At 72.3% G+C, this 113,633-nt stretch carries 99 protein-coding genes and 1 tRNA gene (2 of these 100 cut by a window edge); 43 read left to right on the forward strand and 57 right to left on the reverse strand.

The annotated features are described in order from the left end of the window. Together ACFY0I_RS24265 and ACFY0I_RS24270 are read left to right on the forward strand one after the other, a co-directional pair. On the forward strand, window positions 1-204 hold the end of the coding sequence (locus ACFY0I_RS24265; RefSeq protein ID WP_388899464.1) for a hypothetical protein. It extends 933 nt beyond the left edge of the window; 204 of the gene's 1,137 nt are visible here — the last part of the coding sequence; its start codon lies beyond the left edge, outside the window; the stop codon is at window positions 202-204. A 33-nt stretch (window positions 205-237) separates the two neighbouring features. Further along, entirely contained in the window at window positions 238-1,197 is a 960-nt protein-coding gene (locus ACFY0I_RS24270; RefSeq protein ID WP_388899467.1) for a heme A synthase, read from the forward strand. A gap of 28 nt (window positions 1,198-1,225) precedes the next feature. Here ACFY0I_RS24270 and ACFY0I_RS24275 read toward each other — a convergent pair whose 3' ends face one another. The 3 genes from ACFY0I_RS24275 to ACFY0I_RS24285 form a co-directional block, all read right to left on the reverse strand. Next, a complete protein-coding gene (locus ACFY0I_RS24275) occupies window positions 1,226-2,311 on the reverse strand; it encodes an amidohydrolase (RefSeq protein WP_388899470.1) in 1,086 nt (361 codons plus the stop codon). Between the two features lie 109 nt (window positions 2,312-2,420). Next, a complete protein-coding gene (locus ACFY0I_RS24280) occupies window positions 2,421-2,753 on the reverse strand; it encodes a hypothetical protein (protein WP_388899473.1) in 333 nt (110 codons plus the stop codon). A 39-nt stretch (window positions 2,754-2,792) separates the two neighbouring features. Continuing rightward, on the reverse strand, window positions 2,793-3,734 hold the full coding sequence (locus ACFY0I_RS24285) for a heme o synthase (RefSeq protein ID WP_388899476.1): 942 nt from the start codon (window positions 3,732-3,734) through the stop codon (window positions 2,793-2,795). A gap of 308 nt (window positions 3,735-4,042) precedes the next feature. Between ACFY0I_RS24285 and tkt the strand changes: the two genes are divergently transcribed. The 5 genes from tkt to pgl all read left to right on the forward strand — a co-directional run bounded on the left by tkt (window position 4,043) and on the right by pgl (window position 10,799). Continuing rightward, window positions 4,043-6,133 (forward strand): transketolase, encoded by a 2,091-nt coding sequence (gene tkt, locus ACFY0I_RS24290; RefSeq protein WP_388899479.1) that lies wholly within the window; start codon window positions 4,043-4,045, stop codon window positions 6,131-6,133. A gap of 34 nt (window positions 6,134-6,167) precedes the next feature. Next, window positions 6,168-7,286 (forward strand): transaldolase, encoded by a 1,119-nt coding sequence (gene tal / locus ACFY0I_RS24295; RefSeq protein ID WP_385580375.1) that lies wholly within the window; start codon window positions 6,168-6,170, stop codon window positions 7,284-7,286. A gap of 5 nt (window positions 7,287-7,291) precedes the next feature. Continuing rightward, window positions 7,292-8,818 (forward strand): glucose-6-phosphate dehydrogenase, encoded by a 1,527-nt coding sequence (zwf, locus tag ACFY0I_RS24300; protein WP_281209421.1) that lies wholly within the window; start codon window positions 7,292-7,294, stop codon window positions 8,816-8,818. Further along, on the forward strand, window positions 8,815-9,906 hold the full coding sequence (gene opcA / locus ACFY0I_RS24305; protein WP_388899483.1) for a glucose-6-phosphate dehydrogenase assembly protein OpcA: 1,092 nt from the start codon (window positions 8,815-8,817) through the stop codon (window positions 9,904-9,906). The genes zwf and opcA overlap by 4 nt, the downstream gene beginning before the upstream one ends. Before the next feature lie 110 nt (window positions 9,907-10,016). Beyond that, a complete protein-coding gene (gene pgl / locus ACFY0I_RS24310; RefSeq protein WP_388899485.1) occupies window positions 10,017-10,799 on the forward strand; it encodes a 6-phosphogluconolactonase in 783 nt (260 codons plus the stop codon). 78 nt (window positions 10,800-10,877) lie between these two features. On the opposite strand, the gene pgi is transcribed toward pgl, so the two are convergent. The 13 genes from pgi to ACFY0I_RS24375 all read right to left on the reverse strand — a co-directional run bounded on the left by pgi (window position 10,878) and on the right by ACFY0I_RS24375 (window position 26,835). Then, the gene (gene pgi / locus ACFY0I_RS24315; protein WP_388899886.1) at window positions 10,878-12,533 is read right to left on the reverse strand and encodes a glucose-6-phosphate isomerase; all 1,656 of its coding nucleotides are present in this window, start codon (window positions 12,531-12,533) and stop codon (window positions 10,878-10,880) included. 167 nt (window positions 12,534-12,700) lie between these two features. Further along, window positions 12,701-13,036 carry an RNA polymerase-binding protein RbpA gene (locus tag ACFY0I_RS24320; RefSeq protein ID WP_386521618.1) on the reverse strand — a complete coding sequence of 112 codons (336 nt, stop codon included), beginning with the start codon at window positions 13,034-13,036 and terminating at the stop codon, window positions 12,701-12,703. 166 nt (window positions 13,037-13,202) lie between these two features. Continuing rightward, on the reverse strand, window positions 13,203-13,433 hold the full coding sequence (gene secG / locus ACFY0I_RS24325) for a preprotein translocase subunit SecG (RefSeq protein WP_362878819.1): 231 nt from the start codon (window positions 13,431-13,433) through the stop codon (window positions 13,203-13,205). 133 nt (window positions 13,434-13,566) lie between these two features. Beyond that, entirely contained in the window at window positions 13,567-14,355 is a 789-nt protein-coding gene (gene tpiA / locus ACFY0I_RS24330) for a triose-phosphate isomerase (RefSeq protein ID WP_388899488.1), read from the reverse strand. 6 nt (window positions 14,356-14,361) lie between these two features. Continuing rightward, window positions 14,362-15,582, reverse strand: a complete 1,221-nt coding sequence (locus tag ACFY0I_RS24335; protein WP_388899491.1) for a phosphoglycerate kinase — start codon at window positions 15,580-15,582, stop codon at window positions 14,362-14,364. 132 nt (window positions 15,583-15,714) lie between these two features. Beyond that, the gene (gene gap, locus ACFY0I_RS24340; protein ID WP_281209416.1) at window positions 15,715-16,722 is read right to left on the reverse strand and encodes a type I glyceraldehyde-3-phosphate dehydrogenase; all 1,008 of its coding nucleotides are present in this window, start codon (window positions 16,720-16,722) and stop codon (window positions 15,715-15,717) included. Between the two features lie 208 nt (window positions 16,723-16,930). Then, window positions 16,931-19,891 (reverse strand): M14 family zinc carboxypeptidase, encoded by a 2,961-nt coding sequence (locus ACFY0I_RS24345; RefSeq protein ID WP_388899494.1) that lies wholly within the window; start codon window positions 19,889-19,891, stop codon window positions 16,931-16,933. Between the two features lie 143 nt (window positions 19,892-20,034). Continuing rightward, window positions 20,035-21,030: a DNA-binding protein WhiA gene (whiA, locus tag ACFY0I_RS24350; protein WP_388899497.1), complete on the reverse strand. Its 996-nt coding sequence runs from the start codon at window positions 21,028-21,030 to the stop codon at window positions 20,035-20,037. Next, window positions 21,021-22,085: a uridine diphosphate-N-acetylglucosamine-binding protein YvcK gene (gene yvcK, locus ACFY0I_RS24355; protein ID WP_388899500.1), complete on the reverse strand. Its 1,065-nt coding sequence runs from the start codon at window positions 22,083-22,085 to the stop codon at window positions 21,021-21,023. The genes whiA and yvcK overlap by 10 nt, the downstream gene beginning before the upstream one ends. Next, the gene (gene rapZ / locus ACFY0I_RS24360) at window positions 22,082-23,041 is read right to left on the reverse strand and encodes an RNase adapter RapZ (protein WP_388899503.1); all 960 of its coding nucleotides are present in this window, start codon (window positions 23,039-23,041) and stop codon (window positions 22,082-22,084) included. Before rapZ ends, yvcK begins: the two co-directional genes overlap by 4 nt. Then, window positions 23,038-25,107: an excinuclease ABC subunit UvrC gene (gene uvrC, locus ACFY0I_RS24365; RefSeq protein ID WP_388899506.1), complete on the reverse strand. Its 2,070-nt coding sequence runs from the start codon at window positions 25,105-25,107 to the stop codon at window positions 23,038-23,040. Before uvrC ends, rapZ begins: the two co-directional genes overlap by 4 nt. A 205-nt stretch (window positions 25,108-25,312) precedes the next feature. Further along, on the reverse strand, window positions 25,313-26,230 hold the full coding sequence (locus ACFY0I_RS24370; protein ID WP_388899509.1) for a hypothetical protein: 918 nt from the start codon (window positions 26,228-26,230) through the stop codon (window positions 25,313-25,315). Continuing rightward, window positions 26,227-26,835: a papain-like cysteine protease family protein gene (locus ACFY0I_RS24375; protein ID WP_388899511.1), complete on the reverse strand. Its 609-nt coding sequence runs from the start codon at window positions 26,833-26,835 to the stop codon at window positions 26,227-26,229. Before ACFY0I_RS24375 ends, ACFY0I_RS24370 begins: the two co-directional genes overlap by 4 nt. 237 nt (window positions 26,836-27,072) lie before the next feature. Between ACFY0I_RS24375 and ACFY0I_RS24380 the strand changes: the two genes are divergently transcribed. Further along, a complete protein-coding gene (locus tag ACFY0I_RS24380) occupies window positions 27,073-28,095 on the forward strand; it encodes a hypothetical protein (protein ID WP_388899514.1) in 1,023 nt (340 codons plus the stop codon). A 10-nt stretch (window positions 28,096-28,105) separates the two neighbouring features. On the opposite strand, the gene ACFY0I_RS24385 is transcribed toward ACFY0I_RS24380, so the two are convergent. Then, the gene (locus ACFY0I_RS24385; RefSeq protein WP_388899517.1) at window positions 28,106-28,537 is read right to left on the reverse strand and encodes a Rieske (2Fe-2S) protein; all 432 of its coding nucleotides are present in this window, start codon (window positions 28,535-28,537) and stop codon (window positions 28,106-28,108) included. 131 nt (window positions 28,538-28,668) lie between these two features. Here ACFY0I_RS24385 and ACFY0I_RS24390 point away from each other — a divergent pair, with 131 nt between their 5' ends. After that, window positions 28,669-29,553: a carbohydrate kinase gene (locus ACFY0I_RS24390; protein ID WP_388899520.1), complete on the forward strand. Its 885-nt coding sequence runs from the start codon at window positions 28,669-28,671 to the stop codon at window positions 29,551-29,553. Here the strand turns inward: ACFY0I_RS24390 and ACFY0I_RS24395 are convergent. After that, window positions 29,543-30,148 (reverse strand): TetR/AcrR family transcriptional regulator, encoded by a 606-nt coding sequence (locus tag ACFY0I_RS24395; protein WP_388899523.1) that lies wholly within the window; start codon window positions 30,146-30,148, stop codon window positions 29,543-29,545. The genes ACFY0I_RS24390 and ACFY0I_RS24395 overlap by 11 nt on opposite strands. Window positions 30,149-30,225: 77 nt before the next feature. Between ACFY0I_RS24395 and ACFY0I_RS24400 the strand changes: the two genes are divergently transcribed. After that, window positions 30,226-30,876 (forward strand): NAD(P)-dependent oxidoreductase, encoded by a 651-nt coding sequence (locus ACFY0I_RS24400; protein ID WP_388899525.1) that lies wholly within the window; start codon window positions 30,226-30,228, stop codon window positions 30,874-30,876. 112 nt (window positions 30,877-30,988) lie between these two features. Here the strand turns inward: ACFY0I_RS24400 and uvrA are convergent, their stop codons facing one another. After that, window positions 30,989-34,066, reverse strand: a complete 3,078-nt coding sequence (gene uvrA / locus ACFY0I_RS24405) for an excinuclease ABC subunit UvrA (protein ID WP_388899528.1) — start codon at window positions 34,064-34,066, stop codon at window positions 30,989-30,991. 186 nt (window positions 34,067-34,252) lie between these two features. Here uvrA and ACFY0I_RS24410 point away from each other — a divergent pair, with 186 nt between their 5' ends. From ACFY0I_RS24410 to ACFY0I_RS24420, 3 genes are all read left to right on the forward strand, one after another. Continuing rightward, complete coding sequence (locus ACFY0I_RS24410; RefSeq protein WP_388899531.1) at window positions 34,253-34,981, forward strand: maleylpyruvate isomerase family mycothiol-dependent enzyme; 729 nt, start codon at window positions 34,253-34,255, stop codon at window positions 34,979-34,981. A gap of 71 nt (window positions 34,982-35,052) precedes the next feature. Then, window positions 35,053-35,709, forward strand: a complete 657-nt coding sequence (locus ACFY0I_RS24415) for an MBL fold metallo-hydrolase (RefSeq protein ID WP_388899534.1) — start codon at window positions 35,053-35,055, stop codon at window positions 35,707-35,709. Between the two features lie 132 nt (window positions 35,710-35,841). Beyond that, a complete protein-coding gene (locus tag ACFY0I_RS24420; protein WP_388899537.1) occupies window positions 35,842-37,221 on the forward strand; it encodes an MFS transporter in 1,380 nt (459 codons plus the stop codon). Window positions 37,222-37,237: 16 nt separating this feature from the next. Here the strand turns inward: ACFY0I_RS24420 and ACFY0I_RS24425 are convergent, their stop codons facing one another. The 4 genes from ACFY0I_RS24425 to uvrB form a co-directional block, all read right to left on the reverse strand. Next, window positions 37,238-38,227: a TerC family protein gene (locus ACFY0I_RS24425; protein ID WP_388899540.1), complete on the reverse strand. Its 990-nt coding sequence runs from the start codon at window positions 38,225-38,227 to the stop codon at window positions 37,238-37,240. A 247-nt stretch (window positions 38,228-38,474) separates the two neighbouring features. Then, the gene (locus ACFY0I_RS24430) at window positions 38,475-40,499 is read right to left on the reverse strand and encodes a TerD family protein (protein ID WP_388899543.1); all 2,025 of its coding nucleotides are present in this window, start codon (window positions 40,497-40,499) and stop codon (window positions 38,475-38,477) included. A gap of 41 nt (window positions 40,500-40,540) precedes the next feature. After that, a complete protein-coding gene (locus tag ACFY0I_RS24435) occupies window positions 40,541-41,119 on the reverse strand; it encodes a TerD family protein (RefSeq protein WP_281208937.1) in 579 nt (192 codons plus the stop codon). An 88-nt stretch (window positions 41,120-41,207) separates the two neighbouring features. Then, the gene (gene uvrB, locus ACFY0I_RS24440; RefSeq protein WP_388899546.1) at window positions 41,208-43,352 is read right to left on the reverse strand and encodes an excinuclease ABC subunit UvrB; all 2,145 of its coding nucleotides are present in this window, start codon (window positions 43,350-43,352) and stop codon (window positions 41,208-41,210) included. 294 nt (window positions 43,353-43,646) lie between these two features. Here uvrB and ACFY0I_RS24445 point away from each other — a divergent pair, with 294 nt between their 5' ends. From ACFY0I_RS24445 to ACFY0I_RS24455, 3 genes are all read left to right on the forward strand, one after another. Continuing rightward, window positions 43,647-44,570, forward strand: a complete 924-nt coding sequence (locus ACFY0I_RS24445; RefSeq protein ID WP_388899549.1) for a glycerophosphodiester phosphodiesterase — start codon at window positions 43,647-43,649, stop codon at window positions 44,568-44,570. Between the two features lie 121 nt (window positions 44,571-44,691). Then, window positions 44,692-45,255 carry a methylated-DNA--[protein]-cysteine S-methyltransferase gene (locus ACFY0I_RS24450; RefSeq protein WP_388899551.1) on the forward strand — a complete coding sequence of 188 codons (564 nt, stop codon included), beginning with the start codon at window positions 44,692-44,694 and terminating at the stop codon, window positions 45,253-45,255. Window positions 45,256-45,457: 202 nt separating this feature from the next. Then, window positions 45,458-46,777 (forward strand): MFS transporter, encoded by a 1,320-nt coding sequence (locus tag ACFY0I_RS24455; RefSeq protein ID WP_388899554.1) that lies wholly within the window; start codon window positions 45,458-45,460, stop codon window positions 46,775-46,777. Window positions 46,778-46,801: 24 nt separating this feature from the next. On the opposite strand, the gene ACFY0I_RS24460 is transcribed toward ACFY0I_RS24455, so the two are convergent. Together ACFY0I_RS24460 and ACFY0I_RS24465 are read right to left on the reverse strand one after the other, a co-directional pair. Beyond that, window positions 46,802-47,182: a cupin domain-containing protein gene (locus ACFY0I_RS24460; protein ID WP_388899556.1), complete on the reverse strand. Its 381-nt coding sequence runs from the start codon at window positions 47,180-47,182 to the stop codon at window positions 46,802-46,804. Window positions 47,183-47,193: 11 nt separating this feature from the next. After that, the gene (locus ACFY0I_RS24465; RefSeq protein WP_388899559.1) at window positions 47,194-47,658 is read right to left on the reverse strand and encodes a class I SAM-dependent methyltransferase; all 465 of its coding nucleotides are present in this window, start codon (window positions 47,656-47,658) and stop codon (window positions 47,194-47,196) included. Window positions 47,659-47,740: 82 nt separating this feature from the next. On the opposite strand from ACFY0I_RS24465, the gene ACFY0I_RS24470 reads away from it, so the two are divergent. Continuing rightward, window positions 47,741-48,673, forward strand: coding sequence for a pseudouridine-5'-phosphate glycosidase (locus ACFY0I_RS24470; protein WP_388899562.1), 933 nt, complete (start codon window positions 47,741-47,743; stop codon window positions 48,671-48,673). Continuing rightward, complete coding sequence (locus tag ACFY0I_RS24475; protein WP_388899565.1) at window positions 48,670-49,575, forward strand: carbohydrate kinase family protein; 906 nt, start codon at window positions 48,670-48,672, stop codon at window positions 49,573-49,575. Before ACFY0I_RS24470 ends, ACFY0I_RS24475 begins: the two co-directional genes overlap by 4 nt. A gap of 69 nt (window positions 49,576-49,644) precedes the next feature. Here the strand turns inward: ACFY0I_RS24475 and ACFY0I_RS24480 are convergent, their stop codons facing one another. Continuing rightward, window positions 49,645-50,301, reverse strand: coding sequence for a uridine kinase (locus tag ACFY0I_RS24480; RefSeq protein WP_388899568.1), 657 nt, complete (start codon window positions 50,299-50,301; stop codon window positions 49,645-49,647). A 92-nt stretch (window positions 50,302-50,393) separates the two neighbouring features. On the opposite strand from ACFY0I_RS24480, the gene ACFY0I_RS24485 reads away from it, so the two are divergent. Beyond that, a complete protein-coding gene (locus ACFY0I_RS24485; protein WP_388899571.1) occupies window positions 50,394-51,839 on the forward strand; it encodes a WGR domain-containing protein in 1,446 nt (481 codons plus the stop codon). A gap of 110 nt (window positions 51,840-51,949) precedes the next feature. On the opposite strand, the gene ACFY0I_RS24490 is transcribed toward ACFY0I_RS24485, so the two are convergent. Next, window positions 51,950-52,318, reverse strand: a complete 369-nt coding sequence (locus tag ACFY0I_RS24490; protein WP_388899573.1) for a cupin domain-containing protein — start codon at window positions 52,316-52,318, stop codon at window positions 51,950-51,952. Between the two features lie 143 nt (window positions 52,319-52,461). On the opposite strand from ACFY0I_RS24490, the gene ACFY0I_RS24495 reads away from it, so the two are divergent. Then, on the forward strand, window positions 52,462-53,115 hold the full coding sequence (locus ACFY0I_RS24495; RefSeq protein ID WP_388899576.1) for a DUF2293 domain-containing protein: 654 nt from the start codon (window positions 52,462-52,464) through the stop codon (window positions 53,113-53,115). Window positions 53,116-53,263: 148 nt separating this feature from the next. Here ACFY0I_RS24495 and ACFY0I_RS24500 read toward each other — a convergent pair whose 3' ends face one another. Further along, window positions 53,264-53,986 (reverse strand): chaplin, encoded by a 723-nt coding sequence (locus tag ACFY0I_RS24500; protein ID WP_388899579.1) that lies wholly within the window; start codon window positions 53,984-53,986, stop codon window positions 53,264-53,266. Window positions 53,987-54,114: 128 nt separating this feature from the next. Between ACFY0I_RS24500 and ACFY0I_RS24505 the strand changes: the two genes are divergently transcribed. Further along, window positions 54,115-54,663 (forward strand): hypothetical protein, encoded by a 549-nt coding sequence (locus ACFY0I_RS24505; RefSeq protein ID WP_388899582.1) that lies wholly within the window; start codon window positions 54,115-54,117, stop codon window positions 54,661-54,663. Here the strand turns inward: ACFY0I_RS24505 and ACFY0I_RS24510 are convergent. From ACFY0I_RS24510 to ACFY0I_RS24520, 3 genes are all read right to left on the reverse strand, one after another. Further along, the gene (locus ACFY0I_RS24510; protein WP_388899584.1) at window positions 54,644-55,849 is read right to left on the reverse strand and encodes an SWIM zinc finger family protein; all 1,206 of its coding nucleotides are present in this window, start codon (window positions 55,847-55,849) and stop codon (window positions 54,644-54,646) included. The genes ACFY0I_RS24505 and ACFY0I_RS24510 overlap by 20 nt on opposite strands. Further along, window positions 55,846-58,725 (reverse strand): SNF2-related protein, encoded by a 2,880-nt coding sequence (locus ACFY0I_RS24515; RefSeq protein ID WP_388899587.1) that lies wholly within the window; start codon window positions 58,723-58,725, stop codon window positions 55,846-55,848. The genes ACFY0I_RS24510 and ACFY0I_RS24515 overlap by 4 nt, the downstream gene beginning before the upstream one ends. 138 nt (window positions 58,726-58,863) lie before the next feature. Then, the gene (locus tag ACFY0I_RS24520) at window positions 58,864-60,861 is read right to left on the reverse strand and encodes a helix-turn-helix domain-containing protein (RefSeq protein ID WP_388899590.1); all 1,998 of its coding nucleotides are present in this window, start codon (window positions 60,859-60,861) and stop codon (window positions 58,864-58,866) included. 20 nt (window positions 60,862-60,881) lie between these two features. On the opposite strand from ACFY0I_RS24520, the gene ACFY0I_RS24525 reads away from it, so the two are divergent. Next, window positions 60,882-61,535, forward strand: a complete 654-nt coding sequence (locus ACFY0I_RS24525) for a hypothetical protein (protein ID WP_388899593.1) — start codon at window positions 60,882-60,884, stop codon at window positions 61,533-61,535. Between the two features lie 123 nt (window positions 61,536-61,658). Continuing rightward, window positions 61,659-61,919 carry a DUF6343 family protein gene (locus ACFY0I_RS24530; RefSeq protein ID WP_388899596.1) on the forward strand — a complete coding sequence of 87 codons (261 nt, stop codon included), beginning with the start codon at window positions 61,659-61,661 and terminating at the stop codon, window positions 61,917-61,919. Between the two features lie 153 nt (window positions 61,920-62,072). Here the strand turns inward: ACFY0I_RS24530 and ACFY0I_RS24535 are convergent, their stop codons facing one another. From ACFY0I_RS24535 to rpsA, 4 genes are all read right to left on the reverse strand, one after another. After that, window positions 62,073-62,519, reverse strand: coding sequence for a tetratricopeptide repeat protein (locus ACFY0I_RS24535; protein ID WP_388899599.1), 447 nt, complete (start codon window positions 62,517-62,519; stop codon window positions 62,073-62,075). A 94-nt stretch (window positions 62,520-62,613) separates the two neighbouring features. Next, a complete protein-coding gene (gene coaE / locus ACFY0I_RS24540) occupies window positions 62,614-63,216 on the reverse strand; it encodes a dephospho-CoA kinase (protein WP_388899602.1) in 603 nt (200 codons plus the stop codon). Between the two features lie 84 nt (window positions 63,217-63,300). Then, window positions 63,301-64,239 carry a PAC2 family protein gene (locus ACFY0I_RS24545; RefSeq protein WP_388899605.1) on the reverse strand — a complete coding sequence of 313 codons (939 nt, stop codon included), beginning with the start codon at window positions 64,237-64,239 and terminating at the stop codon, window positions 63,301-63,303. Window positions 64,240-64,435: 196 nt separating this feature from the next. Further along, window positions 64,436-65,953, reverse strand: a complete 1,518-nt coding sequence (rpsA, locus tag ACFY0I_RS24550) for a 30S ribosomal protein S1 (RefSeq protein ID WP_281206708.1) — start codon at window positions 65,951-65,953, stop codon at window positions 64,436-64,438. Window positions 65,954-66,303: 350 nt separating this feature from the next. Between rpsA and ACFY0I_RS24555 the strand changes: the two genes are divergently transcribed. Both ACFY0I_RS24555 and hrpB read left to right on the forward strand, forming a co-directional pair. Beyond that, window positions 66,304-67,140 carry a class I SAM-dependent methyltransferase gene (locus ACFY0I_RS24555; RefSeq protein WP_388899609.1) on the forward strand — a complete coding sequence of 279 codons (837 nt, stop codon included), beginning with the start codon at window positions 66,304-66,306 and terminating at the stop codon, window positions 67,138-67,140. Window positions 67,141-67,144: 4 nt separating this feature from the next. Next, entirely contained in the window at window positions 67,145-69,661 is a 2,517-nt protein-coding gene (gene hrpB, locus ACFY0I_RS24560) for an ATP-dependent helicase HrpB (RefSeq protein WP_388899612.1), read from the forward strand. On the opposite strand, the gene ACFY0I_RS24565 is transcribed toward hrpB, so the two are convergent. From ACFY0I_RS24565 to ACFY0I_RS24580, 4 genes are all read right to left on the reverse strand, one after another. After that, window positions 69,651-70,643, reverse strand: a complete 993-nt coding sequence (locus ACFY0I_RS24565; RefSeq protein WP_388899615.1) for a DUF3068 domain-containing protein — start codon at window positions 70,641-70,643, stop codon at window positions 69,651-69,653. The genes hrpB and ACFY0I_RS24565 overlap by 11 nt on opposite strands. Before the next feature lie 13 nt (window positions 70,644-70,656). Next, window positions 70,657-70,797 carry an SPW_0924 family protein gene (locus ACFY0I_RS24570; RefSeq protein ID WP_385152460.1) on the reverse strand — a complete coding sequence of 47 codons (141 nt, stop codon included), beginning with the start codon at window positions 70,795-70,797 and terminating at the stop codon, window positions 70,657-70,659. A gap of 156 nt (window positions 70,798-70,953) precedes the next feature. After that, window positions 70,954-71,436: a DUF6193 family natural product biosynthesis protein gene (locus tag ACFY0I_RS24575; protein ID WP_388899618.1), complete on the reverse strand. Its 483-nt coding sequence runs from the start codon at window positions 71,434-71,436 to the stop codon at window positions 70,954-70,956. Between the two features lie 280 nt (window positions 71,437-71,716). Continuing rightward, entirely contained in the window at window positions 71,717-73,051 is a 1,335-nt protein-coding gene (locus ACFY0I_RS24580) for a lytic transglycosylase domain-containing protein (RefSeq protein WP_388899622.1), read from the reverse strand. Between the two features lie 145 nt (window positions 73,052-73,196). Here ACFY0I_RS24580 and ACFY0I_RS24585 point away from each other — a divergent pair, with 145 nt between their 5' ends. Continuing rightward, on the forward strand, window positions 73,197-74,051 hold the full coding sequence (locus tag ACFY0I_RS24585) for a DUF4184 family protein (protein ID WP_388899625.1): 855 nt from the start codon (window positions 73,197-73,199) through the stop codon (window positions 74,049-74,051). A gap of 75 nt (window positions 74,052-74,126) precedes the next feature. On the opposite strand, the gene polA is transcribed toward ACFY0I_RS24585, so the two are convergent. Next, the gene (gene polA, locus ACFY0I_RS24590; RefSeq protein WP_388899628.1) at window positions 74,127-76,850 is read right to left on the reverse strand and encodes a DNA polymerase I; all 2,724 of its coding nucleotides are present in this window, start codon (window positions 76,848-76,850) and stop codon (window positions 74,127-74,129) included. Between the two features lie 268 nt (window positions 76,851-77,118). On the opposite strand from polA, the gene ACFY0I_RS24595 reads away from it, so the two are divergent. From ACFY0I_RS24595 to ACFY0I_RS24630, 8 genes are all read left to right on the forward strand, one after another. Further along, window positions 77,119-79,389, forward strand: a complete 2,271-nt coding sequence (locus ACFY0I_RS24595) for an FdhF/YdeP family oxidoreductase (protein ID WP_388899631.1) — start codon at window positions 77,119-77,121, stop codon at window positions 79,387-79,389. Window positions 79,390-79,442: 53 nt separating this feature from the next. After that, on the forward strand, window positions 79,443-79,916 hold the full coding sequence (locus ACFY0I_RS24600) for a PaaI family thioesterase (protein ID WP_388899634.1): 474 nt from the start codon (window positions 79,443-79,445) through the stop codon (window positions 79,914-79,916). Window positions 79,917-80,155: 239 nt separating this feature from the next. Then, window positions 80,156-80,566, forward strand: a complete 411-nt coding sequence (locus tag ACFY0I_RS24605) for a hypothetical protein (RefSeq protein ID WP_388899637.1) — start codon at window positions 80,156-80,158, stop codon at window positions 80,564-80,566. 542 nt (window positions 80,567-81,108) lie between these two features. Next, a complete protein-coding gene (locus ACFY0I_RS24610; RefSeq protein WP_388899640.1) occupies window positions 81,109-82,344 on the forward strand; it encodes a branched-chain amino acid ABC transporter substrate-binding protein in 1,236 nt (411 codons plus the stop codon). Between the two features lie 115 nt (window positions 82,345-82,459). Beyond that, window positions 82,460-83,392: a branched-chain amino acid ABC transporter permease gene (locus ACFY0I_RS24615; protein WP_281206695.1), complete on the forward strand. Its 933-nt coding sequence runs from the start codon at window positions 82,460-82,462 to the stop codon at window positions 83,390-83,392. A gap of 5 nt (window positions 83,393-83,397) precedes the next feature. Beyond that, window positions 83,398-85,119 carry a branched-chain amino acid ABC transporter permease gene (locus ACFY0I_RS24620; protein ID WP_388899889.1) on the forward strand — a complete coding sequence of 574 codons (1,722 nt, stop codon included), beginning with the start codon at window positions 83,398-83,400 and terminating at the stop codon, window positions 85,117-85,119. A 3-nt stretch (window positions 85,120-85,122) separates the two neighbouring features. Further along, window positions 85,123-86,187 (forward strand): ABC transporter ATP-binding protein, encoded by a 1,065-nt coding sequence (locus ACFY0I_RS24625; RefSeq protein WP_388899644.1) that lies wholly within the window; start codon window positions 85,123-85,125, stop codon window positions 86,185-86,187. Then, entirely contained in the window at window positions 86,184-86,900 is a 717-nt protein-coding gene (locus tag ACFY0I_RS24630; protein ID WP_385584508.1) for an ABC transporter ATP-binding protein, read from the forward strand. Before ACFY0I_RS24625 ends, ACFY0I_RS24630 begins: the two co-directional genes overlap by 4 nt. 78 nt (window positions 86,901-86,978) lie before the next feature. On the opposite strand, the gene ACFY0I_RS24635 is transcribed toward ACFY0I_RS24630, so the two are convergent. Continuing rightward, window positions 86,979-87,635, reverse strand: a complete 657-nt coding sequence (locus tag ACFY0I_RS24635) for an ANTAR domain-containing response regulator (protein ID WP_388899648.1) — start codon at window positions 87,633-87,635, stop codon at window positions 86,979-86,981. Between the two features lie 94 nt (window positions 87,636-87,729). Between ACFY0I_RS24635 and ACFY0I_RS24640 the strand changes: the two genes are divergently transcribed. The 3 genes from ACFY0I_RS24640 (at window position 87,730) to ACFY0I_RS24650 (ending at window position 89,010) form a co-directional block, all read left to right on the forward strand. Further along, a tRNA-Leu gene (locus tag ACFY0I_RS24640) sits at window positions 87,730-87,813 on the forward strand. A gap of 84 nt (window positions 87,814-87,897) precedes the next feature. Next, window positions 87,898-88,686 carry a helix-turn-helix domain-containing protein gene (locus ACFY0I_RS24645; RefSeq protein ID WP_388899892.1) on the forward strand — a complete coding sequence of 263 codons (789 nt, stop codon included), beginning with the start codon at window positions 87,898-87,900 and terminating at the stop codon, window positions 88,684-88,686. A 72-nt stretch (window positions 88,687-88,758) separates the two neighbouring features. Continuing rightward, entirely contained in the window at window positions 88,759-89,010 is a 252-nt protein-coding gene (locus tag ACFY0I_RS24650) for an EF-hand domain-containing protein (RefSeq protein ID WP_388899651.1), read from the forward strand. Here the strand turns inward: ACFY0I_RS24650 and ACFY0I_RS24655 are convergent. From ACFY0I_RS24655 to ACFY0I_RS24665, 3 genes are all read right to left on the reverse strand, one after another. After that, complete coding sequence (locus tag ACFY0I_RS24655; RefSeq protein WP_388899652.1) at window positions 88,941-89,537, reverse strand: GNAT family N-acetyltransferase; 597 nt, start codon at window positions 89,535-89,537, stop codon at window positions 88,941-88,943. The genes ACFY0I_RS24650 and ACFY0I_RS24655 overlap by 70 nt on opposite strands. A 109-nt stretch (window positions 89,538-89,646) precedes the next feature. Beyond that, complete coding sequence (gene pyk, locus ACFY0I_RS24660) at window positions 89,647-91,074, reverse strand: pyruvate kinase (RefSeq protein WP_388899654.1); 1,428 nt, start codon at window positions 91,072-91,074, stop codon at window positions 89,647-89,649. 168 nt (window positions 91,075-91,242) lie between these two features. Continuing rightward, the gene (locus ACFY0I_RS24665) at window positions 91,243-91,947 is read right to left on the reverse strand and encodes an SIMPL domain-containing protein (RefSeq protein ID WP_388899656.1); all 705 of its coding nucleotides are present in this window, start codon (window positions 91,945-91,947) and stop codon (window positions 91,243-91,245) included. A gap of 130 nt (window positions 91,948-92,077) precedes the next feature. Here ACFY0I_RS24665 and ACFY0I_RS24670 point away from each other — a divergent pair, with 130 nt between their 5' ends. Further along, the gene (locus ACFY0I_RS24670) at window positions 92,078-93,886 is read left to right on the forward strand and encodes a bifunctional metallophosphatase/5'-nucleotidase (protein WP_388899658.1); all 1,809 of its coding nucleotides are present in this window, start codon (window positions 92,078-92,080) and stop codon (window positions 93,884-93,886) included. Window positions 93,887-94,161: 275 nt separating this feature from the next. Here the strand turns inward: ACFY0I_RS24670 and ACFY0I_RS24675 are convergent, their stop codons facing one another. The 4 genes from ACFY0I_RS24675 to ACFY0I_RS24690 form a co-directional block, all read right to left on the reverse strand. Beyond that, a complete protein-coding gene (locus ACFY0I_RS24675) occupies window positions 94,162-95,571 on the reverse strand; it encodes a lysine N(6)-hydroxylase/L-ornithine N(5)-oxygenase family protein (protein WP_388899660.1) in 1,410 nt (469 codons plus the stop codon). Further along, window positions 95,568-96,965 carry a pyridoxal phosphate-dependent decarboxylase family protein gene (locus ACFY0I_RS24680; RefSeq protein ID WP_388899662.1) on the reverse strand — a complete coding sequence of 466 codons (1,398 nt, stop codon included), beginning with the start codon at window positions 96,963-96,965 and terminating at the stop codon, window positions 95,568-95,570. Before ACFY0I_RS24680 ends, ACFY0I_RS24675 begins: the two co-directional genes overlap by 4 nt. A gap of 1,246 nt (window positions 96,966-98,211) precedes the next feature. Continuing rightward, entirely contained in the window at window positions 98,212-100,716 is a 2,505-nt protein-coding gene (pepN, locus tag ACFY0I_RS24685) for an aminopeptidase N (protein ID WP_388899664.1), read from the reverse strand. A gap of 145 nt (window positions 100,717-100,861) precedes the next feature. Then, window positions 100,862-101,218, reverse strand: coding sequence for a chorismate mutase (locus ACFY0I_RS24690; RefSeq protein ID WP_388899667.1), 357 nt, complete (start codon window positions 101,216-101,218; stop codon window positions 100,862-100,864). 183 nt (window positions 101,219-101,401) lie between these two features. Between ACFY0I_RS24690 and ACFY0I_RS24695 the strand changes: the two genes are divergently transcribed. Both ACFY0I_RS24695 and ACFY0I_RS24700 read left to right on the forward strand, forming a co-directional pair. Then, complete coding sequence (locus ACFY0I_RS24695; RefSeq protein WP_388899670.1) at window positions 101,402-101,821, forward strand: hypothetical protein; 420 nt, start codon at window positions 101,402-101,404, stop codon at window positions 101,819-101,821. A 116-nt stretch (window positions 101,822-101,937) separates the two neighbouring features. Next, the gene (locus ACFY0I_RS24700) at window positions 101,938-102,255 is read left to right on the forward strand and encodes a winged helix-turn-helix domain-containing protein (protein WP_388899895.1); all 318 of its coding nucleotides are present in this window, start codon (window positions 101,938-101,940) and stop codon (window positions 102,253-102,255) included. 204 nt (window positions 102,256-102,459) lie between these two features. Here ACFY0I_RS24700 and ACFY0I_RS24705 read toward each other — a convergent pair whose 3' ends face one another. The 3 genes from ACFY0I_RS24705 to ACFY0I_RS24715 form a co-directional block, all read right to left on the reverse strand. After that, complete coding sequence (locus ACFY0I_RS24705; RefSeq protein ID WP_388899673.1) at window positions 102,460-103,665, reverse strand: sensor histidine kinase; 1,206 nt, start codon at window positions 103,663-103,665, stop codon at window positions 102,460-102,462. A gap of 106 nt (window positions 103,666-103,771) precedes the next feature. After that, window positions 103,772-104,434, reverse strand: coding sequence for a response regulator (locus tag ACFY0I_RS24710; RefSeq protein ID WP_388899676.1), 663 nt, complete (start codon window positions 104,432-104,434; stop codon window positions 103,772-103,774). A gap of 250 nt (window positions 104,435-104,684) precedes the next feature. After that, the gene (locus ACFY0I_RS24715) at window positions 104,685-105,458 is read right to left on the reverse strand and encodes a S1 family peptidase (RefSeq protein WP_388899678.1); all 774 of its coding nucleotides are present in this window, start codon (window positions 105,456-105,458) and stop codon (window positions 104,685-104,687) included. Window positions 105,459-105,589: 131 nt separating this feature from the next. On the opposite strand from ACFY0I_RS24715, the gene ACFY0I_RS24720 reads away from it, so the two are divergent. Together ACFY0I_RS24720 and ACFY0I_RS24725 are read left to right on the forward strand one after the other, a co-directional pair. Beyond that, entirely contained in the window at window positions 105,590-106,570 is a 981-nt protein-coding gene (locus tag ACFY0I_RS24720) for a hypothetical protein (RefSeq protein WP_388899681.1), read from the forward strand. A 112-nt stretch (window positions 106,571-106,682) separates the two neighbouring features. Further along, window positions 106,683-107,393: an HAD family acid phosphatase gene (locus ACFY0I_RS24725; RefSeq protein ID WP_388899684.1), complete on the forward strand. Its 711-nt coding sequence runs from the start codon at window positions 106,683-106,685 to the stop codon at window positions 107,391-107,393. Window positions 107,394-107,428: 35 nt separating this feature from the next. Here the strand turns inward: ACFY0I_RS24725 and ACFY0I_RS24730 are convergent, their stop codons facing one another. The 6 genes from ACFY0I_RS24730 to hsaA all read right to left on the reverse strand — a co-directional run bounded on the left by ACFY0I_RS24730 (window position 107,429) and on the right by hsaA (window position 113,053). Further along, window positions 107,429-107,803: a hypothetical protein gene (locus ACFY0I_RS24730; RefSeq protein ID WP_388899687.1), complete on the reverse strand. Its 375-nt coding sequence runs from the start codon at window positions 107,801-107,803 to the stop codon at window positions 107,429-107,431. A gap of 68 nt (window positions 107,804-107,871) precedes the next feature. Then, window positions 107,872-109,566, reverse strand: coding sequence for an FAD-dependent oxidoreductase (locus tag ACFY0I_RS24735; RefSeq protein WP_388899690.1), 1,695 nt, complete (start codon window positions 109,564-109,566; stop codon window positions 107,872-107,874). Next, a complete protein-coding gene (locus tag ACFY0I_RS24740) occupies window positions 109,563-110,138 on the reverse strand; it encodes a flavin reductase family protein (protein WP_388899693.1) in 576 nt (191 codons plus the stop codon). Before ACFY0I_RS24740 ends, ACFY0I_RS24735 begins: the two co-directional genes overlap by 4 nt. Beyond that, entirely contained in the window at window positions 110,126-111,019 is an 894-nt protein-coding gene (locus tag ACFY0I_RS24745; RefSeq protein WP_388899696.1) for a VOC family protein, read from the reverse strand. The genes ACFY0I_RS24740 and ACFY0I_RS24745 overlap by 13 nt, the downstream gene beginning before the upstream one ends. A gap of 13 nt (window positions 111,020-111,032) precedes the next feature. Further along, window positions 111,033-111,887 (reverse strand): 4,5:9,10-diseco-3-hydroxy-5,9,17-trioxoandrosta-1(10),2-diene-4-oate hydrolase, encoded by an 855-nt coding sequence (gene hsaD / locus ACFY0I_RS24750; RefSeq protein ID WP_388899699.1) that lies wholly within the window; start codon window positions 111,885-111,887, stop codon window positions 111,033-111,035. After that, entirely contained in the window at window positions 111,884-113,053 is a 1,170-nt protein-coding gene (gene hsaA / locus ACFY0I_RS24755; RefSeq protein WP_388899702.1) for a 3-hydroxy-9,10-secoandrosta-1,3,5(10)-triene-9,17-dione monooxygenase oxygenase subunit, read from the reverse strand. The genes hsaD and hsaA overlap by 4 nt, the downstream gene beginning before the upstream one ends. A gap of 265 nt (window positions 113,054-113,318) precedes the next feature. On the opposite strand from hsaA, the gene ACFY0I_RS24760 reads away from it, so the two are divergent. Continuing rightward, a protein-coding gene (locus tag ACFY0I_RS24760; RefSeq protein WP_388899705.1) for an IclR family transcriptional regulator crosses the window boundary here: on the forward strand, window positions 113,319-113,633 show its 5' portion. 558 nt of this gene lie beyond the right edge of the window; only the first 315 of its 873 coding nucleotides appear in the window; the start codon lies at window positions 113,319-113,321; its stop codon lies off the right edge, out of view.

The raw sequence follows: 113,633 nt of genomic DNA on the forward strand, positions 1-113,633 counted from the left end.
TGGCATGACGGGGCAGACGTGCGGAATCGGACTGCGCAGGACGTGGCGTCCGAACTCGTCCGGGGTTTCCGGGAGTCGCCGGACTACCCCGGCGACGGCGCCCTTTGGTGCGTGCGCGTGTGGTGGCACGCCGAGGGCGACCCGGCCGGCGCCCGGTTCCGCCTGGTCATCGGCCCGGACGCGGCGGCACCCACCCCCTCGTGAAACTTTGCACAAGGCGCCGCCTACGATAGGTGCGTGTTCAATCCCTTCGCCTACCTCGCCGCCCGCTGGACCCCCTCACCCCGGATCGTCCAGCGAGCCGCACTCGCCGCCCTCGTCATGACCGTCGTCATCGTCATCACCGGCGGGGCGGTGCGGCTGACCGGATCCGGTCTCGGCTGCGACACCTGGCCCAAGTGCACCGACGACAGCCTGATCACCACTCAGGCCCAGGGCATCCACGGCGCCATCGAGTTCGGCAACCGGATGCTGACCTACGTGGTCAGCGCCGCCGTCGGCTGGTGCATCCTGGCCGCCCGGTGCGCCAAGCCGTGGCGCCGGTCGCTGACCAAGCTCGGCTGGGCCCAGTTCTGGGTCGTGTGCGGCAACGCCGTGCTCGGCGGGATCACCGTCCACACCAAGCTCAACCCGTGGAGCGTGGCCGGGCACTTCCTGCTCGCCACCGCGCTGATCACCGTGACCACGCTCACCTGGCAGCGCGCCCGCGAGGGCGACGGCGCACCCAAGCCGCGGGTTCCCGCTCCGGTGCGCAAGCTCTCCTGGGCGCTGGTCGCCACCACGTTCGTCCTGATCGCCGCGGGCACCGTGGTGACCGGCTCCGGTCCCCACGCCGGCGACAGCAGCGAAGTCCCGCGCATGCCGTTCGACTGGGCGACCACCGCCCACGTCCACGCCATCGCCGCCTGGCTGGTCTGCGCGCTCGCCGTCGCGATGTGGCTGGTGCTGCGCGTCGTGGACGCCCCCACCGACACCCGGGCCCGGGCCCGCGACCTACTGGTCGTGCTCCTCGCCCAGGGCGCCATCGGCTACGTGCAGTTCTTCACCGAGCTGCCCGAGGTGCTCGTCGCCGCCCACATGTTCGGCTCCTGCCTCGTGTGGATCGCGGTACTGCGCGTGGCCCTCTCCCTGCGCGAGCGCCCCGCCGTCCACACGGAGGTCCCCGCGCAGGGCGACCCGCAGCTCTCGACCGTCTGACGGCTCCCGACGGGGCGGGCGGGGCGGCTCAGCCCCGCTCGTCCAACCGGTAGACCCGCCGGGCGTTGCCCGCCGCGAGCAGGGCCGCGACCCGGTCCGCGTCCCGCCTCGACCAGGACCCGTCGGCGGCCCAGCCGCCCAGGACCCGGCCCAGCGCCTCGCGGAACACCAGGGCGCCGACCGCGTGCAGCTCGGGAAGCGCTCGCCCCCCGCTGGAGAACAGCAGCTTCCCGAACGGCGCGAGCTCCAGCAGCTCCGCCAGCACGGCGGCCGCCCGGGCCCCCGTACGCGCCGGGTCCGGGCCGAGGTCGGCGTACACGTGCGGGTGGGCCGCCGCGAGCCGGGCCGCCTGCCGGTGGTGCGGGTAGGTGCCGAGCAGCACCAGCCGCGCACCCCGTCCCGCGGTCGCCCGTACGAACCCGGCCAGCGGTTCCGGAGAGGCCCCACCGGCGTGCAGTTGGAGCGGCAGCCCCGAAGCCACCGCGCTCCACAACAGGTGCCGCAGCAGGACGGGGTCCCGTACGGCGCCGCCCCTGCCCCGGCCGGCGAGCCACCGCCCGGCCGCCCCGCGCACCTCACCGGGGCCCGGCGGCTCGGCCTCGACGGCGGCCGCGACCGCGGCGGCCCCGCAGCCGAAGGCGACGGCGCCCGAGGCGGCGTGGTGGACGGCCCCGGACAGGTTGGCCAGGAAGGCCGCCACGGTCCCCGAGGTGTCGGCGGCCTGCTCGGCCAGTAACTCCAGCCGCACCACCTCGTAGGTCGGCGCGTCCCCCGCCAGGGCCAGCTCCTTGGGGTCGGTGAGGTCCCCCGGCAGCCCCGTGTCCACGAGGTACGCCCCGACCCCCGCCCCGCGCAGCAGCCTGCGCCCGGCCTCGGCGACGCCCAGCTCCCGGCGACGCGCCAGGTAGCGGGCGGGCGCGCAGTGCGGTTCGAGCCCCAGCAGCGGCGGACACCAGCGGCGCACCGCGAAGCCCGTCTGGGTGTCGAAGAGGGTGGTGCCCGCAGCCGGCGGACCGGCCGACGGGACCAGAGCGGCCTCGAAGGTGCCGAGGCCCAGCTCCGTACGGAGCACTCCGTGGCAGTACTGGTCCACCAAGGGCGGCGTTTCGATCATCCGGGCATCCCGTTGCGGACGTGAGGAAGCGGCTTCCACACGTCCTAACGGGTGAGTGGGGCATGAGGTGTTGCCCGGGGCGCATTTTCGCGGTGCGCCGCCGCGCCGGTCAGGCCTTCGGGTTGGCGGGGCCGCCGAGCTGGAGGCCCGCCATGCGGGACCACTCGTACGGGCCCGTCCGCACCCGGGCGGCCAGCTCCCCGTCGAACTCGTCCAGGAAGGTCAGGCCGGACTTCTGCGCCGCCAGCCGGGCCACCTCGTACGTCGGGGCGACGAGGTCGCCCCAGCCGCCGTCGGTGCCCACGAGGACGATCCGGGTGCCGGCCTGGCCGATGTGCGCGAGCTGGCCCTCGGCGCCGCCGTGCTCCTTGGCGAACGCGCCGATCTGTCGGGCCAGCTTCGCCGCCGTACGGTCCTGCTTCTTGTCTGCGGTGTCTGCCATGTACGGCATGCTACCGGCGGGTAATGAGCGGAGGAAGCATCAGCTGAGGAAGGGATCCACGGCCACGGCGACGAAGAGGAGCGAGACGTAGGTGATCGACCAGTGGAACAGCCGCATCTCCTTCAGCTTCGCGCCCGTCAGCCCGGACTTGGCCCGGGCGTGCAGCGCGTGCGCCTCCCACAGCCACCAGCCGCCGGCCAGCAGCGCGACCGTCGTGTAGAACCATCCGGTGTACCCCAGCGGGGTCAGCAGGAGCGAGACGCCCACCATGACCCAGCTGTAGAGGACGATCTGGCGGGCGACGACCCGGTTGCCGGCCACGACCGGCAGCATCGGCACGCCGACCCGGGCGTAGTCGTCCTTCACCTTCATCGACAGCGGCCAGTAGTGCGGCGGCGTCCAGAAGAAGATGACGAGGAAGAGGATGATCGCGGCCCAGGAGACCTCGTTCTTCACCGCCGACCAGCCGATGAGCACCGGCATGCAGCCGGCGATCCCGCCCCAGACGATGTTCTGCGAGGTGCGCCGCTTCAACAGCATCGTGTAGACGACGACGTAGAAGAGGAGCGCGCCCAGCGCGAGGGCGGCCGACAGCCAGTTGATGAGGAGACCGAAGAACAGGGTGGAGATCACCCCGAGGGAGATGCCGAAGACCAGGCACTCCCGCGGGCTCACCATGCCGGTCACCAGCGGCCGCTGCGACGTGCGGTCCATCAGCGCGTCGATGTCGCGGTCGATGTACATGTTCAGCGCGTTCGCGCCGCCCGCGGACAGATAACCGCCGAAGCAGGTCGCGAGGACCAGCCACAGCGACGGCACGCCCTGTTCCGCGAGGAACATGACCGGCACCGTCGTAATGAGCAGCAGCTCGATGATCCGCGGCTTCGTCAGTGCCACGAATGCCATGGCCCGGGCCCCGAACGGCCGGTGACCGGGGCTCGTCCCGAGCACCCCCGCTGGACGGGATTCGACGGCCGTCACGCACACCCCTGAGAGAGAATCCAGCAAGCTCCGACTCGGCCCCTCCATGACATGAAGGTCCGGTAAAGGCTTGCGCGTACCACGCCACTCTAGACGTTGCTCTTGCGTCGCCCTGCGCGGGGGTCGCCTCGTGTTGAGCCGATCGGACCGGGGTAGGCGCGAACCCAGGTGAACAGCGGACGCCGACCCGGCGACGCACTACCGGCACTCGAATAGCCGCACGCCCTGGCGGGGGTAGGCTCGGAATCGCGCCGGTGGCACCGTTCGTCACCGGGAAAACAACATGTGGAGAGGAGCCCTGACCAACGGTGAGCACCAAGCCGACCACCACAGAGCTCGAGTGGACCGAACTGGACCAGCGGGCCGTCGACACCGCCCGCATCCTGGCCGCCGACGCGGTCCAGAAGGTCGGGAACGGCCACCCCGGTACCGCGATGAGCCTGGCTCCCGCCGCGTACACCCTGTTCCAGAAGGTCATGCGGCACGACCCTGCTGACCCCCAGTGGGTCGGTCGTGACCGCTTCGTGCTCTCCGCGGGGCACTCGTCCCTGACCCTCTACACCCAGCTCTACCTCGGTGGCTTCGGCCTGGAGCTGGACGACCTCAAGGCGTTCCGCACCTGGGGTTCCAAGACCCCCGGTCACCCGGAGTACGGCCACACCGCCGCCGTCGAGACCACCACCGGTCCGCTGGGCCAGGGCATCGCGAACGCGGTGGGCATGGCCATGGCCGCCCGCTACGAGCGCGGTCTGTTCGACCCGGAAGCCGCGGCGGGCACCTCTCCGTTCGACCACATGATCTACGCGATCGCGGGTGACGGCTGCCTCCAGGAGGGCATCTCCCACGAGGCGTCGGCCCTGGCCGGACACCAGAAGCTCGGCAACCTGGTCCTGCTCTGGGACGACAACCACATCTCCATCGAGGGCGACACGGAGACGGCCGTCTCCGAGGACACCCTCAAGCGGTACGAGGCCTACGGCTGGCACGTCCAGCGCGTCGCCGCGCTGGAGAACGGCGACCTCGACCCGAAGGCGCTGTACGCCGCCTTCGAGGCCGCCAAGGCCGAGAAGGACCGCCCCTCCTTCATCGCCGCCCGCTCGATCATCGCCTGGCCGGCCCCGCACGCCCAGGGCACCGAGGCCGCCCACGGCTCGGCGCTCGGCAACGACGAGGTCGCCGCGACCAAGCGCGTGCTCGGCTTCGACCCGGAGCAGACCTTCGAGGTCTCCGACGAGGTCATCGCCCACACCCGCGCCCTCGGCGAGCGGGGCCGTGAGGCCCGCGCCGCCTGGGAGAAGGACTTCTCCGCCTGGCGCACCGCCAACCCGGAGCGCGCCGCGTCCTTCGACCGCATCGAGGCCAACGAGCTGCCCGCGGGCTGGGAGGACAAGCTCCCCGTCTTCGAGCCCGGCAAGGGCGTCGCCACCCGCGCCGCCTCCGGCAAGGTCCTCGAAGCGCTCGGCGCGGTCATCCCGGAGCTGTGGGGCGGTTCGGCCGACCTGGCCGGCTCCAACAACACCACCATCGACAAGAACTCCTCGTTCCTGCCGGTGGGCAACCCGCTGCCGGAGGCCGACCCGTACGGCCGCACCATCCACTTCGGCATCCGCGAGCACGCCATGGCCGCGTCCATGAACGGCATCGCCCTGCACGGCCACACCCGCATCTACGGCGGCACCTTCCTGGTGTTCTCCGACTACATGCGCAACGCCGTCCGACTGTCCGCGCTGATGCACCTGCCGGTCACGTACGTGTGGACGCACGACTCCATCGGCCTCGGCGAGGACGGTCCGACCCACCAGCCGGTCGAGCACGTCGCCGCGCTGCGCGCCATCCCGGGTCTGAACGTGGTCCGCCCGGCCGACGCGAACGAGACCGCCATCGCCTGGCGCGAGATCCTGCGGCGTCACACCAAGGTGTACGGCAAGGGCGCCCCGCACGGCCTGGCCCTCACCCGCCAGGGTGTACCCACCTACCCGGCGAACGAGGACGCGGCCAAGGGCGGCTACGTCCTGTTCGAGGCCGAGGGCGGCCCCGCGCAGGTGCTCCTGATCGGCACCGGCTCCGAGGTCCAGCTCGCCGTCGCCGCGCGCGAGGCGCTGCAGGCCGAGGGCGTCCCGACCCGCGTCGTCTCGATGCCGTCCGTCGAGTGGTTCGAGGAGCAGGACCAGGAGTACAAGGACAGCGTCCTGCCCCCGTCCGTCAAGGCGCGAGTCGCAGTCGAGGCCGGCATCGGCCTGACCTGGCACCGTTACGTCGGCGACGCGGGCCGGATCGTGTCGCTGGAGCACTTCGGTGCCTCGGCCGACGGCGCCGTGCTGTACCGCGAGTTCGGCCTGACCGCCGAGGCCGTGACCGCAGCCGCCCAGGCCTCCCTCAACGCCGCTGACGCGCGCTGAACCGGTACAAGAACCAGTAGGAGATGCAATTCCCATGACAGACGCACTCAAGCGCCTCTCCGACGAGGGCGTGGCGATCTGGCTGGACGACCTGTCCCGCAAGCGCATCACGTCCGGCAACCTCGCCGAGCTGATCGACCAGCAGCACGTGGTCGGTGTCACCACCAACCCGTCGATCTTCCAGAAGGCCATCAGCAGCGGTGACGGCTACGAGCAGCAGCTCGCGGACCTCGCCGCCCGCAAGGTCACCGTCGACGAGGCCATCCGCATGATCACGACGGTGGACGTCCGCGACGCCGCCGACATCCTGCGGCCCGTCTACGACCGGACCGAGGGCCAGGACGGCCGCGTGTCGATCGAGGTCGACCCGCGCCTGGCGCACAACACCACGGCGACCATCGCCGAGGCCAAGCAGCTCGCCTGGCTGGTGGACCGCCCGAACACCCTGATCAAGATCCCGGCGACCGAGGCCGGCCTGCCGGCGATCACCGAGGTCATCGGCAAGGGCATCAGCGTCAACGTGACGCTGATCTTCTCGCTGGAGCGCTACCGCGCCGTGATGGACGCCTACCTGGCGGGCCTGGAGAAGGCGAAGGCCGCGGGCCTGGACCTCTCCAAGATCCACTCGGTCGCGTCGTTCTTCGTGTCCCGCGTGGACAGCGAGATCGACAAGCGTCTGGACGGCATCGGCACCGACGAGGCCAAGGCCCTGAAGGGCAAGGCGGCCCTCGCCAACGCCCGTCTGGCCTACGAGGCCTTCGAGGAGGTGTTCGGCGGCGAGCGCTGGGCGGCCCTGGACAAGGCGCAGGCCAACAAGCAGCGTCCGCTGTGGGCCTCGACCGGCGTCAAGGACCCGGCCTACAAGGACACCCTGTACGTGGTGGACCTGGTCGCGCCCGGCACCGTGAACACCATGCCCGAGGGCACCCTGGAGGCCACCGCCGACCACGGCGAGGTCTCCGGCGACACCATCCGCGGCACCTACGAGCAGTCCCGCGCCGAGCTCGACGCGGTCGCGAAGCTCGGCATCTCGTACGACGATGTGGTGCAGCTGCTCGAGGACGAGGGCGTCGAGAAGTTCGAGGCGTCGTGGAACGACCTGCTGAAGTCGACCGAGGCGGAGCTCAAGCGCCTCGCCCCCACGGAGGACTGAGTCTTTTGTCGGTAAACGGAGCGAACCCGCTTCGTGACGCACAGGACCGGCGGCTCCCGCGCATCGCGGGGCCGTCCGGCCTGGTCATTTTCGGCGTTACGGGTGACCTGTCGCGCAAGAAGCTCATGCCGGCCGTCTACGACCTCGCGAACCGCGGCCTGCTGCCGCCGGGCTTCTCGCTGATCGGGTTCGCCCGCCGCGAGTGGCAGGACGAGGACTTCGCCCAGGAGGTGCACGACGCGGTCAAGGAGCACTCGCGCACCCCCTTCCGCGAGGAGGTCTGGCAGCAGCTGGTGCAGGGCTGCCGGTTCGTCCAGGGCGACTTCGACGACGACGCGGCCTTCGAGACCCTCAAGGCGACCATCGAGGAACTGGACAAGGCCCAGGGGACGGGCGGCAACTTCGCCTTCTACCTCTCGGTGCCCCCGAAGTTCTTCCCCAAGGTCGTCCAGCAGCTCAAGGACCACGGTCTGGCGCAGAAGGAGGGTTCCTGGCGGCGCGCCGTCATCGAGAAGCCCTTCGGCCACGACCTGAAGAGCGCGGAAGAGCTCAACAAGGTCGTTCACGAGGTCTTCCCCCGTGACGAGGTCTTCCGGATCGACCACTACCTCGGCAAGGAGACCGTCCAGAACATCCTGGCGCTCCGCTTCGCCAACACGATGTTCGAGCCGATCTGGAACCGGTCGTACGTCGACCACGTGCAGATCACGATGGCCGAGGACATCGGCATCGGCGGCCGGGCCGGTTACTACGACGGCATCGGCGCGGCTCGCGACGTCATCCAGAACCACCTGCTGCAGCTGCTGGCGCTCACCGCGATGGAGGAGCCCGGCTCCTTCCACCCGAAGGCGCTGGTGGCCGAGAAGCTCAAGGTGCTGACCGCCGTGGAGCTGCCCGAGGACCTGGGCAAGCACACCGTGCGCGGCCAGTACTCGGGAGCCTGGCAGGGCGGCGAGAAGGTCGTCGGGTACCTCGAAGAGGACGGCATCGACCCCAAGTCGAAGACCGACACCTACGCGGCCATCCGCCTGGAGATCAACAACCGCCGCTGGGCCGGCGTCCCGTTCTACCTGCGGACGGGCAAGCGCCTGGGCCGTCGGGTGACGGAGATCGCCGTCGTCTTCAAGCGGGCCCCCTACCTGCCGTTCGAGTCGGGCGCGACCGAGGAGCTGGGGCAGAACGCCCTGGTCATCCGGGTCCAGCCGGACGAGGGCGTGACCGTCCGCTTCGGCTCCAAGGTGCCCGGCACCTCGATGGAGGTCCGGGACGTCACGATGGACTTCGCCTACGGCGAGTCCTTCACCGAATCCAGCCCCGAGGCGTACGAGCGGCTGATCCTCGATGTCCTGCTGGGTGACGCGAACCTCTTCCCGCGCCACCAGGAGGTCGAGCTGTCCTGGAACATCCTCGACCCGATCGAGGAGTACTGGGACAAGCACGGCAAGCCCGCCCAGTACCCGGCGGGTACCTGGGGGCCGGTCGAGGCGGACGAGATGCTCGCACGAGACGGACGGAGCTGGCGCCGGCCATGAAGATCGACCTCACGGAGACCACCTCCAGCAGGATCAACGCCGCGTTGGTGCAGGCACGCCGGGACATCGGCACGCCGGCCATCGGCATGGTCCTCACGCTGGTGATCGTGACCGACGAGGAGAACGCGTACGACGCGCTCAAGTCGGCGAACGACGCTTCCCACGAACACCCCTCGCGGATCATCGTCGTCGTCAAGCGGGTCAGCCGCTCGCCGCGCAGCCGCCGCGAAGCCCGTCTCGACGCGGAGATCCGCGTCGGTGCGGACTCCGGCACCGGCGAAACGGTTGTGCTCCGCCTGCACGGTGAACTGGTCGACCACGCCCAGTCGGTGGTTCTCCCGCTCCTGCTGCCCGACGCCCCCGTGGTCGTCTGGTGGCCGGAGGGTGCTCCGGCCGACCTGGCGGGCGATCCGCTGGGCGCGCTGGGGCAGCGCCGGATCACGGACACGTACTCGTGCGAGGACCCCATCGGGGCCCTCGGCGGCCGGGCGGCGGCCTACGCCCCCGGCGACACGGACCTGTCCTGGACCCGGATCACGCCGTGGCGCTCGATGCTGGCCGCCGCGCTGGACCAGCATCCGGACGTGGCGGTCGTCTCGGCGGTCGTCGAGGGCGAGGACGACAACCCGAGCTGCGAGCTGCTGGCGATGTGGATGGCGGACCGCCTCGGCGTACCCGTCAACCGCACCCTGTCGGGCGGCCCGGGGCTGACCGCCGTACGCATGGAGACCAAGGACGGCGTGATCGTCCTGGACCGCGCGGACGGCGCCCTGGCCACGCTGTGCATTCCGGGACAGCCCGACCGCGCGGTGGCGCTCAAGCGCCGCGACACGGCCGAGCTGCTGGCGGAGGAACTGCGCCGGCTCGACCCGGACAACACCTACGAGGCCTCGCTGAAGTTCGGCGTGGCCCGGCTGGAGGCCTCCGCCGCGGCGGCGACCGGGGGCAAGGCGCCGGCGAAGCCGGCCGGGACGAAGCCGGCCGCGACCAAGGCAGCCGACCGGGCGGAGCCCGCGGCGGACGCCCCGGCCGACGCCCCGGCCCCGAAGCCGGCCGCCAAGCCGGCCAAGAAGGCCGGCGCCAAGTAGCAGCTGTACGGGGCCCTTTCCCTCCGGGGTAAGGGCCCCGCCCAGTGCCACCCCGCACCACCCGCACCACCCGCACCCCGGAACTACCAATAAGGCGGCAGCACATGGGTATGACGACTCCCCAGGTCGTCGTCCACCGGGACAAGGAGCTGATGGCCCAGGCCGCGGCGGCCCGGCTCATCACGAAGATCGTGGACGCGCAGGCGGCCCGCGGCAGCGCCTCCGTGGTCCTGACGGGCGGCCGCAACGGCAACGGCCTGCTCGCGGCCCTCGCCGCCGCACCCGCCCGGGACGCGATCGACTGGGCCCGCGTCGACCTGTGGTGGGGCGACGAGCGGTACCTCCCCGAGGGCGACCCCGAGCGCAACCACACCCAGGCCCGCGAGGCCCTCCTGGACTCCGTCCCGGTGGACCCGGCCCGCGTGTACGCGATGCCCGCCTCCGACGGCCCGTACGGCGCCGACGTGGACGCGGCGGCGGCGGCCTACGCCGCCCTGCTGGCGAAGGCGGCGGGCCCCGAGGACCACGGCCCGGTCCCCCGCTTCGACGTACTGATGCTGGGCGTCGGCCCCGACACCCACGTGGCGTCCCTGTTCCCCGAGCACCCCGCGACCCGCGAGACCGAGCGTACGGTCGTCGGTGTGCACGGCGCCCCGAAGCCGCCCCCCACCCGGGTCTCCCTCACCTTCCCGGCCATCCGGGCGGCCCGCGAGGTCTGGCTGTTGGCGGCCGGCGAGGACAAGGCCGGCGCGGTCGCCCTCGCCCTCGGCGGGGCGGGCGGCGTCCAGGCCCCGGCGGCCGCCGCAGTCGGCCGCAGCCGCACCCTGTGGCTGCTGGACCGCGCGGCCGCGGCCGGGCTGCCGTCCGGCATGTACCCGCCGGCCTCCGCCTGACCGCTCCCCGTACGTACGCACGAAGGGCCCGTCCCCCGCGACCACACGGCTGCGGGGGACGGGCCCTTCGTCCGCGGGTCAGGCGCGGCCGCGCAGCTCGCGGTAGGCGGCCACCAGGGTCCGGGTCGACGGGTCCATGGACTCGGTGCCCGTGCCCTCCGTCAGGGCCGGCTCCACGCGCTTGGCGAGGACCTTGCCGAGTTCGACGCCCCACTGGTCGAAGGAGTCGATGTTCCACACCGCGCCCTGGACGAACACCTTGTGCTCGTAGAGCGCGATCAGCTGGCCCAGGACCGAAGGGGTCAGCTCGGTGGCGAGGATCGTCGTCGTCGGATGGTTGCCCCGGAACGTCTTGTGCGGGACGAGCTCCTCGGCGACGCCCTCCGCCCGTACCTCCTCGGCGGTCTTGCCGAAGGCCAGGGCCTGGGTCTGCGCGAAGAAGTTCGCCATCAGCAGGTCGTGCTGGGCCGACAGGGTCGGCGGCAGCTCGGCCACGGGCCGGGCGAATCCGATGAAGTCGGCGGGGATCAGCTTCGTCCCCTGGTGGATCAACTGGTAGTACGCGTGCTGCCCGTTGGTGCCGGGCGTGCCCCACACCACCGGCCCGGTCTGCCAGTCCACCCGGTTGCCGTCCCGGTCGACGGACTTGCCGTTCGACTCCATGTCCAGCTGCTGCAAGTACGCGGTGAAGCGCGACAGGTAGTGGCTGTACGGGAGGACCGCGTGCGACTGCGCGTCGTGGAAGCCGCCGTACCAGATCCCCAACAGGCCCATCAGGAACGGGGCGTTCTGCTCCGGCGGGGCCGTACGGAAGTGCTCGTCCATCGCGTGGAAGCCGCCGAGCATCTCCTCGAAGGCGTCCGGGCCGACGGCGATCATGAGCGAGAGGCCGATGGCCGAGTCGAAGGAGTAGCGTCCGCCGACCCAGTCCCAGAACCCGAACATGTTGGCCGTGTCGATGCCGAAGTCCTCGACCTTCTCGGCATTGGTCGACAGCGCCACGAAGTGCCGCGCCACCGCCGCCTGGTCGCCGCCGAGACCCGCCAGCAGCCACGTGCGCGCCGAGGTGGCGTTCGTGATGGTCTCGATGGTCGTGAAGGTCTTGGACGCGATGATGAACAGGGTCTCGGCCGGGTCCAGGTCCTTCACCGCCTCGTGCAGATCGGCGCCGTCCACGTTGGACACGAAGCGCACGGTCAGCGAGCGGTCGGTGAAGGCGCGCAGCGCCTCGTACGCCATCGCCGGACCGAGGTCGGATCCGCCGATGCCGATGTTGACGACGTTCTTGATCGGCTTGCCGGTGTGGCCCTTCCACTCCCCCGACCGGACGCGGTCGGAGAAGGCCCTCATCCTGCCGAGGACCTCGTGCACGCCGGGTACGACGTTCTCGCCGTCCACCTCGACCACGGCGTCCGCCGGCGCGCGCAGCGCGGTGTGCAGGACCGCCCGGTCCTCGGTCGTGTTGATCTTCTCGCCGCGGAACATGGCGTCCCGCAGTTCCGCCACACCGGTCACGGACGCCAGTTCGCGCAGCAGCGCGAGCGTCTCGTCCGTCACGAGGTGCTTCGAATAGTCGATGTACAGGTCGCCGACCCGCAGGGTGTAGTTGGTGCCCCGGTCCGGGTCGGTCTCGAACAGCTCCCGCAGATGCGTCTGCCCCAGCTCGTCGCGGTGCTTGCCGAGTGCGCTCCACTCGGGCGTCCGGTTGAGCCTCGTACGGCTGTCTGCGTTCATCTCGGACATCAACCCACTTCTTCCTGTCCTGTTGTGCCCCGCCGCCTCCAAACCTAAGGGATCCGAAGGTGGACAACGCACACAAAGGGGCCCGGCCCGCGGGATTCGTACTCCCACGGACCGGGCCCCCGGTCACTCTTGAGTGCTGCTCAGGTTCGCGCCGAGTCTCAGATCTCGCCGCGGAGCTTCGCGAGCGCCTCGGCGAGGATGGCTTCGCCGTCGGCGTCCGTGCGCCGTTCCCGTACGTACGCGAGGTGCGTCTTGTAGGGCTCGGTGCGCGGCGGGGCGGGCGGGTCGTCCCGGTCCTGTCCGGCCGGGAATCCGCAGCGCGGGCAGTCCCAGGTGTCGGGCACCTGCGCGTCGCTGGCGAAGCTGGGCTGCGTCTCGTGCCCGTTCGAGCACCAGAAGGAGATGCGCAGACGGGGCGCGGATTCGCCGCGCTCGGCCTCGCCCATCGGCCCGGCTCCGACCCGACTTCCACGAATCGCGTTGCCACTTGCCACGGTCGTAACTCCCTGCGTGATGGTGCCGCCAAGCGTGAGGAATACCCGCTGAGGGCGCCCCGGATCTACGTGAAGCCGAGCAGAATCACTTGTTCCGCAACCGGAACGCCGGACCTCAGGATAGGCCCGTCACGGTGGCCGGTACCGCCGCAATGACCAAAACCGGTCAGCTGCTCGTCTTCATGAAGAGGCCGAGCGTGACGATGCACGCGAACCACAGGAGGCCGACCACGACGGTGATGCGGTCCAGGTTGCGCTCCGCCACGGAGGAACCACCGACCGACGACTGCATGCCGCCGCCGAACATGTCGGAGAGGCCGCCGCCCTTGCCCTTGTGCATCAGCACGAGCAGCATCAGCAGGGCGCTGAAGACGACCAGGGCGATCGAGAACCCCATAATCACGGCTGATTCCTACTTTCTGGGCATTCTTGGCTTGATTCACCGGACCTGCGACGGGCGCGGGGGCCAGCGGCTGCCGGTGCAGCCCCTGGCCCCCGCAAGGGTACGACGGATCCGCCCTACCGCATACTCACTGGTCGCGGAAGCGAGCGATCTTGACGAACTCGTCCACGTCCAGTGCCGCGCCGCCGATCAGGGCGCCGTCGACGTCGGGCTGGGCCATGATCGCGGCGATGTTGCCGGACTTCACGGAGCCGCCGTACTGGATGCGGACCTTGTCGGCCAGCTCCTGCGAGTACAGCTCCGCGAGGCGGCCGCGGATCGCCCCGCACACCTCCTGCGCGTCCTCGGGGGTGGCGACCTCGCCGGTCCCGATGGCCCAGACGGGCTCGTACGCGATCACGATGGACTCGGCCAGATCGGCCGGGAGGTCCTTGAGGCCGCCGTCGACCTGCTTCAGCGTGTACGGGACCTGCTCGCCGGCCTTGCGGACGTCGAGGCCCTCGCCGACGCACAGGATCGGCGTGATCCCGTGCTTGTACGCGGCCTTGACCTTGGCGTTGCAGATCTCGTCGTTCTCGCCGTGGTACTGACGGCGCTCGCTGTGGCCGACGGCCACGAAGGAGCACTTCAGCTTCGCCAGCATCGGGCCGGAGATCTCGCCGGTGTAGGCGCCGGAGTCGTACTGCGAGATGTCCTGGGCGCCGTACTTGATCTTCAGCTTGTCGCCGTCGACCAGGGTCTGGACCGAGCGCAGGTCGACGAAGGGCGGCAGGACCGCGATCTCGACGGCGTCGTAGTCCTTGTCGGCCAGTGCGAAGGCGAGCTTCTGGACGTGGGCGATGGCCTCGAGGTGGTTGAGGTTCATCTTCCAGTTGCCCGCCATCAGCGGGGTGCGGCCGTTTTCAACTGCGGTCATGTGGGTTCAGCCCTCCAGGGCAGCGAGGCCGGGGAGCGTCTTGCCTTCGAGGTATTCGAGGCTTGCGCCGCCACCGGTGGAAATGTGACCGAAGGCGTTCTCGTCGAAGCCCAGGATGCGGACCGCCGCGGCGCTGTCGCCACCGCCGACGACGGTGAAGGCGTCGCTGTCGACGAGTGCCCGCGCGATGGCGGTGGTGCCGCCCGCGTAGTCGGGGTGCTCGAAGACGCCGACCGGGCCGTTCCAGAAGACGGTCTTGGCATCGGCGATCTTCGAGGCGTAGAGCTCGCGCGTCTTCGGGCCGATGTCCAGGCCCTCCTGGTCGGCGGGGATCGCGTCGGCGGCGACCGTGGTGTAGTCCGCCGGGGCCTTGGTCTTCAGGTCCGGGAAGTCGGCCGAGACCAGGACGTCGACCGGGAGGACCAGCTCGACGCCGGTCTGCTCGGCACGCTTCATGTACTCCGTGACGACCGGGATCTGGTCCTCCTGGAGCAGGGAGATGCCGACCTCGTGGCCCTGGGCCTTGAGGAAGGTGTAGGCCATGCCGCCGCCGATGAGGATGCGGTCGGCCTTGCCGAGCAGCTCGTCGATGACGGCGAGCTTGTCGGAGACCTTGGCGCCGCCGAGGACCACCACGTACGGGCGCTCGACCTCGGCGGTCAGCTTCTTCAGGACGCCGACCTCGGTGGCGATGAGGTAACCGGCCGCGTGCGGCAGGCGCGCGGGCAGGTCGAAGACCGAGGCGTGCTTGCGGTGGACGGCGCCGAAGCCGTCGCCGACGTAGACGTCGGCCAGTTCGGCGAGCTGGTCCGCGAAGGCGCCGCGTTCGGCGTCGTCCTTCGAGGTCTCACCGGCGTTGAAGCGCAGGTTCTCCAGAACGGCGACCTGGCCGTCGGTGAGGGCGGCGACGGTCTCCTTGGCGGACGCCCCGACGGTGTCGGTGGCGAACGCGACCTCGGCGCCGAGCAGCTCGCCGAGGCGGGCGGCGGCGGGGGCGAGGGAGAACTCCGCTTCCACGCCGGTGCCCTTCGGGCGGCCCAGGTGCGAGGCGACGACCACGCGGGCGCCGGCCTCGGCGAGCTTCGCGACGGTCGGCCGGACGGCGCGGATGCGGCCGTCGTCGGTGATCGTGGTGGTGCCCTTGGCGAACGGGACGTTGAGGTCCGCGCGGACGAAGACCCGCTTGCCCTTGACGCCCTCGGCGAGCAGTTCGTCGATCGTCTTCATGTGTTTCTACTCCTTTGATGCCTTCACCCGAAGGGCGAGGAAGGGAGAACGAGGCAAGCAACAGGGCCCGTGCGGCGCTCCATCGCGCCACCCGGACCCTGTACTCACATCGTGGTGCCTTGCCCTGCGTACTTAGAGCTGACCGCCGACGAAGACGGTGAGGTCGACGAGACGGTTGGAGTAGCCCCACTCGTTGTCGTACCAGCCGACGACCTTAACCTGCGTTCCGTCCTGCACCATCGTCAGGGAGGAGTCGAAGGTGCAGGAGGCCGGCCAGTTGACGATGTCCGAGGACACGATGGCGTCCTCGGTGTAGTCGAGGATCCCCTTCAGCTGGCCCTCGGAGGCCTTCTGGAAGGCGGCGTTGATCTCTTCCACGGTGGTCTCGCGGGAGAGCTCCAGTACGAGGTCGGTGACCGAGCCCGTGGGGACCGGGACGCGCATGGCGATGCCGTCCAGCTTGCCCTTGAGCTGCGGGAGGACCAGCGCGGTGGCCTTGGCGGCCCCGGTGGACGTCGGGATGATGTTCTCGGCGGCGGCGCGGGCGCGGCGCAGGTCCGAGTGCGGGAAGTCCAGGATGCGCTGGTCGTTCGTGTACGCGTGGACCGTCGTCATCATGCCCTTGACGATGCCGAAGTTCTCGTCGAGGACCTTGGCCATCGGCGCCACGCAGTTGGTGGTGCAGGAGGCGTTGGAGATGACGTGGTGGGAAGCCGCGTCGTACTTGTCGTGGTTGACGCCCATCACGATCGTGATGTCCTCGTCCTTGGCCGGAGCCGAGATGAGGACCTTCTTCGCGCCGGCCGCGATGTGCTTGGCGGCGTCGGCCTTCTTCGTGAAGATGCCGGTCGACTCGATGACGATGTCGGCGCCCAGCTCACCCCAGGGGAGGTTCGCGGGGTCACGCTCGGCGAACGTCTTGAAGGTCTTGCCGTCGACCGTGATGGTGTCGTCGGTGTGGGAGACCTCGGCCTTGAGGCGGCCCAGGATGGTGTCGTACTTGAGCAGGTGCACCAGGGTCGCGTTGTCAGTCAGGTCGTTGACACCGACGATCTCGATGTCCGCTCCCTGCTCCAGGAGCGCCCGGAAGTAGTTGCGGCCAATTCGGCCAAAACCGTTGATGCCTACGCGGATCGTCACGAACCGATCTCCTCGTTGGGTGCGCCGGCCTGTCCGCCGGCGAGCTGTATGGGATGTCCCCGACCGCTTACGACCCTACCTCTCCGTGAGCTTCGGAGTGACATCGATCGAGGCCTGACACGCCCCGGGGGCCGTACCACCGGTACCGGTACGGGTCCCCCGGGACTTTGTGCCCGTCACTCAGGGTGAGTGACGGAAGGGGCGCTGATCAGCGGTTCAGCGCTCGGAGCGCCTTACCGACGAGTAGGGCGCGGTCCGCCGTGGCCGGCACGTGTTCCAGGCCGAAGCCGAGGAGCACCGTGTCACGCGTAGTGACCGACGCGTAGGACTTGAACAGTTCACCGGTCCTGGACCAATCGCCCGGAACATCGGGACTTCCGGCAGGGGCGCCCTGCGCGGCCCAGGTGCCGAGGGAGGTCTCGAACCCCTCCGCGTCCCGGTCCGCCCCGCCGACGTTGAGTCGGGCCTCGTCCGCGAACACGCCGCGACCGCCGGAGCCCGGGTCGGTGATGGAGGAGAGGGAGACCTCGACGGACCTGCCGGCCCAGGCGCTCAGGTCGAAGGTGACCTGCTTCCAGCCGCCGGAGGAGCCGGTGAAGCTGTTCCAGGTGCCGCTGGTGCCCTGCGGCGTGCAGCCGCCGCCGTCGAGGGTGAGGTAGCGGCGCAGGAACGGGTGTCCGTTCAGGAGGAACCCGGCCTCGCACTCCGCGGGGACGGTGGTCGAGCTCAGGCCGCCGGTGTCCGGGAGCGTGGTCCAGTCGTCGCCGCCGGCCGTACGGGCCTCCAGGGCGGCGTGGTCGTAGCCCTCCTCGGTGTTCCAGTTGAGGGCCAGCTTGAGTTGCGGCTTGTCGGCGGCGGTGACCCCGGTCAGGTCGATGGTGCGGGTGAGCCGCTTCCAGTCGTCGTCGGCGTGGGTGGCCGAGGCCATCCCGGCGCCCGCGTACGGGGCGTACGGGTTGGCCACCCCGGCGTACTGGCCCGCCTGGGCGCTCCTGAACTGCGGGAACTGCGCGGGCGGCAGGGTTTCGGAGGTCACGGTGTAGGCGCCGGGGGCGTTGAGCGGGTTGCCCGCCGCGTCGCCGAGGCCCGCCTTGGAGCCGTTCAGGGCGCCGGTGCCGGTGAAGCCGGTGGGGGCGCCGACGCTCGCGCGCCCGTAGGCGCCGAGCCAGTACTGGCTGAAGTCGTTGGTCACGGCCCGGCCGACCTGGGCGTTGCCGCCCGCCAGTTCACCGGCCTCGATGAGCTTGCCGCCCTCGTTGAGGAAGTCGCGGACCGCCAGTTGGGTGTCGCCGCCGGGGGTCTTGGCGCCGGTGTAGTGGACGACGGTCCCGAAGTGCGACAGCACCCCGAGGTGGTGCGGGACGCCCTGGGTGGCCACGTCCCAGACGGCGGCGGACTTCCCGTTGGCGCGCAGCGCGTCGACGTAGGCCGCGGCGTGCTGCGCCTTCGCGCCCTCCTCGGCGATGACGAGGACGTCCGCGCGGGGCCGCTCGGCGACGGTGTACGTGAAGTGCTCGCCGGAGACCTGCTTGCCGGAGCGGTCGCGGCCGGTGAACCAGACCTCGACCTTGTCACCGGGGCGGGCGCCGTCGACCTTCGCGCGGTACTCGTCGAACCAGTTGTTGTCCTCGCCGCCGTAGACGTCGCCGCCCTTCCAGGCCTTGAGGTCCTCGTCGTGCGTGCGACCGCCGTTGATCCGGTAGTTGAGTTCCTTGTCGCGCAGGGCCTTGCGGGCGGTGACGGAGACCGTCTGGTCCTCGCCGCGGGCGGCGTAGGAGGTGGTGAAGGGGTCCACGGTGAAGTCGGCGGCGCTCAGGCCGACGGCGGAGGCCGGCCGGTCGGGGTGCGCGGCGCTCTCGCCGACGGTCAGCGCGAAGGGGATGTTCTTGGCGAACTCGCCCTGGATCAGCTTCTCGTCGTCCGGGAAGTTGAAGCCGGAGGCGCAGTCCTCGGGCTTCCACGCGTCGTTCGGGTCGATCTCGGAGGCCGTCTGGCAGGTGGTCATCTCCGGCGTGAACATCATGATGCCGTTGACGTTCGCGGCGTGGCCGTCGGCCTCGCCGTTGGTGGTGTAGAGCTCGGAGGACAGCTGCGGGAGGTAGCCGGGGACGGCCGGGTTCTCCGGGGTGCCGGCGAGGGCCCGGTAGGCGACGTCGTCCGGAGTGGGGGTGGCCACCTGCCAGCCGACGCCGTAGAGGATCAGTTCGGAGGCCGAGTGGTAGTTGATGGCGTACTCGAAGCCGACGCGCTTCTGGAAGGCGTCGAGCGCGCGGGTCTCCGGTTCGGAGCCGCCCCCCGGGCCGCGGTAGGTCTCGCTCGACGCGTTCGGTGAGGAGCCCTCGTTGTCGTAGCCCCACTTGTAGGAGAAGTTGCGGTTGAGGTCGACGCCGTCGCCGCCGGTGATCTTCCCGTCGCCGTTGTTGTCGCGCATGTTCTTGCGCCACAGTCGGGCGCTGTCGGCGGTGAAGGTGTGGTCGTAGCCGTCGGGGTTGGCGGAGAGCAGGAACCACAGCTCCGTGGAGTCCACCAGCTTGGTGACCCGAGGGTCCTTGCCGTAGTTGTCGAGCGTGTGGTGCATCAGCCGCCGGGTCATCTCGGGGGTGATCCACTCACGGGCGTGCTGGTTGGACATGTAGAGCACGGACGGCTTGTCGCCGTCCCTGCCCTTCTTGGCGTTCTTGGTGACCTTGAGGGCGAGGATGTCCTTGCCCTGGACGGTCTTGCCGATGGAGACGACCTTGGTGAGGGCCTGGTGCTCCTGCGCCGTGCGCAGGATCTCCTCCTGGAGACCGCCCTTGCCGCTGTACGGGCGGAACACCCCGTCACCGGCGGCCTTGGCGCGGGCCAGGCCCTGGGCGGACGCCTTGCGTTCGGCGAGCTTGATCCCCTGGGCGGCGAGTTGCTTCGCCTGACCGCCGGTGAGGAAGAGTTCGACCTTGGCGGTGCCGGTCTCCGGGGCGCGTTCGGCGAGTTCGTGGGCGTCCTGCCCGGCCGCGAGCACGAGCGGGACCTGCTCGCGGGTGATGTCGGCGTCGTAGACCCGTACCTCGTCGGCACCGGATCCGGTGCCGGGTGCGGGCTGGGCCTGGGCCGCGGCGGGTAGTGCGGCCAGTGTGGATCCGATGACGAGTGCGGTTGCGGCGAGGATCGTTCTCGCGCGGTGCCTCATGTGCCCCCCTGGGCGTCGTCTGCCACGAAAGCGTGCGGACGCCAGGCTCACGACCGGCCCGTGCTCATGTCAATGGGGCGTACCGCGAAGGGGCCCGCACGGGTGAGCGTGCGGGCCCCTTGTGGCGTACGGACGGCGGCGGGTCAGACCGACATGTTGTCGGCCAGTTCCTCGCTGAGGTCGAGGTTGGATTCGGTACCCGGAATGCCGAGGTCCTGGGCCCGCTTGTCGGCCATCGCCAGCAGGCGGCGGATCCGGCCGGCGACCGCGTCCTTGGTCAGCGGCGGGTCGGCCAGGGCGCCCAACTCCTCCAGCGAGGCCTGCTTGTGCTCCATGCGCAGTCGGCCGGCCGCGGCGAGGTGCTCGGGGACCTCGTCGGCGAGGATCTCCAGGGCGCGCTGCACCCGGGCTCCGGCGGCCACCGCGGCCCGGGCCGAGCGGCGCAGGTTGGCGTCGTCGAAGTTGGCGAGCCGGTTGGCGGTGGCGCGGACCTCGCGCCGCATCCGCCGCTCCTCCCAGGCCAGCACCGACTCGTGGGCGCCGAGGCGGGTGAGGAGGGCGCCGATGGCGTCGCCGTCACGGACCACGACCCGGTCCACGCCGCGCACCTCGCGGGCCTTGGCGGCGATGGACAGCCGGCGGGCGGCGCCGACCAGGGCGAGGGCGGCCTCCGGTCCGGGGCAGGTGACCTCCAGGGAGGAGGAGCGGCCCGGTTCGGTGAGGGAGCCGTGGGAGAGGAAGGCGCCGCGCCAGGCCGCCTCCGCGTCACAGGTGGCCCCGGAGACCACCTGCGGGGGGAGGCCCCGGATGGGACGCCCGCGGCCGTCGACGAGGCCCGTCTGGCGTGCCAGCTGGTCGCCGCCCGCCACGACCCGTACGACGAAGCGGCTGCCCCGGCGCAGACCGCCCGGGGCCATCACGACCAGGTCCGAGGAGTGTCCGAAGATCTCCAGGATGTCCTTGCGCAGCCGGCGCGCGGCGATCCCCGTGTCGAGTTCCGCCTCGATGACGATGCGGCCGCTCACCAGGTGCAGGCCGCCCGCGAACCGAAGGATCGCCGAGACCTCCGCCTTCCTGCAGCAGGTCCGGGTGACGGGCAGGCGAGAGATCTCATCCTTCACCGCGGGCGTCATCGCCATGGGCCGATCCTTCCATGCATCCGAAAAATACGGTCGTACGCGGCGGCCAGCAGCTCCGGGTCGTGTTTCGGAGAGCCGTCCTGTCGGGCCACCGGCGCCAGCTCGACCGCGGCACCGAACCGTTTTGCGGCATCGGCGAGGGACTCGCGATCGGGCACGGCGGCCTCGTCGGCCAGCACCACGTCCAGGGCGAGTTTAGGGGCGTGTCGGGCCAAAACCTCCAAATGACGCTGCGGAGAGAAGCCTTCTGTTTCGCCGGGCTGCGGAGCGAGGTTCAGCGACAGCACCCGCCGCGCCTTCGTCTGCACCAGCGCGTCGAGCAGTTCGGGTACCAGCAGGTGCGGGATGACGGACGAGAACCAGGACCCGGGACCGAGCACCACCCAGTCGGCGTCGAGCACCGCGGCGACGGCCTCCGGCACGGCCGGCGGGTCACGCGGCACGACCTGTACGGAGAGCACCTCACCCGGGGTGAGGGCCACCGTGGCCTGCCCCCGGACGGTGTCGACGTCCTGCGGGCGGGCCGGATCGTGCCCCTTGACGAGCGCCTGGAGTTCCAGCGGCACCGCCGACATCGGCAGGACGCGGCCCTGGGCGCCCAGCAGCTTCCCGACCAGGTCGAGGGCCTGGACGGGGTCCCCGAGCTGTTCCCACAGGGCGACGATCAGCAGGTTGCCGACCGCGTGTTCGTGCAGGTCGCCGCGCGACTGGAAGCGGTGCTGGATGACGCGGGACCAGGTCTGGCCCCATTCGTCGTCCCCGCACAGCGCGGCCAGGGCCTTGCGCAGGTCGCCGGGCGGCAGGACGCCGAGCTCCTCCCGGAGTCGGCCGCTGGAGCCGCCGTCGTCGGCGACGGTGACCACCGCGGTGAGCTCACCGGTGATCCGGCGCAGCGCGGCGAGGGAGGCCGACAACCCCATGCCGCCGCCCAGGGCGACGACCTTGGGGGCGACCACCTTGGGAGCCGCGCCGCGGCGGCCGGCGCGGCCCGTGCCCTCTTCGCCCGCGGGGGCGGAGCGGCGCAGGCGGCGCAGCCGCAGGGTCCGTCCGGTCACTCGCGCCCCATGTCCCGGTGGACGACGACGGTCTCGACTCCCTCGGAGGCGAGGCGGGCGGCGATCTTCTCGGACATGGCCACGCTGCGGTGCTTGCCGCCGGTGCAGCCCACGGCGATCGTCACGTACCGCTTGCCCTCGCGGCGGTAGCCGGTGGCGATGAGCTGGAGCAGCTCGGTGTAGCGGTCGAGGAACTCCTTGGCGCCGGGCTGGCTGAAGACGTACCCCGACACCTCCTCGTTGAGCCCGGTGAAGGGGCGCAGCTCCGGGACCCAGTGCGGGTTGGGGATGAAGCGGCAGTCGACGACGAGGTCGGCGTCGACGGGGAGGCCGTACTTGTAGCCGAAGGACATGACGGTGGCCCGCAGCTCGGGCTCCTCGTCGCCCGCGAACTGGGCGTCCATCTTCGCGCGCAGCTCGTGCACGTTCAGGCTGGAGGTGTCGATGACCAGGTCGGCGTCGCCGCGCAGCTCGCGCAGCAGGTCGCGCTCGGCGGCGATGCCGTCGGTGATGCGGCCGTCTCCCTGGAGGGGGTGCGGGCGGCGGACCGATTCGAAGCGGCGGACCAGGGCGTCGTCGGAGGACTCCAGGAAGACGATGCGCCGGTTGACGCCCTTGCTGTCGAGGTCCGAGAGGGACTCGCGCAGCGCGTCGAAGAACTGCCGGCCGCGGACGTCGACGACGACGGCGATCCGCGCGACGTTGCCCTGGGAGCGGGCGCCGAGCTCCACCATGGTGGGGATCAGCGCGGGCGGCAGGTTGTCGACGACGAACCAGCCGAGGTCCTCCAGGCACTTGGCCGCCGTGCTGCGGCCGGCTCCGGACATGCCGGAGATGATCACCAGTTCGGGGATGGCCGCCTCGGCGTTGTCGCCGGGCTCCACGGTCGTGCCCGTACTCACCTGTGCTCCGTCTCGGTCGTGCTCGGTCCTGCGTTCGGACTCGTGCTCGGTCATTGCTCGGTCCCCCGTTCGGACGATGCTCCCGCCGGTGCGGGGGCCTCGTCCTCCATGATCTCTCCTGTCGCCGTATTGACGGCAGGACCGGCGGGTACCGCCCGCACGAGGGCCGCGGCCACGGTCTCGGCCGTCTTGCGACCTATGCCCGGGACCTCGCAGATCTGGTCGATTGTCGCCTGTCTCAGCTTCTTCACCGAACCGAAGTGCTTGATCAGGGCGTGCTTGCGGCTCTCCCCGAGGCCCGGCACCTCGTCGAGCGGGCCGGACTTCAGCCGCTTGGCCCGCTTGCTGCGCTGGTACTGGATGGCGAACCGGTGGGCTTCGTCACGGACCCGCTGGAGCAGGTAGAGGCCCTCGCTGGTGCGGGGCAGGACGACCGGGTCGTCCTCGCCGGGCAGCCACACCTCCTCCAGCCGCTTGGCCAGCCCGCACACGGCGACGTCGTCGACGCCGAGCTCCTCCAGGGCCCGCTTGGCGGCGGCGACCTGCGGCTTGCCGCCGTCGACCACGACGAGCTGCGGCGGGTAGGCGAAGCGGCGGGGCCTGCCGTCGTCCTCGGCGGGAACCTCGCCGTCCCGCGCGTCCTGGAGGTCGTGGGGATCCTGGGGGTTCCGGGAGTCCTGGGGGTCCTGCCCGTCCTCGGGGGACCACTCCCCCGTCCTCAGCTTCTCCTGGAGGTAGCGGCGAAAGCGCCGGGAGACCACCTCGTGCATGGAGCGGACGTCGTCCTGCCCCTCGAAGGTCTTCATCTGGAAGCGGCGGTACTCGCTCTTGCGTGCGAGCCCGTCCTCGAAGACGACCATGGAGGCCACGACGTCGTCACCCTGCAGGTGGGAGATGTCGAAGCACTCGATGCGCAGCGGGGCACCGTCCAGCTCCAGGGCCTCGGCGATCTCCTCCAGGGCCCGCGAGCGGGTGGTGAGGTCGCCGGCGCGCTTCGTCTTGTGCAGGGCGAGGGACTGCTGGGCGTTGCGGTGGACGGTCTCCATCAGCGCCTTCTTGTCCCCGCGCTGCGGGATGCGCAGGCTGACCTGGGAGCCGCGGCGTTCGGCCAGCCACTCGTTCAGCGCGGGAGTGTCCTCCGGCAGCGCCGGGACCAGCACCTCCTTGGGGACGGCCTCGCCCTTCTCCTCCCCGTACAGCTGCTGGAGGGCGTGCTCGACGAGGCCGGCGGTGTCCACGGCCTCCACCTTGTCGGTGACCCAGCCGCGCTGGCCGCGGACGCGCCCGCCCCGTACGTGGAAGATCTGGACGGCGGCTTCGAGTTCGTCCTCGGCGACGGCGATCAGGTCGGCGTCGGTGGCGTCGGCGAGGACCACGGCGTTCTTCTCCATGGCCCGGCGCAGCGCCCCGATGTCGTCGCGCAGTCGGGCGGCCTTCTCGTACTCCATCTCCTCGGCGGCCTCGTGCATCCGCGCTTCGAGGCGGGAGAGGTAGGTGCCGGTGCGGCCGGCCATGAAGTCGCAGAAGTCCTCGGCGAGTTCGCGGTGTTCCTCGGGGGTGACCCGGCCGACACAGGGCGCCGAGCACTTGCCGATGTAGCCGAGCAGGCAGGGGCGGCCGATCTGCGCGGACCGTTTGAACACCCCGGCGGAGCAGGTGCGGACGGGGAAGACGCGCAGCATCAGGTCGACGGTCTCGCGGATGGCCCAGGCGTGCCCGTACGGACCGAAGTAGCGCACGCCCTTCTTCTTGGGGCCGCGCATCACCTGGACGCGCGGGTACTGCTCGTTCATGGTGACGGCGAGGGAGGGGTAGCTCTTGTCGTCCCGGTACTTGACGTTGAACCGGGGGTCGAACTCCTTGATCCAGGAGTATTCGAGCTGGAGCGCCTCGACCTCGGTGGAGACCACGGTCCACTCGACGGAGGCGGCCGTCGTGACCATGGTGGCGGTGCGCGGATGCAGGCCCGCGACGTCCTGGAAGTAGCTGGCGAGGCGTTGGCGCAGGCTCTTGGCCTTCCCGACGTAGATCACCCGGCGGTGCTCGTCGCGGAACTTGTAGACCCCCGGGGAGTCGGGGACCTGCCCGGGTTTGGGGCGGTAGCTGGAAGGGTCGGCCATGCCGCCCACCCTACTGGCGCGCACCGACAACGGGCCGTACGCCGTCCGTACGGAGCCGGTTCCCGCGGGGGCGCCGGGGGGCGGCCGCGGGACCCGACCCCTGGCGGGGGTCGGGTCCCGCGGGTGGGGGGCACAGGACCTGCCGTGTGGGGGGCAGGTCCTGCGGGGCGGGTCCCGCGGGGTCGGGGTCAGGCCCGGGTCGGGGTCAGGCCCCGGTCGGGGTCCGGCGGCGGCTCAGGAACAGCGCGCCCAGGGCGGCGAGGGCCAAGCCGGCGCCCGCCCCCCAGGCGAGCGGGGTCACCGGCGTGCCGGGGGCGGGTTCGGCGGCGGTGACCGGGGCGGCGAGCGGCCCGGCGGCGGGTTGCGCCGCCAGGAGCTGCGCGGCGGGGTCCTCGAAGCCGCCGGCCTTCCCGGCGCGGGCGTAGTCGGAGCCGGGCAGCTTGTCCCCGTACGCCCGGGTGACCCGGGCCCGGTAGGCGTCCAGGCTGGTGCCGGCCTCGCCGACGGCCCGTACGGCGTCCTCGTCCAGCGGCAGCACCCGGCTGTCCCGGGCGACGAACCAGGCGTCGGTCTGGGGTTCGCGGAAGACGGTGCCGCCCGGGAGTTTCGCGGCGCCGAGTCCGGCGTAGCGGAACTCGTCGTCGCCGGTGGCGATGTTCACCACCTGCCAGCCGCTCTCCGTGCGCGCGGTCCACAGGGCGGCCTGTTGGCCGTCGGAGGACACCGCCTTGGTCGCGAGGAACTCCAGCCGGGCCACGCCCGCCCCGGCCCTGCCCGCGACGAAGTCCGGGGAGAGGTGGTGGACGGGGACGGTCTCTCCCTCGATCCGGGGCTGCGCCGCCGCGAGCGACACCTTGCCCTCGCGGGCGAAGAACCGGGAGAGGGTGGCCAGGGTCGCGGGGTCGGAGGCCGCCGCCCGGGCCTGCGCCCGGACCTCGGCGCCGGCTGTCGGGGGTTGGGGTACGGGGGCGGCTGCGGCCTGCCCGGCGACGGTGAGCACGGCGGTGGCGGCGAGCGCCGCCACGGCGGCGCGGCGCGCGCGCCGGGGTCCGGCCTGCGGGTGGGGCTGTCGCCGGACCTGCGCCGGGTGGCGGGGCTGGGGTGCGGGGGTCATGGCGGTCACGCCCCGATCCGGTAGAGGGAGTGGGTCCAGGAGAAGGTGTTGTTGTTGACGTACCAGGCGTGGGAGGCCCAGTTGTAGCGGTCGCTGGAGGGCCAGGGATCGCCCCAGTAGACCCAGCTGTTGGCGGTGTCGTAGCCGTAGAGCACGTGCATGTGACCGCCGCCGTTGGACCACTGGATGCGGGTCTCGATCGGGCGGTTGGCGTTGATCTCGCCCTGCACGGTGGCGTACTGGAGCCAGCCCGTCACGTAGCTGCCGGGGTTGACGCCGGCCCAGCGCAGGCCGGTCTGGACGTTGCCGAGGGTGGCCTGGTTGTTGGGGCACTCGGTGCCCTGTTGGCGGTTGAAGGCGGCGTTGCAGAACTGGTTCTGGCTGTAGTCGCGGCCGAACCAGCCGGCGATGGTGTTGCCGCCCGCGGCCCAGCACCAGTTGGTCTTGAGCTGCGCCTGCATGGTGATGTTCAGGCGCTTGGAGGCGAGGGCGGCGCTCGCGGCGTCCGCGGCGGGGCCGGCCGCGGCGGCGGAGCCGGAGCCGATCGGCAGCAGGACGAGGAGCAGGGCGGAGACCAGGGCGGCCAGGGACAGCCGTCTGTTGTTCTTGCGCATCGCGTTCCTCCCGAGGTGGGGACCCGAGGTGGGAAGTGGGGGGGGAGCGCGTCCGGACGCTGTGGAGGAGCATCAGGGTGTTGTCGCGATCAGGTCAACAGGCTTCAATACGCGGTGACGTCGCGGTGTGAACGGTGGGGCTGTGGTGTGAACGGTTGCCGGCGTTCCACCTGGTCTCCCCCGCGCCGCCCGCCGACCCCCACGTCGGCGGATGTGAACGTTCACAGAGGAGTCGCCATGCGCCCGACCGGCGACACGGCAGGCACGGCGGGCGCGCCCCGCCCACCGGGTACGGGCGGGCCGCCCGCCGCGGCCGGCCCGCCCGGGCCGACGGACACGGCGGAGATCGGCCCCCTGGGCCCGTTGCTGCGCGGCGGCCCCTTCCACCTCGCCCTGCGCGCCGCCCTGGCGGCCCGCGGGCTGCCCCTGCACCGGGTGCAGCACCGGCTCGCCGCCCGTGGCATCAAGGTGGGTGTCACCAGCCTGAGTTACTGGCAGCAGGGTGCTCGGAGACCGCGCCACCCCGAGTCACTGCGGGCCGTGTCCGCGCTGGAGCAGATCCTGGAGCTGCCGGACGGCGCCCTGTTACGGCTGCTGGCCGCCCCGGAGGCCGCCACGGGCCCCGGCCGACCGGCGGCCCGCCCGTACCGGGCCCTGGTGAGCGTCGGGGCGGCGGTGGAACAGCTGCTCGACGGCCTGGAACTGCCCGCCGACGGCGGTCTGCACTCGGTCGGCCACCACGAGCGGGTCCGCATCGGGGCGGACGGCGAGATGCGCCGCCGCGCCTCGCAGCAGATCGTCCGCGCGCACCGCGACGGCGTCGACCGCTATCTGGCCGTCCACCACGGCGATCCGGGCTGCGACGCCTCCCGGGTGGAGGTCCGGGCGCGGGAGAACTGCCGGACGGGCCGGGTCCGCTGCCATCCGGAGGCGGGGGTGGTGGTCGCGGAGCTGCTGTTCGACGCCCGGCTGCGGCGCGGGGACACGTACGTCTTCGGCTACGGCATCGAGGACGGCACGGGGGCGCGGAGCTCCGAGTACGTGCGCGGGTTCAGCTACGCGGGCGGCCAGTACATGCTCCAGGTCCGCTTCGACGAGGCGGCCCTGCCGGTGCGCTGCCGGCGCTTCGCCCGCACCGGCCCGCTGGCCCCCCGTACCGGCCTGTCCGACCTGACGCCCAGCGGCCGGCACCGGTCGGTGCACCTGGTGGAGCAGGGTGTGCGGCGCGGGATCCTCGGGATCGCCTGGGACTGGGACTAGGACCGGGGCGCTAGCCGGCGATGAGCTTGCCGTTCTCCGCCTTGACCGGGACGGCGGGCAGCGGTTCGGTGGCCGGTCCGCGCAGCACCTTGCCCGTGGCCAGGTCGAAGCGGCTGCCGTGGCAGGGGCAGTTGCCCTCCCCCTCGACGATCTTGTCGAGGACGCAGCCGGCGTGCGTGCACTGGGCGCTGAACGCCTTGTACTGGCCCTCCGCCGGGCAGCTGACGACGACCTTCCGCTCCCGGAACAGCTTCGCGCCACCGACGGGTACGGCGGACGCCGCACCCAGCTCGACCGGCTCCTGCGGGACCGCGGGGCTGCCGTGGCCGCTGTTGGTCTCGGTGGAGCACGCCGACAGGGCCGCTCCCGCGCCCACGGCCCCGGCGAGCGCGGCGGCGCCCTTGAGGACGGTACGGCGGGCGGCGGACTTCGACGCGGACATGCGGTTCTCCTGGCACGAGGGGCCGGACCTCGGGGCGGGCCCGGTGGGGGTGTGGTCCGCGGGGCTGACGACGAGGCGGGCCGGCGGGCCCACCCGACGATACCGGGGCCGGATGGGATACCTTCCCCCGCGTGATCGTCGTCGGTGGAGAAGCCCTGATCGACCTCGTGCCCGTCGCGCAGCCGCCGGGCGCCCTGCTGCCACGGCCCGGCGGCGGCCCGTACAACACCGCGCTGGCGCTGGGTCGGCTCGGGGCCGGGGCCGCCTTCTGCTCCCGGGTGTCGTCGGACGGATTCGGGGAGGGCCTGCTCGCCGGGCTGCGGGCCGCCGGCGTGGACCTCTCACTGGTGCAGCGCGGGCCGGAGCCCACCACCCTGGCCGTGCCCTCGCTGGCCCCGGACGGCTCGGCCGCATACCGCTTCTACGTCGAGGGCACCGCCGACCGGTTCTTCACCCTGCCGCCCGCGCTGCCGCCGGACGCACGGGCCCTCGCGCTCGGCACCTGTTCGCTCGTCCTGGAGCCCGGCGCGAGCGCGTACGACGCCCTCCTGCGGCGGGAGTCGGGGCGCGGTCTGCTGACCCTGATGGACCCCAACATCCGCCCGGCGCTGATCGCGGACCCGGCCGGGTACCGCGAGCGCTTCCTCGCCCGGCTGCCGTACATGTCCGTCCTGAAGCTGTCGGAGGAGGACGCGGCCTGGCTCGGCGGCCGGCCCGCCGACTGGCTGGCCGCGGGGCCGTCCGCCGTGGTGCTCACCCGGGGCGCGGCGGGGCTGACGGTGTGGACGGCCGGGGGCGCGCAACACAGCGCCTCGGCCCGCCCGGTCGACGTCGTGGACACCATCGGCGCGGGCGACACCGTCAACGCGGCGCTTCTGCACCGGCTCGTCGGGACGGACCCGGCGGGCGCCGACTGGCCGGACCTGCTGGCGTACGCCGCCCACGCGGCGGCGCTGACCTGCACCCGGTCCGGCGCCGAGCCCCCCTACGCGGCCGAGCTGGGGCTCAGCCGATAGCGGCCCACACCGTACGGGCGACGGCGGGGGCGAACTCGTCGACCGGCCGGACCACCCCCGCGCCGGAGAAGTGCAGGAAGAAGGCCCGCTGGAAGCAGGCCCCGAGGAGCAGCGCGGCAGCCGCGTCGGGGTCTGCGCCCGGGCGCAGGCGCCCCTCGGCGAGGTCCTTGCGCAGCCTGCCGGCCAAGGCCTCCAGGACCAGGTGCGGTCCCGCGCCGATCTCCTGGACGCCCTCTCGGTGGCGGGTGAGCAGGGCGGGCTCGGCGAAGAGGGAGGCGGCGATCGGCATGGCGTCGGCGTAGAAGAGCGCGGCGCGCCGGGCGATGTCCGTCAGGGCCTGTTCGACGCCCTCCGCCCCCGGTTCGGCGTGCAGCGCCGCCATCAGCGGGCCCGCGTTGGGGGTGCGCTCCATGAGCACGCGCACGAACAGTTCTTCCTTGTTGGCGTAGTGCTTGTAGAGCGCGGCCTCCGAGCAGCCCGCCTCCCGGGCGATGGCCTTGGTGGTGGTGTTCGCGAGGCCGATGCTGCGCATGAGGCGCTCGGCGGCGTCCAGCAGCCGCTCGGGGGTGGGCCGGCTTGACGTGGGGGTGGGCATTCGCTCACCCTAATGGACAACGGGGTGAGTGAATACTCACCCACCCATGAGGTCCGCGATGCGATCGGGAGTCCCGCATGAAGCTCACGGTGTTCGGAGCCACGGGCGGCGTCGGCCGCGAGGTGGTCCGGCAGGCGCTCGCCGCCGGCCACGAGGTCACGGCCGTCGTCCGCGACGCGGCCCGGCTGGGGGTGCCGGCCCACGACCGGCTCCGGGTGGCCGTCGTGGCCGACCTGACCGACGAGGCGGCGCTGGAGCCCGTACTGACGGGCCGGGACGCGGTGGTGTCGGCGCTCGGCGCCGCGAGCAACAAGCAGGCGCGGCTCACCCCCGTCGCCGGTCCCGCCATGGGCGCCGTGGTGCGCGTGATGGAGCGGACGGGGGTCGACCGGTTGTCGGCGGTCAGCGCCGCCCCGCTGGGACCTGAGTGCCCCGAGGACGGCGCGCTGCTGCGGGTGGCGCTCCACCCGATCCTGCGGCGCGTCCTGCGGGACGTGTACGCGGACCTCGCGGTCATGGAGGCCGCCATCGCCGCGAGCGCCGTCCGGTGGACGGTGGTCCGGCCGCCGCGGCTCCTCGACCGTCCCCGCACCGGGAGCTACCGGCGGGCCCTCGACGCCAACGTGCCGGGCGGGAAGGTCATCGCCCGCGGGGACGTCGCGGACGCCCTGCTGAGCACCCTGACCGACCCCTCCACCGTCGGCCACGCCCTGGGCATCGCCGACTGACCCGGGCCACCACCGGATCGCGGCGGGCTCCCGGCCTGCACCGACAGGGCGCGCAACGGGGCGGGGCCCCGGCCGTGATGGCCGGGGCCCCGCCCCGTTGCGCGCCCGACCGCTACGCCTTGCGGGCGCGCGTCGCCTTCTTCGCCGGGGCCGCCTTCTTCTCGGCGGCGGCCTTGCTCGCCGCCGTCCTGCCCGCCGCGGCCTTGGCCGCCGTCGACTTGCTCGCCACCGTCTTGGTCGCCGCCGCCGTCTTGGTCGCCGCCGCCTTCTTGGCCGGGGTCGCCTTCTTCGCGGCCGCCTTCCGCGCCGGGCGGGCCGGTGCGATCGAAGCAGCGGCGTCGGACACCCGGTCCGCGCCCAGGATGTCCCGGAGGAACTTGCCGGTGTGGCTCGCGCCCACCGACGCGACCTGCTCGGGGGTGCCCTCCGCGACGACGAGGCCGCCGCCGTAACCGCCTTCGGGGCCCATGTCCACGACCCAGTCGGCAGTCTTGATGACGTCCAGGTTGTGCTCGATGACGATCACCGAGTTCCCCTTGTCCACCAGACCCGACAGCACCTTGATCAGCTTCGAGATGTCCTCGAAGTGCAGGCCGGTCGTCGGCTCGTCCAGGACGTACACCGTCCGCCCCGTGGAGCGCTTCTGCAGCTCGGACGCCAGCTTGACGCGCTGCGCCTCACCGCCCGACAGCGTCGGCGCGGACTGGCCGAGCCGCACGTACCCGAGACCGACCTCGTTGAGCGTCTTCAGGTGGCGCGCGATGGTCGGCACCGCCTCGAAGAAGCCGAGGGCCTCCTCGATCGGCATGTTCAGGACCTCGGCGATGGACTTGCCCTTGTAGTGGACCTCCAACGTCTCCCGGTTGTACCGGTCGCCGTGGCACACCTCGCACGGGACGTAGACGTCCGGCAGGAAGTTCATCTCGATCTTGATCGTGCCGTCGCCGGAGCAGTTCTCGCACCGACCGCCCTTGACGTTGAAGGAGAAGCGCCCCGGCAGGTAGCCGCGGACCTTCGCCTCCATCGTCTCCGCGAAGAGCTTGCGCACGTGGTCGAAGACACCCGTGTACGTGGCCGGGTTGGACCGCGGGGTCCGGCCGATCGGCGACTGGTCGACGTGGACGACCTTGTCGACCAGGTCGTCGCCCTCCACCCGGGTGTGACGCCCCGGTACGGATCGGGCGCCGTTCAGCTCCCGGGCCAGGTGCGTGTACAGGATGTCGTTGACCAGCGTCGACTTGCCGGAGCCCGAGACACCGGTGACCGCGGTGAGCACGCCCAGCGGGAAGGACACGTCGATGTCCCGCAGGTTGTTCTCCTTGGCCCCGTGCACGGTCAGCCTGCGCCCCGGGTCCACGGGGCGCCGGATGTCCGGCAGCGGGATGGAGCGCTTGCCCGACAGGTACTGCCCGGTCATCGACTCGGGGTTCTTCAGCAGGTCCTTCAAGGAACCGCTGTGCACCACCTTGCCACCGTGCTCGCCGGCGCCCGGGCCGATGTCCACGACCCAGTCGGCCACCTTGATGGTGTCCTCGTCGTGCTCGACGACGATCAGGGTGTTGCCCATGTCCCGCAGCCGTACCAGCGTCTCGATCAGCCGGTGGTTGTCGCGCTGGTGGAGGCCGATGGACGGCTCGTCCAGCACGTACAGCACGCCGACCAGACCGGAGCCGATCTGCGTGGCCAGCCGGATGCGCTGGGCCTCGCCGCCCGACAGGGTGCCGGCGGCGCGGTTCAGCGAGAGGTAGTCCAGGCCGACGTCGACGAGGAAGCGCAGCCGCTCGTTGACCTCCTTGAGGACCCGTTCGGCGATCTTCTTGTCGCGGGCGTCGAGCCGCATCTGCCCCAGGAAGTCCGCGCACTCGCTGATCGACATCGCGGCGACCTCGGCGATGGACTTCTCCATCACCGTCACCGCGAGGACGATCGGCTTGAGGCGGGTGCCCTCACAGGTCGGGCAGGGCACCTCGCGCATGTAGCCCTCGAAGCGCTCGCGGCTGGCGTCGCTCTCGGACTCCGCGTGCCGACGCTTGACGAACGGCACCGCGCCTTCGAAGGCGGTCGTGTACGCGCGCTCCCGCCCGTACCGGTTGCGGTAGCGCACCTCGATCTGCGTCTTGTGCCCGTAGAGCAGGGCCTTCTTGGCGCGCAGCGGCAGCCCGGCCCAGGCGATGTCCGTCCGGAAGCCGAGCTCGCCGGCGAGCGCGCCGATCAGCCGCTGGAAGTAGTCCTTGGTGTGGCCGAGGGACCACGGCGAGACCGCGCCCTCGTCGAGCGACTTGTCCTCGTCCGGAATGATCAGCTCCGGGTCCACCTCCATGCGGGTGCCGATGCCCGTGCACTCCGGGCAGGCGCCGAAGGGTGAGTTGAAAGAGAAGGAGCGCGGCTCCAGCTCCTCGAAGGAGAGGTCGTCGTACGGGCAGTAGAGGTGCTCGGAGTACATCCGCTCGCGCTCGGGGTCGTCCTCGGCGAGGTCGACGAAGTCCAGGATCACCATGCCGCTGGAGAGCCCGAGCGCGGTCTCGACGGAGTCCGTGAGCCGACGCTTGGCACCGTCCTTGACGGTGAGGCGGTCGATGACCACCTCGATGGTGTGCTTCTCCTGCTTCTTCAGCACCGGCGGCTCGGAGAGCTGAATGGTCTCCCCGTCCACCCGCGCCCGGCTGTAGCCCTTGGTCTGGAGGTCGGCGAAGAGGTCGACGAACTCGCCCTTGCGCTCGCGGACCAGCGGGGACAGCACCTGGAAGCGACTGCCCTCGGGCAGCGCGAGCACCTTGTCGACGATCGCCTGCGGCGACTGCCGCGAGATCGGCCGGCGACACTCGGGGCAGTGCGGCTTGCCGATGCGGGCGAAGAGCAGGCGGAGGTAGTCGTAGACCTCCGTGATCGTGCCGACCGTGGACCGGGGGTTGCGCGAGGTCGACTTCTGGTCGATCGAGACGGCCGGGGAGAGGCCCTCGATGAAGTCGACGTCGGGCTTGTCCATCTGCCCGAGGAACTGGCGGGCGTACGAGGACAGCGACTCGACGTAGCGGCGCTGCCCCTCGGCGAAGATCGTGTCGAAGGCGAGGGAGGACTTCCCCGAACCGGAGAGTCCGGTGAAGACGATGAGCGCATCACGGGGGAGGTCGAGCGAGACGTTCTTGAGGTTGTGCTCGCGAGCGCCACGAACGATGAGACGGTCGGTCACGCCGGTCCGCACCTTTCTTGAGAGAGCGGGGGCACGGCCCCCGTCCCAGGGTATGGGGGACGCCGCTGCGATGGACTTGGTCCTTGAGCTTCCGAGCGTATAGCACGCACATTCGATTTACGGCACTCGGAAGACCGCTTCACCCGATCGTGTGGCCCGGGATCCCGGGCCACTAGGCTCGGTTCCATGACTGATCATGTGCACGACCTGCGATCTGTACGTGAAGCCACGGACCGGCTGCTGACCGCGGTCGCGAAACTGGACAACGCCGCCCTCGCCGAGGAGTCACACCTCCCCGGCTGGACCCGTGGCCACATCCTGGCCCACCTCGCGCGCAACGCGGACGCCCTCGTCAACGTTTTCGAAGGGCGCCCGATGTACGAGAGCGCCTCCGCGCGCGACGCGGACATCGCACGCGACTCCGGCCGGCCCCTGGAAGAACACCTGACGGACCTCCGTGATTCCGGGTCCGCCTTCCTCGCCACCACCGAGCCCGACCAGGACTGGTCCCGCACGGTCGAGCTGCGCAACGGCGTCACCGACCTCGCCGCCAACGTGCCCTTCCGCCGCCTCGTCGAGGTCGAGCTCCACCACGTCGACCTGAACATCGGCTACGGGCTCGGCGACCTCCCGGCGGAGTTCACCGACCGCGAGATCACCTTCCTCGCCGACCGCTGGTCGGGCCGCCCCGACGTCCCGCCGGTCACCCTGCGGCTCGGGTCCGAGAACCCCGAGAACGCCGAGAGCCCCGAGAGCCCCGCCCCCACCTGGCACACCGGTGGCACCGAGGGCACGCCCGTCGTGCTGACCGGCACCGGCGACGCGCTGCTCGGCTGGCTCGCCGGTCGCGGGGACCGCGGCGCTCGCCTGACCGTGCTCGAGGGCGGCCGGCTCCCCGAACTCCCGCCGCTCTAGACCCACACCCCGAGGGCGGCCGGCTCCCCGGGCTCCCGCCGCCCCGGGTCCACACCCTTAGGATCGAGAACATGACGTACAGCGGAGCGGTCAAGGTCGGCGGTCCGGCCGACGTGCACGAACTCGCGGACCTGATGATTTCCAAGGTCGCGGTGGGCCCGATGAACAACAATGCCTACCTGCTGCGCTGCCGGGCCACCGGCGAGCAGCTGCTGATCGACGCGGCCGCCGAGGCGGACACGTTGCTCGGCCTGATCGGTGACGACGGCATCGCGTCCGTGATCACCACCCACCGGCACGGCGACCACTGGGGCGCGCTCGCGCCGGTGGTCGAGGCCACCGGGGCGCGCACCTACGCGGGCGCCTTCGACGCCGAGGGCATCCCCGTCGGCACCGACGTCCCGGTCCGGGACGGTGACACGATCAAGGTCGGCCGGGTCGAGCTGACCGCGCGCCACCTGGTCGGACACACCCCCGGCTCGATCGCGCTGGTCTACGACGACCCGCACGGCCACCCGCACGTGTTCACCGGCGACTGCCTCTTCCCGGGCGGCGTCGGAAACACGCACGGCGACGCGCAGGCCTTCACCCAGCTCCTCGACGACGTCCAGCACAAGCTCTTCGAGAAGCTGCCGGACGAGACCTGGGTCTACCCGGGCCACGGCAACGACACCACCATCGGCGCCGAGCGGCCGCACCTGGCCGAGTGGCGCGAGCGCGGCTGGTAGCGCCCGGTCGCCGACGGCCGACCGCACCGCGAGACACCGGCGGCCGTCAATCTCGTGAGGCGATGCACTCCTTCCGGTCGATGATTCCCGAACGCATGTCCTGGGGGTGCGGGGTGGGGTAGTTGCTGCACCATGCGACACCACCCCTCCCCGCTCCCCTCCCCCACCGGCGGCGGCGGTCCGCCGTCGATGCTCAGGCTCGCCTCGGCGGCCCTCGCCGGCACCGCCATCGAGTTCTACGACTTCTTCGTCTACGGGACCGCCGCCGCCCTCGTCCTCGGGCCGCTCTTCTTCCCGTCCTTCTCGCCGCTCGCCGGCACCCTCGCCGCCTTCGCCACCTTCGGCGTCGGCTTCCTGGCCCGCCCCCTCGGCTCGGCCGTCTTCGGCCACATCGGCGACCGCTACGGACGCCGCCCGGTCCTGCTCGGCTCGCTGCTGCTCACGGGCCTGGCCACGGTGGCCGTCGGCTGCGTGCCCTCGTACGCCTCGATCGGCATCGCGGCGCCCCTGTTGCTGGTCCTGCTGCGGTTCGTGCAGGGGTTCGGTCTCGGCGGCGAGTGGGGCGGGGCGGTCCTGCTGACCGCCGAACACGCCCCGCAGGACCGGCGCGGACTGTGGTCGAGCTTCCCGCAGATCGGCCCGGCCGTGGGCTTCCTGGCCGCCAACGGACTGATGCTGGCGCTGTCCGGATCACTCAGCGACGCGCAGTTCGCCGCCTGGGGGTGGCGGGTTCCGTTCTGGGCCGCCGGGCTGCTCGCGCTGGCCGGGTTGTGGCTGCGTCGCTCGGTCGAGGAGACCCCGCAGTTCCGCGCGCTCGCCGAGACCGGCCGGCGGGCCGAGGCGCCGCTGACCGAGGTCGTACGCGGCCACTGGCGGCTGCTCCTGCTGACGGGCGGGGCCCTGGCGGTCGCGTACGCCGTCTTCTACGCGGTCACCACCTGGGCCCTGGCCTACGCGACGACGACCCTGCGCGTGGACCGGACCGTGATGCTGGCCTGCGTGATGGTCGCGGTCCTCGTGATGGGCCTGGCCACCCCGGTGATGGCGGTGCTCGGCGACCGCTGGGGGCGCCGGCCTCTGTGCCTGGCCGGCTGCGCGGCGAGCCTGCTGTGGATGGGGCCCTTCGTGGCCCTGCTGCGGACGGCGGACCCGCTGCTGATCACGCTGGGCTGCACGGTCGCGCTGCTGGGGATGGTGGCGATGTTCGCGGTGGTGGGCGCGTACCTGCCCGAGCTGTACGCGCCGCGGATCCGCTGCACGGGGGCCGCCGTCGGCTACAACCTGGGCGGGGTGCTGGGCGGGGCGCTGACGCCCGTGGTGGCGACGGCGCTGGCGGACGGTTCGGGTCCACCGTGGGCCGTCGCGGTGTACCTGACCGCCATCGCGCTCGTCAGCCTGGGCTGCTTCGCGCTGCTGCCGGAGACGAACCCGGCGGTGGCGGGGCCGCGCGGGGGTGCGGGCGCGGTGGCGCGAACGGAAACGGGGGCGGCCGAAGCGGCCGCCCCCGTGTAGCCCCGTAGGGCCCGGGTTACGCGTCGACGCTCTTGGTCTCCGGGTCGGCGGCGGCCTCGGCCGCCGCCTGCTTCTTCGAGGCGATGAGGCTGGTGATCGTGGTGATCACCAGGACACCGCAGATGACGCCCAGCGAGACCGGGATGGAGATCTGCGGGACGTGCACCCCGGACTCGTGGAGGGCGTGCAGCACGAGCTTGACGCCGATGAAGCCGAGGATGATGGACAGGCCGTAGCTGAGGTGGACCAGCTTCTTGAGCAGGCCGCCGATGAGGAAGTACAGCTGGCGCAGCCCCATCAGGGCGAAGGCGTTGGCCGTGAAGACGATGTACGGGTCCTGGGTGAGGCCGAAGATCGCGGGGATCGAGTCCAGCGCGAACAGCACGTCGGTGGTGCCGATGGCGAGCATGACGACCATCAGCGGGGTCAAGATGCGCTTGCCGTTGCTCCGGATGAAGAGCTTCGTGCCGTGGTACCGGTCGGCGACGCCGAACTTCTTCTCGACGGACTTCAGGAGGCGGTTCTCCTCGAACTCCTCGTCGTCCTCGTCCTTGCGGGCTTCCTGGATCAGCTTCCACGCGGTGTAGATCAGGAACGCGCCGAAGATGTAGAAGACCCAGGAGAAGCTGGCGATGATCGCGGCGCCGGCGGCGATGAAGATCGCGCGCAGCACCAGGGCGATCAGGACGCCCACGAGCAGCACGCGCTGCTGGAGGTGGGAGGGGACCGCGAACTTCGCCATGATCAGGACGAAGACGAAGAGGTTGTCGACGCTCAGGGACTTCTCGGTGATGAAGCCGGCGAAGAACTCCTGCGAGGCCTGGCCGTTGCCGAAGAACCACAGGCCGAGGCCGAAGAGCGCGGCGAGGACGATCCAGACGATCGTCCAGGTGCCCGCTTCCTTGATCGAAACGTCGTGCGGTTTGCGGCCGATGAAGAAGTCGGCGCCGATGAGCAGGGACAGACCAAGAATGGTCAGGACCCACAGGGTCCAGGAAACTTCCACGGTGAACACGCCTCCGGCGGATGGCTCAGCACTTCGTCAGCGTCATCGCTGCCGGAGGTCTCTTCCACCCTGACGACCTGGAGGCCGCGGGCCGACGCCCCGGGACCGACTGCGCTGGTGATCCGCAGTGGTCCGTATTGACGGGCACGCCGTAGCAGGAAAGCAGGAATACTCCCCTCCGCATGAACCAGAGTACCCGGCCCTCCCCGAAAGGTAAAAGGAATGCCAAGAGCTGGTCAGCGGCTGGTCATCCCCGGGGTCGTCGCGCCCGCACCATCCGCTCCAACGCCTGCTCCATGACCCGGCTGCCCCGGGGCGGGAAATCGGGTGCGAAGGTCCAGGCGTGCTGCACCCACGGGTCGGCCAGGTGGTTGTCCGGCACGGGTGACAGCCGCATCAGCGACCGCCACAGCGGGTCCAGCAGCGGCCCGTACGCCGAGGCCTCGTCCCGGTCCGCCACCATCAGGAGGTGCACTCCGACGGCCGGTCCCTCGTCGGCCAGGTAGCGCAACTGGGTGACGGCGCGGTCGTCGAAGCCGTGGGGGAAGTCGTGGACGACGAGCAACTGCTCGGCCCGGTCCACATCCGGCGGCAGCTCCTCCGGCGCTCCGGCACGCAGGGCCATCTGGACGAGGTCCACCCGGCGGGTCAGCTGCGCGAGCGTCCGGGTGACCCCGGCCGCTCCGGCCGCCGGCGGCGAGGCCAGGACCCCGGCGTTCACCAGCGGGGCCAGCGAGGCCGCGCCCGCCCCGGCGGCGTCGATGACGTGGAGGGAGAGGCGGCCGGCGGGCTGGACCGCGAGCAGTCGCACCATGTGGGCGACGGCCATGTCCATGGCGGCGCGGCGCAGCCGGTCGGTGTCCATGGCCATGGCGGCCTCGGAGCCGGTGCGGCCGTTGTCGATCCACAGGCCTCGCTCCAGCGGGAACCGCATCAGCATGGGGATCCGCAGGTCGGGCCGCTCGGGCAGGCTCAGGTCCCCGAGGCGCAGGGCGAGCGGGCCCTCCTCCGGGACGAGCCGGCCGTGCCAGACCGGGTTGTCCCAGCGGGCGTACGCGGCCGGCAGCGCGGGTTCGACCACCTCCAGCTCGGCGGCCAGCTGGACGAGGTCCCGGTCGAGCACGGCGCGGGCCTGGGCGACCAGCTCGTCGCGGCGGGCCCGGGCGGTGTCGCGTGCGGCGTCGCCGGAGCCGCCGAGGCGGTGGCGGGGGTCGGACAGGGCGTCGTCGAGTTCGCGGTCCAGCCGTGACTCGGCGAAGTCGACGGCGCCGCGGTAGGCGGCGACGGTACGGGCCAGGTCCTCGAACATCCCCCAGACCTGGTTGTAGAGCCGCTCCTCCATGGACCAGCCGGCGGCGTCCCCGGCGACGGGGCTCGGTGTCTGTCCGGGCTCCGCGGCCGGCGCCGGGCGGGGAGCGGGTTCGGGCGGCTCCGTGCTGGTGCGGCGGCGGCGCGGGTGGGCGTAGTCGATGGTGGGCGGCCCCGAGAGGGTGTCGCCGGGGGCCGGCCCCGGGCCGGGCGTGCCGGCGTACGGGGCCGCGGGGGCGGGCAGCGGGTCCGGCGGCACGGGGGCGGGCGGGACGGGCGCCGGGACGGCGTCCTGTGGCCCGGTGTCCCGAAGGAGCGGATCCTGGAGGGCGGTGTCCCGGGGCAGGGCGTCCCCCGGCCCGCCCAGGTCGCGGACCTGGGTGGGCATGGTGGCCAGGGTGCGGTCGGCGTCGTCGAGCGGGGCGGTGGCCCCCAGGACGGCCGCGGCCAGCGCGGCGGCCTGCGCCTCGGGCAGTCCGCCGTCGGCGAGCAGGGTGGGCAGGCCCGTGGCGTACCCCTGGCCGACGGCCCGGACCTTCCAGGCGCCCTGGCGCCGGTACAGCTCCAGGGCGACCACGGCCGTCTCGGCGTCGAGCCCGGTCAGGGTGAAGCAGGCCAGCTCGACGCCGCCCTCGGCGGCGACCGCCACGTAGGGGGCCGGGACCGCGCCGAAGCGGACCGCGCCGCCCGGCGGCAGGGCGAGGACGACCGCGACCCGGTGGACGTCGGCGTCGACCGCGTCCAGATCGACGGTGAGGGCGTGCCGGTCCGCGGCGGCCCCGGGGACGCCCAGTCCGGGTCGGGCCGGGGCGGCCGGGTGCGCGAGCGCCCCCGGGCCGGCCAGCCGGCCCTGCTCGTCCGCGAGCGTGGCCAGGGCCAGGACGGGCGCGCCCGCCGAGACCCTGACCTCCACGCGGCTCCGGGACACGGGGTGGTTCTGCCCCCGGACCAGTTCGGCCGTCATCGTGCAGCCCCTCCCCCGTGCCTTCTTCGTACTCGCGGTGCTTACAGGTGCGGCAGGATCGCCGGCATCAGGTCCTGGAAGGTCCGGCCGTTGGCCGGGTTGCCGAGGGCCGTCATCTGCCAGCCGGTGCCGGCCCGGGACACCTTCGCCATGATCTGCGCGGTGTACTGGCCGCCGCCGTCGAGGGTGTAACGGGCCAGTTCCTGGCCGTTGGTCTCGTCGACGATGCGGCAGAACGCGTTCTGCACTTCCTGGAAGGTCTGGCCGGTGAACGAGTTCACCGTGAAGACGATCTGGTCGATGTGCACCGGCACGCGCTGGAGGTCGACGAGGATCGCCTCGTCGTCCCCGCCCTGCCCGACGCCGCCGACGAGGTTGTCGCCGGTGTGCCGGACCGAGCCGTCGTCGCTCTGGAGGTGCCGGAAGAACACCACGTCGACGGGCTGCTTGTCGGCGAAGAGCACCGCCGACGCGTCCAGGTCGATCTCCCGGGTCCGCGAACCGAACAGTCCCCGGCGCTTGGCCGCCTGCCAGCCGAGGCCCATGCGGACCGCGGTCAGCGTGCCGCCGTCCGCCTTCTGCAGACTGATGGCCTGACCCTTGGTCATGTTGACCGTCACGCGCTGTCCCCTCTCCATAGCCCGCCCCGATAACGGGTGCGCAGCGTGTACCTGCGGCTGAGACCCAACCCTACTGACCGCCCCCGGGTCAGGCGAGACCCGCTTCCTTCATCTGCCGAAGCTCCTTCTTCAGCTCCCCGACCTCGTCCCGCAGCCGGGCCGCGACCTCGAACTGGAGCTCGGCCGCCGCGCCCCGCATCCGGTCGGTCATCTGCTCGATCAGCGCGGCCAGTTCCGCGGCCGGACGGTCGGTGAGCACCTCGGCGCCCTTGGCACCCTTGCCGCCCTTCGCGCCCTTGCCGGGGGCCGCCTTGCCGCCCAGCGCGGGCACGGGCGCCTTGGCCCCCTTGCCCTCCTTGGCCTGCCGGTATCCGGTTCCGAGGAGCTGCTCGGTGTCCAGTTCCTCGCGGGCGATGGTGGCGACGATGTCGTTGATCTTCTTGCGCAGCGGCTGCGGGTCGATGCCGTTGGCGGTGTTGTAGGCGATCTGCTTCTCACGGCGCCGGTTCGTCTCGTCGATGGCCTTCTCCATCGCCGGGGTCATCTTGTCCGCGTACATGTGGACCTGACCGGAGACGTTGCGGGCCGCGCGGCCGATCGTCTGGATGAGGGAGGTCCCGGAGCGCAGGAACCCCTCCTTGTCGGCGTCGAGGATCGCCACGAGCGACACCTCGGGCAGGTCGAGGCCCTCGCGCAGCAGGTTGATGCCGACGAGGACGTCGTACTCGCCGGCGCGCAGCTCGCGCAGCAGCTCGATGCGGCGCAGGGTGTCGACGTCGCTGTGCAGGTAGCGGACCTGGATGCCCAGTTCCAGGAAGTAGTCCGTGAGGTCCTCGGACATCTTCTTGGTGAGGGTCGTGACCAGGACCCTCTCGTCCTTCTCGACGCGGGCGCGGATCTCGTGCACCAGGTCGTCGATCTGACCCTCGGTGGGCTTGACGACGACCTCGGGGTCGATGAGGCCGGTGGGACGGATGATCTGCTCGACGAAGCCGTCGCCGCGCGAGAGCTCGTACTTGCCCGGGGTGGCCGACAGGTAGACGGTCTGGCCGATCCGCCCCTGGAACTCCTCCCACTTCAGCGGCCGGTTGTCGAGCGCGGACGGCAGTCGGAAGCCGTGGTCGACCAGGGTCCGCTTGCGGGAGGCGTCGCCCTCGTACATGGCGCCGATCTGCGGAACCGTGACGTGCGACTCGTCGATGACGAGGAGGAAGTCCTCGGGGAAGTAGTCGATGAGGGTGTTGGGGGCGGAGCCGCGCTCGCGGTCGTCCATGTGCAGCGAGTAGTTCTCGATGCCGGAGCAGGACCCGATCTGGCGCATCATCTCCAGGTCGTAGGTGGTGCGCATGCGCAGCCGCTGGGCCTCCAGCATCTTGCCCTGCTTCTCCAGCTCCGCCAGGCGCTCGGTCAGCTCGGCCTCGATGCCGCGGACCGCCTTCTCCATGCGCTCGGGGCCGGCGACGTAGTGGCTGGCGGGGAAGACGTACAGCTCGCGGTCCTCGCTGATGACCTCGCCGGTCAGCGGGTGCAGGGTGGAGAGGGCCTCGATCTCGTCGCCGAACATCTCGATGCGGACGGCGAGTTCCTCGTAGACCGGGAAGATCTCGATGGTGTCGCCGCGCACCCGGAAGGTGCCGCGGGTGAAGGCGACGTCGTTGCGCGTGTACTGGATGTCGACGAAGCGGCGCAGCAACTGGTCCCGGTCGATCTCCTCGCCGATCTTGAGGGAGACCATCCGGTCGACGTACTCCTGCGGGGTGCCGAGGCCGTAGATGCAGGACACGGAGGCGACGACGATCACGTCGCGCCGGGTCAGCAGCGAGTTCGTCGCGGAGTGGCGCAGCCGCTCGACCTCCTCGTTGATCGAGGAGTCCTTCTCGATGTAGGTGTCCGACTGCGGTACGTAGGCCTCGGGCTGGTAGTAGTCGTAGTACGAGACGAAGTACTCGACGGCGTTGTTCGGCAGGAGCTCGCGGAACTCGTTCGCCAGCTGGGCGGCGAGGGTCTTGTTCGGCGCCATCACCAGGGTCGGGCGCTGAAGCTTCTCGATCATCCACGCCGTGGTCGCCGACTTGCCGGTGCCGGTGGCACCGAGCAGGACGACGTCCTTCTCACCTGCACGGATGCGCTTCTCCAGCTCGGCGATGGCCGCCGGCTGGTCGCCACTGGGCTGGTAGGGGCTGACGACCTCGAAAGGCGCCACCGTGCGTTCGATCTTCGATACGGGCCGCATGGGTCAACCGTACGGCCCCCCACCGACAGGCAGCGCGGGTCTGGTCCGTTTGTCGTAGTTCGGTGGCGCCGTGGCGATCTTCGACCCCATGATCGCCGTGAAATCGGCCCCGCGCGGCACGCCCCCGCAACGTCTGCCGCCCCGCTCCCGTTTGACGCAGCAGCACGGCTCACGCCCCGAGGGGCCCCGCGCTCGCACGGGCCCGGCTCCCCCACGCCCTCACGACCCGCACGACTCCCACGCCCGTCACATCCCTCATGACCCTCATGACCCTCATGACCCGAGGAGACGCAGATGTACGTCGTCCGACCCGCCGCCGCGGCCGCCGCCGCATTCCTGGGACTCACCCTCACCGTGCTGTGCGGAATGGTCGCGTCCGGCGCCCCCGGCCCGGGTCCCGCGACCACATCCGCGGGACCGGGACCGATGGGCCTCGGCGGCCCCGTCGTGTTCGCGCACCGGGGAGCCTCGGCGTACGCCCCGGAGAACACCCTCGAAGCGATCGACCTGGCGCGGGAGCTGGGCTTCGACTGGGTGGAGAACGACGTCCAGCGCACCGCCGACGGCGAGCTGGTGGTGATCCACGACGACACCCTGACGCGTACGACGGACGTCGAGGAGGTGTTCCCCGACCGGGCGCCGTGGCGGGTCCGGGACTTCACGGCGGACGAGATCGCCCGGCTGGACGCGGGGAGCTGGTTCGGCGACGGCCGCTGGACGGGGGCCCGGGTGCCGACGCTGCGCGCGTACCTGGACCGGGTGCGGCGGAACCAGCAGCGGCTGCTGCTGGAGATCAAGAAGCCCGAGCTCTACCCGGGGATCGAGGAACGGACCCTGGAGGTGTTGGACGGGGCCGGGTGGCTCGACGAGTGGCACGTCACCGACCGACTGGTGGTGCAGAGCTTCAGCGCCGACTCGGTCCGCGTCGTGCACGACCTGCGCCCCGACCTGGTGACGGCGTTCCTCGGCACACCGGCGGTGGCCGACCTGCCGCGCTACGCCGAGTTCACCGACCGGATCAACCCCTTGCACTCGACGATCTCGGCGGACTGGGTGGCGGCGGTGCACCGGCTGCCGGGCGCCCACGGCCGGGCCATGGAGGTGGACACCTGGATCGTGGACGACGCGGCCACGGCCCGCAAGGTCCAGGACATGGGGGTCGACGGGATCATCACGAACGCCCCCGACGTGGTGCGCGAGGCGGTGGGCGGGTTCTGAGCCCGCTCGGGGGAAGCCGGGCGGGCAGGAAGTCCGTCCGCCGGGCGGCCGGGAAGCGCGTCCGCCGGCCGCTCTCCCGGTGACCGGCCGCGTTGTCCGTGCGGGGCCGTACGGTGGACGCGTGGACAGCACCGAGCGGCCCCGCGGGCCGCACCTCGAATGGACCGTCGTCACCAGTGACATCGGTCCCCTGCTCCTGGCCGCCACCCCCGAGGGGCTGGTCCGGGTCGAGTTCCATGCCGGACCCGACCGGGCCGACCGGATGATCGGCGCCCTGGTCTCGCGGCTCGGCGCCGACGCCGTGCGCCCGCAGCCGGGCGCGGAGGTGCTGCTGGCGGAGCCGATACGCCAGCTGAAGGCCTACTTCGCCGGCTCGCTGCGGCGCTTCGAGCTGCCGCTGGACTGGCGGCTCAGCTCGGGCTTCAACCGCCAGGTGCTGCTGGAGCTGGACCGGACCGTGCCCTACGGATCGGTCGTCGGGTACGGCGAGCTCGCCGCCCGCGTCGGCCAACCGGGCGCGGCCCAGGCCGTGGGCAACGCCATGGGGTCGAACCCGCTGCCGCTGGTGGTGGCCTGCCACCGGGTCGTGGAGAACGATGGCGGCATCGGGGGCTTCGGGGGCGGCGTGGAGACCAAGCGGATCCTGCTCGCCCTGGAGGGCGTACTGCCGCAGCCCCTGTTCTGACCTGTGCGCCGACCCGCGTGCTGAGCTGCCCTGCGACCTGCGCCTTCGGGTCGCGGCGGGCCTTGCGCCCGGCCGGCGTCGCGGTCCGATACCCGGTTCCCCCGTGCGGTGGCGGGTGGGACACTTCGCCCGTGACGACTCCTGCCGCATCAGGCCTCACCCACCGCCTCCCGCCCCCGCCCCCGCGACGGGGGTGTCCGGCGTGAGCGCCTCCCCCGGGGCGGCGGCCCCCTCCCGCGTCCCCGCGGGCAAGGGCGGGCCGGTCGACGCGGCCGCGCTGCCGGGGATCCGGCGCAGGATCGCGGGCGTCCTGATCGCCGCCCAGGCGATCGGCGGGCTCGGCGTGCCGATCAGCATCGCCCTGGCCCCCGTACTGGCCACCGAGATCAGCGGGACGGAGGCGCTGTCCGGCTTCGCCTCCACGGCGGCGGTGATCGGCACCGCGCTCGTCTCGTTGCCGCTGGCCGCCCTGATGACCGCGAAGGGGCGGCGGCCCGGGCTCGTCCTCGGGTACGCCGTCGGCGCGCTCGGCGCGGGCCTCGTGGTGCTGGCCGCCTCGATCAAGAGCTTCCCGCTCCTCATGATCGGCATGGCCGCCTTCGGCGCGGCCTCCTCCGCCAACCTCCAGGCCCGGTTCGCCGCCGCCGACCTCGCGGAGCCCGACCGCCGGGCCCGCGCCATCTCCGTGGTCGTCTGGGCCTCCACCGTCGGCGCGGTGCTCGGCCCCAACCTGTCGGCCCCGGCCAGTGACAGCTTCGCCGGCACCTCCATACCCCAGACGGCCGGTCCGTTCGTCTGGGCCGCCGCCGTCTTCCTCCTCACCGGCACGCTGCTCGGCGTGTTCCTGCGGCCCGACCCGCTGCTGACGGCCCGGGCCCTGGCCCCGGCCTCGGAGCAGGGCCGAGAGGGGCGCTCGCTGCGCGCCGGGTTCGCCGCCGTCAAGGCGTCGCCCCGGGCCCGCCTCGCCCTGCTGACCGTCGCCGTGTCCCACACGACCATGGTTTCGATCATGGTGATGACCCCGGTCGACCTGGGCCACCACGGCGCCGACCTCCGGTTCGTGGGCCTGGTCATCAGCGGCCACCTCGCCGGGATGTTCGCCTTCTCCCCCATCATGGGATGGCTCGCCGACCGCCTCGGCCGGCTCACCGTGATCGGCCTCGCGGCCGGTCTGCTGTCCGTCGCCGCCCTCCTCGCCGGCACCGCGCACGGCAGTCACACCCGCAGCGCCCTGGGCCTCTTCCTGCTCGGGCTGGGCTGGTCCGCGGGCATGGTCGCCGGGTCCGCGCTGCTGACCGACTCGGTGCCGCAGCCCGCGCGGGCCGCCGTCCAGGGCCTGAGCGACCTGACGATGAACACCGCCGCCGGCGTCGGCGGCGCCGCGGCCGGCCTGATCATGTCCCAGGCCGGCTACGGCTGGCTCAACGCCATCGGCGCCGCGCTGCTGCTCCCGATGGCCGCGCTGGCCCTGTTCACGGCCCGGCGCGGGCCCGGGCCCGCGAAGGACGGGGCGGACGCGTAGGGCCCGGGGTTGGACGCGCGGGGCTCAGCAGTTGATGTGGTAGGCCTTGCGCAGCGTCTCGTGGACGGTCCAGGTGGTCCTGTCGCCCTCCCGCAGCACGCAGGCCGAGCCGGGGCCCACCTCCAGGGTGGCGCCGCCCTCGACCTCGATGGTGGCGCGACCGCTGACGACGACGAACAGCTCGTCGGCCTCGGTGTCGGTGACCACGCCGGGGGTGATCTGCCAGATGCCCCGGATCTGCGAGCCGTCCGCGGACTCCCACACCACCTTGCCGGTCACCACGGGTGTGCCGGAGAGGATCTGGGCGGGGTCGAGCTCCTCGGTCTCCAGCTCGGCGTCGGGGACGTCGGCGACGGAAACGGCGAAGGAGGCGGGGGCGGCGGGCCTGTGGTCATCGGTGTTCATGGCGCGTCAGCCTAGGGCCGGGCCGGCGGGCGCGGGGTGTTCAGAGCGTCCAGCGTGGGCCGTGCGGACGCGTCATTCCGTCGAGCGGGTACGCGGCGCCGACCGCCGGGCCCCCGTACGGGCCGGTGGGAGCCGGTGGTGGCCGGCAGGTGCCGGACGGACTCGCCCGATCCGGCTTCCCGCACATCGGGCCGTCGCCTCCTCGGGCGGGGTCCAGGAGGTGGCCCCCGAGGCGTGCGCAAGCCACCCGGGCGCAGCGCCCGCCGGGTTTCGGCCAGAGCGGCGCGGACGCCCTCGGCGGTCAGCCGGTGCGGCAGGGCGCCGCCGGCGCGCGCCAACGCGTCGAAGGAGGCGTCCGCGAACGGCAGGGCCCGCATGTCCAGGGCCCGGCCCCGCCGGGTCGCGCCGGCGTCCCGGGGCGCGTACGTGAGGTCGTAGTGGTCGGCGAGTTCGTCGTGGAAGCCGCGCGCGTCCACCGGGGCACGCTACTCGGACAGGTTCGCGCCGGAGCGGGGACAGCGCGTTTGGGGGCGCGAATCACGTGCCATGGATGGGGACATGCCACAGCACAGAGCATCCGAGGTCCCGGTCCTGTCGGAAGAGGTACGCGAGGCGCTCGACGCCGGGCGGCCCGTCGTCGCCCTGGAGTCGACGATCATCGCGCACGGCCTGCCCCGCCCCCGCAACCTGGCGGTGGGGCTGGAACTGGAGTCCCTGGTGCGGGCGGAGGGCGCGGTTCCGGCGACGATCGCGGTGCTCGACGGGGTGGCGTACGCGGGCCTCGACAAGGCCCGCCTGGAGCGGATCGCCTCGGGCGGCGACGTACGCAAGCTCGGTCACCGGGACCTGGCTCCGGCCCTGGCGACGGGCGCGACCGGGGCGACGACGGTGTCCGCCACGGCCCTGCTCGCTGCGCGGGCCGGGTTGCGGGTGTTCGCCACGGGCGGGCTGGGCGGGGTGCACCGGGAGTGGGCGCGGTCGTTGGACGAGTCGGCCGACCTGTCGTTGCTCGCCCGGACCCGGATCACGGTGGTGTGCGCGGGGGTGAAGTCGATCCTGGACGTACCGGCGACGCTCCAGCGGCTGGAGACGCTGGGGGTGGGGGTGCTCGGCTACGGCACCACCCGCTTCCCCGGCTTCTACCTGGCGGACTCCGGCGAGCCGGTGGACTGGACCGTGCACCGGCCCGAGGAGGTGGCCGAGGTGATGGCCGCCCAGGACGCCGTCGGAGGACCGGATTCCGCGCTGCTGGTCGCCAACCCCGTCCCGGAGGCGGAGCAGTTGGATCCCGAGTTGCACGACCGGGTCCTGACCGAGGCCCTCACCGAGTGTCGGGAGCGGGGCATCACGGGACAGGCGGTGACGCCGTTCCTGCTGGGGTTCCTGGTGCGGGCGACGGGCGGCGCCTCCCTGGAGGCGAACCTGGCGGCGGTACGGGGCAACGTACGGCTCGGCGCCCGCATCGCGCGGGCCTGGGCGGCGCGGCCGTGACCGGCGCACCGGGAGCCCTGCTGGTGGTCGGCGACGTGGTCACGGACGTCGTGGCGGTGCACGGCGAACCCCTGGCCCCGGCCACCGACACCACCGCCCGGATCCGCACCCTGCCGGGCGGGGCGGGCGCCAACGCCGCCTGCTGGGCGGCCCGTACGGGCACCGCGGAGGTGCGCCTCCTCGCGCGGGTGGGTTCCGAATCGGCGCGCTGGCACGAACGGGCGCTGGTCGACGCGGGGGTGCGGCCCCGGCTGGTGATCGACCGGTCGGAGCCGACGGGGACGGTCGTGGCCCTGGTCGGCAAGGACGCCGAGCGCACCTTCCTGACCGACAGCGGGGCCTCCTTGCGCCTGTGCCCCGCCGACTGGGCGCCGGCCCTGCTGGACGACGCCGCGCACCTGCACCTGTCGGGGTACCTGTTCTTCGCCGACTCCAGCCGGGAACTGGCCCTGGTCGCGCTGCGGGCGGCGCGCACGCGGGGCGTGCAGGTCAGCGTGGACCCCGCGTCGGCCGGGTTCCTCGCCGCGCTGGGCCGGGAGCGGTTCCTGACCGCCGTGGCCGGGGTCGGCGTGCTCCTGCCCAACGAGGACGAGGCCCGGGTGCTGGCCGGTCTGCCGGAGCCGGCCGGGGTGGCGCGCGCGGCCGAGGAACTGAGCCTGCGGGCGGCGCTGGTGGTGGTGACGCTCGGCGCGGGCGGGGCCCTGGTCGCGGAGGGCGGCCGGATCACCGCCGAGGTCGGGGCGGAGCCCGTCGAGGCGGTGGACTCCACCGGCGCCGGAGACGCGTTCACCGGCGGCTTCCTCGCCGCCCGGCTGGACGGCGCGGACCCGGTGGAAGCCGCCCGCGCGGGCTGCCGGACGGCGGCCCTGGCGGTCGGCCGGCTGGGCGGTCGGCCCTCGTAGGACGACGCGGAGGGGGGCCGCCCGGGGCGCTGTCGGAGCCGGCCCCCGCCCGTGCGCACGTACGTCGGCTCAGTCCGGCAGGCCGCTCCAGGCCGGGTGGCGCGGGTCGTCCGCCTTGACCAGGACGTCGGCGGCCGTGGCCGGTGCGGTCTCCCGCGCGTAGCGGGCGAAGGCCGGCAGCGTCCAGCGTTCGGGCTCCTCGGTGCGGCGGGCGAGCGCCCCGGGCGAGAGGCCGATGTGCACGCTGAGGTCGAACGGGAACCAGTGCCCCAGCAGGAGCGGCCCGTGCACGATCACCACGCCGCCCGGGGCGAGTTCGACGTAGGGGCTGCGGGTGGCCCGGTCGGTCACCGGGTCCCACAGGTCGGGCAGCACCCGCCCGCTGCCGCCGGGGTCGGTCGGGCCGAAGACCTCGCGCCACAGGGCGCCGGTGTCGTACCAGCCGCCGAGGTAGGAATCGACGTCCTGGCGCCCGTACTCGAAGCGGAGCGACGCCGGCCGCAGGAAGCCCCCGGCGGCCACGACCAGGACCGAACGGCCGCGCAGGCGCAGCGCGTCGGCGAGGTGACCGGCCAGGACGTCGGTCGCGGCGGCGGGCGCGCCGTCGATGCCGACGCGCTGCCAGGTCCCCGGTGCGGGGTCGTCGGCGGGGGCTGCGCCGGGGGTGTCGAGGTGGGCGGCCAGCCGGCCGGCCAGCCGCTGCCAGGTGATCGCATGGAGCTGCACCCGCCCATTGTCAGTGGCGGGGCCTAGTTTTTTCCACGAAGGGATCACCGGTGGACAGGAGCCGGCGGCCCGGCTCTGAGGAGGGGTCTGTCATGGCTCGGGAGACGACGTACCTGGAGCTGTCGCAGGACGACGGCGCGGCGCACAAGTTCTACGAGGTGACGGTCGAGGGCACCGCCGTCTCGGTGCGGTACGGACGCATCGGCGCCGAGGGCCAGTTGCAGAGCTCCTCCTTCCCGACGGCCGAGAAGGCCCGGGCGGCCGCCGCCAAGAAGGTCGGCGAGAAGGTCCGCAAGGGGTACGCGCCGGCGGTGCGGGGCGTGCGCGCCGCGCGCTCGGTGACCCGCCGCCAGGTCGCGTCGGCGCCGTCGACGGCGCGCGCCGTGGCCCCGGTGCTGTGGCGGTTCCGTACCGGCTCCTCGGCGTTCGGGATCCACGTGGACGAGGACCGCTGCTGGGTCGGCAACCAGGCCGGCGACGTCTACACGGTGAGCCACGGCGGTGAGGTGCTGGCCCGGTACTCCCTGCCGGACGGGGTGAAGTGCCTGGTCGCGGACGACTTCTGGATATACGCGGGCTGCGACGACGGCACCGTGTACGACCTGTCGTCGAAGGTCCCGTTCGGGGCGTACGGCATCGCTGCGGACGTGGACATCTACTGGCTCGACATCCATGAGGGCGTACTGAACGTCTCGGACGCGAACGGCGGCCTGACCGTCATCGACCACGAGGACGAGCACCAGTGGTCGCGGAAGTCCTCCGGGGGCGGCGCGTGGATGGTCCGGGCCGACGAGCACGCGGTCTACCACGGCCACGGCAACGGCGTGACGGCCTACGCGGCGGACGGTACCGGCGAGTTGTGGCACACGAAGACGCCGGGCGGGGTGCTGTTCGGTTGGCAGGAGGAGCACTCCGTGTACGCGGGGACGGCGCGCAACACCGTGCAGCGGCTGTCGAAGGCGACGGGCGCGGTCGAGGCCTCGTACCCGTGCGACGCGGCCGTGTACTCCTGCGCGACCTCGCCGGACGGTCGGCACGTGTTCGCGGGTGACTCGTCCTCCTCGGTGTACTGCTTCGACGCCGACGGACACCGGTTGTGGAAGCTGGGCACCGGCGGCGGTTCCGCGCTGTCGATGCAGTACCTGGACGGGCGGCTGTACCTCGTCACCACGGACGGTTCGCTGGTGTGCGTGGACGCGAGCGAGGCGGCGATCGCGGCCGCCCAGCAGGGTTCCGTCCCCACCGCGTTGGACGTGAAGTCGGCGGCGGCCCTGCCGGTCTTCACCCCGGCGGCCTCGGCCGCGGCGGTGGCGACGGTCTCACGGGCATCGGTGCCGGTCGGCGGTGTCGTGGTCGAGTGCGTCCAGCAGGGGACCCGGATGCGGGTGCAGGTGATCTCCGAGGGCTTCGACTCGGGGTGGCACGTGCAGTTCCCGCGCGGCATCCGGGAGGTGGGGGCGCGGTACGTGGTGGACGGGCTGCACCCGGCCGCCGGCGGCTTCTACCGGGTGCGCGGGGAGATCCGCCGCCTGGTCTGAGCGGGCGGGGGCGGGGGCGCGCCGCCGGGCGGGTGTGGTCGGTGTCCGTGGTGGACGGGGGTCTCCACGGACACCGGCCCGACCCGCCCGGCGGCAAGCCCGCGTCCGGCTCAGTGGGAGTGTTCCGGGCAGCCGCAGGGCGTGGCGCCGAGCGGGGCCGCCACGGATATCGCGAAGGGGGAGCCCTGCGGGAGGGCGCAGGTCACGTGCAGGACGATCGGCTCGCTGCCGAAGTTGCGGCCGAGGTGGACGTGTCCGAGGCCCTCCGGTTCGACGAAGGTGTCGCCGACGGTGTGCACCTCGACGGTGTCGTCGTCGAGGATCCGCGTCAGGGTGCCGGCCCTGACCACCGCCATCAGCGGCACCTGGTGGTAGTGCCAGCCGGTGCAGCCGCCGGGCGCTATGACGACTTCCCGGCGCACGAGGTCCGAGGGCGCCGTCGCCCTCGGGCGCCTCGCCATCGCCTGCCGTCCACCCATGCGCCCTCCTCCATGGGCCCCCGCGGCCCACCCGATCCGACTCACGGTAGGAGGACATCATGGCGGCGAGAAACAGTTGATGAAAGGCTAACAACCTATCTGTACAAGGTGATATACGCACCGGTCAGCGGTATCACCCCTGTATGAGCCTCGTCGTTTTCGAGTCACCGAAGCAGATCCACTGCGCGGACTGCCGGCAAGGTCCGCTGCGGCACCTCGTCCGGGAAGCCGGCGTGCCCCGGTGCCTGCACTGCGCCGACCTCGGGCACCTCGTCTACCTGCCGCGCGGCGACGCGGCGCTCACCCGGCGGGCCCGGGAGGCCAGTTCGCTGTCGGCCGTCGTCGTACGTCGTCACAAGCGCCGGCGCCGCTACGAACGGCAGGGCCTGCTCGTCGAGGAGGCGGCGCTGGCACACGCCGAACGGTCCTGCCTGGCGGACGCCGACGCGCGGGCCCGCCGTCGGGAACGCGACCGGCTGCGGCGGGCCGCCGAGGACGTACGGTTCACGGCCGCGTTCGGCGCCGAGATCCTGCGGCTGTTCCCGGGGTGTCCCCCGGACCGGGCGCGGGACATCGCCGCGCACGCCTCGCTGCGCGGCAGCGGCCGGGTGGGGCGCAGCGCGGCCGGCCGGGCCCTCGACGAACTGGCGGTGTCCGTTGCGGTCCGGGCGGCCGTGCGGCACACGGACACCGAGTACGACGCCCTGCTGATGGCGGGGGTCCCCCGGTTCGCCGCCCGGGCCCGACTGGCGGAACGGATCGACGCGATCCTGAACGGCTGGCGGGCGCGGCCGTAGCCCCCGGGCCGGGCTGCGGGCGAGGCCGACCGCGGCCTTCGGGCCGGGCGGCGGGCGGGCGCGGCGGCGACTCCCGGACCGGGGGCGGCAGTGGCGTGCGGCCGTATCCCGCGGCCCGGTGCGGCCGGCAGGATCCGTACGGGACGGTCTAGTTGAGGCGGAAGCGGCGGTAGAGCAGTGCGCCGCCGAGGAGGAGCCCGCCACCGGCCGGCAGCAGGTAGCCGAGGCCCTCGGAGCCGGTGTGGGCGAGCGCCGAGACGTGGCGCGGCGGCGCGGGCGGGGCGGGCGGCGTCACCGGCCTCGGCGCAACGGGCGGGGTGACGGGCGTGACCGGGGTGACCGGCGTGACGGGCTGCGGCGGCTTGCCCTCGGTGGGGGGTTGGCCGTTGACCGAGACGTTCCCTTGGGAGGTGTTGCCGATCCCGACGACGTTCACCGAGTTGCCGCTGAGGTTGAGCGGGAGCTCGACGGGGAGTTGGATGCCGTTGCCCGACAGGATGCCCGGGGAATCCTTTCCGCTGCCCTGGGCCACCGCTCCGCCTCCGTTGGCCGACCCGGAACCGGCAGAGGCTCCCCGGTCCGCCGAGCCGCCGGACCGCGGCCCGGAATTTCCGCCCCCGGGTGAGGAGTTCGTACAGCGGTTGCCGGCGGCGGAGTTGAGGACGCCGACCACGCTGACCGTGTTCCCGCAGACGTTGAGCGGGGTGTGCACCGGCAGTTGCACCAGGTTCCCCGACAGGAGTCCGGGCGAGCGCTCGGCGTTCCCACCTGCTTCCGCATCGGCGTGGGCCAGACCGCCCACCCCCGCGACCGCCAGTCCACCGCTCGCGACCATCGCCGCGATCAAGCCGTTCCGACGACTGTGACGCATCAGTTTTCCTGCCTTCCGGAGGGATAGAGGGGCATTGCCCCCACACCGGTGAACAACGCCGTAAACCCATTCGGGTTATAGAGGCGGTAGGCATTTCACTCCATCGTGTACTGGGTAGTGCCTACTTCATGACGGAACGACCGCTGCTCCTCCTCGACGTGGACGGCCCCCTCAATCCCTTCCGCTCACCCTTCGCCGCACTGCGCGGGTACACGAGCCACCGGATGCGACCGGACGTCTGGCTCTCCTACCGCGACCCCGATTCGCGTGCGGCCCGGCGCGGGGCCCGGGTCCGGCTCCACCCGTCCCACGGCGCCAGCCTGTTGGGCCTGCCGTTCGAGATCGTCTGGGCCACCGCCTGGACGCACCAGGCCAACACGATGATCTCCCCGCACATCGGCCTGCCCACCGACCTGCGGGTCGTCGAATGGCCCGAGATGTTCGCCCGCGACCCCGAGGGACTGTCCTGGAAGACGCGGGCACTCACCGAGTGGGCGGCGGGACGCCCCTTCGCCTGGGTCGACGACATGATCACGCCGCGGGACCGCGCCTGGGTCGCCGCCCATCATCCGGCCCCGGCGCTGCTCCTGAAGGTGCTGCCCCGACACGGGCTGCGACCGCGGGACTTCGCCGCCCTGACCCGGTGGGCGGGCGGGCTCAGCGGGACAGGGCCGTGACCGGGTCCGGGGAGGGCGCGGCGGCGGGCCACCAGTCCTCGTCGTCCGCGCGGGACTCGTAGGCGTACCAGAGGCCTTCGCGGCTGAGGCGGAGCTGACGGGTGCGGTCGGTGAGGCGGTTGCGTTCGGGGCGGAAGACGCCCAGACCGGCGGCCAGGAGGGCCGGGCGGGCCCGGTCGAAGGGGCCGGCCGGCGGGTCCCAGGCCTCGTCGAGGACGGTGAGCGCGGGCAGCCCGCCCTGCCGCCAGGCCGCGGCGGCCCGGGCGAGTTCGGTGGTGGACCGGCCGGTGGCGCGCGCGAGGTCGCGGTAGAGCCGCCGGGCGGGGCCGGTGAGCCCCGCGGTGTGGTGGGCCGAGGCCAGCCGGACGGCGTCCTGCCACAGGGTGAGGTGTCCCGTCGGGTCGGCCCCGGTGGTCAGCAGCGCGAGGGCGCGGGAGGCGGCGTCGGTGGCGAGTTGGTCCAGGGCCAGCGGGTCCGGGGCGCCGGGATCCGCCGGATACGCGGGCGGCAGGCCGACGGTCGCCGGCGGCGCGAGCGGGGCGGGCAGCGGGGGCAGGACGGTACGGGCCACCACCGCGCGGGCGGGTACCCCGGGGAAGTCCGACGCCGTGTCGGGCTGTTCGCGGGCGGCATGGGCGGCGTTGCGGCGGGCGAGCTCGTCGAGGAGCTCCCGCTCGCCCCGGCCGCGCAGCAGGAGCAGGACGAACGGGTCCTGATCGAGGAGCCGGGCCGCCCGGTAGCAGAGGGCCGCGGCGTGCTTGCAGGGCGGCCGCGCCGTGTCGGGGCAGGAACAGCGCGGCACGAGCTCACCGGCCCCGGGCAGGATCGTCTCCGCGAGCGACTGCGGAACTTCCCGTTCGAGCAGGGCCGCGAGGGCGGCCGGATCCGCCGCCACCGCCTCCAGGAGCTCCGCCCACTCACTGTCCGCGAAGGCGGCCAGCGACAGCTCGGTGCGGTACGGGCGGGCCCTGCTGCCCCGGACGTAGGCCACGATCCGGCCGGGGGTGACCGTGACGGCCTCGACGTGGCCTTCCGTGGCGTACGTACGACCGCGCGCGAGCCGGGCCGCGTCGTGGGCACGGGCCTCCAGGGCGGCGACCCAGGCCCGCCCCCACCAGGTCGCGGCCTCCACCCCGGCGGGCACGGTCTCGAAGGTGCGGCGACGGTCGTCACGCGCGGTGATCATGCGGGCCTCCGCAGCGAGACCAGGTCGGCCAGTTCACGGTCGGTCAGTTCGGTCAGGGCGGATTCGCCGGAGCCGAGGACGGCGTCCGCGAGGGCTCGTTTGGCTTCGAGGAGTTCGGCGATGCGGTCCTCGACCGTGCCCTCGGCGATGATCCGGTGGACCTGGACGGGTTGGGTCTGGCCGATGCGGTAGGCGCGGTCGGTGGCCTGTTCCTCGACGGCCGGGTTCCACCAGCGGTCGAAGTGCACGACGTGCCCGGCACGGGTCAGGTTGAGGCCGGTGCCGGCCGCCTTCAACGACAGCAGGAACACGGGCACCTCCCCGGACTGGAAACGGTCGACGAGCTCCTCACGGCGCGGGACGGGCGTCCCCCCGTGCAGGAACTGGTGGGAGATGCCACGGGCCGCGAGGTGCCGCTCGATGAGCCGGCCCATCGTCACGTACTGGGTGAACACCAGCACCGAGCCGCCCTCGGCGAGAATCGTGTCCAACAGCTCGTCCAGCAGGGCGAGTTTGCCCGACCGGTGCGGGATCCGGGGCGGATCCTCCTTCAGGTACTGGGCGGGGTGGTTGCAGATCTGCTTGAGCGAGGCCAACAACTTCATGATCATGCCGCGGCGTTCGATGCCCTCGCTCGCCTCGATCACGGCCATCGCCTCCTCCACCGCCGCCTGGTAGAGGGACGCCTGCTCGCGGGTCAGGGACACCGGGTGGTCGGTCTCCGTCTTCGGCGGCAGCTCGGGCGCGATGCCCGGGTCGGACTTCTTGCGCCGCAGCAGGAACGGCCGCACCAGCGCGGCCAACCGGGCCACCGCCGCCTCGTTGCCGCCGTCCTCCTCCTGCTGGTGCTCGACCGGACGCGCGTGCCGGGCACGGAAGGCGGTGAGGGGGCCGAGCAGCCCCGGGGTGGTCCAGTCGAGCAGGGCCCACAGCTCGGACAGGTTGTTTTCCACCGGGGTCCCGGTGAGCGCGACGCGGGCCGGCGCCGGGATCGTCCGCAACGCCTTCGCCGTCGCCGAATGCGGATTCTTGACGTGCTGCGCCTCGTCGGCGACGACCATGCCCCAGCTCTGCCCGCCGAGCCGGGCGGCGCCGGCGCGCATCGTCGCGTACGTGGTGAGGACGAAGCCGCCGTCGAGGCCGTCGAGGGTGCGGCTGCCGCCGTGGAAACGGCGTACGGGCGTGCCCGGCGCGAACCTCTCGATCTCGCGCTGCCAGTTGCCGAGGAGCGAGGCCGGGCAGACGACGAGGGTCGGCTCGGGGCGGTCCCGGTGCAGGTGCAGCGCGATGAGCGTGACCGTCTTGCCCAGGCCCATGTCGTCGGCCAGACACCCGCCGAGACCGAGCGAGGTCATCAGGTCCAGCCAGGCCAACCCCCGCAACTGGTAGTCCCGCAGGGTCGCCTTGAGGGCGGCGGGCGGGGCGATCGGGGGCAGGTCCCCGGTCAGCCGGTCCCGCAGCGCGGCCAGCGCGCCCACCGGAACGGCGGGCACCGGCTCCCCGTCGACCTCGGCCGTCCCGCTCAGGACGGTGGCCAGCGCGTCCACCGGATCCAGCAGCCCCAGCTCGCGCTTGCGCGCCTTGCGCACCAGCGCCGGGTCGACCCGGACCCATTGGTCGCGCAGCCGCACCACCGGCCGGTGCGCCTGGGCGAGGGCGTCCATCTCGCCCGGGGTGAGCCGGTCGCCGCCCAGGGCCAGCTCCCAGGAGAAGGCGAACAGCCCCGCCGCGTCGAAGAAGGCGGTGCCGTCGGTGGCGGAACCCGGCGCCGTGGACCGTACGACGGCGGTCGCCGACAGCGTACGGGCCAATTCGCGCGGCCAGTGGACCAGCACTCCGGCCGCCGCGAGTCGGGGCGCGACGGCGCCCAGCAGGTCCTCCAGCTCCGGGTCGCAGAGCGCGAGGGCGTCCGGCACCGGCTGGTCGAGCAGGCGCAGCAGCGGCGGCCAGATCCGGGCGGCGCGGCGCAGCGCGAGCACGGCGTCGATCCGGGCGCGCGGCCCGAACGCGGCGGCGGCCGCACCCGCCCACAGCAGGCCGGCGTCGGTCACCAGCGTCGGATCGGCAAGGCTGTGGACCTGGACGACGGCGGCGCCCGCACGCCGCACGTCCTGCGGCTCCGCCTCGTCGAACAGGCGGAACGACGACAGGTCGAGCCGGAGCGAGATGCCCACCCCCGTGTCGGCGCCGGCGGCGACCTGCGCGGCCCATTCCTGTATCCCCGGCACCCGCTGCGGCTCCCGCGCGGCGAACGGCCGGCCGGCGGCGACGGGCGCGGCCGGGGTACGGGGCAGCGTGTCGGCGACGGCGTCGAGGAAGGCCCGCACCAAGGCCTCCGGTTCGGGCAGGCTCAGCGGGCGGCGGCCGACGAGCGGGGTGGCGTACCCCTCGTACGGCAGGGCGGCGGCGACGGCGCGCAGGTGTCCCACGTCCTGCGCGTCGAGCGGCCCGGCACGCCACGCGTCGATGCCCTCGGGGGTGACACCGGGCAGCAATCGGCCCCGCGCCACCAGGGACAGCGCCTGGATGGCGGCGGTGCCCCAGGCCCGGGCGGCGGGTGAGGCGCAGGCGCTGCGCGGTGCGTGGACGAGGGCGGCGAGGGCCTCGGTGACGGACAGGGCGACGGCGGGGACGGTGCGGGTGCGGACCCCGTCACCGTGCGGCCGGACCACCTGGAGCGCGAGCGGGCTCCCGGCCTCGGGCAGCGGATCCCCGGCCGGACTCCAGAGGGCGACCCGCCCCTCGCGGGGCACCGCGGCCGGGAGGAACACGGCGGCGCAGCGGAGCAACGACGCCACCGACTGCGACGGCGGCTGCGTCCGGCCCTGCGCATGCGCAGGCGCCTGCGCATGCGACTGCCCTCGCGCTTGCGGCATCACGGCGTCGTCCCCCTTCCCGTCCTGCTCGACCGGCTCCGCCCGGTCATGGTGGATCCACTGCCGCCGAGTCTAGGCGGGCCCACCGACAAAGGCGCTGACCTGCGACGACGGCCCCACCCCCCGGGCTTCCCCGGGCTACTTCGCCCAGCGGCCCAGCTCGCTCGCGAAGCCGTACTCGGGCCGCCCGGCGGTGGCGCTCGTCCGCCAAGGCCGCCCGCCGTCGTCGAGGCGGAGCGTGCCGGCTCCGGCGGGGCCGCTCCAGCGGAGTTCGAGGTACCAGTCGCAGTCGCAGCCCGTGGCAGCGGCCACCACCCGCAGCACGACCGGTTGAGCCGCGGACACCCGCATCGGGAACACCGGCGCCGGGATCCGGTCCCCGCCGTCGTTCCCCGCGACCGGTCGCGCCTGCGGCCGCGGCGCGTCCAGGTTGACGGCGAACCCGGCCGGGGTGAGGGCGCCGCCGCAGCCCTGGGACATCTGGTAGACGTTCCAGGCGGGCGGGGAGCGCCGCGCGGTGACCCGGACCTGGAGGTCCTGGAGGACCACGGCCCCCTCCCCCGGCCCGTGCAGGGTGACCTCGACGGTCTGGCTGCCGGCGTGCACGGCCCGCTGCGCCTGCGCCCAGGCGGGCGCGTCGGGCTCCAGCGGGGGCGGGGGCACCTCGGTCGGGCCCCGCTCCGACAGGTAGGCGTGCTCGCAGCCCGCCGCCCACACGTGGGACCGTACGGCTGCCTTGAGCGGCGCCACGGCCGGTACGGGTGCCGTCGGCGACGGAGCCGCGGGCGGGGAGGCGCCGGCCGACGCCGAACCGGACACGGATGCCGACGCCGAGGCCGACGCCGAACCGGAGGCCGACGGGGAGCCGACCGGCGGAACCGACCCCGGCGCCGAGGGACCGGCCGACGCCCCGCCCGCGCCCGCGGTCGAGGTCACCGGCGCCCCGGCGACCGCACCCCCCACCGGCACCTGCCCCGAGGGCCGCTCCGGCCCCGCGACGACCAACACCCCGGCCACCACCACAACGGCCGCCACCCCGGCAGCCACCACCACACCCCGCCGCCGGTACCACCCCCGCCGCGCCACGGCTTCGGCCCCGGCAGCGTCGTCCGAAGCGAACGACGACGGGGATCCGGACGCGGGCGCCGCCACTGACCCGGTGGTCCCGGGCTCGGACGCGGCCCCGGGTGCGGACCCGGACGCGGGGGCGGGCTCGAGCGCGTCCTCCCCCAGGCGTACGGTGACCGGCGCCGCCCGGGGCACCGTGGGGGCCGGCGGGTCCGGAACCGCCTCGGGCAGCACCTCCGAGACGCGACCGGACGCCACGGATTCCGCTCCCACGGCCCGACCGGTAGCGGCCACCACGGGAGGTGCCGCCGGGCACGGGCCGCGCCGCGCCTCGGGCGCCGCGTCCCGAAACGGGCCGGGCAGCACCCCGGAGGCGGGCTCCGAAACCCCGCCGGACGCCACCACGGGCCCCGCCGCCGGGGGCGAGCCGGGGGCCGCCTCGGCCGGGGAGTCCGTCGCCGGGACCCGGCCGGGCGCCGGCGTCCCGGGGACGCCCGAAGTCGTCGGCCCCGCCGGCGCATGATCCCGGTCCCGCACCGCGTGCGCCACTGCCTCGGAACCGCCCGGAGCCACCGGCCGCGCCGCCTCCCCCGACTCCACCGGCACGCCCGGAGCCTGCGGCTCCACCGGCTCCACCACCCGGTCACGCTCCGGAGCCTGCGGCTCCACAGCCGCCGCCGAGCGGCGGCGGGCGTCCGCCAGGAGCCAGGCCCGGTGGAGGGACAGGGCCTCCGCGCCCGTCGCCCCGCAGGCCCGCGCGAAGCGGTCCACCGACGCGAACTCCGCCGGCACCGCCTCCCCGTTGCAGTACCGGTGCAGGGTCGACGTACTCGTGTGCAGCCGGCGGGCCAACAGCCCGTAGCTCAGTCCCGCGCGTTCCTTCAGTTCCCGCATCAGCCGCGCGAACGCCTCCGTCTCGGTCGGCCCCTTCGCCGGTCGTTCCGCCCCGCCCACAGCGCTCCCCCGTCCCGTCCCGTGACTCCGTTCCACCCAGGGGGTGTTCCCCCAGGTGACGGTGTGTACGGCCGTTCCAGTGTCCCGGATCCGGCGCGTTCCCTGGCCTGACACCCCAGGGCGGGGGAAGGCTGTTGACGCAGTCGACCTTCAACCGCACTTCGTACGGGGAGAACACCGTGTTCCGACGCTCCGCCCTGGCCACCGCCGTCCTCGCGGCCGCCGCCGCCCTGCTCATGACCACCTCCACGACCGCGACGGCCGCCGCGACCGCGCCCGGCTTCCTCAACGGCACCGACCTGCCGCCGCACTCCTCCTCCCCCTGGTTCGCGGGGAAGGTCACCAAGGGGCTGCCGGAGAACGCGCCGTTCTGCCTGGAGGGCGTCCTCCCGGCGGCCGGCAGCTGGCACCGCACCTTCGGCACCGAGTTCGACACCGGCGCCGCGCAGATCTCCGTACGGACCGCCTCGAACGCCGCCGCCGCCAAGCTCGTGACGACCCTGGAGCGCAAGGTCGCGGCGTGCGCCGCGGACTGGCTGCGCGCGACCCCGGGCGGGACGGCCTCCTGGCAGGACTACGGGAAGATCGCCGTCGAGGAGGGCGCGCACGTCTACGGGGTCCACGCCTCCATTCCGGAGTCCGAGCCGGGCGTGCACCTCTTCGGCATCGGACGTGACGGCGCCACGGTGACCGTCGTGAACTGGGGCCAGATGGGATACCTGGCCGACGCCCCCGTCCCCGCCTTCAAGAAGACGACCACCACCGCCGTCAAGAAGCTCAACCCGTAGCCCCGGTCCTGCCCCGCGCCCGCCTCCGAGTGGGACCATGGAAGCGAGGGTCCGCTCGGCCGGCGGGCGCGCGGGGCGGGCGGTCCGGGGCCGAGTCGAGCGATGCGGGACGAGGCGATGCGCATGCGTTCCGGAAACGAGCCGGTGACCGCCCGAAGCCCGCTGCGGCTGCGGTTCTGGCTGAGCCTGTGGGGGCTGATCTGGGCCGCGGCGGGGACGGTCGCCTTCTCACTGGGCGGGCGACCAGGCTGGGCGGCCGCCTGCGGCGTCGTCGCCCTGCTGGCGGCCGTGGACCTGGTGGTCGTGACCCGGCACATCCGCCAGGGCCCGCACTACCAGCCGGGCCGTGACGTCCCCCCGTACGAACCTCCGCACACCCGGTAGCCGCACACCCGGCGGCCGGGGCGCTCGACCGCGCGGCCGGCCCGGCCGGTCCTCCGAAGAGGCGGTGAGGTCCACGTCGTCGAAGGGGGCGGCGCTGCGTCACTAGGCCGGCCGTCCTGCCGTGCGCCGGCGGGCCACGCCCCGTCCCGCTGCCTACGGGTTGTCGTCGAACCGGGCCGCCGCCAGGTACTCGGGCTGCGGATCGAGGGCGGCGGCCAGCCGGAAGTGACGGCGGGCCTGCTCGCGCCGCCCGGAACGTTCGTGGGTGCGGGCGAGGGCGTAGTGGGCGAAGGCGTTGTCCGGCTCCCGCTCCAGCACCAGCTCGAATTCCAGCTCGGCGGGCCTCAGCTGCGCCGCCGCGAAGAAGGCGCGGGCGCGCAGCAGCCGGGCCGCGGTGTTCTCGGGGTGGGCGGCTATGACGGAGTCGAGGAGCTTGACCGCGCCGCGCGGGTCGCGGGCGGCCAGCAGCTGCTCGGCGGCCCGGAAGTCGATGACGTGCGTCTCGGGACTCGCGGACCCGGAAGACCTCGAACCGGACCGCCCGGAGTTCCCGGACGGCTCGGAGGGCTGCTGCGGGGGCGGGGGCGTGGTATCGGACACGGTGTCTTTCCTTCCCTCTACGGGCGCGTTCAACGCGCCCCGCCGCGCGCGCTATTCCACGCCGGCGCGGAACACCCCGCTCCGCCGGCCCTTCTCAGGCCCCGGCGGCCAGCTGCTCGAGCCGGTCCCACACGGTCCGTACCTGGGGCTCCAGCGCGTCCAGCGGTCCGTCGTTGTCGATGACGAGGGTGGCCACCGCCAGCCGCTGTTCCCGGGTCGCCTGGGCCGCCATGCGGGCCCGGGCGTCGTCCTCGGTCATCCCGCGCCGCGACGTCAGCCGGGCCAGCTGGGTTTCCGGGGAGGCGTCCACGACCACGACCAGGTCGTACAGGGACGCGAGCCCGTTTTCCGCGAGCAGCGGGACGTCGTGGACGACGATCGCGTCGGGCCCCGCCGCGCGTTCCAGCTCGGCGGAGCGGGCCCCGACGAGCGGGTGCACGATCGCGTTCAGGGTGCGCAGCTTGTCCGGGTCGCCGAACACGACGGCTCCGAGGGCTGGCCGGTCCAACGTTCCGTCCGGGGTGAGTACGGACGTCCCGAAGGCCTCCACCACGGCCGCGAGGCCGGGCGTACCCGGCTCCACGACCTCCCGCGCGATCCGGTCGGCGTCGACGACGACCGCCCCGTACCCCGCCAGCAACCGCGAGACCTCGCTCTTGCCGGCACCGATTCCGCCTGTCAGGCCCACTTTCAGCATGGTCGGCAGCCTAGGCCCCGCCGGGAGCCGGCGGCCAGGCCCCCGGCCCCCGGGTCCGCCCTGCCACCGGCCCGCTCCGACGGGCTACAGCTCTCCCTCGCGTTCCGCCAGGAACCGCTCGAAGTCGCGGCCGATCTCGTCGGCCGAGGGGATCTCGGCCGGCTCGGCGATCATGTTGCCGCGGGTCTCGGCTCCGGCGGCGGCGTCGTACTGGTGCTCCAGGCCCTGGACGAGGGTGACGAGTTCCTCGTCGCCCTCGCGGATCTGCCGGTCGATCTCGGTCTGCGTGCGGTGCGCCTCGGTCCGCAGGGCGTGCGCGACGGCCGGCAGCACCAGCCCGGTCGCCGCGGTGATCGCCTCCAGCGCGGTCAGGGCCGCGTCGGGGTACGGGGAACGGGCGACGTAGTGCGGTACGTGCGCGGCGACGCCGAGGACGTCGTGCCCGGACTGGCCGAGGCGGAACTCGACGAGCGATTCCGCGCTGCCGGGTACCTGGGCCTCGTCGAAGGGGCTGCGGTGGCCGGGCATGAGGTCCGTCCGGTTGCCGTGCGGGGTGATGCCGACGGGGCGGGTGTGCGGGACGCCCATCGGGATGCCGTGGAAGTTGACCGAGAGCCGGACCCCGAGCCGCTCGATGATCTGGCGGACGGCGACGGCGAAGCGCTCCCACTCCACGTCCGGCTCCGGGCCGGAGAACAGCAGGAAGGGCGCGCCGGTGGCGTCCTGGACGAGACGGACCTCCAGGCGGGGTTCCTCGAACTCCGTCCAGTGGTCGCGCTGGAACGTCAGCAGCGGCCGGCGGGCCCGGTAGTCCACGAGGCGGTCCGCGTCGAAGCGGGCCACGACCTGGTGGGGCAGGGTCTCCAGGAGCCGTTCGACGATCTGCTCACCGGCCTCGCCGGCGTCGATGTACCCCTCGAAGTGGTAGAGCATGACCAGTCCGGCCGAGTCCTGGGCCAGCGCCAGGTCGGCCACCGCCAGGCCCTTGGCGTCCCATTCGTACAAACCCTGTGGATCAAGCACTGTCACCATTCCTCCCTCGGCGCGTTCTCTGCCAAGAACGTCCAAGGAGGCGTCCGCATTCCCCAGTTGACGTCTTTCACAGGATCGCGGCGCGGGGACGACGACCGGGGAACGCGGAAAGGCCCGCCCCCCGAAGGGGACGGGCCTTTCCGTCGGTCTCAGCTCGGCTCACACCGGAGTGTGATGCGCGCTGCGATCAGCTCTGGCCGCCGGCCAGCTTCTCGCGGAGCGCGGCCAGGGCCTCGTCGGACGCCAGGGCGCCCGAGGTCTCGTCCGACTCCGAGGAGTACGAACCACCGGAGAGGCTGGCGCCGCCACCGGTGTTGCCACCGGCGGCCGGGGCGGCAGCGCCCTCGGCGGCAGCGGCCTCGTCGGCCTCGCGGCTCTTGATGACCTGAGCCTGGTGCTGCTCGAAGCGGACCTGCGCCTCGGCGTACTGGCGCTCCCACGTCTCGCGCTGGGTGTCGAAGCCCTCGAGCCAGTCGTTGGTCTCGGGGTCGAAGCCCTCGGGGTAGATGTAGTTGCCCTGGTCGTCGTAGGACGCGGCCATGCCGTACAGGGTCGGGTCGAACTCGACCGACGCCGGGTCGGCACCGAAGGACTCGTTGGCCTGCTTCAGCGACAGCGAGATCCGGCGACGCTCGAGGTCGATGTCGATGACCTTGACGAAGATCTCGTCGTTGACCTGGACGACCTGCTCCGGGATCTCCACGTGGCGCTCGGCCAGCTCGGAGATGTGGACCAGACCCTCGATGCCCTCGTCCACGCGGACGAACGCACCGAACGGAACCAGCTTGGTGACCTTACCCGGGACGACCTGACCGATCTGGTGCGTCCGGGCGAACTGCTGCCACGGGTCTTCCTGCGTCGCCTTCAGCGACAGGGAGACGCGCTCGCGGTCCATGTCGACGTCGAGAACCTCGACGGTGACTTCCTGGCCGACCTCGACAACCTCGGACGGGTGGTCGATGTGCTTCCAGGAAAGCTCGGAGACGTGCACGAGACCGTCGACGCCGCCCAGGTCCACGAAGGCACCGAAGTTGACGATCGAGGAGACGACGCCGGAGCGGACCTGACCCTTCTGCAGGGTGGTGAGGAACGTCTGGCGAACCTCGGACTGGGTCTGCTCGAGCCAGGCGCGGCGGGACAGGACCACGTTGTTGCGGTTCTTGTCCAGCTCGATGATCTTCGCCTCGAGCTCCTTGCCCACGTAGGGCTGGAGGTCGCGGACGCGACGCATCTCGACGAGAGAGGCCGGCAGGAAGCCACGGAGGCCGATGTCGAGGATGAGACCACCCTTGACGACCTCGATGACGGTACCGGTGACGATGCCGTCTTCTTCCTTGATCTTCTCGATCGTGCCCCAGGCACGCTCGTACTGAGCGCGCTTCTTGGACAGGATCAGACGGCCTTCCTTGTCCTCCTTCTGGAGAACCAGGGCCTCGATCTCGTCGCCGACCTTGACGACCTCGTTCGGGTCGACGTCGTGCTTGATCGAGAGCTCGCGGCTCGGGATCACGCCCTCCGTCTTGTAACCGATGTCGAGGAGAACCTCGTCCCGGTCCACCTTGACGATGACGCCGTCGACGATGTCGCCGTCGTTGAAGTACTTGATCGTCTCGTCGATCGCCGCGAGGAACGCGTCCGCGTCGCCGATGTCGTTGACCGCTACCTGCGGAGGGGTGGTGGCGGTGGTCTCGGTGCTGCTCGTCATGTGGGAAAGGGCTCCGGTTACGGACAGAAAGTCGTAGGTACTGCTACGCCGGGAGCCCTTATCGGCATCTGCCGAAGCCGGACAGCCAAGGAAGCCCAGATCCGCACGAGCGGCAGGGCCTCGAAAACCGAGGGGACATCAACAGAGGCAAGCGCAGCCTGCTAGGTCTGAGGAGCACAGGCTCGCAGCGCAACTTGTAGCATACGGGGGCAGCTGGACAGGGTCAATGCGCGAAGGCGCACACCCCGGGCAGATCACCGCACAACCGGCACAATTCGTGGGCACAGCAGCCCCGATGGGCAATCCACATGGATTTCCCGAGCCATCCGCAGACTACGACGACGGGCCCCATGAACCAAGAGTCCTACGCCAAGCCGGCCCCCGAAGACCCCGAGGACGACGCGCAGGCCACCCGACGTGACGCCGGGGACGCGGAGAGCAGTCGCGCGAACCGTGGCTGGTGGGACCGCAACGCCGACGAGTACCAGAGCGAGCACGGCGCCTTCCTCGGCGACGACCGCTTCGTCTGGGGACCCGAGGGACTGGACGAGGCGGAGGCCGCGCTGCTCGGTCCGGCGGACTCCCTCAAGGGCAAGGACGTCCTGGAGATCGGCGCCGGCGCCGCCCAGTGCTCCCGCTGGCTGGCCGCCCGGGGCGCCCGCCCGGTGGCGCTCGACCTCTCGCACCGCCAGCTCCAGCACGCCCTGCGCATCGGCGACGACGTCCCCCTGGTGGAGGCGGACGCCGGCAGGCTGCCCTTCCGCGACGGTTCGTTCGACCTGGCCTGTTCCGCCTACGGCGCGGTCCCCTTCGTCGCCGACCCGGTCAACGTGATGCGCGAGGTCCGCCGCGTGCTGCGCCCGGGCGGCCGCTGGGTCTTCTCCGTCACCCATCCCATCCGCTGGGCCTTCCCCGACGAGCCCGGCCCCGAAGGGCTGTCCGTCGCGGCGTCCTACTTCGACCGGACCCCGTACGTGGAACAGGACGAGGACGGCGACGCCGTCTACGTCGAGCACCACCGCACGATCGGGGACCGGGTCCGGGACGTGGTCGCGGGCGGGTTCCGGCTCGTGGACCTGGTCGAGCCGGAATGGCCCGCCTGGAACGCCCAGGAATGGGGCGGCTGGTCCCCGCTGCGCGGCAACCTGATCCCGGGAACCGCGATCTTCGTGTGCGAGAGGGACTGATCCCTTGATCCGCCAGGCCGACCTCGACGCCCTGCCCGTACGGGAGGCCGTGCCCGCCCTCGTCCGCGCGCTGGACGCCCACGGCACGGCCGTGCTGTGCGCCCCGCCCGGCACCGGCAAGACCACGCTGGTGCCGCTGGTGCTGGCCGGACTGGTGGGCGGCGGTCCGCGGCGGCGGGTCGTGGTGGCCGAGCCCCGCCGGATCGCGGCCCGCGCGGCGGCCCGGCGGATGGCCTGGCTGCTGGGCGAGCGGCCGGGCGACTCGATCGGCTTCACCGTGCGCGGCGAGCGGGTCGTGGGCCCCGGGACCGTGGTGGAGGTGGTGACCACGGGCGTGCTGCTCCAGCGCCTGCAACGCGACCAGGAGCTGGCCGGTACGGACGTGGTGGTCCTGGACGAGTGCCACGAGCGGCACCTGGACGCCGACACCGTCGCCGCGTTCCTGCTCGACGTACGCGCGACCCTGCGCCCGGAGCTGCGCCTGGTCGCGGCGTCGGCGACGACGGACGCGGCGGGCTGGGCGCGGCTGCTGGAGGACGCCCCGGTGGTGGAGGCCGCCGGCGTCGCCCACCCGGTGGAGACGGTGTGGGCGCCGCCGGCGCGGCCGGTGCGGCCGCCGCACGGGATGCGGGTGGATCCGGCGCAGCTGACGCACGTGGCGTCGGTGGTGCGGCGGGCGCTGGCGGAACGTTCCGGCGACGTGTTGTGCTTCCTGCCCGGCGTGGGCGAGATCGCCCGGGTCGCGGGGCAGCTGGGCGGGGTGGACGCGGAGGTGCTCCAGGTCCACGGCCGGGCCCCGGCGGCCGTGCAGGACGCGGCGCTGACCGCGGCGGACCACCGTCGGGTGATCCTGTCGACGGCGGTGGCGGAGTCGAGCCTGACCGTGCCGGGCGTCCGGGTGGTCGTGGACTCCGGGCTGGCGCGCGAGCCCCGGGTGGACCACGCGCGGGGCCTGGGCGCGCTGACGACCGTACGGGCCTCCCGTGCCTCGGGCCGCCAGCGGGCGGGCCGGGCCGGGCGGGAGGCCCCGGGCGCGGTGTACCGGTGCTGGGAGCAGGCCGAGGACGCACGACTGCCGGCCTTCCCCTCCCCCGAGATCCGGATCGCGGACCTGGCGCAGTTCGCGCTGCAGGCCGCCTGTTGGGGCGACCCGGAGGCGTCCGGGCTGGCGTTGCTGGACCCGCCGCCGGCCGGCGCCATGGCCGCGGCGCGGGAGGTGTTGCTGGCCGTCGGCGCGGTGGACGATGCCGGCCGGCCGACCGCGCGCGGGCTGCGGATGTCCCGGTTGGGGCTGCACCCGCGGCTGGCGCGCGCCCTGCTGGACGGTGCGGCGGCGCTCGGCGCCCGTCGGGCGGCGGAGCTGGTGGCGCTGCTGAGCGAGGAGCCGCCGCGGGAGTACGGGGACGACCTGGCCGCCGCCCGGCGGGCGGCCCGGCGCGGCGGCGACGGGTACGCGGCGCGCTGGCGCGCGGAGTGCCGCCGCCTGGAGCGCGCGCTGGGCACCCCGGACGCCACCACCGGAGCGGGCGCCGCCGCCGAGGTCTCCGACGACGGGGCCGCCGGGCTGGTGGCCGCTCTGGCCTTCCCCGAACGGGTGGCCCGCGCCAAGGGGGGCGGCGCCTTCCTGATGGCTTCCGGGACGGGCGCCGAGGTCGGGGACGGCTCGGCGCTGCGCGGCGCGCCGTGGCTGGCGATCGCGGTCGCCGACCGGGCCGCGCACGCCACGTCCGCCCGGGTGCGGCTCGCCGCCGTCGTCGACGAGGAGACGGCCCGCACCGCTTGCGGGCACCTGCTGGGGGGCGGTGACGAGGTGCGCTGGGAGGCCGGTGACGTCGTCGCCCGTTCCGTCGAACGGCTCGGCGCCATCGAGCTCACGGTGCGTCCGCTGCGCGCTCCCGGACCGGCCCTCGTACGGGCCGCCCTGCTGGACGGGCTGGCCGCGGAGGGGGTCGGGCTGCTGCGCTGGTCCGAGGACGCGCGGGCGCTGCGGGCCCGGCTGGGTTTCCTGCACCGCACGCTGGGCGGCGGTTGGCCCGACGTGGCCGACGACGCCGCTCTGCTGGCGCGGGCCGACGACTGGCTGGAGCCGGAGCTGACCCGGGCGCGCCGGCGGGCCGACCTGGGGCGGATCGACGCCGGGCAGGCCCTGAACCGGCTGCTGCCGTGGGCCGGCGGTGAGGCGGGCCGGCTGGACGAGCTGGCTCCGGAGCGGCTCCAGGTGCCGAGCGGTTCCCGGATCCGGGTCGACTACGGCGGCGAGCAGCCCGTGCTGGCGGTCAAGCTCCAGGAGCTGTTCGGGCTGGCCGAGACGCCCCGGGTGGCGGGGGTTCCCGTACTCGTCCACCTGTTGTCGCCGGCCGGGCGGCCCGCGGCGGTGACCGCCGACCTCGCCTCGTTCTGGCGGGGCGGCTACCGGGCGGTGCGGGCCGAGCTGCGCGGCCGTTATCCGAAGCACCCGTGGCCGGAGGATCCGGCGACCGCCGAGCCCACCCGCCACACCAACGCCCGGCTCAGGCGCTGACCGTCTCCCGGGGGTGCGGGTCGGGTGCCCGTTCGCGGCGGCCGCGGGCCTCCAGCCAGAGGGCGAGGGCGAGCAGGCCCAGGGCGCCGAGGGCGAGTCCGCCGGGCGCCCAGGTGTGCAGCGCGAGGACCTTCGTACGGTTCGACCTGACGAGGTCGAGGGTGTGCTCGGCGTAGTCCGGGCGCATCTTGACGTGTCCGGCGAAGGCGGTCAGTTTGCCGTCGGGGCCGCCCGCCGCGATGCCGCCGCGCATCTCCTGCTGGATGACCTGCTCGGCGTTGACGGGTGCGCCGGTGACCGGGTCGACCCAGAACATCGCCTTGACCGTGTACCAGAGGCTGGTTCCGGTGGTCTGCTCGATGGTGGCCGGGTCGATGCCCTCGATGGGCATCTTCTTCGGCATGGGGACCTTGGTCCACGGGACGGTCTGCTCGAAGTAGTGGACGTCCATGCCCCGGTAGGTGCGTGGTCCGACGTAGTGGATGGGCGAGGAGGTGCGGGTCTGCGCGTCGAAGTAGAGGTAGTCGCGGGGCTCGGTGAAGAAGGGCCACTTGAACTCGATGCCCTCGCGCTTGACCGGGTCGCCGTCGACCATCTCGCCGGTGGCGTGGACCGGGTCCTGGGTGTGGGCGTCGAAGATGTAGCGCTCGGGGATCTGCGAGACCATCTTCCCGTCCGGGCCGATGATGTAGGAGAGCGTGTCCCAGACGACGACGTCCTTGCCGGCGTCGGCCTCGATCTCCTCGGAGGCCTCGACGTTGCCCTTGAGGGTCTGGACGATGGTGACCTTGTCCACCTTCTTGGGCTTCATGCCGTCGTTGTAGTCGATCAGGGTCGCGTCCTTCGCCTCCAGCACCATCTCCTGGTACTGGTTCGGCGGGATCTTCGCGAGCCGCGGGTACGCGTACCAGCGCAGCAGCGGTGCGAGGGCCGCGCAGAACACGGCGAGGGCAAGCAGGACGAGGCTCGCTCTGCGTCGCATGGCCGGGCCTCCTCTACTTTCCGGGCGCGGGGGGCGCGGTGGTGAGCAGCGGCTTGGGGGAGGTCTTGCCCTCCGGCACCCCTGCCGCCGTGATGGCGAGGACGAGGGCGAGCGCGGCGGCCAGCCCGATGGCGGCGGCGACGAGAGCGCGCATGCCGGGGCCTCCGAAATCTGATAGGGCGTCAGAGATGGGGCACCGTAGCAACGCGGGGGCGAGATGAGAACCGTCTCGTGCGGGGATCGCGGGGATCGCCGCGGGCACGGTGAGCGGCCGCGGTCCGCGCCGGAGCGGGAGCCGCGGCCCCCTCCGTCACCCGCTGACGTCCTCGGCGCGGGTCACCGCCGGGCCGAGCCCGGGCGGGATGTGCGCGGCGACGAGCGCCACGGCTTCCTCGGCGGTGTCGGCCCAGCCGAGCACGCCGGCGCTGCGGGCCAGGCGGACCCGGAACCGCCCGTCGGGCAGCGGGTCCACGGCCGGCACCCGCACGAGGTACGGGAACTCGGTGCAGCTGCTGAGGTTCAGGCTGTGGTGGCTGGTGAAGGGGTGCAACTGCCGCAGCCGCGGCTCGGCGTACGCGGCCTCCAGGAGCGGGACGATCGGCGGGTACGGCCGATCGGGGCGGCTCTCCAACTGGTGGTCGCGCATGGCCCGCCAACTGAGCAGCAGCCGTTGCCAGCTCACCTCGACGAACTCCGCCGGCCCGAGCCGGCGCGCGGCGGCGAGGTCGGGGAGGACGGGCCGGGGCGGGAGGGGTCTTTTTTCGGCCACGGGGACGTCAACGTTGTCGTTCATCGCGCCAGTCTGGCGCCGGACACCGGACCTGACCAGGGGTGGTGAGCAGGCGAGTATCCGCCACCGGGAACGACCCCCGCGGGCCGGGCGGGGGCGCCGGCGCGGCGCCGGTTGCGCCCGGCCGCCTCCGCCGGTACGACGCCGCACGGGGACACGGGGGCGGCCGACGCCACGGCGATCAGCGAACTCCGTTCGCCTGCACCCGAGTTGGCGGCGCGGACGGCGACGCCGGGGCGGCTTCGGCCCGGCGTCGCCGCGCATGCCGTTGGCCCTGCCGGGCCTACGGGGTGCTGTTCGGGCTCGCCGCCGGCGCCGTGGCCGGCGCACCCGAGGCCGCGGGGCTCGGTGTGGGGGTGCCGGGCCGGGCACCGGGGGCGGAGCTCGGGGTGGGCTTGGGCGTGGGGGTGCCCGTCGGGGTGGGGGTCGGCGTCGGGGTGGGGGTCGGCGTCGGCGTCGGGGTGGGGGTCGGCGTGGGGGTTGGCGTCGGCGTGGGTGTAGGCGTCGGCGTGGGAGTCGGCTTCGGCGTGGGAGTCGGCGTCGGCGTCGGGGTCGGCTTCGGCGTGGGAGTAGGCGTCGGGGTCGGCTTGGGAGGCGCCGTCGGGCTCGGCTTCGGCGTCGGGGGTGTCACCGGCCCCGGCGTCGGCTTCGTGCCCGGCCGACCCGCCGGGGTTCCCGCACCGGTTCCGGCCCCCGCACCCGTACCCGTACCACCGCCCGTGCCCGCTGCGGGGCCCGTGCCGTCCGGGATCTCGTGCGCGCCCGCGAGGTAGTACGCGTACCAGGACCGCACCGTCCGCAGGTACTCGGTGGACTGGTTGTAGGAGAGCACGGCCCGGTCCAGGTCCCCCGGGGCGCGCAGGTCGCGGGTGCCGGCGCACAGGTAGCGGCCGGCGGCCAGCGCCGCGTCGTGGATGTTGTTCGGGTTGCGCCGGCCGTCCCCGTCGGCGTCCTGGCCCCAGGACGCCCAGGTGGAGGGGATGAACTGCATAGGGCCGACGGCCCGGTCGTAGCGGGAGTCGCCGTCGTGGGCGCCGCCGTCGGTGTCGGAGATGTTCGCGAACCCGTTCCCGTTCAGGACGGGGCCCAGGATCGGGCGCAGCGTGGTTCCCGCGGCGTCGACGCGACCGCCGCCCGCCTGCCCGGACTCGACCTTGCCTATGGCGGCGAGGAGTTGCCAGCGCAGCCCGCAACCGGGGTGGGTTTCGCCGACCTTCTGCTCGGCGCGCCGGTACGCGGCGAACACGCTCGCCGGTATCCCCTTCGCGCCTTCCGGGGCGGCCACCGGTTCGGTGCGCGGGCCCGCGGCGGCGGGCACCACCGCGGGGGCGGGCTCCGGGGTCGGTGCGGCGACCGGGGTCGCTCCGTCCACCGGGAGGACGACGGCGGGCGGTTCGGGGCTGAGCAGCGGCGGCAGTTCGGTGAAGTAGGTGGAGTCCCCGCCGGATCCGGCGGCGGGCGGGGCGGGCTGTGCGCTGCCCTCGCCGGCGGCGGCCATCGCCCCGGCGCTGCCGGCGCCGGGGCCCTGTGAGGCGGTGACCGCGGCCACCACCAGCGCCGAGATCACCGCGGCGAAACCGCCCCTGCGCAGCCTGCGTCCGATTATTCGAGCCGACATGAGCCGGACCCCTCCCCTAGACGTCCGCGTGACCCTACGACAACTCCCTTCACGGGGCACGAACCACGGCTCGGATTTCACGACATCCCCACGTCCTGTGCAGGTCACGCATACTGTCCCGACGTCCTGACCGAGGAGAAGCGCCGTGCCGTTCACTCTCAGCCACGCGGCTGCCGTACTTCCGGCCGTGCGCCGGACCGGGCGGGCCCGGGGGCCCCTGGTGGCTTCGGCGCTGATCCTGGGGTCGTTCGCGCCGGACGTCCTCTTCTTCCTGGACTCGGTCGTCGAGGGCGCGATGGCCTACGGCTCCTTCACCCATTCCCTGCCGGGCATCGTCACCGTGGACGCCGTACTGACCGTCGTCCTGGCCGCCTGCTGGTTGCTCCTGCGCGAGCCGCTGATCGCGCTGCTGCCCCGGCGCCGGCAGGGCCGCGTCCACGCCTTCCTGCGCGGCGAGCACTGGCGGGACCGGCGACCTTCCTCGCTCGCCCTGTGGTTCTACCTCTCGGCGGTGGTCGGTTCCCTGACCCACGTCGTGTGGGACAGCTTCACGCACCCGGACCGCTGGGGCACGAACGCGCTGCCGGCGCTGGGCGAACCGTTCGCGTTCGGGCTGCCGCTCTACTCCTGGGTCCAGTACGGCACTTCCGCGCTCGCCGCCTGCGTCCTGGTCCGGTTCACCACGACCGCCCTGCGACGGCTGCCGGACGGGCCCGCTCCGGCATCGGTTCCGGTGCTGGGGCGCGCGGAGTTCTGGGGCGCCGTCGCGCTGTTCGTGGTGTGCGTGACGGTGGGGGCCACGATGCGGGTGATCCGCTGGTACACGTTCTTCGACCGGATCGAGAGCCCGCTGGACATCATCCCGACCGTCTGTTTCGGCGCGGGCGCCGGCCTCGTCGTGGCCCTGCTGCTGTACGGGGTCCTGTTCCGCCTGCGCCGCCGCCACGGCGGCGACCGCAACCCGGACCCCGAGGCGCGCACCCCCGTCGGCGCCCGGTAGCCGCGCCGTACGCACGAACGCCCGCCCCCTCGCTCCGTCGCGAGGGGGCGGGCGTTCCCACGGGTCGTACGCGGGTCAGTGCGCGGCCGACTCCCAGTCGCCGCCGACGCCCACGGACACGTCCAGCGGGGCCCTCAGTTCCACGGCGGCGCCCATCTCGCGGCGCAGCAGTTCCTCGACCCGCTCGCCCTCGCCGGGAGCGATCTCCAGGACGATTTCGTCGTGGACCTGGAGCAGCATCCGCGACTTCAGGCCCGCGCCGGTGATGGCCTTGTCGACGCGGAGCATCGCGACCTTGACGATGTCGGCGGCGGTGCCCTGGATCGGGGCGTTCAACGCCATCCGCTCGGCGGCCTCGCGGCGCTGGCGGTTGTCGCTGTTGAGGTCGGGCAGGTAGCGGCGGCGCCCGAACACGGTCGCCGTGTACCCGGTGGCGCGCGCTTCGTCCACCACGCGCTGGAGGTACTCGCGGACCCCGCCGAACCGCTCGAAGAAGGTGTCCATCAGGCCGCGGGCCTCGGCGGGCTCGATGTTCAACTGCTGGGCGAGACCGAACGCGGACAACCCGTACGCCAGGCCGTACGACATGGCCTTGATCTTGCGACGCATCTCGGCGTCGACCTCGGAGCGCTCGACGCCGAACACCTGGGAGGCGACGGTGGTGTGCAGGTCCTCGCCGGTGGCGAACGCCTCGATGAGGCCCTCGTCCTCGGAGAGGTGGGCCATGACCCGCAGCTCGATCTGGCTGTAGTCGGCCGTCATCAGCGACTCGTAGCCCTCGCCGACGACGAAGCCGCGGCGGATGGCCCGACCCTCGTCGGTGCGCACCGGCACGTTCTGCAGGTTCGGGTCGGTGGAGGACAGTCGTCCGGTCGCGGCGACGGTCTGGCTGAAGCTGGTGTGGACCCGGCCGTCGGCGGCGATCGACTTGACCAGGCCCTCGACGGTGACGCGGAGCTTGGCCTGCTCCCGGTGCCGGAGCATGATCACCGGGAGTTCGTGGTCGGTCTGGCCGGCCAGCCAGGCCAGGGCGTCCGCGTCCGTGGTGTAGCCGGTCTTCGTCTTCTTCGTCTTCGGCAGGTCCAGCTCGCCGAAGAACACCTCCTGGAGCTGCTTGGGCGACCCGAGGTTGAACTCGTGGCCGACCGCCGCGTGCGCCTCCTTCACCGCCTGCTGCACGGCTCCGGCGAACTGCTGCTCCATGCCTTCCAGGTGGTCCCGGTCGGCGGCGATGCCGGCCCGCTCCAGTCGGGCCAGCAGCTCGGAGGTGGGCAGCTCCATGTCGTGGAGCAGTTCCGTCGCCCCGACCTCGTCGAGCTTCGCCGTGAGGGCGTCGCCGAGGTCGAGGACGGCGCGGGCCTGTCCCATCAGGGCGTCCGCCTCGGCCGTCTCGTCGGCGCCGAAGGCGAGCTGCCCGTCGGCGGCGGCGGGAGCCAGCTCCCGGTGCAGGTACTCGTTGGACAGCACGTCCAGGGCGAAGGAACGCCGGCCCGGCTTGACCAGGTAGGCGGCCAGCGCGGTGTCCATGGTGACCCCGGCCAGCGTCCAGCCGTGCTCGGGGAAGACCCGCATGAGGCCCTTGGCGTTGTGCACGACCTTGGGCTTCTCGGCATCGGCGGCCCAGGCCGCGAAGGCCTCTTCGTCGGTCTCGTCCAGCTCGGACGGTTCGAACCAGGCGGCCGCCCCGCCGGCCGCGGCCAGCCCGATCTCGCTGACGTTGCCCTGGCCCAGCGCCCAGCTGTCGACGGTGGACACGCCCAGTGGGCCCGCCCCGTGGCTCTCCAGCCACGGCGCCAGCTCGCCGGTGCCCAACACCGAACCGTCCAGTTCCACGGCTGCCGCCGCCGGGACCGGCGCCTCGTCCTGGGCGGCGCCCGGGTCGACGGCCAGCAGCCGCTCGCGCAGCGAGGCGTTGCGGATCTCCAGTACGTCCAGCACGCCGGTCACCGCGGACCGGTCGTAGGGGGCGCGGGCCAGGTCGGCGGGGGTCTTCGCCAGCTCGACGTCCTTGACCATCTCGGTCAGGACCCGGTTGAGCTTGACGGCCTCCAGGTGGTCCCGGAAGTTCTGTCCGGCCTTGCCCTTGACCTCCTCGGCCCGCTCCACGAGCTCCGCGAACGACCCGAACTGGGTGATCCACTTGGCGGCGGTCTTCTCGCCGACGCCCGGGATGCCCGGCAGGTTGTCGGACGGGTCGCCGCGCAGCGCCGCGAAGTCCGGGTACTGCTGCGGGGTGAGCCCGTACTTCTCCTCGACCTTCTCCGGCGTGAACCGGGTCAGCTCGGAGACGCCCTTGGTCGGGTACAGCACCGTCGTGTGCTCGGAGACCAGTTGGAAGGAGTCCCGGTCACCGGTGACGATCAGGACGTCGAAGCCGAGGGCCTCGGCCTGCGTGGTCAGCGTCGCGATCACGTCGTCGGCCTCGAAGCCGTCGACCGCGAACCGGGGCACCTTCATCGCGTCGAGGAGCTCGCCGATCAGCTCGACCTGCCCCTTGAACTCGTCGGGGGTCTTGGAACGGTTCGCCTTGTACTCGGGGAACTCCGTCGAGCGCCACGTCTTGCGCGATACGTCGAACGCCACCGCGAAGTGCGTGGGCGCCTCGTCGCGCAGCGTGTTCGCCAGCATCGACGCGAAGCCGTAGATGGCGTTGGTCGGCTGGCCCGTCGCGGTCGTGAAGTTCTCCGCGGGCAGCGCGAAGAACGCCCGGTACGCCAGGGAGTGCCCGTCCATGAGCATCAGGCGGGGGCGGTCCGCTGCGGTCGTCTGGTCGGTCTTCTTCGATGCTGAATCTGCCACGCCCCCGATCCTAGGCGCCCCCGCCGACAATTCCGGCGCGGACGATCGCGCTACGGCCGCCGCGGTCGCCCGGGGTCGGCCCGGGCCCGGCGGGCCCGGGCCCGCAGCGCCCCAGTGGGCGCATCCGCCCCACGCGTCCGCCCCCGGCGCACCCCCACCCCGGGCCCGTCGGCCTCCGACCGCCCTCCCCTGGCGCCGGGGCACGTGAAAGGATCGGAGAACGCGGTCGCACGTACCGCGCTCGTACGCACGCTCGAAGGAGAGCGCCATGGCGACCAAGCCGCCCTCAGGTGACCCGGTACAGGACGCGCCGCAGGTCACGTCGCCGAAGCACGCCGCCGCGGGCCTACCGGCGATCGGCCACACCCTGAAGGTCGCCCAGGCGCAGATGGGCCTCGCCCGCACCGCCCGCACCCTCCTCAAGGTCAACCAGAAGGACGGCTTCGACTGCCCCGGCTGCGCCTGGCCGGAGGGCGACAAGCGGCACGCGGCGGAGTTCTGCGAGAACGGCGCCAAGGCCGTCGCCGAGGAGGCGACGCTGCGCAGGGTCACCCCCGCCTTCTTCGCCGAGCACCCCCTCGCCGACCTCGCAGAACGCTCCGGATACTGGCTCGGCCAGCAGGGCCGGATCACGGAACCGATGTACCTGCCCGAGGGCGGCGACCGGTACGAGGCGATCGGCTGGGACCGGGCCTTCGAGATCATCGCGGAGGAACTGAACGCCCTCGGCTCCCCCGACGAGGCCCTCTTCTACACCTCGGGCCGCACCAGCAACGAGGCCGCGTTCCTCTTCCAGCTCTTCGCCCGCGAGTACGGCACCAACAACCTGCCCGACTGCTCCAACATGTGCCACGAGTCCTCGGGCTCGGCGCTGAACGAGACCATCGGCATCGGCAAGGGCAGCGTCTCCCTCGAAGACCTCCACCAGGCCGACCTGATCATCGTCGCCGGACAGAACCCGGGCACCAACCACCCGCGCATGCTCTCCGCCCTGGAGAAGGCCAAGTCCGCGGGCGCGAAGATCATCTCGGTGAACCCGCTGCCCGAAGCCGGCATGGAACGCTTCAAGAACCCGCAGACCCCGATCGGCATGCTCAAGGGCACCGCCCTCAACGACCTGTTCCTCCAGATCCGCATCGGCGGCGACCAGGCCCTCTTCCGACTCCTCAACAAACTCGTCATCGAGGCCGGCGACGCCACCGACGAGACCTTCATCCGCGAACACACCCACGGATACGAGGAGTTCGCCGCCGCCGCCAAGGCCACCGACTGGGCCGAGACCCTCACCGCGACCGGACTCACCCGCCCCGAGATCGAACGCGCCCTCGCCATGGTCCTCGCCTCCCGGCGCACCATCGTCTGCTGGGCCATGGGCCTCACCCAGCACAAGCACTCCGTCGCCACCATCCGCGAGGTCGTCAACCTGCTCCTGCTGCGCGGCGACATCGGCCGCCCCGGCGCCGGAGTCTGCCCCGTACGCGGCCACTCCAACGTCCAGGGCGACCGCACCATGGGGATCTTCGAACGCCCCGCACCGGCCTTCCTCGACGCCCTCGACCGCGAGTTCGGCATCACCTCGCCCCGCGGCCACGGCTTCGACGTCGTCCGCTCCATCGAAGCCCTGCGCGACGGCCGGGCCAAGGTCCTCTTCGCCATGGGCGGCAACTTCGTCGGCGCCACCCCCGACACCCACGTCACCGAGGCCGCGATCCGCCAAGCCTCCCTGACCGTCCACGTGTCCACGAAACTGAACCGCTCCCACGCCGTCACCGGCCGCCGGGCCCTGATCCTGCCCACCCTCGGCCGCACCGACAAGGACGTCCAGGCCTCCGGCAAGCAGTTCGTGACCGTCGAGGACTCCATGGGCATGGTCCACGCCTCCCGCGGCAACCTCGCCCCCGCCTCACCCGCCCTGCTCTCCGAGCCCGCCATCGTCGCCCGCATGGCCCGCGCCGTCCTCGGCCACCGCTCCACCACCCCGTGGGAGGAGTTCGAAGCGGACTACGCCGCCGTCCGCGACCGGATCGCCCGCGTGATCCCCGGCTTCGAGGACTTCAACACCCGCATCGCCCACCCCGGCGGCTTCCGGCTCCCCCACGCCCCCCGCGACGAACGCCGCTTCCCCACCAAAACCGGCAAGGCCAACTTCACCGCCGCCCCCGTCGAATACCCCCACCTGCCCGCGGGCCGCCTCCTGCTCCAGACCCTGCGCAGCCACGACCAGTACAACACCACCATCTACGGCCTCGACGACCGCTACCGCGGCATCACCGGAGGTCGCCGCGTCGTCATGGTCAACCCCGAGGACGCCGCCGAGCTCGGCCTCGCCGACGGCTCGTACACCGACCTCGTCGGCGAGTGGAAGGACGGCGTCGAACGCCGCGCCCCCGGCTTCCGCGTCGTGCACTACCCCACCGCCCGCGGCTGCGCCGCCGCCTACTACCCGGAGACCAACGTGCTGGTCCCCCTCGACTCCACCGCCGACACCAGCAACACCCCCGCGAGCAAGTCCGTCGTCGTGCGCTTCGAACCGGCCTGATAGAACGACCCAGGACACAATGGTTAACGATCGTTGACGAACGGAGCCGGCCCATGGGCGAGCAGCACAGCGTGAAGTTCCCGCAGGAAGTCCTCGACGAGTACGCGGCCCTGGGCATAGACCTGCCCTCGCTGTTCTCGGCGGGCGACCTCGGCCGCCGGATGGAGATCCGCATCCTGGAGGCCTCCGCCGACCGGGTCGTCGCCACCATGCCGGTCAAGGGCAACACCCAGCCCTACGGGCTGCTCCACGGCGGCGCCTCCGCGGTCCTCGCGGAGACCCTCGGCTCCGTCGGCGCCATGATGCACGGCGGCATCACCAAGGTCGCCGTCGGCGTGGACCTGAACTGCACCCACCACCGGGGCGCCCGCTCCGGCATCGTCACCGGCGTCGCCACCCCCGTCCACCGGGGCCGCTCCACCGCCACCTACGAGGTCGTCATCTCCGACGAGCAGGACCGCCGGGTGTGCACCGCCCGACTGACCTGCCTGCTGCGCGACGCCGACCCGGCCGCCGCCGGGGCCTGACCCCACCGCGCGGGCCCCGCGCCCGCCGTGCGCGCCCTCCCACGGGCCCGGAACCGCCCCGCCCGGCGGCTCCGGGCCCGTTCCCGCACCCGGGGCGGCCCGGGCCGCCGGCGCCCCCACACCCGCCCGCGCGAGGGATCCGGACCCGCAGGGCCCGCCAACCGCCCGGAATCCGCCACTCCGCGCATCGGAGGGCCACCGCTGTTGTGTCACCGATGGTGACCGCCTACCGTCCCCCCATGGGGACCCAGCCACCCGCCGCGGTCCGGTACGGCTCCGCGGCCCTCCTCGCGGCGCTCACCCTCTGCGGATGCACCGGCTCCACCTCGCCGGCCGCACCACCGTCGACCACGGCCACCACGCCCGGAACCGACCCCTCCACGCCCGCACAGGTCTGCACGAGCCTGGTGTCCTACTGGGCGAAGGAGACCTTCAAGGGCAGCAAGTGGTCCGGTTTGGACTGGGAGCAGAAGGGCCTGTCCAACCAGCAGTACGAGATCCACGAGGAAGCCGTCGCCGCAGGCCGCTCCGAGGAGCGAACAGTGGCACAGGACAAGGCACTTGAGCTGATCGACCGACTCGTGGCGCAGCGCTGCGCCGAACGGGACGGCGCCACGGGCAGCTCCGAGAACTGGAAACCCCCGACGTGACGCGGGTCACCGGAATCCGCGCGCGCTGTCCGGCTTCCGGGCACGTGCCCCGTACGACCGAACCGCAGGTCGCAGCCTTCCCGCGACGCGAACCAAGATCAATCAGGCCGGAGTGGACCACCCGCGTTCGTCACGCTGCGTATTACCCACGCCGTACGGAATCCACCTTTTCCCCCCGGACAAAGCGACCCCCCGGATTCTTTCGGACACTCCCTGCCACAATCGACCGAATTTGATCAGAGACAGGAGCATGGAGGCCTCAAGCCCCTTAGGGCGACAGGTATTTCTCAGCATGTGGTCATTCTCGAGCGTTGCTTAACGCCCGATCTGTCCACACTCCCACCACGCATTCTTGCCCTTGGCATAACAAGAGCGTCACATCCTCCTTTCCCGGCTCCCCGTGCTCGCCACCTCGGGCCTAGAGTCACGGCCAGTCACCGCGCCGCCGGGCGCGAATCAGCACGGCCGTGTACCTCCCAGTGCGGCCCGGCGACCTAACGGCACCTCGACAAGAGGGCGCCGCGCCAGGGAAAGGAAGAATCGTGCGACACCGTTCTTTGCTCGTCCTCACCACCGTGATCACCACGGGAGCACTGACCCTCACCGCTTGCGGATCGCGCGACGGAGGCTCCACCGACAACAACGCCGACGGCAAGAAGACCGTCGTCGTCATCGGCGTGGACGCCCCCCTCACCGGCTCCCTCTCGGCGCTCGGCCAGGGCATCAAGAACTCGGTCGACCTCGCGGCCAAGACGGCCAACAAGAACAACGAGGTCCCGGGCATCGAGTTCAAGGTCGAGGCCCTCGACGACCAGGCCGTTCCCGCCTCCGGCCAGGCGAACGCCACCAAGCTCGTCGGCAACAAGGACGTCCTCGGCGTCGTCGGCCCCCTGAACTCGGGCGTCGCCCAGCAGATGCAGGGCGTCTTCGCCTCCGCCAACCTGGCGCAGGTCTCCCCCGCCAACACCAACCCCGCGCTCAGCCAGGGCGACAACTGGGGCAAGGGCGAGTTCAAGCGCCCCTTCAAGACCTACTTCCGCACCGCCGCCACCGACGTGGTCCAGGGCAAGTTCGCCGCCCAGTACCTCTTCAAGGACGCCGGCAAGAAGAAGGTCTTCGTCGTCGACGACAAGCAGACCTACGGCGCCGGCCTCGCCGCGATCTTCTCCGACGAGTTCAAGAAGCTCGGCGGCGAGATCGCCGGCACCGACCACGTCACCGTGAAGGAGACCGACTTCTCCTCCACCGCCGACAAGGTCAAGTCCTCCGGCGCCGACTCCGTCTACTTCGGCGGCCAGTACCCCGAGGGCGGCCTGCTCGCCGACCAGATCAAGAAGACCGGCGCGCAGATCCCGCTCATGGGCGGCGACGGCATCCAGGACCCCGCCTTCATCTCCGCCTCCGGTGAGGCCAACGAGGGCGACCTCTCCACCTCCATCGGTTACCCGGTCGAGAAGCTCCCCACCGCCAAGACCTTCATCGCCGACTACCAGGCAGCCGGCTACAAGGACCCCTACGCGGCCTACGGCGGCTACTCCTACGACGCCGGCTGGTCCGTCGTCCAGGCCGTCAAGGCCGTCGTCGCCGCCAACGGTGGCAAGCTCCCGACCGACGCCCGCGCCAAGGTCGTCGAGGCCCTCGGCAAGGTCTCCTTCGAGGGTGTGACCGGCAAGGTCGCCTTCGACGAGAACGGCGACACCACCAACAAGCAGCTCACGGTCTACAAGGTCGAGGGCGGCAAGTGGATCGACGTCAAGAGCGACACGTTCAACCAGTAATCCCCTAGCCCCACCCCGCACCACCCGCACCACCTGAACCACACCCCACCGCGCGAGGGCGCAAACAGCGCCCTCGCGCGGAGTCTTATCCGACACGCTCATCGGAGGCCCTGCGGTGCACGAACTGCCGCAACAGCTGGCCAACGGCCTGGCCCTCGGTGCCCTGTATGGCCTCATCGCCATCGGGTACACCATGGTCTACGGCATCGTCCAGCTCATCAACTTCGCCCACGGCGAAATCTTCATGATCGGCGGCTTCGGCGCCCTCACCGCCTACGCCATCCTCCCGACCGGCACCTCCCTGCTGATCGCGATACCCGTCATGATCATCGGAGGCTCCCTCGTCTCCGTCCTCGTCGCCATGGGAGCCGAACGCTTCGCATACCGTCCCCTGCGCAGCGCACCCCGGCTCGCACCCCTCATCACCGCAATCGGCCTCTCGATCGCGCTGCAACAGCTCGTCTGGCAGTTCTACCCGGACGCCAAGAAGGCAGTGAGCTTCCCCGAGTTCAAGGGTGAGGCCTTCAAGCTCACCGACAGCCTCTCCATCCAGCGCGCCGACGCGTTCGTCCTCATCCTCGCCCCGCTCTGCATGCTCGCCCTCGGCGTCTTCGTCTCGAAGAGCCGCAGCGGCCGCGCCATGCAGGCCACCGCGCAGGACCCGGACACCGCGAAGCTGATGGGCATCAACACCGACCGCATCATCGTCATGGCCTTCGCCATCGGTGCCGCGTTCGCCGCCATCGCCGCCGTCGCCTACGGCCTCGACAAGGGCCAGATCAACTTCGAAATGGGCTTCATCCTCGGCCTCAAGGCGTTCACCGCAGCCGTCCTCGGCGGCATCGGAAACATCTACGGAGCCATGGTCGGCGGCGTCGTCCTCGGCCTCGCCGAGGCCCTCTCGATCGCCTACATCGAAGAAATCCCCGGCATGCAGCAGCTCGGCGGTGGAGCCTGGTCCAACGTCTGGGCGTTCGTACTCCTCATCGTCGTCCTCCTCGTGCGGCCACAAGGCCTGCTCGGCGAGCGCGTCGCGGATCGGGCGTGAGAACCATGACCACCAACACCACCCCCGCGACCGACACGGTCAAGCAGGGCCCCCGACCCACCGCACTGCTCTACGCGGTCATCGGCGGAAGCCTCCTCACCGTCGTCAGCGCCTTCCTCGCCTGGACCTGGACCGCCGAGTTCCCCGGCGACCTCACCTACTACGGCAGCCCGGCACCCATCCAGTTCCTGAGCATCGCCGGCGCCCTCCTCACCCTCACCCACGCCCTCTCCGGCCTCGGCGTCAAGGGCTTCCGCTGGCTCACCCCCACCGGCACCCGCAAGCCCGTGTGGATCCTCGCGCTCGGCACCCTCGCCGGCACCTGGTTCACCGTCCTCGCCATCGCATGGGTCCTCGGCGGCTTCGCCCACCTGGAGCCCGGCGCCTACGTCGCCCTCGTCGGCTCGCTGATCCCGGCCCTCGCCGCGTACAAGCTCCCCGACGACAGCCACAAGGCCGCCCCGGCCAAGAAGCTGCCCTCCTGGGCCGAGATCGTCATCATCGCGGCCTCCTTCGCCGTCGGCCTCTTCGTCGTCACCTTCGGCATCGACACCGACGACAAGGAGCCCCAGCTCTTCGTCACCTACCTGATCATCGTCGGCTTCGCGGCCACCGCCCTGCTCAAGTCCGGCCTCTTCGACCGACTCGGCACCCTCACCGCGAACAACCGCCAGGTCACCCTGATCGCCACCGCCGCCGCGGCGATCACCTTCCCCTTCATCCAGCAGAGCGGCGACACCTACACCCTCATCGCGGTCAACATCCTGATCTTCGCGACCGTCGCCCTCGGCCTCAACGTCGTCGTCGGCCTCGCCGGTCTCCTCGACCTCGGATACGTCGCCTTCCTCGGCGTCGGCGCCTACGCCGCCGCCCTGGTCTCCGGCAGCACCGCCTCCGCCTTCGGCATCCACCTCCCCTTCTGGGCCGCGGTCATCGTCGGCGCCCTCGCCTCCCTCATCTTCGGCGTGGTCATCGGAGCACCCACCCTGCGCCTGCGCGGCGACTACCTCGCCATCGTCACCCTCGGCTTCGGAGAAATCTTCCGCATCGCCATGGGCAACCTCGACGGCACCTCCGGCCCGGACATCACCAACGGACCGAACGGCATCCCCAACATCCCCCACCTCGAAATCTTCGGGTGGAACTTCGGGGAATCCCACGACGTCGGCGGCATCGTCCTCGGCGCCTACGCCAACTACTACTTCCTGATGCTGCTCGTCATGGCACTGGTCATCGTGGTCTTCGCCCGCGCCGGCAACAGCCGCATCGGCCGCGCCTGGGTCGCCATCCGCGAGGACGAGACCGCCGCCGAAGCCATGGGCATCAACGGCTTCAAGGTCAAGCTCATCGCCTTCGCCCTCGGCGCCACCCTCGCCGGCCTCGCCGGCACCGTCCAGGCACACGTCAACAGCACCGTCGTCCCCGAGAACTACGTCTTCGCCGGGCCCGTCCCGCCGAACTCCGCGTTCCTCCTCGCCGCCGTCATCCTCGGCGGAATGGGCACCATCCGCGGCCCCATCCTCGGCGCCGCACTGCTCTTCCTGATCCCCGCGAAGCTGGCCTTCCTCCAGGACTACCAGCTCCTCGCGTTCGGCATCGCCCTCATCCTGCTCATGCGCTTCCGCCCCGAAGGCCTCATCGCCAACAAGCGCGCGCAGCTCGAGTACCACGACGACACCGCTGGCCAGGCCCCCACGGACCTCGCCACCGCCAAGGCGGGTGCATAAGCCATGACGACCAGCGCCACCACCGACACCACCACCAAGGCCACCGTCCTCGAAGCCAGCGGCGTCACCATGCGCTTCGGCGGCCTCACCGCCGTCAAGGGCGTGGACCTCAAGGTCAACGCCGGCGAGATCGTCGGCCTCATCGGCCCCAACGGCGCCGGCAAGACCACCTTCTTCAACTGCCTCACCGGGCTGTACGTCCCCACCGAGGGAACCGTCAGCTACAAGGGCACCGTCCTGCCGCCCACGCCCCACAAGGTCACCGCCGCCGGCGTCGCCCGCACCTTCCAGAACATCCGGCTCTTCCACAACATGACCGTGCTGGAGAACGTCCTCGTCGGACGCCACACCCGCACCAAGGAAGGCCTCTGGTCCGCCCTCCTGCGCGGCCCCGGCTTCAAGAAGGCCGAAGCCGCCAGCGAAGTGCGCGCCATGGAACTCCTGGAGTTCATCGGCCTCCAGCACAAGGCCCAGCACCTCGCGAAGAACCTGCCGTACGGCGAGCAGCGCAAGCTCGAAATCGCCCGCGCCCTCGCCAGCGACCCGGGCCTCATCCTGCTCGACGAGCCCACCGCCGGCATGAACCCGCAGGAAACCCGCGCCGCCGAAGAACTCATCTTCGCCATCCGCGACATGGGCATCGCCGTCCTCGTCATCGAGCACGACATGCGCTTCATCTTCAACCTCTGCGACCGCGTCGCCTGCCTCGTCCAGGGCGAGAAGCTCATCGAAGGCACCGCGGCCGAAGTCCAGGGCGACGAACGCGTCATCGCCGCCTACCTCGGCACCCCCTTCGAAGGCGCCCCCGGCGCCGAGGAGGACGCCGAGGTCCAGGCCGCCGAAGCCCACGCCGTGGCAGCCACGGCGGCCACGGCCACCGAGGTCGAGACCCCGGCGGAAACCCCCGCCGAGACCCCCGCCCCGGAGACCTCGGAAACCCCGGAAACCGTGGGCGCCCCCGCGGCCCCCGCAGCCGACGCGGACACCGAAGCCACCACCACGGCCCCGGACACGGACAGCACCACCGGCACCACCGGCACCACCAGCACGGAAGGAGAGACCAAGTGACCGCACTCCTCAAGGTCCAGGACCTCAAAGTCGCCTACGGCAAGATCGAAGCCGTCAAGGGAATCTCCTTCGAAGTCAACCAGGGCGAAATCGTCTGCCTCGTCGGCACCAACGGCGCCGGCAAGACCACCACCCTGCGCACCCTCTCCGGGCTCCTCAAGCCCACCAGCGGCAGCATCGTGTTCGACGGCCAGCCCCTGGCCAACGTCCCCGCCCACAAGATCGTCGCCATGAAGCTGGCCCACTCCCCCGAGGGACGCCACATCTTCCCCCGGCTGACGATCACCGAGAACCTCCAACTCGGCGCCTTCCTGCGCACCGACAAAGAGGGCATCGAGAAGGACATCCAGCGCGCCTACGAGCTCTTCCCCATCCTGGGAGAGCGCCGCAAGCAGGCCGCCGGCACCCTCTCGGGCGGCGAACAGCAGATGCTCGCCATGGGACGCGCCCTCATGTGCCAGCCCAAGCTGCTCATGCTGGACGAGCCCTCCATGGGCCTGTCCCCGCTGATGATGCAGAAGATCATGGCGACCATCGCCGAGCTCAAGGCCACCGGGACCACCATCCTGCTGGTCGAGCAGAACGCCCAGGCGGCCCTCTCGCTGGCCGACCAGGCCCACGTGATGGAGATCGGCAAGATCGTGCTCTCGGGCACCGGCCAGGAACTCCTGCACAACGAGGACGTCCGCAAGGCGTACCTCGGCGAGGACTGACCGCACCCGCACCAAAGCCGTGAGGCCCGTCTCCCCTCGGGGGGAGACGGGCCTCACGCGCGTGTCGGGGCCGCCGGCCTACTTGGCCGCGTTCTGCTGCTTCTTCTCCTCGGCGTCCTCGATGACCGCCTCGGCGACCTGCTGCATGGACATCCGGCGGTCCATGGAGGTCTTCTGGATCCACCGGAAGGCCGCCGGCTCGCTGAGCCCGTACTGGGTCTGCAGGATGCTCTTGGCGCGGTCGACCAGCTTGCGGGTCTCCAGGCGCAGGGAGAGGTCCGCGACCTCCTTCTCCAGCGCCTTCAGCTCGGCGAACCGGGAGACGGCCATCTCGATGGCCGGCACGACGTCGCTCTTGCTGAACGGCTTGACGAGGTACGCCATGGCACCGGCGTCACGGGCCCGCTCGACGAGGTCGCGCTGCGAGAACGCGGTCAGCATGAGCACCGGGGCGATGGACTCCGCCGCGATCTGCTCGGCGGCGGAGATGCCGTCCAGGACGGGCATCTTCACGTCCAGGATGACGAGGTCCGGGCGGTGCTCGCGGGCCAGCTCGACGGCCTTCTGGCCGTCCCCGGCCTCACCGACGACGGAGTACCCCTCCTCCTCCAGCATTTCCTTCAGGTCGAGACGGATGAGCGCCTCGTCCTCGGCGATGACGACGCGCGTCGTCAGCGGCGGAACGTGCGACTGGTCGGCGTCGGGCGTGGGCGTCGACTCGTGCTCGGCGGTCACGGGGGGCTCCTCTTTGCGGGCTGTGCTGCTTTATATGAGCCTACCTAGCAGCGCCACGGCCTGGTGACCCGGTACACTCCCATCAGCAACTCCTGCCGGGTTGGCGCAACTGGTTGACGCGGAGGTCTCAAACACCTCTGTCCGAAAGGACGTGTGGGTTCGATCCCCATACCCGGCACATCCCCTAAAGCGGACGTTCACCTTCTCGTGAACGTCCGCTTTTTGCTACACAGGGCGAATGGACATCACACAAAGTGTGGATATGCAGCTCCATGCCTCGGAAACCCGACAAATGGCCGTCACCCTGCTGCGTGGCGGCACACCCAGCGCCCAAGTGGCTCGTCAGCTCGGCGTGCCGGTCGGCACGGTCAGCTATTGGAAGCACACGGACCGGGCCAAGCGTGGTGAGTGCCCCGGGCGGCACCAGCCGCAATGCCCTCACTGCCTGAACAGTCCGCTCGACGCCGAAGCCTATGCGTACGTACTGGGCCTCTATCTCGGGGACGGTCACATATCCCGCTACTCACAGCATCGCGCGCCCAACCTGATGATCACGTGCGACGACAAATGGCCTGGCCTCATGAATCTGGCTGAGCAGGCGATTCGTCGCGTGTTCCCCAGCAACAAGGTCTGCCGCGTTCGCAAGACCGGGTGCCACAACGTCAAGGTCTACTCACAACACCTAGAGTGCCTTTTCCCGCAGCATGGGCCCGGGAGGAAGCACGAGCGGCGGATCGTGCTCGAAGCGTGGCAGCAGGAGATCGTGGACGCGCATCCGTGGGAGTTCGTCCGGGGGTTGATCCACTCCGACGGCTGCCGGGTCATTAACTGGACCACCCGCACCGTCGGCGGGGTAACCAAGCGGTACGAGTACCCCCGGTACTTCTTCACCAACAAGTCGGACGACATCCGGAAGCTCTGCACCGACACCCTCACCAAGGTCGGCGTCGAGTGGACCGTCCTGGCTCGGGGCGGTGACCCCTTCAACGTGTCCGTCGCCCGCAAGGCGTCCGTCGCGCTCATGGACGCCCACGTCGGGGCGAAGCACTGACCCCCGGCCCCGGTGCGCGGGGCCGCGCGTAGGGTGCGTAAGGGATTCGGCACCGTGAGAAGGGGACCCGTGATGAGCGAGAAGGCTCGCAAGCTGTTCGAGGCGTTGGATCTGAACCACGACGGGGAGCTGACCCGGGTGGAGGTGATCAGCGCGTTGCGGTCGCAGGGGCCGACGTTGGCGGCGCGGGGGGATCTGCCGTTCTGGGGTGTGGGTGATGCGGAGGCGTCGTCGGCGTTGTTCGACGAGGCGGATCAGAACGGGGACGCGGTGTTGTCGTTCGAGGAGTTCGCGCGGGTGGTGGACCGGCGGTTCGGTTGGTAGGTGGGGGCGGGGCCGAGTTGGGGCTGGTCCTCGGTTTCGGTGTGGTGGACGCGTAGGCCTCGGCGCCGGTAGTTGAGGAGGGCGTTGGGGTGGTCGTCGGAGTTGGTGTGGAGCCATACCCGGTGGACGGTCGGGGACTGGATCGGGGTGGTGGCCCATGCCTGTTGGAGGGCGAGGGTCAGGGCGTGGCCGCCGAGGCCTCGGCCGATGTGTTCGGGGAGCAGGCCGAAGGTGCGGATCTCCACCTCGCCCCCGGGGTGGGGTTCGAGTGCGGTGATGCCGGCCGGTTCGTCGGCGAGGGTGATCAGCCAGTACTGGCGGTGGGGGTGGGTGCGGGCGAGTTCGTCCCACTGTTGGTCGGTGCGGGTGGAGCTGCGCCATCCGTGGGCGGCTCCGACGCGGGCCTGGACGGTGCGCGCGAGGGCGGTGAGGCCTGCTTCGCGGCGTAGTTCCATGGCGGGTACGGGGCGACCGGGTCGTAGTTCGCCGGGGTCGGTCATCTCCAGGTACGTGAGGGTGCGGGCCATCGCGCCACCGTACCCGCGGTGTGCGCAGGGCCGGCGGGGCCCCTCCGTCTTGCCGGGGGGCCGCCGGGGGTGGGGCGGGGTCGTGGCCGGCAAGGGTGGAGGGGGCGGGTCAGCGTACGGCGTCGCCGATGTGGTGGATGCGTACGAGGTTGGTCTTGCCGCTGACGCCGGGGGGTGAGCCGGCGGTGATGACGACGATGTCGCCGGGGACGCAGCGTCCGATGCGCAGGAGTTCTTCTTCGACCTGGGCGACCATGGCGTCGGTGGAGTCGACGTGGGGGCCGAGGAAGGTTTCCACGCCCCAGGTGAGGTTGAGTTGGGAGCGGGTCGCCTGGTCGGGGGTGAAGGCGAGGAGGGGGATGGGTGAGCGGTAGCGGGAGAGTCGGCGGACGGTGTCGCCGCTCTGGGTGAAGGCGACGAGGAATTTGGCGCCGAGGAAGTCGCCCATTTCGGCGGCTGCTCGGGCGACGGCTCCGCCCTGGGTGCGGGGCTTGTTGCGGTCGGTGAGGGGCGGGAGGCCCTTGGCGAGGATGTCTTCTTCGGCGGCTTCGACGATGCGTGCCATGGTGCGGACGGTTTCGATGGGGTGTTTGCCGACGCTGGTTTCGCCGGAGAGCATGACGGCGTCGGTGCCGTCGATGACGGCGTTGGCGACGTCGGAGGCTTCGGCGCGGGTGGGTCGGGAGTTGTCGATCATCGAGTCGAGCATTTGGGTGGCGACGATGACGGGCTTGGCGTTGCGTTTGGCGAGTTTGACGGCGCGCTTTTGGACGATGGGGACTTGTTCGAGGGGCATTTCGACGCCGAGGTCGCCGCGGGCGACCATGATGCCGTCGAAGGCGGCGACGATGTCGTCGATGTTGTCGACGGCTTGGGGTTTTTCGACTTTGGCGATGACGGGGAGGCGGCGGTTCTCCTCGTCCATGATGCGGTGGACGTCTTCGATGTCGTGGCCGCTGCGGACGAAGGACAGGGCGATGACGTCGGCGCCGATGCGCAGGGCCCAGCGGAGGTCTTCGATGTCCTTGTCGCTGAGGGCGGGGACGGAGACGGCGACTCCGGGGAGGTTGAGTCCCTTGTGGTCGGAGACCATGCCGCCTTCGATGACGCGGGTGTGGACGCGGGGTCCGTCCACGGCGGTCACTTCGAGGGTGACGCGGCCGTCGTCGACGAGGATGCGCTCGCCGGTGGTGACGTCGGTGGCGAGGCCCTTGTAGGTGGTGCCGCAGGTGTGGCGGTCGCCTTCGTGGTCTTCGACGGTGATGGTGAACTCGTCGCCGCGTTCAAGGAGTACGGGTCCTTCGCGGAAGCGGCCGAGTCGGATCTTCGGGCCTTGAAGGTCTGCGAGGATTCCGACGCTGCGGCCGGTTTCGTCGGAGGCCTTGCGTACGTGGTGGTAGCGCTCCTCGTGTTCGGCGTAGGTGCCGTGGCTGAGGTTGAAGCGGGCGATGTCCATTCCGGCTTCGACCAGGGCTTTGATCTGGTCGTACGAGTCGGTGGCGGGGCCCAGGGTACAGACGATTTTTGCTCGGCGCATGGGTCGAGCGTATGCCCCTACCAGGGAGTAGGAAATTGGTTGCGGGTGTCTGCTCAACAACCTTTGGGCGAAAGCTTGTTGACAACTGTTGAATGTGCATGGGGGTGCTCATCGGAGCACCCCCGTGGCGCATTTTTGTCCGTTTTCCGGCGCCCGTTCGACCGGGGGTCAGAGTTGGGGCGGGGTCATCGTGAAGCGGGCGTTCACCTGTGCGTGGACGGTCTGGCGCTGGGGTTCGAGGTCGAGGGGCGGGGCGGCGTCGTCCTCGACGGCGCCGGCGAAGGCCATGCCGCGCATCGCGCTTCCGCCGGGGCGCCCGAAGGGGCTTTCGTTCTCGGCTTCGATGTCGGCGAGTTCGACGAGGGCGGCGAGGTCGGCACCGAGGGCGTGGGCGTATTCGCGGGCGCGTTGGACGGCTTCGAGGACGGCTTGGCGGCGGGCTTCGCCGTGGGCGGGTGAGGTGGGGCGCAGGGCCCACCAGGGGCCGTCGACGCGGGTGAGTTCGAGGTCGGCGAGGCGGGTGGTGAGTTCGCCGAGGGTGGTGAAGTCGTTGAGTTCGGCGTTGATGTTGACGCGGCCGTGGTAGGCGCGGACGCGTTCGGCGCGGCCGTGGCGGGTGAGTTCGGGGGTGATGGAGAAGGCGCCGGTTTCGAGTTTTTCGACGGGTTCGCCGTAGCTCTTGAGGAGTTCGAGGACGGTGTTGTTGCGGCGGGTGAGGTCTTCGAGTGCGGTGCGGCGGTCGGTGCCGCGGGCGCTGACGGTGATGGTGATGCGGGCGATTTCGGGGTCGACTTCGAGGCGGGATTCGCCGCGGACGGCGACGCGGGGTACGTCGGGGGTTCCGTAGGGCTGGTGTGCGGTGTCCTGGGTCATGGTTTCCACTGTCGCACCGTGGTTCGTGGGGGGTGTGGTCATCGGATCGAAACCTGGCGGGGGTGTTGCCGCTTGTTACTCGTGGGTCAGAATCTACGCGCGTTGTTCAGGGCCTCACGAGGGAGATGGCATGACGTTCGACCGTAGGAAGTTCATGGGGGCTTCGGCCGCGACGGGTGCGGCCGTGGCGTTGGCGGGGGCCACGAGCACCCCGGCCGCCGCCGCGCAGGAGCAGGGGGGTGCGGGGGGCCGGGGGCCGCGTACGTACGCGTTCACGGTGATGGGGACGACGGATCTGCACGGCAACGTCTTCAACTGGGACTACTTCACGGACAAGGAGTTCGACGACAAGGCGCACAACGATGTGGGTCTGGCGAAGATCTCGACGTTGGTGGATCAGGTGCGGGCGCAGAAGGGTCGGCGGAACACGCTGCTGATCGACGCGGGTGACACGATCCAGGGGACGCAGCTTTCGTACTACTACGCGAAGGTGGATCCGATCACGGCGCGGCGCGGGCCGGTGCATCCGATGGCGCAGGCGATGAACGCGATCGGGTACGACGCGGCGGCGCTGGGGAACCACGAGTTCAATTACGGGATCCCGGTGTTGCGCAAGTTCGAGGAGCAGTGCGACTTCCCGTTGTTGGGGGCGAACGCGCTGGATGCGAAGACGCTCCGGCCGGCGTTCGCGCCGTACAGCATGCACCGGTTGCGGACGCCGTTCGGGCGGGACGTGAAGGTGGCGGTGTTGGGGTTGACGAACCCGGGGATCGCGATCTGGGACAAGGCGCACGTGCAGGGGAAGATGACGTTCCCGGGGCTGGAGGAGCAGGCGGCGAAGTACGTGCCGCGGCTGCGGTCGATGGGTGCGGACGTGGTGATCGTGTCGGCGCATTCGGGGTCGAGCGGTACGTCGAGCTACGGGGACCAGTTGCCGCACGTGGAGAACGCGGCGGGTCTGGTGGCGGAGCAGGTGCCGGGGATCGACGCGATCCTGGTGGGGCACGCCCACACGGAGATCCCGGAGTACCGGGTGAAGAACCGGGCGACGGGCAAGGACGTGGTGTTGTCCGAGCCGCTGAAGTGGGGGCAGCGGTTGACGCTGTTCGACTTCGAGTTGGTGTGGGAGCGGGGCTGCTGGTCGGTGTCGAAGGTTTCGGCGAAGGTGTTGAACTCCAATGCCGTGGAGGAGGACCGGAAGATCACGCGGTTGTTGTCGGACGAGCACCGCAAGGTGGTGGCGTACGTCAACCAGGTGATCGGTACGTCGACGCAGGCGATGTCGACGGCCGAGGGGCCGGTGAAGGACGTGCCGGTGATCGATCTGATCAACCACGTGCAGGCGGAGACGGTGCGGGCGGCGCTGGCGGGTACCGAGTGGGCGGCGCTGCCGGTGGTGTCGCAGGCGTCGTGCTTCTCGCGGACGGCGTCGATACCGGCGGGTCAGGTGACGATCCGGGACGCGGCGGGGTTGTACCCGTTCGAGAACACGTTGGAGGCGCGGCTGCTGACCGGCGCGCAGTTGAAGGACTATCTGGAGTATTCGGCGCGGTACTACGTGCGGACGGCGCCGGGTGCGCCGGTGGATCCGGCGGCGTTGACGAACGCGGAGGGGATTCCGGACTACAACTACGACGCGGTGTACGGGCTCGCGTACGAGATCGATGTGGCGCAGCCGGTGGGGTCGCGGATCGTGGGGTTGTCGTTCGCGGGGAAGCCGGTGGATCCGGCGGGTCGGTTCGTGTTGGCGGTGAACAACTACCGGGCCTCGGGCGGGGGCAACTTCCCGCACGTTCCGCAGGCCAGGCAGTTGTGGGCGGATTCGGACGAGATCCGTAACACGATCGTCCAGTGGGTGAAGGCGAAGGGGACGGTGGATCCGGCCGGGTTCGCTTCGGTGGATTGGCGGCTGACGCGGGCCGGGGTACCGGTGTTCTAGTCCCGGGTGGTCCGGTCCCGGGTGGTCCGGTCCTGGGTGGTCCGGTGCCGGGTGGTCCGGTGCCTGGCGCCGGGGGTGGCGGTGCCGGTCGGTCGGCGCTCGGTGCCGGTCGGTCGGCGCGGGTGCCTCGTGGCCGGCGCGGGTGCCTCGTGGCCGGCGCGGGGTCGCCGGTCTTCGGGCGCCGGGTACCGGGCGCCGGGTACGGGTCGGCTGGTCCCGGGTGTGCGGGCCCGGATGCCGGTCGTGCGGCGGGGCCGCCGTTGGGGGCCGGCCGGTCAGGGGTGTTCGACGAGCGGGAGCAGCTCGCCTGCGGGATGGGGGCGGGTGTGCTCCCGCTGTTCGAGGCCGAAGGTGGTGAAGGCGGTGCGGCGGGGCTGGGGGTAGGGCTCCTTGTCGGTGAGGGTGTTGAGGATGCCGGCGCTGCGCCAGGCGGCGAGGCCGAGGTCGGGGGCGCCGACGCCGTGGGTGTGGCGTTCGCCGTTCTGGACGAAGACGCTGCCGGTGACGGAGGGGTCGAGCATCATGCGGTGGCGGTCGTCGATGCGGGGGCGGCCGGAGGAGTCCTTGCGGAGGTAGGGGTCGAGGCCGGCGAGGATGCGGGTGAGGGGTCGTTCGCGGTAGCCGGTGGCGAGGACGACGGCGTCGGTGGTGAGGCGGGAGCGGGTGCCCTGCTGGGTGTGTTCGAGGTGGAGTTCGACCTTGGTGGTGGCGACGCGGCCGGCGGTGCGGACGTGGACGCCGGGGGTGAGGACGGCGTCCGGCCAGCCTCCGTCGAGGGTGCGGCGGTAGAGCTCGTCGTGGATGGCGGCGATGGTGGCGGCGTCGATGCCCTTGTGGAGTTGCCATTGGGCGGGGACGAGTTGGTCGCGGACGGGTTCGGGGAGGGCGTGGAAGTAGCGGGTGTAGTCGGGGGTGAAGTGTTCGAGGCCGAGTTTGGAGTACTCCATGGGGGCGAATGAGGGGGTGCGGGCGAGCCAGGTGAGGCCTTCGCGGCCGGTGGGGCGGCTGCGGAGCAGGTCGAGGAAGACCTCGGCTCCGGATTGGCCCGATCCGATGACGGTGACGTGGGGGGCGCCGAGGATGCGTTGGCGGTTGTCGAGGTATTCGGAGGAGTGGATGACCGGGACGGTGGGGGCTTCGGCGAGGGGGCGCAGGGTGTCGGGGATGTAGGGCGCGGTGCCGATGCCGAGGGCGAGGTTGCGGGTCCAGGTGCGGCCGAGGGCTTCGGCTTCGCCGTCGGGGTCGATTTGGGTCCAGTCGACTTCGAAGAGGTCGCGTTCGGGGTTCCAGCGGACGGCGTCGACCTGGTGGCCGAAGTGGAGTCCGGGGAGGCGGCCGGCGACCCAGCGGCAGTAGGCGTCGTATTCGGCGCGTTGGATGTGGAACTGCTCGGCGAAGTAGAAGGGGAAGAGACGTTCCTTTTGCTTGAGGTAGTTGAGGAACGTCCAGGGGCTGGTGGGGTCGGCGAGGGTGACGAGGTCGGCGAGGAAGGGGACTTGGAGGGTGGCTCCGTCGATGAGGAGTCCGGGGTGCCAGCGGAAGTCGCGGCGTTGGTCGTAGAAGGCGGTGGCGAGGGGACCGATGCCTTGTTGGGGGAGGCCGTGGGCGAGGGCGGCCAGGGAGAGGTTGAAGGGGCCGATTCCGATTCCGACGAGGTCGTGGGGGGCTTCGAGTGGGGCGGTCATCGGTGGGTCCTGCCTTCCAGGAGGGTGACGAGGGTTTCCAGGTCCTGTGCCGTGGTGTGGGGGTTGAGGAGGGTGGCCTTGAGCCACAGTCGGCCGTTGGCGGTGGCGCGGCCGAGGACGGCGGTGCCGTCGTGGAGGAGGGTGCGGCGCAGGGTTGCGAGGTGGTCGTCGTCCGTGGGGGTGGGCCGGAAGAGGACGGTGGTGAGGGTGGGGGCTGCGTGGAGTTCGAAGCGGGGGTGTGCGTCGAGGAGTCCGGCGAGGTGGTGGGCTGCGGCGGTGGTGCGGTCGATGAGGTCGGCGAGGCCGTCGCGGCCGAGTGAGCGCAGGGTGACGGCGATCTTGAAGGCGTCGGGGCGTCGGGTGGTGCGCAGGGAGCGGCCGAGGAGGTCGGGGAGGCCGGCTTCGGTGTCGTCGGTGGCGTTGAGGTAGTCGGCCTGGTGGGCGAGGGGCGTGAGGTGGGTGTGGTCGGGGACGACGAGGAGTCCTGCGGCGACGGGCTGCCAGCCGAGTTTGTGGAGGTCGACGGTGAGGGTCCGGGCGCGGGTGAGTCCGTCGACGGTGTGGCGGTGGCGGGGGCTGAGTGCGAAGGGTCCTCCGTAGGCGGCGTCGATGTGGAGGTCCGCGCCGTGGTGTTCGCAGAGGTCGGCGATCGCGTGGAGGGGGTCGATGAGTCCGGCGTCGGTGGTGCCGGCGGTGGCGGTGACGAGTACGGGTCCGGTGGTGCGGGCGAGGGCTTCGGCGAGGGTGGCGGGGTCGAGGGTGCCGGTGGGGGTGGGGAGGGCGGTGGCGGGGGGCAGGCCGAGGAGCCAGGCGGCGCGGGGTACGGAGTGGTGGGCGTTGGCGCCGTGGAGGACGGTGAGGTGGGGGCCGTGGCGTTCGCGGGCGAGGAGCAGGGCCAGTTGGTTGGCTTCGGTGCCGCCGGTGGTGAGGAGGGCGTCGGGGTGGGGGGTGCCGTAGAACTCGGCGGCGAGGGTGCGGGTGAGTTCGGCTTCGATGGTGGAGGCGGCGGGGGCCTGGTCCCAGGAGTCGAGGGAGGGGTTGAGGGCGCTCGCGGCGAGGTCGGCGGCGGTGGCGACGGCGAGGGGTGGGCAGTGCAGGTGGGCTGCGCACAGGGGGTGGGCCGGGTCGGCGGCGCCGGCGGCGAGGGCGTGGACGAGGGTGCGGAGGGCTTCGTGGTCGCCGGTGCCGTGGGTGGGGAGTACGTCCCCGAGTGCGGTTCGCACGCGTGCGGTGACGGTGTCGGGGCCCCCTGCGGGGAGGGGGCCGCCGCGTTCGTGGTTTCCGGTGCGCAGGGCGGTGAGGACGGTGTCGAGGAGGGGCCGCAGGGCGTCGGCTCCGCCGGGGCCGCCGGCGAGGGGTGGCGGTGGGAGCGGGGTGCGGGGCGGCTCGGTCATCGGGGGTCCTTCAGGCTGCTGGGCGGGGACAGCGTGGTCTCCGCCGGATACAACGATCAGACCCGAATGGGGTAACCGCCGGGGTTTGTCCGGTGCGGTGCTGTCGGCCGGGCGTTCGGGCGGACGCCTACGGGGCCCGGGCGGGGTGGGAGCCGGCCGCGGGCCGGGCCCGGGCGGGGTGGGGGCCGGCCGCGGGCCGGGCCCGGGCGGCGGGGCGACAACTCGCAGCCGGTCGGCGGGCCGAGCCCGGGGCGGCCGGAGGGCCGACCGGGGGCCGGGGCCGCGGCCGGGCCGGGGGCTGGGGCCGGGGGCCGGGGGCTGGGGCCGGGCAGCGGGAGACGGCTCGCAACTGGCGCGGGCTCAGGACCGGGCAGCCGGGGCCGGGGGCCGGCAGAGGCTCGGGCGGGGGCGTACCGAAGGTAGCGGCGCCGGACGCCACGGCTTCGGTCGGCGGGCGGGGCCGGGGCCGGCTGACCTTCCGGATCTTGCTGTCAGGCCCGTGTCGTCCGGTGCCGGTCCGAAGGTGGAGGCACGCCCGTGTACCGGGGTGTTCGGCGCCTCGACAGCGCGCGGAGCCGTGGTACCGGACGGCGCGGCTCACGCAAGGTCCGAAGGAGACCGCCCGGCTGCGGGCGGGGGCCGGGCGGCGGGAGACGGCTCGCGACCTGGCAGCGGGGCGAGGCCCGGGGGGGGCGAGCGACGGGCCGGAGGCCGATGGGGTGGGCGTGCGGCGGCGGAGGCTCGTCGGTGGGGTGCGCCCCCGACGCGACGTTCCACGGCGGGCCGGTACCGGACGGCGGGCTGAGGCAGGGCGCCCGGGGGCCGAACCACGAGGCGGGAACCGAACCACCGACTCGGGGCCGAGCCGTGGACCGGAGGCCGAACCAGAGGCCCGGGCCCGAGTCATGAAACCGGAGGTCGGGCCATGAACCGGCCGATGGCGTGTGGGTGGCGGCGGCCCGACGGACACTGCCCGGGGGCGGCGCCCGGCGGGATGCCGCCCGGCGGGGCGACCTCCGGCGGAATGCCGCCCAGCGGGGCGACCTCCGGCGGAATGGCGCCCTGCGGAGCAGCGCCCAGCGGGATGGCGGCCGGCCATGAACCGGGCGGTGGCGCGTGGGTGGCGGTGGCCCGCCGGACGCTGTCCGGGGGCGGCGCCCGGCGGAATGCCGCCCGGCGGGGCGGCGCCCGGCGGGATGCCGACCGGCGGAGCAGCGCCCGGTGGGGTGGCGGACGGTGGGGTGGGTCAGGCGGGGGTGCGGATGCGGAGGGCTCGGGCGAGGTCGTCGAGTTGGTCGACGAGCTTGCGGCGCAGCAGGGGGATGAGGTCCGGGTCCTCGAGGCAGGTGTGGCCGGCCCGGAGGTTGGCCTCGTCGATGGCGTACGCGGGGAAGGCCCAGCGCCCGGCGGCTTCGGCGATGGCGGGGCCGCGGCGGGCTCCGAGGGCGACGGCTTCGGGGTAGTAGCGGGGGACGTACTCCCTTACGAGGTCGGCCTGTTCGGGCTGCCAGAAGCCTTGGGCGGTGGCGGTGAAGAGGTAGTTGGAGAGGGTGTCGTCGTGGAAGAGGCGCTGCCAGGCGGCGGCCTTGGCCTCGGGGGTGGGCAGGGCGGCGCGGCAGCGGGCGGCGCCTTCGCGGCCGGTGGCGCTGGGGTCGGCGGCAAGGGCGGCGTCGATGGTGTCCTCGTCGGCGGCGCCGAGGACGCTGAGGCGGGCGAGGATGCGCCAGCGCAGTTCGGGGTCGAGTTCGGGGCCGCCGGGGACGGTGCCGTCGGCGAGCCAGGCGGCGAGGGTGCCGGGCTGGGTGGCGCTGTCGATGAGGACGCGTACGGCGGCGAGCCGCAGTCCGGGTTCGGCGCCGTCCTCGGTGCGGCGGAGCAGGTCGCGGGTGACGGAGGTGATGAGGGTGAGGGCGGCGGTGCGTTCGGTGGGGGCGAGGTACCGGTCGGCTACGTGGGTGCGGGCGAAGCCGAGGACGCCCTGGACGATGGCGAGGTCGCTTTCGTCGGGCAGATGGGCGTCGGCGGTGGTGAGGTAGGCGCCGGGTTCGAGTTCGCCGTCGCGGACCATGTCGCGCAGGGAGCCCCAGACGACGGCGCGGGTGAGGGGGTCGGGGAGGCGGGAGAGGCCGCGCAGGGCGGTCTCCAGGGAGATCTCGTCGAGCCGGATCTTGGTGTAGCCGAGGTCTCCGTCGTTGAGGACGAGGAGGTCGGGGCGGCGGCCGCTGCCGGAGAGGACCTCGTCGGAGGGGACGTCGATGCCGAGGAGTTCGCCGCGTTCCAGGAGTCCGTCGGGGGCGAGTTCGTAGGTGCCGGCGGTGATGTGGTGGGGGCGGCTGCCGTTGTGGTCGACGGTGAGGGTCCAGCCGCCGGGGCTCTCCTCGATGCGGGGGGTGAGGGTGTCGACGCCGGTGGTGCGGAGCCAGACCTGGGCCCAGGCGTGGACGTCGCGGTCGGTGTGCGCGGCGAGGGAGTCCACGAAGTCGGCGAGGGAGGCGTTGGCGAACTTGTGTCGGGCGAAGTGGGTGTTGATGCCGGCGAGGAAGTCCTTCTCGCCGAGCCAGGCGACGAGTTGACGCAGGGCGGAGGCGCCCTTGGCGTAGGAGATGCCGTCGAAGTTGAGGAGGGCGGAGGCGGTGTCGGGGACGTCCTCGGGGGCGGGGGCGACGGGGTGGGTGGAGGGGCGTTGGTCGGCGTCGTAGCCCCAGGGCTTGCGGACCATGCCGAATTCGGTCCAGGTGCCGGTGAAGCGGGTGGCTTCGGTGAGGGTCTGGTAGCCCATGTACTCGGCGAAGGACTCGTTGAGCCAGATGTCGTCGAACCAGGCGAGGGTGACGAGGTCGCCGAACCACATGTGGGCCATCTCGTGGGCGATGACCATGGCGCGGCTCTGGCGTTCGGTGTCGGTGACGGCGGAGCGGAAGACGAACTCGTCGCGGAAGGTGACGAGGCCGGGGTTCTCCATGGCGCCGGCGTTGAATTCGGGGACGAAGGCCTGGTCGTAGGAGTCGAAGGGGTAGGGCTCGGCGAACTTCTCGTGGTAGCGGTCGAAGCAGTCGGTGGTGACGGAGAGGATCTCGTCGGCGTCGGCGTCGAGGTGGGGGGCGAGGGACTTGCGGCAGTGGATGCCGAAGGGGAGCCCGGCGTGTTCGGTGGTGATGCTGTGCCAGGGGCCGCCGGCGACGGCGGCGAGGTAGGTGGAGATGACGGGGGTGGGGGCGGACTGCCAGATGCCGGCGCCGTCGGTGTCGCGGTCGCCGGTGCGGGTGGTGATGCCGTTGGCGAGGACGGTCCAGTGGGCGGGGGCGGTGACGGTGAACGCGAAGACGGCCTTGAGGTCGGGCTGGTCGAAGGCGGGGAAGACGCGCTGGACGTCGTCCATGAACATCTGGGAGTAGACGTACGTTTCGTCGTCCGCGGGGTCGGTGAAGCGGTGCAGGCCCTCGCCGGTGCGGGAGTAGCGCATGCGGGCGTCGACGCGCAGCTCGTGGTCGCCTTCGGTGAGGCCGGTGAGCGGGAGGCGGTTGTCGGTGAGGGCGGCGGTGTCGAGGGGCCGGCCGTCGAGCGTGGCGGAGCGCAGTTCGTCCGGTTTCAGTTCCACGAAGGTGTCTCCCGCGGCGCGGGCGCCGAAGCGGATGACGGTGGTGGAGTCGAAGGTGTCGTCACCGGTGGTGAGGTCGAGGGTGACGGCGTAGTGGTGGACGTCGAGGAGCTGTGCTCGGAGCTGCGCTTCGTTGCGCGTCAATGCGGACATGGGGCCATGCTGCCCGACTGCGCGTCCGGGACCCAGGGGGTATGTGGGCCGTCCGGTACGAGCGGGCCGTGCGGCGCGGGGGGGGGGCGGGGCGGCAGGGCGGCCGGCTCGCGGGGCCGGGGGCGTGCCGGGCGGCCCTCGGGGCCTACTCCTCGCCCGCGGCGATGGTCTCGTGGTGGCGGATGACCTCGGCGATGATGAAGTTGAGGAGCTTCTCGGCGAAGGCCGGGTCGAGCTTCGCGTTCTCGGCGAGCTGCCGCAGCCGGGCGATCTGGCTGGCCTCGCGGCCCGGGTCGGCGGGGGGCAGCTGGTGGCGGGCCTTGAGGTGGCCGACCTGCTGGGTGCACTTGAAGCGCTCGGCGAGCATGTGGACGACGGCCGCGTCGATGTTGTCGATGCTGTCGCGCAGGCGGGACAGTTCCGCGGCGACGCCCTCGTCGATGCCGCTGGTGCCGTTGCCGGTGCCGGTGTGCGTGCCGTGGTCCGTGGCGCTGTTCTTCATGGTTCCCGAGAATACGTGGCGCCGGGGCGTGGTCCGGCGGCCAGTCGGCTGTTGAGACGGGTTTCCGTGCGGTGGGCGGTCGCGATGTGCCGACAGCGGGCGATCTCGATACTTGCAAAAGTGGAAAGTAGTTGCCATATTGAGAAGCGTCGAGTGACGCAGGGCAACGAGGGGGGACGGATCGTGAGCGATTTCGTACGCGCCGCGGGAGCGTTGGACCGGGCGGCCGGCCTGGAGAAGGCCGCGCGGGCCCGGAGCGGTTGGTACGCGCGCTACCTGTGGATCTTCGCCATCGGGCAGCTGGTGCTGGTACCGGTGGCCCTGCTGTGGCACGGGCTCGCCTCCGCGCTGGTCTTCGGGTCGGTCAACACCGCGATGGTGACCGGGCTGAGCGTGTACGCCGCCCGGCAGCGTGTGGTGCGGCGCGGCTTCGGCCTCAAGCACGGCCTGCTGATCGGGTCCTGGGCGGCCGTGTTCGGACTCGTCGTGGCGCTCGGCACCACGGTGTTCCGGGACGACGTCGCCTTCACGATCGCCGCGACCCTGGGGTGCGCGCTGCCGCCCGCCCTCGGCGCCTGGTCCGAGGGTCGGGGCACGGCATGACCGACCCTCGGTCGGGGACGGACGCGAAGCCGGAGGGCGCGGCGCCGAAGGGCGGCGTGCGGCCGGCGGACCCGAAGCCGGAAGGCGTGCGGCCGGCGGACGCCGCGGGGGGCGGGGTGACCGGGGGCGGGGAGAAGCGCGGCGTTCATCCCCGGCACGATCTGGCGCCACTGCTCAACGCGCCGGTCCGGCTGTCCGTGGTGGCGGCGTTGGCCCCACTGGACAAGGCCGAGTTCGGCTTCGTGCGCGATGTGGTCGAGGTCAGCGACTCGGTGCTGTCCAAGCAGGTCTCGGCGCTGGAGGAGGCCGGCTGGGTGGCGGTCCGCAAGGGGCGGGTGGGGCGCCGTCCCCGTACCTGGCTGTCGCTGACCGCCGAGGGCCGGGCCGTCTACGCACGGCATCTGGCCGCGTTGCGGGCGATCGCGCTGGGCTAGGGCGTCTCTTTCCGGGTCGTGCCGGTCGGGTCCGCGTCGTCCGGTGCCGTGCGTCGCGAGGCGGAGGGCCGGCCGAGTACCGGACCGTACGTGGCCGGCCCGACCACGCGGCGAGGTGCGGTGCCGGGCACGGCCGCTCCGTCGGATCGCGCCCGCCGCGCCGCGTCGGGGCGTCCGCACTCGGACCGGGTCGATCACCGGCCCCTACAGGGGCAGGACGGCCGTGACGAGCCAGCCGCCCTGCGGGGTGGGGCCGGCGGTGAGGGAGCCGCCGAGGGCTTCGGCGCGTTCGGTCATGCCGGCGAGGCCGTAGCCGCCGCCGCGGGCCTTTTCCGAGAGTCGGGCGGGGTTGCCGCCCTCGTCGGCGATGCGTACTTCGAGGCCGGCGGGGACGGTGCGCAGGCCGACGCGGACGGCGGTGGTGGTCGCGGCGTGTTTGCCGATGTTGGTGAGGGCTTCGAGGACGATGCGGTGGGCGGTGGCGGCGACGTCGCCGGGGAGGCGGGTGTCCAGGCCCTCCTCCACGTACAGGGCGACGGGCGGCCCGGTGACGGCGAAGCGTTCGGTGAGTGACCGGATGTCGGCGAGGCCGGCGACGGGCGCGGTCCCCGGCCCGCCCGCGCGCCCGGTCGCTCCTGCCCCGCCGCCGGTGCGCTCGCTGCCCGTCGGGCGGTCGGTGTCGTCGTCGCGGAGGACCTTGACGAGGCGGCGCATGGAGCCGAGGGCCTCGTCGCCGGCGGTTTCGATGCGGCCGAAGATCTCGGCGGCGCGTTCGGCGGTGACGTTGGTGAAGCGGGCCGCGCGGGCTTCCACGACGATGCCGGTGACGTGGTGGGCGACGAGGTCGTGGAGTTCGCGGGCCAGTTCCAGGCGTTCGGCGGTGCGGACGGCGCGCAGTTCGCGGACGCGTTGGACGGACTGGAGGCGCAGGAGGAGGGAGTACGCGCCGACGACAACGGCGAGGACGGAGAAGAGCAGGGTGAACCGTCCGGGGTTGGTGTCCCGGACGGGTACGGCCATGCAGCCGAGGCCGAGGAGCGGCCCGAGGACGGCGGCGGTGCGGGCGGGGGCGCGGAGCAGGACCTGGGAGAGGAGGACGAGCAGGGCGATGGCTTCGCCGCCGCCCCAGACGACCAGGGGGTGGTTGCCGAAGATGAGGAGGAGGGTGACGGTCCAGGTGGTGGCGGCGGCGAACCAGGCGCGGGTCAGGAGCGGGATCCGGGGCCAGGGTGCGGCGCTGAGGCAGACGAGGATGCCGGAGATCCAGACGGCGGTGTGCGGGAGGCTGGGCCGGCGGGCGAGGACGAGGCCTTCGAAGGTGACGAGGGCGAGGAGCGCGAGGGACAGGAGCAACCGGATCCAGTCGGCGGCGTGCGGGTGCCGTCGCGCCCAGCTCGCGACCGGGCTCACCGTCGTTCCCCGGCGACGGCGGGTGCCGTCGGGGTCGTCGTGCCGGTCGGGGCGCCCGTGCGGGCGGCTTCGCCCGGTGCGGGGGTGCTCGTGGTGGTCGGCCGGGTCACGTCGTGCCGACGGCCAGGCCGCTCTCCCAGGCCCAGGCGGCGATCTCGACGCGGTTGCGGGCGTCGAGTTTGGCCTGGACGTTCGCCAGGTGAGTTTTGACCGTGGACAGCGATACGTACAGTTCGCCGGCGATCTCCGCGTTGGTCAGCCCGCGCGCGAGGCAGCGTACGACGTCGCGTTCGCGTTCGGTGAGGGGTTCGGCGGGGCGGCGGGCGGCCTGGGCGGCGGTGGTGCGGGGGGCCATTTCGCGCAGCAGTCGTACGGTGATGGCGGGTGAGACGAGCGCGTCCCCGGCGGCTGCCGCCCGTACGGCTTCAACCAACATGGCCGGGCTCGCGTCCTTGAGGAGGAAGCCGGACGCGCCGCCGTGGAGGGCGGCGTGGACGTACTCGTCGAGGTCGAAGGTGGTGACGATGACGATGCGCGGCTTGTCCGACGCCTGGCCGGAGAGTCGGCGGGTGACTTCGAGTCCGTCGAGGCGCGGCATGCGGATGTCGAGGAGGAGGACGTCCGGTCGGTGTTCGGCGACGGCGGTCAGGGCCGCTTCGCCGTCGACGACGTCGGCGACGACCTCGATGTCGGGCATGCTCTCCAGGATCATCCGGAAGCCGGTCCTGACCATGTCCTGGTCGTCGGCGATGACCACTCTGATCGTCATGCGCTGCCTGCCCCACTGTCGCCCGCTGCCGCCGATGGACTCTTCCCGGATGGACTCTTCCCATCGGACCGGTGCGGGCGTCGGACCGCAACCGCACGGGGGGCCGCCGGATGGGTGTCGCGGGGTGGGGGCAGCGGTGTTCCGGCCTCGCGGTACGTCCTTCGACGTTACGTGCGTCCGGGGTGGTGCGCTTCGACCTTCCGGCCGGTTCGCGGCCGGCCGGAAGGACGAAGGGGTGTCGCCGGTGGGGCTAGAGGGTCGCGGCCGCGCTCTTGATCGCTCCCGCGAAGGTGGAGACCTCGGTGTAGACGCCGGGGTAGTCGGGGCGTGCGCAGCCCTGGCCCCAGCTGACGATGCCGACCTGGATCCAGGCGTTGGCGTTGTCGCGGCGGAACATGGGGCCGCCGGAGTCGCCCTGGCAGGTGTCGACGCCGCCCTGGGGCAGGCCGGCGCAGATCTCCTCGCCGGGTACGAGGTCGCTGCCGTAGGAGCTCTGGCAGGAGGCGTCGGAGACGAAGGGGACGGTGGCCTTCATGAGGTACCGCTGCTGACCGCCGCCCTCGCGGGTGGCGCCCCAGCCGGCGACGGTGAAGGTGCCGTTGTCGTAGGCCTTGGTCTCGGCGATCTTCAGGGTGGGCAGGTTGATGGGCTTGGCGAGCTTGATGAGGGCCCAGTCCTTGCCCTGGCCGTTGTAGCCGGGGGCCTGGAGGACCTTGGTGGACTTGACCTTGATGGCACTGGAGCTGTTGAGGTCGACGACGCCGGCGGTGGCGGTGATGGAGGTGTTGTTGCCGGAGCCGTTCACGCAGTGGGCGGCGGTGAGGACGATCTGCTGGGTGTAGAGGGCGCCGCCACAGCCCATGGAGAGGCGGACCATGAAGGGGAATTCGCCCTGTGCGGCGCGGGTCCCGCCGACGACGGGTGCCTGTGCGGCTCCCGCGCCGGTGGTCTGGAGGCTGACGGCCGCGAGGGCGACGGCGCCGACGGCGAGGGACTGCTTGAGGAATCTGCCGAGGATGGCCATGGTCAACACACTGCCTTTCGTGGGGGGTTGGGCCGTGCGCGTCATCGGGTGAATGACGGGTCCATGACACAACCGAACCTCTGCTGCAAGCAAGAACGCGTTTTCGGACAACTTCCGGCCGGGGAGGCGGTGTGACGCAGAACAGCAGGCGTGACAGCCCGGTGGAGCACGGATTTCCGCACCTGGAGACCGTTCACGCCTCGCTCACGGCCCTGTTCCGGCGCCTGACGCCCGAGGGCGTCCGCGCCCACGCCACGAGCTTCGCCCCGGCCGACGCGGAGTTCGGCGCCGACGATGACCTGCACCTCGGCGCCCACCGGGTCGCCTCCGCGATGGTGCGCGCGCTCGGCCTGCCGGACGCGCGCGTGGTGGTCGCGTTCCGGCCGATGCGGGACGCGGCGACGGTGGAACTGACCGCGGGCCCGGAGTACTTCGTGGAGGTGAACGACCGCTTCCGCACGCACCGGCGGGATCTGGCCGCCGCGCTGGCCCACGAGGTCACCCACGTCCTGCTGCACCGCCTGGACCTGCGCCTGCCGACGACCGCGGCGAACGAGATCCTCACCGACACCGCCGCCTGCTACCTCGGGGTCGGCTGGCTGCTCCTCGACGCCTACCGGGAGGACGAGCTGACGCACCAGAAGCTCGGCTACCTCACCCCGGAGGAGTTCGGGTACGTCCTGGCCAAGCGGGCCCTGCTCCTCGGCGAGGACCCCTCCCCCTGGTTCACCGGCCCCCGGGCGTACGAGGCCTGGGTGCGCGGCCGCGCCCTGGCCGCCCGGGACCTGCGCCGGGCCCCGCTCGCCGCCGCGGGCGGCCTGGAACGGCTGCGCTACGCACGGGCCCGCCGGGCCCGCCGGGCCGGCGGGGGCGGGGGCGGCGCGCCGACGGGCGGCGTCCCGACGAACGGCATCCCGACGGGCGGCGTCCCGGCGAAGGGCTCGGCGCGCCCCGTGACCGCCGGGTCCGCGTACCGCTTCGAGTCGCGCCCGGACGGGCAGCGGGTGAGCTTCCCGTGCCCGGTGTGCGCGCAGCGGCTGCGGGTCGCGATGCGGGGGCCGTTGCGGCTGCGGTGCGGGGTGTGCCGCACGGTGCTGGAGTGCGACACCTAGCGGGGGTTCACCGGGCGGCTGCGAAAAGTTTCCTACCGACCGGTAGACAGGTGGACACCGCTCCCCCAGCCTGGTCGCGTACATGCCAACCCGTGACCGAGGAGCGCCCCCCATGCGCATCACACGCCGCACTTTCGCCACCCGTACGGCCCTTCCCCGCCGCAGCGCCACCGCCGCCGCGGGCGTGGCCGTCGCGGGAGCCGTCCTGGCCCTGCTGCCCGCCACCACGGCCGGGGCCGCCCCGGTGGAACGGGCCGTGACCGCGCCGGCCGCCGCGAGCGCCGTCACCGCCTCCGCGCCCGGGGGCAACGCGGCGATCCTCGGCATCGACTACGCCACCTGGCAGCGCGACGTGGCAGCCGTCATCGACGCCGCCCGTCCCGCGATCGAGCAGCGCATCGCCGCCTCTCCGGCCGGGGAGAGGCCGGCGCTCGTCCTCGACATCGACAACTCGTCGCTGGAGACGGACTTCCACTGGTTCTGGACCTTCCCGACGCCCGCGATCAGCAAGGTCCGCGAGCTGACCCGGTACGCCAACGACCGCGGCGTCGCGATCTTCTTCGTCACCGCCCGCCCGGGGATCATCGAATCCCTGACCGAGCACAACCTCAAGGCCGTCGGCTACCCCGTCTCGGGCCTCTACGTCCGGGACCTGCCCGACCTGTTCAAAGAGGTGAGCACCTACAAGACGGCCAAGCGCGCCGAGATCGAGGCCCGCGGCTACACGATCATCGCGAACATCGGGAACAAGCAGAGCGACCTGGTCGGCGGCCACGCGGAGCGCACCGTGAAGCTGCCGGACTACGACGGCAAGCTGTCCTGATCCGGCGGCGCGCGGTCGCGGCGGGACGGCGGGCGTCAGATGCCCCCGCCACCGCCGCAACCGCCGCCACCGCCACCGCAGCCACCGCCGCCCCCTCCGCAGGAGCCGCCACCACCACCGCTGTCCCCGCCACCACCGCTGTCCCCGCCGCCGCCCCAGCCGGGGCTGCCGAGTCCGACGCCGTCACCGCCGCCGCCCCCGCCGGAGCCGAACGAGCCCCCTTCGAACAGGGCGAAGCCCAGGAAGAAGGAGAACACCGCGGGCAGGGCGGCGAGTCCCACCATCCATCCCGTCCCCATCGTCTCCTGGGCGCCCTGCAGGTCCGGATCCATCGCGACCCGGACCAGGGCCCCCCACGTGCCGAGGCACAACACCCCACTGACCAGGGCCCACACGCCACCCCGGCTCATTCCCCCGCCGCCTTTGTCTCCATACGGGGCGTTGTGCCCGCGCCACGGCTGCGGAACACCGGCGTCCGTCAGAGGCCGGCGGCCGTTCGCCCCGCCATCTCCCGCGCGATCACGTTGACCGCCGCCCAACCGAAGGCCATCGCGGGGCCGATCGTGGCGCCGGGGCCCGGGTAGGTCTCGCCCATGACCGCCGCCGAGCAGTTGCCGGCCGCGTACAGGCCCTCGATCGGGGACGCGTCCTCGCGCAGCACCCGGCCGTCGCCGTCGGTGACCAGGCCACCCTTGGTGCCGATGTCGCCCGGCTGGACGGGGACCGCGTAGAAGGGGCCCTTGTCGATCGGCGCCAGGTTCGGGTTGGGCAGCGTCGGGTCCCCGTAGTAGCGGTCGTAGACGCTGTCGCCGCGCCCGAAGTCCTCGTCCACGCCGCGCTCGGCGAAGCCGTTGAAGCGGCGGACGGCGGCGGGCAGGCCCGGCGCGGAGATCTGCCGCGCCAGTTCCTCGACCGTCCCCGCCTTCTTCACGAATCCGCTCTCCAACCACCGGGCCGGGAAGGGCTGTCCGGGGAACAGTCCGGCGAACAGGTAGCGGGCCTTGGAGCGGGCGTCGAGGACCAGCCAGGACGGTACGGTGCCGGCCCCGGGCCGGTCGGCGGCGTACATCCGGTCCACGAACGCGTGGTAGGGCAGCGCCTCGTTGGCGTACCGTTCCCCCGAACCGTCGACGATCACCATGCCCGGGATGCCCCGGTCGGCGACCAGGAAGAACGGCTTCTCCCCCGGCGGGCACACCGACGGCGCCCCCCACACCCGGTCCAACAGGTCGGTGGCCGCGCCCAGTTCCTCGCCGAGGCGCAGCGCGTCGCCCGTCTGCCCCTCGGAGGCGTGCGTCCAGGCGGTGGAGGTGGGGGCGGGCAGGTGCTTCTCCCGCAGCCGGGTGTCGTGCGAGAAGCCGCCCGCGGCCAGGACGACCCCGCCCCGGGCCCGTACGCTCACCTCGCGGCCCGCGCGGACGACCCGTACGCCTTCCACCCGGCCGCGGGCGCCGGTGACCAGCCCGGTCAGGGGCGCCGACAGCCACAGGTCGCCGCCGAGCCGGTCCAGCGAGAGCCGCATCCGGGCGATCAGCGCCTCCCCGAGGGAGAGCAACCTGCGCCCGGTGACCAGCGCCTTGAGCGCCCGCATCCCGACCTTGACGGAGGTCCGCCGGCCCGCCCAGGTGCGGGCCACCATGTTCAGGAAGCGGAAGTCGTACGAGGTCATGGTCAGCCCGTACGTCGGCAGCCCGGCCCGGCGCATCGTGCGGCCGAGGTCCCCCAGCCGGCGGAAGTCCACGATGCACGGTTCGACGGATCGGCCCTGGGCCATGCCGCCCGGCGCCTCGGGGAAGTAGTCCGGGTAGCCGGGGGTGTACATGAAGCGGACCTCGGTGCGGTCGTGGAACTCCCGCACCATGCGCGGCCCGTGGGCGAGGTAGGCCTCCTTGCGGGCGTCGGGGACCCGGTCGCCGACGGTCGCGTCGAGGTAGGCGCGCGCCTTGTCGTGGGTGTCGGCGATGCCGGCCCGGTCGAGGTGGAAGTTGCCGGGTACCCAGATCGCGCCGCCGGACAGGGCGGTGGAGCCGCCGTACGCCTCGGTCTTCTCCACGACCAGGACGCTCAGGCCCCGCAGTCGGGCGGTGATCGCGGCGGCCAGGCCGGCCGCGCCGGAGCCCACCACGACCACGTCGTACTCGTACGCGTGCGCGGAGGTGTGCTGGTCGGTCATCCGAAGGCTCCGGTGGCGTAGTCGCTGCGGAAGTACAGCAGGGGCGATCCGTCGTCGCGGGCGGTGAGTTCGAGGACCCGGGCCGTGACCAGGTAGTGGTCGCCGGCCTCGTGGACGCCTTCCAGGGCGCAGTCGACGGTGGCGAGGGCCCCGGTGATGCGGACGGTCCCGTGCGCGGAGGTCTCCCACTCCACCCCGGCGAACTTGTCGCCGCCCCGGCGGCCGAGGGCCTCGCAGACGGCCCGCTGCCCCGCATCGAGGATGCTGACGCCGAACCGGCCGGCGGCCCGTACGGCGGGCCAGCTGGAGGAACCCCTGCCCACGCAGAGCAGGACCAGCGGCGGGTCCAGCGAGAGGGAGGCGAAGGACTGGCAGGCCAGCCCGACGGGTCGGCCGTCGGGGTCGGTGGCGGCGAGGACGGTGATGCCGGAGGCGAACGCGCCCAGCACCTCGCGGAACGCGGCGGGCTCGACGGCGGCGGCAGCGACGGCGGGACCGGCAGGGTCCGGGCCGGCCTCGGCACGGTCGACCACGGCGGCCTCGCCCGCGGCCGGCGCGGTCAGCCGTTCCACTGGTGGCCCCAGAAGCTGTCGGCGGTGATCTCCTTCGCGGTCCAGGTCGCGGGGTCGACGATCAGGCCGTCCCAGCCGTACTCGACCTGGAAGCCGCCCGGGGCCTGCGCGTAGAAGGACACCATGTGGTCGTTGGAGTGCCGGCCCAGGGTGGAGGCGATGGGGATGCCCGCCGCGTTCATCCGGTCGAGGCAGTAGCCGACGTCGTCGAGGCGCTCCAGTTCGACCATGAAGTGGACGATGCCGGGCGGCAGGGCGCCGGGGTAGAGGCCGAGGCTGTGGTGGCGGCGGTTGGGGCTGAGGAAGTGCATCCAGTGGAAGTCCTTCCCGGGAGCTGCGGTGGGAACGGCGACGGGGGGCAGCTTCATCGAGTCGCGCAGCTGGAAGCCGAGGAGGTTCTCGTAGAAGTCGAGGCTCGCCCCGATCTCGGCCGCGGGCAGGACGACGTGGCCGAGGCCCATCTCGCCCGTGACGAAGCGGTTGCCGTAGGGCGCGGCGAGCGGGCTGTGGTCCTGGGCCTGGCCCCAGTAGATCTCCAGGGGATTGCCGCTGGGGTCCTCGCAGTGGATCAGGCCCTGGACGCGGCGGTCGGCGAGGGTGGCGTCGTCGCCCTGCTTGACGGCGTGGCCCGCGGCCTCCAGTTCGGCGGCCGCCTCCCGCAGGGCGCGGGCGTTCGCCACCTCGAAGCCGGCGGCGAGCAGGCGGTCCGTCGTCCCGGCGACGAACCGCAGGCGGTGGACGCGGTCGTCGATGCGGACGGACAACTGGGTGTCCGTGCTGTCCTGTCCCTCGGTCATGCCGAGGACGTCGAGGGCGTACGTGCGCCAGGCGGCGAGGTCGGCGGTCTCGATGCGGAGGTAGCCGAGTGCGCGGATGTCCATGGGGATCCTCTGGTTACGGGTGGAGGAAGAAGTCGGTGGCGAGGCGGTTGAACTCGGCGGCGGCCTCGGTCTGGGCCCAGTGCCCGCAGCGCGGGAAGACGTGGAGGCGGGCGTCGGGGATGGTCTTGAGGGCGAGGAAGGCGCCGTCGACGGGGTTCACCCGGTCCTCGCGACCCCAGGTGAGGAGCACCGGTTGGGTGATGCGGTGGGCCTCGCGCCACAGGAGGGTGTCCTCGGGCCATTTCGTGAAGGCCGCGGCCATGCGGGCGTTGCCGAGGCGGGCCTCGGGGTCGATGGCCTGTGCGTAGCGCTCCTCGACGAGGGCGTCGGTGACGACGGCCGGGTCGTGGACGAGGGTGGTGAGGAAGGTGCGCATCGCGGTCCGGGTGGGTTCGGGGGCGAGGCTGAACTCGAAGAGCCGTTTGATGCCTTCGGTGGGGTCGGCGGAGAACAGGTTCAAGGAGATGCCGCCGGGGCCCATCAGGAGCAGTTTCGAGACCCGGTCGGGGTGGTCGAGGGCGATCCGGACGGCGGTGCCGCCGCCGAGTGAGTTGCCGATGAAGTGGGCGCTGTCGATGCCGAGTTCGTCCATGAGCGCGACGACGGCGCGGGCGCTGAAGGTGAAGTAGTCGCAGTCGGGTTCGGGCTTGTCGGAGCGGCCGTAGCAGGGCAGGTCGACGAGCAGGGTGCGGAACCGGCCGGCGAAGTGGGGCAGGTTGGCGCCGAAGTTGGACCAGCCGGAGGCGCCGGGGCCACCGCCGTGCAGCATGATCACGACGGGTGCGTCGGCGGGTCCCGCGACGTGGTGGTGGAGGGCGAGGCCGCCGGCCTTCACGGTCCGGGAGGTGCTCTGGTAGGTGGGGCTCACAGCATCGTGTCCTGGATGTCGAGGCCGAGGGCGCCCTGGCCGAAGAGGACCAGTGCCCGTTCGGGGTCGTTGGCGGCGTGGCCGCGTCCGGTGTGGACGTCGCGCCAGGCCCGTTGGACGGGGTTGGCGCCGGTGCGCATGGCGCCGCCGCCCGCGTTCTCCATGAGGAGGTCGACGGCGGCGACGCAGCGTTCGGTGGCGAGGACCTGGTCGCGGCGGGCCCGGGTGCGCAGCGGCAGCGGCAGGGGTTCGCCGCGTTCGGCGCGTTCGTAGAGGTCGCCGATGTTGCGCCGGAGCTGGAGCCAGGAGGCGTCGATGTCGCTGGCGGCGCGGGCGATGCGGACCTGCGCGAAGGGGTCCTCGGCGACCTGCTGGCCGTAGGAGGTCCGGAAGCGTTCGCGGGTGGCGGTGACGTATCCCTCGTAGGCGCCCTCGGCGATGCCGACGATCGGGGTGGAGATGGTGGTGGTGAAGATCGAGGCGTAGGGGAGCCGGTAGAGGGGCTCGGGGTTGACCGCGTGGCCGGGGACGTCCAGGGCGGTGACGGGGCCGAAGCTGAGGGCGCGGTGTTCCGGGACGAAGACCTCCTCGACGACGATGTCGTTGGAGCCGGAGCCGCGCAGGCCCACGGTGTCCCAGACCTCGTCGATCCGGTACTGGTCGCGCGGTACGAGGAAGGTGCGCATGTCCACGGGCCGGCCCTCGGCGTCGGTGACGAGCGCGCCGAGCAGGGCCCAGTCCGCGTGGTCGCAGCCGGAGGAGAAGTGCCAGCGGCCACTGAGCGTGAACCCGCCGGCGACCGGGGCGACCTTGCCGGTGGGGGCGTACGAGGAGCAGATGCGGGTGTCGCGGTCCGTACCCCACACCTCCTCCTGGGCGCGGGGGTCGTAGAGCGCGACGTGCCAGGGGTGGACGCCGACGACGGACGCGACCCAGCCGGTGGAGCCGCAGGCCTTGGCGATCTCCTTGACGGCGCTGTAGAAGACCCCGGGGTGCGCGGCGCGCCCGCCGTACGCCCTGGGCTGGAGCAGGCGGAAGAATCCGGCGTCCGCGAGTTCCTTGATGCTCGCCTCGGGGACCCTGCGCTGGGCTTCCGCTTCGGCGGCGCGTTCGCGCAGGGCCGGGGCGAGGGCGCGGACTGCGTCGAGGACGTCTTCGTCGCTCATGGTGTCCCTTTCTCGGGGGCGTCGGCTTCGGGGTGCGGTGAACGTACGCCCGGGGGTCGGGGGCGAGGAACGGGGCGTTCCCGCTGAGTGGGAAGGCGTCGTGAGGGGCGTCGGAGCGGTGCGCCCGGCCGGTCGGTCCGGACGCCGGACCCCTCACTCATACCGATCAGAAGTATTACTGAATGAAATACACGGTTCCGGGTCCTTCCCCGCGCCGGGGACCGCGTGGCAGGGTCGCTCCAACGCCTCACGCAGGGGGTTCCTCGTGCTCGATCAGGTCATGGAGAGCGGACTCGCACCGCTGTCACTGCTGGAGAAGGCCGCCAAGGTGCTGGGCGCCTTCGAGGGTCCGCAGCCACGGCTCTCGCTGACCGAGGTGGTGCGCCGCAGCGGGATCCCCCGCTCGTCCGCCCACCGGATCCTGGACCAGTTGGTGCAGTTGCGCTGGCTGGACCGGGAGGGCCGGGACTACCGGATGGGCATGCGGATGCTGGAGCTCGGCGCGCTCGCCGCCCACCACAACCGGTTGCGCCGGGCGGCCCTGCCGCTGCTGCACGCGCTGCACGAGCAGACGGGCCGG

Source organism: Streptomyces sp. NPDC001568 (assembly GCF_042893755.1).
Classification (GTDB): Bacteria; Actinomycetota; Actinomycetes; order Streptomycetales; family Streptomycetaceae; genus Streptomyces.

Excerpts from the sequence above, each read along its gene's own strand:
- ACFY0I_RS24670 (WP_388899658.1), top strand. The coding sequence starts at position 92,078 with ATGACGTTCGACCGTAGGAAGTTCATGGGGGCTTCGGCCGCGACGGGT.
- ACFY0I_RS24505 (WP_388899582.1), top strand. The coding sequence starts at position 54,115 with ATGACGGAACGACCGCTGCTCCTCCTCGACGTGGACGGCCCCCTCAAT.
- ACFY0I_RS24730 (WP_388899687.1), bottom strand. The coding sequence starts at position 107,803 with ATGAGCCGGGGTGGCGTGTGGGCCCTGGTCAGTGGGGTGTTGTGCCTC.
- ACFY0I_RS24575 (WP_388899618.1), bottom strand. The coding sequence starts at position 71,436 with ATGAACGACAACGTTGACGTCCCCGTGGCCGAAAAAAGACCCCTCCCG.
- ACFY0I_RS24715 (WP_388899678.1), bottom strand. The coding sequence starts at position 105,458 with ATGGCCATCCTCGGCAGATTCCTCAAGCAGTCCCTCGCCGTCGGCGCC.
- ACFY0I_RS24595 (WP_388899631.1), top strand. The coding sequence starts at position 77,119 with ATGGCGACCAAGCCGCCCTCAGGTGACCCGGTACAGGACGCGCCGCAG.
- hsaA (WP_388899702.1), bottom strand. The coding sequence starts at position 113,053 with ATGAGCGACGAAGACGTCCTCGACGCAGTCCGCGCCCTCGCCCCGGCC.
- ACFY0I_RS24510 (WP_388899584.1), bottom strand. The coding sequence starts at position 55,849 with ATGATCACCGCGCGTGACGACCGTCGCCGCACCTTCGAGACCGTGCCC.
- ACFY0I_RS24335 (WP_388899491.1), bottom strand. The coding sequence starts at position 15,582 with ATGAAGACGATCGACGAACTGCTCGCCGAGGGCGTCAAGGGCAAGCGG.
- whiA (WP_388899497.1), bottom strand. The coding sequence starts at position 21,030 with ATGGCGATGACGCCCGCGGTGAAGGATGAGATCTCTCGCCTGCCCGTC.
- ACFY0I_RS24400 (WP_388899525.1), top strand. The coding sequence starts at position 30,226 with ATGAAGCTCACGGTGTTCGGAGCCACGGGCGGCGTCGGCCGCGAGGTG.
- ACFY0I_RS24515 (WP_388899587.1), bottom strand. The coding sequence starts at position 58,725 with ATGCCGCAAGCGCGAGGGCAGTCGCATGCGCAGGCGCCTGCGCATGCG.
- ACFY0I_RS24470 (WP_388899562.1), top strand. The coding sequence starts at position 47,741 with ATGCCACAGCACAGAGCATCCGAGGTCCCGGTCCTGTCGGAAGAGGTA.
- uvrB (WP_388899546.1), bottom strand. The coding sequence starts at position 43,352 with ATGCGGCCCGTATCGAAGATCGAACGCACGGTGGCGCCTTTCGAGGTC.
- ACFY0I_RS24725 (WP_388899684.1), top strand. The coding sequence starts at position 106,683 with ATGCGCATCACACGCCGCACTTTCGCCACCCGTACGGCCCTTCCCCGC.
- ACFY0I_RS24680 (WP_388899662.1), bottom strand. The coding sequence starts at position 96,965 with ATGACCGAGCCGCCCCGCACCCCGCTCCCACCGCCACCCCTCGCCGGC.
- ACFY0I_RS24580 (WP_388899622.1), bottom strand. The coding sequence starts at position 73,051 with ATGTCGGCTCGAATAATCGGACGCAGGCTGCGCAGGGGCGGTTTCGCC.
- pepN (WP_388899664.1), bottom strand. The coding sequence starts at position 100,716 with ATGTCCGCATTGACGCGCAACGAAGCGCAGCTCCGAGCACAGCTCCTC.
- ACFY0I_RS24500 (WP_388899579.1), bottom strand. The coding sequence starts at position 53,986 with ATGCGTCACAGTCGTCGGAACGGCTTGATCGCGGCGATGGTCGCGAGC.
- rpsA (WP_281206708.1), bottom strand. The coding sequence starts at position 65,953 with ATGACGAGCAGCACCGAGACCACCGCCACCACCCCTCCGCAGGTAGCG.
- ACFY0I_RS24555 (WP_388899609.1), top strand. The coding sequence starts at position 66,304 with ATGAACCAAGAGTCCTACGCCAAGCCGGCCCCCGAAGACCCCGAGGAC.
- ACFY0I_RS24530 (WP_388899596.1), top strand. The coding sequence starts at position 61,659 with ATGCGTTCCGGAAACGAGCCGGTGACCGCCCGAAGCCCGCTGCGGCTG.
- ACFY0I_RS24490 (WP_388899573.1), bottom strand. The coding sequence starts at position 52,318 with ATGGGTGGACGGCAGGCGATGGCGAGGCGCCCGAGGGCGACGGCGCCC.
- coaE (WP_388899602.1), bottom strand. The coding sequence starts at position 63,216 with ATGCTGAAAGTGGGCCTGACAGGCGGAATCGGTGCCGGCAAGAGCGAG.
- ACFY0I_RS24345 (WP_388899494.1), bottom strand. The coding sequence starts at position 19,891 with ATGAGGCACCGCGCGAGAACGATCCTCGCCGCAACCGCACTCGTCATC.
- ACFY0I_RS24380 (WP_388899514.1), top strand. The coding sequence starts at position 27,073 with ATGCGCCCGACCGGCGACACGGCAGGCACGGCGGGCGCGCCCCGCCCA.
- ACFY0I_RS24410 (WP_388899531.1), top strand. The coding sequence starts at position 34,253 with ATGACTGATCATGTGCACGACCTGCGATCTGTACGTGAAGCCACGGAC.
- ACFY0I_RS24280 (WP_388899473.1), bottom strand. The coding sequence starts at position 2,753 with ATGGCAGACACCGCAGACAAGAAGCAGGACCGTACGGCGGCGAAGCTG.
- ACFY0I_RS24385 (WP_388899517.1), bottom strand. The coding sequence starts at position 28,537 with ATGTCCGCGTCGAAGTCCGCCGCCCGCCGTACCGTCCTCAAGGGCGCC.
- ACFY0I_RS24395 (WP_388899523.1), bottom strand. The coding sequence starts at position 30,148 with ATGCCCACCCCCACGTCAAGCCGGCCCACCCCCGAGCGGCTGCTGGAC.
- pgi (WP_388899886.1), bottom strand. The coding sequence starts at position 12,533 with ATGAACGCAGACAGCCGTACGAGGCTCAACCGGACGCCCGAGTGGAGC.
- ACFY0I_RS24565 (WP_388899615.1), bottom strand. The coding sequence starts at position 70,643 with ATGCGACGCAGAGCGAGCCTCGTCCTGCTTGCCCTCGCCGTGTTCTGC.
- tal (WP_385580375.1), top strand. The coding sequence starts at position 6,168 with ATGACAGACGCACTCAAGCGCCTCTCCGACGAGGGCGTGGCGATCTGG.
- ACFY0I_RS24415 (WP_388899534.1), top strand. The coding sequence starts at position 35,053 with ATGACGTACAGCGGAGCGGTCAAGGTCGGCGGTCCGGCCGACGTGCAC.
- ACFY0I_RS24665 (WP_388899656.1), bottom strand. The coding sequence starts at position 91,947 with ATGACCCAGGACACCGCACACCAGCCCTACGGAACCCCCGACGTACCC.
- ACFY0I_RS24645 (WP_388899892.1), top strand. The coding sequence starts at position 87,898 with ATGCAGCTCCATGCCTCGGAAACCCGACAAATGGCCGTCACCCTGCTG.
- uvrC (WP_388899506.1), bottom strand. The coding sequence starts at position 25,107 with ATGGCCGACCCTTCCAGCTACCGCCCCAAACCCGGGCAGGTCCCCGAC.
- ACFY0I_RS24620 (WP_388899889.1), top strand. The coding sequence starts at position 83,398 with ATGACCACCAACACCACCCCCGCGACCGACACGGTCAAGCAGGGCCCC.
- ACFY0I_RS24735 (WP_388899690.1), bottom strand. The coding sequence starts at position 109,566 with ATGACCGACCAGCACACCTCCGCGCACGCGTACGAGTACGACGTGGTC.
- ACFY0I_RS24745 (WP_388899696.1), bottom strand. The coding sequence starts at position 111,019 with ATGGACATCCGCGCACTCGGCTACCTCCGCATCGAGACCGCCGACCTC.
- ACFY0I_RS24625 (WP_388899644.1), top strand. The coding sequence starts at position 85,123 with ATGACGACCAGCGCCACCACCGACACCACCACCAAGGCCACCGTCCTC.
- secG (WP_362878819.1), bottom strand. The coding sequence starts at position 13,433 with ATGGGGTTCTCGATCGCCCTGGTCGTCTTCAGCGCCCTGCTGATGCTG.
- ACFY0I_RS24275 (WP_388899470.1), bottom strand. The coding sequence starts at position 2,311 with ATGATCGAAACGCCGCCCTTGGTGGACCAGTACTGCCACGGAGTGCTC.
- tpiA (WP_388899488.1), bottom strand. The coding sequence starts at position 14,355 with ATGACCGCAGTTGAAAACGGCCGCACCCCGCTGATGGCGGGCAACTGG.
- ACFY0I_RS24485 (WP_388899571.1), top strand. The coding sequence starts at position 50,394 with ATGGCTCGGGAGACGACGTACCTGGAGCTGTCGCAGGACGACGGCGCG.
- ACFY0I_RS24650 (WP_388899651.1), top strand. The coding sequence starts at position 88,759 with ATGAGCGAGAAGGCTCGCAAGCTGTTCGAGGCGTTGGATCTGAACCAC.
- opcA (WP_388899483.1), top strand. The coding sequence starts at position 8,815 with ATGAAGATCGACCTCACGGAGACCACCTCCAGCAGGATCAACGCCGCG.
- ACFY0I_RS24600 (WP_388899634.1), top strand. The coding sequence starts at position 79,443 with ATGGGCGAGCAGCACAGCGTGAAGTTCCCGCAGGAAGTCCTCGACGAG.
- pyk (WP_388899654.1), bottom strand. The coding sequence starts at position 91,074 with ATGCGCCGAGCAAAAATCGTCTGTACCCTGGGCCCCGCCACCGACTCG.
- rapZ (WP_388899503.1), bottom strand. The coding sequence starts at position 23,041 with ATGACCGAGCACGAGTCCGAACGCAGGACCGAGCACGACCGAGACGGA.
- ACFY0I_RS24710 (WP_388899676.1), bottom strand. The coding sequence starts at position 104,434 with ATGACGATCAGAGTGGTCATCGCCGACGACCAGGACATGGTCAGGACC.
- ACFY0I_RS24605 (WP_388899637.1), top strand. The coding sequence starts at position 80,156 with ATGGGGACCCAGCCACCCGCCGCGGTCCGGTACGGCTCCGCGGCCCTC.
- ACFY0I_RS24495 (WP_388899576.1), top strand. The coding sequence starts at position 52,462 with ATGAGCCTCGTCGTTTTCGAGTCACCGAAGCAGATCCACTGCGCGGAC.
- ACFY0I_RS24445 (WP_388899549.1), top strand. The coding sequence starts at position 43,647 with ATGTACGTCGTCCGACCCGCCGCCGCGGCCGCCGCCGCATTCCTGGGA.
- ACFY0I_RS24690 (WP_388899667.1), bottom strand. The coding sequence starts at position 101,218 with ATGAAGAACAGCGCCACGGACCACGGCACGCACACCGGCACCGGCAAC.
- ACFY0I_RS24675 (WP_388899660.1), bottom strand. The coding sequence starts at position 95,571 with ATGACCGCCCCACTCGAAGCCCCCCACGACCTCGTCGGAATCGGAATC.
- ACFY0I_RS24375 (WP_388899511.1), bottom strand. The coding sequence starts at position 26,835 with ATGCGCAAGAACAACAGACGGCTGTCCCTGGCCGCCCTGGTCTCCGCC.
- pgl (WP_388899485.1), top strand. The coding sequence starts at position 10,017 with ATGACGACTCCCCAGGTCGTCGTCCACCGGGACAAGGAGCTGATGGCC.
- ACFY0I_RS24570 (WP_385152460.1), bottom strand. The coding sequence starts at position 70,797 with ATGCGCGCTCTCGTCGCCGCCGCCATCGGGCTGGCCGCCGCGCTCGCC.
- ACFY0I_RS24420 (WP_388899537.1), top strand. The coding sequence starts at position 35,842 with ATGCGACACCACCCCTCCCCGCTCCCCTCCCCCACCGGCGGCGGCGGT.
- ACFY0I_RS24655 (WP_388899652.1), bottom strand. The coding sequence starts at position 89,537 with ATGGCCCGCACCCTCACGTACCTGGAGATGACCGACCCCGGCGAACTA.
- ACFY0I_RS24460 (WP_388899556.1), bottom strand. The coding sequence starts at position 47,182 with ATGAACACCGATGACCACAGGCCCGCCGCCCCCGCCTCCTTCGCCGTT.
- ACFY0I_RS24430 (WP_388899543.1), bottom strand. The coding sequence starts at position 40,499 with ATGACGGCCGAACTGGTCCGGGGGCAGAACCACCCCGTGTCCCGGAGC.